The organism is Acidobacteriota bacterium (assembly GCA_016196065.1).
Taxonomy (GTDB): Bacteria; Acidobacteriota; Terriglobia; order Terriglobales; family Acidobacteriaceae; genus Acidiflorens.
The window spans coordinates 1,441,789-1,557,131 of the sequence record JACPYL010000010.1 but is presented as its reverse complement, the minus strand read 5'-3'; the positions used below and the strand labels follow the sequence as shown (position 1 = coordinate 1,557,131).

Annotated in this window: 99 protein-coding genes and 1 tRNA gene (2 of these 100 only partly in view); 57 read left to right on the top strand and 43 right to left on the bottom strand. The window is 56.7% G+C overall.

The genetic code is table 11. The annotated features are described in order from the left end of the window. Both HY010_09765 and HY010_09760 read right to left on the bottom strand, forming a co-directional pair. Positions 1 to 319, bottom strand: partial view of a GMC family oxidoreductase gene (locus HY010_09765; protein MBI3476008.1) — the 5' portion only. Its footprint begins 1,382 nt before the window's first position; only the first 319 of its 1,701 coding nucleotides appear in the window; it begins with the start codon at positions 317 to 319; its stop codon lies off the left edge, out of view. Between the two features lie 42 nt (positions 320 to 361). Further along, positions 362 to 1,063, bottom strand: a complete 702-nt coding sequence (locus tag HY010_09760) for a gluconate 2-dehydrogenase subunit 3 family protein (GenBank protein MBI3476007.1) — start codon at positions 1,061 to 1,063, stop codon at positions 362 to 364. 44 nt (positions 1,064 to 1,107) lie between these two features. Between HY010_09760 and HY010_09755 the strand changes: the two genes are divergently transcribed. From HY010_09755 to secG, 4 genes are all read left to right on the top strand, one after another. Further along, positions 1,108 to 1,929: a DUF1080 domain-containing protein gene (locus tag HY010_09755; protein MBI3476006.1), complete on the top strand. Its 822-nt coding sequence runs from the start codon at positions 1,108 to 1,110 to the stop codon at positions 1,927 to 1,929. 81 nt (positions 1,930 to 2,010) lie between these two features. Continuing rightward, positions 2,011 to 3,039 carry a LacI family DNA-binding transcriptional regulator gene (locus tag HY010_09750; protein MBI3476005.1) on the top strand — a complete coding sequence of 343 codons (1,029 nt, stop codon included), beginning with the start codon at positions 2,011 to 2,013 and terminating at the stop codon, positions 3,037 to 3,039. A gap of 215 nt (positions 3,040 to 3,254) precedes the next feature. Next, positions 3,255 to 3,339, top strand: a tRNA-Leu gene (locus HY010_09745). Between the two features lie 62 nt (positions 3,340 to 3,401). Beyond that, positions 3,402 to 3,731, top strand: coding sequence for a preprotein translocase subunit SecG (gene secG, locus HY010_09740; protein MBI3476004.1), 330 nt, complete (start codon positions 3,402 to 3,404; stop codon positions 3,729 to 3,731). A 34-nt stretch (positions 3,732 to 3,765) separates the two neighbouring features. Here secG and HY010_09735 read toward each other — a convergent pair whose 3' ends face one another. The 4 genes from HY010_09735 to HY010_09720 form a co-directional block, all read right to left on the bottom strand. Continuing rightward, positions 3,766 to 4,407, bottom strand: coding sequence for an MBL fold metallo-hydrolase (locus tag HY010_09735; GenBank protein ID MBI3476003.1), 642 nt, complete (start codon positions 4,405 to 4,407; stop codon positions 3,766 to 3,768). Between the two features lie 58 nt (positions 4,408 to 4,465). Next, positions 4,466 to 5,500 (bottom strand): sigma-70 family RNA polymerase sigma factor, encoded by a 1,035-nt coding sequence (locus HY010_09730; GenBank protein MBI3476002.1) that lies wholly within the window; start codon positions 5,498 to 5,500, stop codon positions 4,466 to 4,468. Between the two features lie 180 nt (positions 5,501 to 5,680). Continuing rightward, complete coding sequence (locus tag HY010_09725; GenBank protein MBI3476001.1) at positions 5,681 to 6,919, bottom strand: N(4)-(beta-N-acetylglucosaminyl)-L-asparaginase; 1,239 nt, start codon at positions 6,917 to 6,919, stop codon at positions 5,681 to 5,683. Positions 6,920 to 6,991: 72 nt separating this feature from the next. Beyond that, on the bottom strand, positions 6,992 to 8,161 hold the full coding sequence (locus HY010_09720) for a pyridoxal phosphate-dependent aminotransferase (GenBank protein MBI3476000.1): 1,170 nt from the start codon (positions 8,159 to 8,161) through the stop codon (positions 6,992 to 6,994). Positions 8,162 to 8,432: 271 nt separating this feature from the next. On the opposite strand from HY010_09720, the gene HY010_09715 reads away from it, so the two are divergent. Then, positions 8,433 to 9,260, top strand: coding sequence for a hypothetical protein (locus tag HY010_09715; GenBank protein ID MBI3475999.1), 828 nt, complete (start codon positions 8,433 to 8,435; stop codon positions 9,258 to 9,260). Positions 9,261 to 9,357: 97 nt separating this feature from the next. Here the strand turns inward: HY010_09715 and HY010_09710 are convergent, their stop codons facing one another. The 6 genes from HY010_09710 to HY010_09685 form a co-directional block, all read right to left on the bottom strand. Beyond that, the gene (locus tag HY010_09710) at positions 9,358 to 10,476 is read right to left on the bottom strand and encodes a D-glycerate dehydrogenase (GenBank protein ID MBI3475998.1); all 1,119 of its coding nucleotides are present in this window, start codon (positions 10,474 to 10,476) and stop codon (positions 9,358 to 9,360) included. 118 nt (positions 10,477 to 10,594) lie between these two features. Next, positions 10,595 to 11,290 carry a phosphate signaling complex protein PhoU gene (gene phoU, locus HY010_09705; protein MBI3475997.1) on the bottom strand — a complete coding sequence of 232 codons (696 nt, stop codon included), beginning with the start codon at positions 11,288 to 11,290 and terminating at the stop codon, positions 10,595 to 10,597. Then, positions 11,290 to 12,048 carry a phosphate ABC transporter ATP-binding protein gene (pstB, locus tag HY010_09700; protein ID MBI3475996.1) on the bottom strand — a complete coding sequence of 253 codons (759 nt, stop codon included), beginning with the start codon at positions 12,046 to 12,048 and terminating at the stop codon, positions 11,290 to 11,292. Before pstB ends, phoU begins: the two co-directional genes overlap by 1 nt. 6 nt (positions 12,049 to 12,054) lie before the next feature. Beyond that, positions 12,055 to 12,924, bottom strand: coding sequence for a phosphate ABC transporter permease PstA (gene pstA / locus HY010_09695; GenBank protein ID MBI3475995.1), 870 nt, complete (start codon positions 12,922 to 12,924; stop codon positions 12,055 to 12,057). Positions 12,925 to 12,931: 7 nt separating this feature from the next. Continuing rightward, the gene (gene pstC / locus HY010_09690) at positions 12,932 to 13,960 is read right to left on the bottom strand and encodes a phosphate ABC transporter permease subunit PstC (GenBank protein ID MBI3475994.1); all 1,029 of its coding nucleotides are present in this window, start codon (positions 13,958 to 13,960) and stop codon (positions 12,932 to 12,934) included. Between the two features lie 189 nt (positions 13,961 to 14,149). After that, positions 14,150 to 15,184 (bottom strand): methyltransferase, encoded by a 1,035-nt coding sequence (locus HY010_09685; protein ID MBI3475993.1) that lies wholly within the window; start codon positions 15,182 to 15,184, stop codon positions 14,150 to 14,152. Between the two features lie 129 nt (positions 15,185 to 15,313). Between HY010_09685 and HY010_09680 the strand changes: the two genes are divergently transcribed. Next, the gene (locus HY010_09680; protein MBI3475992.1) at positions 15,314 to 16,846 is read left to right on the top strand and encodes a Ppx/GppA family phosphatase; all 1,533 of its coding nucleotides are present in this window, start codon (positions 15,314 to 15,316) and stop codon (positions 16,844 to 16,846) included. Here the strand turns inward: HY010_09680 and HY010_09675 are convergent. From HY010_09675 to HY010_09645, 7 genes are all read right to left on the bottom strand, one after another. Beyond that, a complete protein-coding gene (locus tag HY010_09675; GenBank protein ID MBI3475991.1) occupies positions 16,798 to 17,328 on the bottom strand; it encodes a histidine phosphatase family protein in 531 nt (176 codons plus the stop codon). The genes HY010_09680 and HY010_09675 overlap by 49 nt on opposite strands. Continuing rightward, positions 17,328 to 19,493, bottom strand: coding sequence for a polyphosphate kinase 1 (ppk1, locus tag HY010_09670; protein ID MBI3475990.1), 2,166 nt, complete (start codon positions 19,491 to 19,493; stop codon positions 17,328 to 17,330). The genes HY010_09675 and ppk1 overlap by 1 nt, the downstream gene beginning before the upstream one ends. A 17-nt stretch (positions 19,494 to 19,510) precedes the next feature. Further along, a complete protein-coding gene (locus HY010_09665) occupies positions 19,511 to 19,888 on the bottom strand; it encodes a hypothetical protein (protein ID MBI3475989.1) in 378 nt (125 codons plus the stop codon). Between the two features lie 94 nt (positions 19,889 to 19,982). Beyond that, positions 19,983 to 21,770: a putative porin gene (locus HY010_09660; GenBank protein MBI3475988.1), complete on the bottom strand. Its 1,788-nt coding sequence runs from the start codon at positions 21,768 to 21,770 to the stop codon at positions 19,983 to 19,985. Between the two features lie 228 nt (positions 21,771 to 21,998). After that, entirely contained in the window at positions 21,999 to 22,997 is a 999-nt protein-coding gene (gene pstS, locus HY010_09655) for a phosphate ABC transporter substrate-binding protein PstS (protein ID MBI3475987.1), read from the bottom strand. A 116-nt stretch (positions 22,998 to 23,113) separates the two neighbouring features. Next, a complete protein-coding gene (locus tag HY010_09650) occupies positions 23,114 to 23,890 on the bottom strand; it encodes a hypothetical protein (GenBank protein MBI3475986.1) in 777 nt (258 codons plus the stop codon). 234 nt (positions 23,891 to 24,124) lie between these two features. Beyond that, complete coding sequence (locus HY010_09645) at positions 24,125 to 25,912, bottom strand: Na+:solute symporter (protein ID MBI3475985.1); 1,788 nt, start codon at positions 25,910 to 25,912, stop codon at positions 24,125 to 24,127. A 159-nt stretch (positions 25,913 to 26,071) separates the two neighbouring features. Between HY010_09645 and HY010_09640 the strand changes: the two genes are divergently transcribed. After that, positions 26,072 to 26,611, top strand: coding sequence for a DUF1801 domain-containing protein (locus HY010_09640; protein MBI3475984.1), 540 nt, complete (start codon positions 26,072 to 26,074; stop codon positions 26,609 to 26,611). Between the two features lie 36 nt (positions 26,612 to 26,647). Here the strand turns inward: HY010_09640 and HY010_09635 are convergent, their stop codons facing one another. The 7 genes from HY010_09635 to HY010_09605 form a co-directional block, all read right to left on the bottom strand. Beyond that, the gene (locus HY010_09635) at positions 26,648 to 27,094 is read right to left on the bottom strand and encodes a VOC family protein (GenBank protein MBI3475983.1); all 447 of its coding nucleotides are present in this window, start codon (positions 27,092 to 27,094) and stop codon (positions 26,648 to 26,650) included. 20 nt (positions 27,095 to 27,114) lie between these two features. Further along, entirely contained in the window at positions 27,115 to 27,579 is a 465-nt protein-coding gene (locus HY010_09630; GenBank protein MBI3475982.1) for a nuclear transport factor 2 family protein, read from the bottom strand. Between the two features lie 60 nt (positions 27,580 to 27,639). Further along, positions 27,640 to 28,674 carry an amidohydrolase family protein gene (locus HY010_09625; protein MBI3475981.1) on the bottom strand — a complete coding sequence of 345 codons (1,035 nt, stop codon included), beginning with the start codon at positions 28,672 to 28,674 and terminating at the stop codon, positions 27,640 to 27,642. 143 nt (positions 28,675 to 28,817) lie between these two features. Continuing rightward, on the bottom strand, positions 28,818 to 29,936 hold the full coding sequence (locus HY010_09620) for a hypothetical protein (protein MBI3475980.1): 1,119 nt from the start codon (positions 29,934 to 29,936) through the stop codon (positions 28,818 to 28,820). 69 nt (positions 29,937 to 30,005) lie between these two features. Next, complete coding sequence (locus tag HY010_09615) at positions 30,006 to 30,791, bottom strand: hypothetical protein (GenBank protein MBI3475979.1); 786 nt, start codon at positions 30,789 to 30,791, stop codon at positions 30,006 to 30,008. A gap of 276 nt (positions 30,792 to 31,067) precedes the next feature. Continuing rightward, the gene (locus HY010_09610) at positions 31,068 to 31,379 is read right to left on the bottom strand and encodes a hypothetical protein (GenBank protein ID MBI3475978.1); all 312 of its coding nucleotides are present in this window, start codon (positions 31,377 to 31,379) and stop codon (positions 31,068 to 31,070) included. Then, positions 31,376 to 33,739 carry a winged helix-turn-helix domain-containing protein gene (locus HY010_09605; protein MBI3475977.1) on the bottom strand — a complete coding sequence of 788 codons (2,364 nt, stop codon included), beginning with the start codon at positions 33,737 to 33,739 and terminating at the stop codon, positions 31,376 to 31,378. The genes HY010_09610 and HY010_09605 overlap by 4 nt, the downstream gene beginning before the upstream one ends. 240 nt (positions 33,740 to 33,979) lie before the next feature. On the opposite strand from HY010_09605, the gene HY010_09600 reads away from it, so the two are divergent. Beyond that, positions 33,980 to 35,980, top strand: coding sequence for a DNRLRE domain-containing protein (locus HY010_09600; GenBank protein MBI3475976.1), 2,001 nt, complete (start codon positions 33,980 to 33,982; stop codon positions 35,978 to 35,980). A gap of 182 nt (positions 35,981 to 36,162) precedes the next feature. Then, positions 36,163 to 37,791, top strand: coding sequence for a hypothetical protein (locus HY010_09595; protein ID MBI3475975.1), 1,629 nt, complete (start codon positions 36,163 to 36,165; stop codon positions 37,789 to 37,791). Positions 37,792 to 37,910: 119 nt separating this feature from the next. Here HY010_09595 and HY010_09590 read toward each other — a convergent pair whose 3' ends face one another. Next, entirely contained in the window at positions 37,911 to 38,192 is a 282-nt protein-coding gene (locus tag HY010_09590; protein MBI3475974.1) for a nuclear transport factor 2 family protein, read from the bottom strand. A gap of 357 nt (positions 38,193 to 38,549) precedes the next feature. On the opposite strand from HY010_09590, the gene HY010_09585 reads away from it, so the two are divergent. After that, positions 38,550 to 40,661, top strand: coding sequence for an SEC-C domain-containing protein (locus HY010_09585; protein MBI3475973.1), 2,112 nt, complete (start codon positions 38,550 to 38,552; stop codon positions 40,659 to 40,661). 78 nt (positions 40,662 to 40,739) lie between these two features. On the opposite strand, the gene HY010_09580 is transcribed toward HY010_09585, so the two are convergent. Next, positions 40,740 to 41,285, bottom strand: a complete 546-nt coding sequence (locus HY010_09580; protein ID MBI3475972.1) for a transposase — start codon at positions 41,283 to 41,285, stop codon at positions 40,740 to 40,742. A gap of 213 nt (positions 41,286 to 41,498) precedes the next feature. Between HY010_09580 and HY010_09575 the strand changes: the two genes are divergently transcribed. Then, positions 41,499 to 41,915 (top strand): bleomycin resistance family protein, encoded by a 417-nt coding sequence (locus HY010_09575; GenBank protein MBI3475971.1) that lies wholly within the window; start codon positions 41,499 to 41,501, stop codon positions 41,913 to 41,915. A 176-nt stretch (positions 41,916 to 42,091) separates the two neighbouring features. Further along, positions 42,092 to 44,065, top strand: a complete 1,974-nt coding sequence (locus tag HY010_09570; protein MBI3475970.1) for a S9 family peptidase — start codon at positions 42,092 to 42,094, stop codon at positions 44,063 to 44,065. A 12-nt stretch (positions 44,066 to 44,077) separates the two neighbouring features. Here HY010_09570 and HY010_09565 read toward each other — a convergent pair whose 3' ends face one another. The 5 genes from HY010_09565 to HY010_09545 form a co-directional block, all read right to left on the bottom strand. Next, entirely contained in the window at positions 44,078 to 44,584 is a 507-nt protein-coding gene (locus HY010_09565) for a DUF2127 domain-containing protein (protein ID MBI3475969.1), read from the bottom strand. A 52-nt stretch (positions 44,585 to 44,636) separates the two neighbouring features. Then, positions 44,637 to 45,602 carry a phosphoesterase gene (locus tag HY010_09560; GenBank protein ID MBI3475968.1) on the bottom strand — a complete coding sequence of 322 codons (966 nt, stop codon included), beginning with the start codon at positions 45,600 to 45,602 and terminating at the stop codon, positions 44,637 to 44,639. Between the two features lie 200 nt (positions 45,603 to 45,802). Continuing rightward, positions 45,803 to 49,864 (bottom strand): translocation/assembly module TamB domain-containing protein, encoded by a 4,062-nt coding sequence (locus HY010_09555; GenBank protein ID MBI3475967.1) that lies wholly within the window; start codon positions 49,862 to 49,864, stop codon positions 45,803 to 45,805. Beyond that, positions 49,861 to 50,538: a hypothetical protein gene (locus HY010_09550; GenBank protein ID MBI3475966.1), complete on the bottom strand. Its 678-nt coding sequence runs from the start codon at positions 50,536 to 50,538 to the stop codon at positions 49,861 to 49,863. Before HY010_09550 ends, HY010_09555 begins: the two co-directional genes overlap by 4 nt. Then, entirely contained in the window at positions 50,538 to 53,600 is a 3,063-nt protein-coding gene (locus HY010_09545) for a BamA/TamA family outer membrane protein (protein MBI3475965.1), read from the bottom strand. Before HY010_09545 ends, HY010_09550 begins: the two co-directional genes overlap by 1 nt. Positions 53,601 to 53,781: 181 nt before the next feature. Here HY010_09545 and HY010_09540 point away from each other — a divergent pair, with 181 nt between their 5' ends. From HY010_09540 to HY010_09465, 16 genes are all read left to right on the top strand, one after another. Continuing rightward, positions 53,782 to 54,804: a ThiF family adenylyltransferase gene (locus HY010_09540; GenBank protein ID MBI3475964.1), complete on the top strand. Its 1,023-nt coding sequence runs from the start codon at positions 53,782 to 53,784 to the stop codon at positions 54,802 to 54,804. 211 nt (positions 54,805 to 55,015) lie between these two features. Further along, positions 55,016 to 55,573: a hypothetical protein gene (locus HY010_09535; protein ID MBI3475963.1), complete on the top strand. Its 558-nt coding sequence runs from the start codon at positions 55,016 to 55,018 to the stop codon at positions 55,571 to 55,573. 174 nt (positions 55,574 to 55,747) lie between these two features. Further along, positions 55,748 to 57,100: an MFS transporter gene (locus tag HY010_09530; protein ID MBI3475962.1), complete on the top strand. Its 1,353-nt coding sequence runs from the start codon at positions 55,748 to 55,750 to the stop codon at positions 57,098 to 57,100. A 22-nt stretch (positions 57,101 to 57,122) separates the two neighbouring features. Continuing rightward, a complete protein-coding gene (locus HY010_09525) occupies positions 57,123 to 57,611 on the top strand; it encodes a DUF1851 domain-containing protein (protein ID MBI3475961.1) in 489 nt (162 codons plus the stop codon). A gap of 241 nt (positions 57,612 to 57,852) precedes the next feature. Further along, entirely contained in the window at positions 57,853 to 58,449 is a 597-nt protein-coding gene (locus HY010_09520) for a sigma-70 family RNA polymerase sigma factor (protein MBI3475960.1), read from the top strand. 31 nt (positions 58,450 to 58,480) lie between these two features. Beyond that, positions 58,481 to 59,215 (top strand): hypothetical protein, encoded by a 735-nt coding sequence (locus tag HY010_09515; GenBank protein MBI3475959.1) that lies wholly within the window; start codon positions 58,481 to 58,483, stop codon positions 59,213 to 59,215. A gap of 43 nt (positions 59,216 to 59,258) precedes the next feature. Further along, entirely contained in the window at positions 59,259 to 60,101 is an 843-nt protein-coding gene (locus HY010_09510) for a DUF4097 family beta strand repeat protein (protein MBI3475958.1), read from the top strand. A gap of 110 nt (positions 60,102 to 60,211) precedes the next feature. After that, positions 60,212 to 60,757, top strand: a complete 546-nt coding sequence (locus HY010_09505; GenBank protein MBI3475957.1) for a shikimate kinase — start codon at positions 60,212 to 60,214, stop codon at positions 60,755 to 60,757. Beyond that, a complete protein-coding gene (locus tag HY010_09500) occupies positions 60,757 to 61,503 on the top strand; it encodes a hypothetical protein (GenBank protein ID MBI3475956.1) in 747 nt (248 codons plus the stop codon). The genes HY010_09505 and HY010_09500 overlap by 1 nt, the downstream gene beginning before the upstream one ends. A gap of 128 nt (positions 61,504 to 61,631) precedes the next feature. Beyond that, complete coding sequence (locus HY010_09495; GenBank protein ID MBI3475955.1) at positions 61,632 to 62,723, top strand: AI-2E family transporter; 1,092 nt, start codon at positions 61,632 to 61,634, stop codon at positions 62,721 to 62,723. Between the two features lie 168 nt (positions 62,724 to 62,891). Beyond that, positions 62,892 to 63,944 carry an aspartate-semialdehyde dehydrogenase gene (gene asd / locus HY010_09490; GenBank protein MBI3475954.1) on the top strand — a complete coding sequence of 351 codons (1,053 nt, stop codon included), beginning with the start codon at positions 62,892 to 62,894 and terminating at the stop codon, positions 63,942 to 63,944. A 67-nt stretch (positions 63,945 to 64,011) separates the two neighbouring features. Further along, the gene (gene lysC / locus HY010_09485; protein ID MBI3475953.1) at positions 64,012 to 65,385 is read left to right on the top strand and encodes a lysine-sensitive aspartokinase 3; all 1,374 of its coding nucleotides are present in this window, start codon (positions 64,012 to 64,014) and stop codon (positions 65,383 to 65,385) included. A gap of 76 nt (positions 65,386 to 65,461) precedes the next feature. Continuing rightward, positions 65,462 to 66,142 (top strand): 4-hydroxy-tetrahydrodipicolinate reductase, encoded by a 681-nt coding sequence (locus tag HY010_09480; protein MBI3475952.1) that lies wholly within the window; start codon positions 65,462 to 65,464, stop codon positions 66,140 to 66,142. Between the two features lie 80 nt (positions 66,143 to 66,222). Next, positions 66,223 to 67,353 (top strand): 4-hydroxy-tetrahydrodipicolinate synthase, encoded by a 1,131-nt coding sequence (locus tag HY010_09475; protein ID MBI3475951.1) that lies wholly within the window; start codon positions 66,223 to 66,225, stop codon positions 67,351 to 67,353. A gap of 140 nt (positions 67,354 to 67,493) precedes the next feature. Further along, complete coding sequence (locus HY010_09470) at positions 67,494 to 68,318, top strand: 2,3,4,5-tetrahydropyridine-2,6-dicarboxylate N-succinyltransferase (GenBank protein MBI3475950.1); 825 nt, start codon at positions 67,494 to 67,496, stop codon at positions 68,316 to 68,318. Between the two features lie 40 nt (positions 68,319 to 68,358). Then, entirely contained in the window at positions 68,359 to 70,182 is a 1,824-nt protein-coding gene (locus tag HY010_09465) for a pyrrolo-quinoline quinone (GenBank protein MBI3475949.1), read from the top strand. 635 nt (positions 70,183 to 70,817) lie between these two features. On the opposite strand, the gene HY010_09460 is transcribed toward HY010_09465, so the two are convergent. Next, positions 70,818 to 71,798, bottom strand: a complete 981-nt coding sequence (locus HY010_09460; GenBank protein ID MBI3475948.1) for a winged helix-turn-helix domain-containing protein — start codon at positions 71,796 to 71,798, stop codon at positions 70,818 to 70,820. A 270-nt stretch (positions 71,799 to 72,068) separates the two neighbouring features. Here HY010_09460 and HY010_09455 point away from each other — a divergent pair, with 270 nt between their 5' ends. Beyond that, a complete protein-coding gene (locus tag HY010_09455; GenBank protein ID MBI3475947.1) occupies positions 72,069 to 72,536 on the top strand; it encodes a hypothetical protein in 468 nt (155 codons plus the stop codon). On the opposite strand, the gene HY010_09450 is transcribed toward HY010_09455, so the two are convergent. Beyond that, a complete protein-coding gene (locus tag HY010_09450) occupies positions 72,511 to 73,209 on the bottom strand; it encodes an EcsC family protein (GenBank protein MBI3475946.1) in 699 nt (232 codons plus the stop codon). The two genes, HY010_09455 and HY010_09450, sit on opposite strands and share 26 nt — an antisense overlap. Positions 73,210 to 73,343: 134 nt before the next feature. Here HY010_09450 and HY010_09445 point away from each other — a divergent pair, with 134 nt between their 5' ends. The 25 genes from HY010_09445 (at position 73,344) to HY010_09325 (ending at position 101,324) form a co-directional block, all read left to right on the top strand. Further along, positions 73,344 to 75,008 carry a ribonuclease J gene (locus HY010_09445; protein MBI3475945.1) on the top strand — a complete coding sequence of 555 codons (1,665 nt, stop codon included), beginning with the start codon at positions 73,344 to 73,346 and terminating at the stop codon, positions 75,006 to 75,008. Positions 75,009 to 75,057: 49 nt separating this feature from the next. After that, complete coding sequence (locus HY010_09440; GenBank protein MBI3475944.1) at positions 75,058 to 76,014, top strand: threonine/serine dehydratase; 957 nt, start codon at positions 75,058 to 75,060, stop codon at positions 76,012 to 76,014. A 113-nt stretch (positions 76,015 to 76,127) separates the two neighbouring features. After that, positions 76,128 to 77,474, top strand: a complete 1,347-nt coding sequence (locus HY010_09435) for an NCS2 family permease (protein MBI3475943.1) — start codon at positions 76,128 to 76,130, stop codon at positions 77,472 to 77,474. Positions 77,475 to 77,504: 30 nt separating this feature from the next. Further along, on the top strand, positions 77,505 to 78,509 hold the full coding sequence (locus tag HY010_09430; protein MBI3475942.1) for a Gfo/Idh/MocA family oxidoreductase: 1,005 nt from the start codon (positions 77,505 to 77,507) through the stop codon (positions 78,507 to 78,509). A gap of 520 nt (positions 78,510 to 79,029) precedes the next feature. After that, positions 79,030 to 79,635, top strand: a complete 606-nt coding sequence (locus HY010_09425; GenBank protein MBI3475941.1) for a PEP-CTERM sorting domain-containing protein — start codon at positions 79,030 to 79,032, stop codon at positions 79,633 to 79,635. 208 nt (positions 79,636 to 79,843) lie between these two features. Beyond that, on the top strand, positions 79,844 to 80,098 hold the full coding sequence (locus HY010_09420) for a hypothetical protein (GenBank protein ID MBI3475940.1): 255 nt from the start codon (positions 79,844 to 79,846) through the stop codon (positions 80,096 to 80,098). A 37-nt stretch (positions 80,099 to 80,135) separates the two neighbouring features. Continuing rightward, positions 80,136 to 81,278 carry a PilZ domain-containing protein gene (locus HY010_09415; protein MBI3475939.1) on the top strand — a complete coding sequence of 381 codons (1,143 nt, stop codon included), beginning with the start codon at positions 80,136 to 80,138 and terminating at the stop codon, positions 81,276 to 81,278. Between the two features lie 258 nt (positions 81,279 to 81,536). Further along, positions 81,537 to 83,201, top strand: a complete 1,665-nt coding sequence (locus tag HY010_09410; protein MBI3475938.1) for a hypothetical protein — start codon at positions 81,537 to 81,539, stop codon at positions 83,199 to 83,201. Positions 83,202 to 83,220: 19 nt separating this feature from the next. Then, positions 83,221 to 83,841, top strand: a complete 621-nt coding sequence (gene rdgB / locus HY010_09405; protein MBI3475937.1) for an RdgB/HAM1 family non-canonical purine NTP pyrophosphatase — start codon at positions 83,221 to 83,223, stop codon at positions 83,839 to 83,841. Positions 83,842 to 84,109: 268 nt separating this feature from the next. After that, positions 84,110 to 84,844: a succinate dehydrogenase gene (locus HY010_09400; protein ID MBI3475936.1), complete on the top strand. Its 735-nt coding sequence runs from the start codon at positions 84,110 to 84,112 to the stop codon at positions 84,842 to 84,844. 79 nt (positions 84,845 to 84,923) lie between these two features. After that, positions 84,924 to 86,702, top strand: a complete 1,779-nt coding sequence (sdhA, locus tag HY010_09395) for a succinate dehydrogenase flavoprotein subunit (protein MBI3475935.1) — start codon at positions 84,924 to 84,926, stop codon at positions 86,700 to 86,702. Positions 86,703 to 86,742: 40 nt separating this feature from the next. Next, complete coding sequence (gene sdhB / locus HY010_09390) at positions 86,743 to 87,495, top strand: succinate dehydrogenase iron-sulfur subunit (GenBank protein ID MBI3475934.1); 753 nt, start codon at positions 86,743 to 86,745, stop codon at positions 87,493 to 87,495. Between the two features lie 196 nt (positions 87,496 to 87,691). Beyond that, positions 87,692 to 88,447 (top strand): hypothetical protein, encoded by a 756-nt coding sequence (locus tag HY010_09385; GenBank protein ID MBI3475933.1) that lies wholly within the window; start codon positions 87,692 to 87,694, stop codon positions 88,445 to 88,447. A 143-nt stretch (positions 88,448 to 88,590) separates the two neighbouring features. Beyond that, positions 88,591 to 89,085 carry an ATP-binding protein gene (locus HY010_09380; GenBank protein MBI3475932.1) on the top strand — a complete coding sequence of 165 codons (495 nt, stop codon included), beginning with the start codon at positions 88,591 to 88,593 and terminating at the stop codon, positions 89,083 to 89,085. Between the two features lie 52 nt (positions 89,086 to 89,137). Then, positions 89,138 to 90,376 (top strand): membrane dipeptidase, encoded by a 1,239-nt coding sequence (locus HY010_09375; protein MBI3475931.1) that lies wholly within the window; start codon positions 89,138 to 89,140, stop codon positions 90,374 to 90,376. Positions 90,377 to 90,526: 150 nt separating this feature from the next. Then, a complete protein-coding gene (locus HY010_09370; protein MBI3475930.1) occupies positions 90,527 to 91,258 on the top strand; it encodes a peptidylprolyl isomerase in 732 nt (243 codons plus the stop codon). A 28-nt stretch (positions 91,259 to 91,286) separates the two neighbouring features. Beyond that, the gene (locus HY010_09365; GenBank protein MBI3475929.1) at positions 91,287 to 91,814 is read left to right on the top strand and encodes a peptidylprolyl isomerase; all 528 of its coding nucleotides are present in this window, start codon (positions 91,287 to 91,289) and stop codon (positions 91,812 to 91,814) included. 26 nt (positions 91,815 to 91,840) lie between these two features. Next, positions 91,841 to 93,265 carry an NADP-dependent isocitrate dehydrogenase gene (locus HY010_09360; protein MBI3475928.1) on the top strand — a complete coding sequence of 475 codons (1,425 nt, stop codon included), beginning with the start codon at positions 91,841 to 91,843 and terminating at the stop codon, positions 93,263 to 93,265. 53 nt (positions 93,266 to 93,318) lie between these two features. Further along, positions 93,319 to 94,245 (top strand): malate dehydrogenase, encoded by a 927-nt coding sequence (mdh, locus tag HY010_09355; GenBank protein ID MBI3475927.1) that lies wholly within the window; start codon positions 93,319 to 93,321, stop codon positions 94,243 to 94,245. Between the two features lie 226 nt (positions 94,246 to 94,471). Beyond that, positions 94,472 to 96,640 carry a hypothetical protein gene (locus tag HY010_09350; GenBank protein ID MBI3475926.1) on the top strand — a complete coding sequence of 723 codons (2,169 nt, stop codon included), beginning with the start codon at positions 94,472 to 94,474 and terminating at the stop codon, positions 96,638 to 96,640. Between the two features lie 105 nt (positions 96,641 to 96,745). Then, on the top strand, positions 96,746 to 97,663 hold the full coding sequence (locus tag HY010_09345) for a LysR family transcriptional regulator (protein MBI3475925.1): 918 nt from the start codon (positions 96,746 to 96,748) through the stop codon (positions 97,661 to 97,663). Between the two features lie 2 nt (positions 97,664 to 97,665). Beyond that, a complete protein-coding gene (locus HY010_09340) occupies positions 97,666 to 98,982 on the top strand; it encodes a hypothetical protein (protein MBI3475924.1) in 1,317 nt (438 codons plus the stop codon). Between the two features lie 104 nt (positions 98,983 to 99,086). After that, the gene (locus HY010_09335) at positions 99,087 to 99,425 is read left to right on the top strand and encodes a hypothetical protein (protein MBI3475923.1); all 339 of its coding nucleotides are present in this window, start codon (positions 99,087 to 99,089) and stop codon (positions 99,423 to 99,425) included. Positions 99,426 to 99,552: 127 nt separating this feature from the next. Then, on the top strand, positions 99,553 to 100,560 hold the full coding sequence (locus HY010_09330; GenBank protein MBI3475922.1) for an ABC transporter ATP-binding protein: 1,008 nt from the start codon (positions 99,553 to 99,555) through the stop codon (positions 100,558 to 100,560). After that, positions 100,557 to 101,324 carry an ABC transporter permease gene (locus HY010_09325; protein MBI3475921.1) on the top strand — a complete coding sequence of 256 codons (768 nt, stop codon included), beginning with the start codon at positions 100,557 to 100,559 and terminating at the stop codon, positions 101,322 to 101,324. The genes HY010_09330 and HY010_09325 overlap by 4 nt, the downstream gene beginning before the upstream one ends. Positions 101,325 to 101,400: 76 nt before the next feature. Here HY010_09325 and HY010_09320 read toward each other — a convergent pair whose 3' ends face one another. Next, positions 101,401 to 102,543, bottom strand: a complete 1,143-nt coding sequence (locus HY010_09320; protein ID MBI3475920.1) for a M48 family metalloprotease — start codon at positions 102,541 to 102,543, stop codon at positions 101,401 to 101,403. A 155-nt stretch (positions 102,544 to 102,698) separates the two neighbouring features. Further along, positions 102,699 to 104,717, bottom strand: coding sequence for a phospholipid carrier-dependent glycosyltransferase (locus HY010_09315; GenBank protein MBI3475919.1), 2,019 nt, complete (start codon positions 104,715 to 104,717; stop codon positions 102,699 to 102,701). Positions 104,718 to 104,900: 183 nt separating this feature from the next. Here HY010_09315 and HY010_09310 point away from each other — a divergent pair, with 183 nt between their 5' ends. The 3 genes from HY010_09310 to HY010_09300 all read left to right on the top strand — a co-directional run bounded on the left by HY010_09310 (position 104,901) and on the right by HY010_09300 (position 107,494). Continuing rightward, positions 104,901 to 106,190: an aminotransferase class V-fold PLP-dependent enzyme gene (locus HY010_09310; protein ID MBI3475918.1), complete on the top strand. Its 1,290-nt coding sequence runs from the start codon at positions 104,901 to 104,903 to the stop codon at positions 106,188 to 106,190. Positions 106,191 to 106,292: 102 nt separating this feature from the next. After that, positions 106,293 to 106,991: a class I SAM-dependent methyltransferase gene (locus HY010_09305; GenBank protein MBI3475917.1), complete on the top strand. Its 699-nt coding sequence runs from the start codon at positions 106,293 to 106,295 to the stop codon at positions 106,989 to 106,991. Between the two features lie 95 nt (positions 106,992 to 107,086). Beyond that, complete coding sequence (locus HY010_09300; protein ID MBI3475916.1) at positions 107,087 to 107,494, top strand: hypothetical protein; 408 nt, start codon at positions 107,087 to 107,089, stop codon at positions 107,492 to 107,494. Between the two features lie 67 nt (positions 107,495 to 107,561). Here HY010_09300 and HY010_09295 read toward each other — a convergent pair whose 3' ends face one another. From HY010_09295 to HY010_09270, 6 genes are all read right to left on the bottom strand, one after another. Further along, positions 107,562 to 110,345 (bottom strand): phosphoesterase, encoded by a 2,784-nt coding sequence (locus HY010_09295; protein ID MBI3475915.1) that lies wholly within the window; start codon positions 110,343 to 110,345, stop codon positions 107,562 to 107,564. A 72-nt stretch (positions 110,346 to 110,417) separates the two neighbouring features. Next, entirely contained in the window at positions 110,418 to 111,203 is a 786-nt protein-coding gene (locus tag HY010_09290) for a VOC family protein (GenBank protein MBI3475914.1), read from the bottom strand. Positions 111,204 to 111,292: 89 nt separating this feature from the next. Then, a complete protein-coding gene (locus HY010_09285) occupies positions 111,293 to 112,471 on the bottom strand; it encodes a pyridoxal phosphate-dependent aminotransferase (protein MBI3475913.1) in 1,179 nt (392 codons plus the stop codon). A 233-nt stretch (positions 112,472 to 112,704) separates the two neighbouring features. Next, positions 112,705 to 113,682, bottom strand: coding sequence for a glycosyltransferase family 2 protein (locus HY010_09280; protein ID MBI3475912.1), 978 nt, complete (start codon positions 113,680 to 113,682; stop codon positions 112,705 to 112,707). Between the two features lie 97 nt (positions 113,683 to 113,779). Beyond that, complete coding sequence (locus tag HY010_09275) at positions 113,780 to 114,238, bottom strand: hypothetical protein (protein ID MBI3475911.1); 459 nt, start codon at positions 114,236 to 114,238, stop codon at positions 113,780 to 113,782. A gap of 346 nt (positions 114,239 to 114,584) precedes the next feature. After that, on the bottom strand, positions 114,585 to 115,343 hold the 3' end of the coding sequence (locus HY010_09270) for a patatin-like phospholipase family protein (GenBank protein ID MBI3475910.1). 1,449 nt of this gene lie beyond the right edge of the window; only the last 759 of its 2,208 coding nucleotides appear in the window; the start codon falls outside the window, past its right edge; it ends in the stop codon at positions 114,585 to 114,587.

The following is a 115,343-nucleotide window of genomic DNA, read 5'->3' as shown; positions in this document are numbered from 1 at the left end:
TCCAATACCAGTTCGTTCCCACGGCATTCGAGTAGGCAACATCGTGTTCCCACAGGTGTGGACCCTCGTTGTACTCGGTTTCTTCGACCGAGTAGCGCTCCCGGTGAGCAAGTCCGTTGTGGATAGTCGGATCGCCGAAGCCGCGGTACTTCAAATCAAATGACTGTCGATGTAGTTTGTAATCTTTTTCAGGATCGGTGCGCGGGCCGGAATTGAGGGCAAGGACATTGAGACCGGCTTCGCAGAGAATCTTCAACGCAGTGCCGCCACCGGCTCCCGTTCCCACGACAATCGCGTCGTATGTTTTTGTTGTCGCCACTAGAAAGCTCCCCGGTTCCTTCGCGATCTTGTCGCAATCTACTTAACGATATTGAAGGCAACTTGATTGATTGCCTGCCACGGCCTCACGAAGTTTGGCATGCGTTGGATCATCCGGATGCGAGCACCCGGGCATCTTCGGCCATGCCGTTCGCAGGCCCGGATAACCAAGGCTTTCGAGACCCACCTTCGTCGTGTAGTATCCGGCGACGGTATAGTCCTTCATCGTCTGGAAGAAATCGCGGCCGGTCTCCGTGGACGGCGTGAACTTGGACTTGTAAGCGAGCGTCTCCAGAATCTGTACCTGTTGCTCGCTGGAGCAATCCAGGAACGCGTGGTCGAATCGATATCCGCTGTGGGCGTTCAACCAGTTGATTCCCTCGATCCATTCGAGTTGAATCTCGGCGCCCACGCTCATCAACGAATCTTCCGACAATTCCGCGTGGTGGCTCACCGGGACGCGGTTCGCGACCATGAAATCGATGAACTCGGCCACGCCCGCTTCTTTCGCCCCGGGCGTGTCATCGGTGGGAATGATCATCTCCGCGAGATGTTCGATAAGTTTGTATTGTTCAGCCGAGAAGAAGAGGGGCTTATAGGAGCCGGAGCCTACGGCCGCAGCCTCTTTTGCCATTTCGTGAGAGCAGGCAAACGACCACTGGTGGAATCCTGGGAACGTCGCGGCGACGGCGGCGATGCCGATCAACCGAATCATTTCGCGGCGTTCGATTTCCTGTCCGGCCATGTTTGCGAACTCCCATCCAGAACCGCTTTGGGAACGGTTCCAAGATGTGGGAGTATTATCACTGGCGTTTCGCGCGCGTCAAGACCAAACTGCTCGTTCGCTGTCAGGAGCAGTACGATTCACTGCATACGTATTTAGACGCGCATGTATTTTTGGGATCGGTCTCAGACTCAAAACATGACGAGGCTCTTGTGAAACAGTGTCGGCTCATTTGGAAGCTGTCTTGTTGCTTAAGCTGCATTGCCCTACTTCTCTGTTCCAGCCTTGCGAGTACTCCGAATCACGATGCTTCCCGGCCTTTGTTCAACGGAAAAGATCTGACTGGATGGCAGCAAGTTGGTCCGGGAAAATTTGTCGTGGAGAACGGCATGCTGAAAACGGAAGGCGGCATGGGCATGCTGTGGTACACGGGTGAGAAATTTGGACACGCAACGATTCGCGTCGTGTTCAAGCTCACCAGCAAGGAAGCAGATTCCGGTGTTTTCATCCGCATTCCGAAAAAGCCGACCGAGCCTTGGATGCCAATCAACAAAGGCTATGAAATCGAAATTGGCGATTGGCCTGACGACTACTCATGCACCGGGGTGATTTACACATTCACGAAGGCGCTGGCGCGGCCCATTAAGCCAATCGGGGAATGGAACACCATGGAGATCACGATTGACGGCCCACACACGGTCGTCTATCTGAACGATGTGAAAGTTACGGACTTCACGGAAGGGCAACCGGTCCCGCCGCGCAAGGGAGAGGGCGGCGAACCTCAGGCCGGGCCGCGAAAGCTGGCCGGCTACATCGGCCTGCAGAATCATCCAGGGTCGGAAGTTTACTTCAAGGAAGTCTCCGTCAAACCTCGCCATGACCCTTAATTGCTTGCCCGGGCCGAGGGAAGAATCATCCTCTTCCGCGATTGCGATACTATCTTCGAGGAGTTTTGACAGGTTGCCCGAGTGACTTACCGGATCCGAGATGTCGCCGAACACGCCGGAGTATCGAAATCAACCGTTTCGCGTGTTCTGAACGAATCGAGCCTGGTTGACCACGACACGCGACGACGAGTCCTGGAATCCGCGCGGAAGCTCAACTACTACCGCAATGCCAACGCGCAACGACTGGCGCGCGGAGGCCGCAGCGATTTTTTTGGTTTGCTCATTTCCGATATCGAAAACCCTGTGTTCCCGGAAATGGTTAAGAGTTTCGAAACCGCCGCTGCTGCGAAGGGCTACGACCTGTTTCTGTGCGCAACGAATTACAACGCAGACCGCACGCGCGCCGCGGTTCGAAAGATGATCGAGAACGGAGTGCGCGGCGCCGCGATCATGACTTCGTCCGCCACGGAGGAGATCGCGAACGAACTGGCCGCGCGCCAAATCGCAGTCGTAGTGGTGGACCTGGAGGTCACGCGACGGCACATCAGCAGCATCATGATCGACTATGCCGGTGGGCTGGGCGAAGCCTTTGAACACCTCGCACAATTGGGTCACGAGAAAGTTGCATTTCTGGCAGGGCCGGACGACCGGCGCTCCGCACGACGCTATCGCGAAAACGTGATCAGCGCGTCGCACAAACAAAAGCTTCACATGCAGCAAATAGTGGAGTGCGATCAGACGCTCGAAGGAGGACGCGCAGCCGTCTGGAAATTAGCGGGAGAACCTGAGCCTCCGACTGCCCTGATTTGTATCAACGATCTGGCGGCAATCGGTGCAATGAGTGCGCTGCGCGAGATGGGCATGCGTGTTCCAGAACAAGTCTCTGTGGTTGGCTGCGAAGATATCTACATGGCGCGATTTGTGAATCCCCCGCTCACCACCGTCAAACTGGATCGCAAGTGTCTCGGTATGATGGCGTTTGAAATCTTGGAGAGAATGTCGCAGTCCAAGCAACGTAAGGGGACGGAGACACTTCTGCAGACTACGTTGGTTGTGCGAGGCTCAACAGCGGGGCGCAATCCAAAACCCGGTGCGTGGAATCGCGGCTGAGAATTGCCGGCCCGCGTGGGCACCTGCCGGCTCAACCCGAGGGACTTGAAGTGGGCTGCAACGGCAGTGTAAACTCAAGTTGGTAGTTTGCCGGGATTTGAGTCCATACGACCGGGCGAAGCTGCTTATAACCCTCGATAAATAAAGTAGTTATGAATTGAATTCGGGCGGACTCACGGGTTTGCCAGGATATTTTTTCGGGTCAAAAGAGTTTAGCGGAAGTGGTGGAACTGGCAGACACACCATCTTGAGGGGGTGGCGCCGAAAGGCGTGGGGGTTCAAATCCCCCCTTCCGCACCATCGCACTGATCCTCAAATAGATTTAGAAATTCGAGCTTCGGCTCCAACGGAGTTTTTTACTTATGTGGTTAACGGTTCTGATCACGATTGTGCACGTCATCGTTTGCCTGTTCCTGATTGCGGTCGTGTTGCTCCAGAGCGGTAAGAGCGGCGACTTGGCGGCAGCGTTCGGAGGCCAGGGGAGTCAGACGGCATTCGGTCCACGGGGCGCGGCTACGGCGCTGACTAAGGCCACGACCTGGTCCGCGATCATTTTTATTGTGACGTCGATTACGCTATCGATTTTTGCTTCGCGGCGGTCAGGACCGTCGTCGGTTCTTTCCGACGTTAAGGGATCGCAGACGACTTCCCAGCCGGCCAAACCAGCAGCGCCCGCGCCTACACAGAAATAGGTCACAGGTGACGGGTGTCACCTGCGACCTTTTTTTAGGACCTGTGCCCTTCCTGCAAATACGGATTCCCTTCTCTTTCCTCTCCAATACTGGTTTTCGGGCCGTGGCCAGGAATCACGATGGTGTCATCCGGTAACGCCATCACTCTTTGGTGGAGCGAGCGCATGATCTTCTCGAAGGATCCGCCGGGGAGGTCGGTCCGGCCGATGCTGCCGGCGAAAAGGGTGTCGCCCGCAATCAGAGTCTTCTCACTGGGAAAGTAAAGACAAACACTTCCCTCGGTGTGGCCCGGCGTGTGAATCACGTCTGCGGATAGATTTCCGGCGGACAATCTTTCGCCATGGCCAAGTTCTCCATCGATCTTCACGTCACCGGGCGCGGCCATTCCGATCCACGTGGCCTGTACGTCCAGCATCTTCAACAGCGCCGTATCATTCTGATTGAGCAGGATCGGCGCTCCGGTGAGCGCACGCAGTTTCATCGCTCCGCCGACGTGATCAATGTGCGCGTGCGTGATGACGATCTGCTTCACCTTCAAGTTGTGCTTGCGGATCAGGGCAACGATGTCTTCGATGTCGTCACCGGGGTCGATGACCATCGCTTCGTGGGTCGTTTCATCGCCAATGACGGAGCAGTTGCACTGCAGCGGGCCAACAGGCAGGATTTCGTGAATCATCAGGACCGGTTCTCAGCCTCAATATTCTCATTGAAAACCGGAAACCGGAAACTGTTCTTCAGGCGACTGTTTTCTTCGCGAGTTTTCTTGGAAACTCCTTGGCCACTGACGGTGTGTTTCGCACCTGCTCGCGAGCCCGTTCGATGGACTCGCGAACTGCTTCCGGATGTCGTCCGGTAATCACCGCAATTTCATTCAGGGAAAAGCCTTCAATTCCGTACAGGAGGAAAGCTTCGCGATCGGTGCGGCTAGCGCCCTGCAGGGCCGCTTGCACCAATGCCACCATTTCGTCGGAATACGCAGCCTGCTCGGGCGTGGTCAAACGGCGATCGGCAATGGAACTCTCTTTGGTCCAGATTTCGTCGGGCTGGTGAAATTGCAGGCCGGGTTCATCCGATCCTTCAACATTCTGCCGTCGGCGGCTGTCTTCGAGATGAACCGGGTCCATTTCGTTCTGGCGCGCGCTCATCTGATCCATGGCATTCATTGCCAACCGGTAAAGCCACGGCTCGAGCGCGAGTTTTTCAGGGCGATCACCGTCGGTGAGAGCTTGTGCAATGACTTCATCCACCACCTCATCGGTGGATAAGCCGTCCGTCATTTCGTCCGCACTATGCCGAAAGTAAAGTTCACGCTCTACAAAGCGTTGCAGACGAGCAAGGTTGGCGTCTACATAAGAGCGCACGTCGTCGGCTGAGATGGTCGACGGATGCACCACCGCCATCGTCTTTTCAAACGCAATGCCTGGCGCCGGTGACTCTTTTGCATTCCCTTTCGGACGCCGCCATTTGTGGCTGGAACGCAGCAGATCCTTGTGGCGAGTGATCTGTTGCATGATTTCTTCGAACGCTGTCTTGATTGCGACCACGGGAACAGGTGCACTTTCCTGGGAAGCAAACTGTCCCGACGGCAAACGCAGATTCAAAGACACATGTGTGCCTTCCCGCACCGAGTTCTGTTCCACAGTCGCCTTGAGGTGCACGAGTTCCGGGCGAAATACCTGCAGACGCCGGCGCAGTTTTTCGATCTGGTGGTTGATTTCTTTTTCGATGTCGGGAGTTTTGTGAACCTTGTAACTGACGTGGACATTCATGAGAGCCTCGAGCGCGGGAAGAAGATCCCGTGAAGCTTCAGTCCTTAACAAGGCAATTGTACACCTGCAGGAAATGACCACAACAGGCACAGAGGGGCCTTGGGCGCTCCTTAGTGCAACTAAACGTGTGACCTTGGTGTCCTCAGTCTTTAAAGATCAAGAATGGGCCTGAGGCGTCAACTATTTGTAGTACTCCGACTCCTGTGTCACACCGGGAGGCAGAGCCGGGAAGGGCGGAAATTCCTGCGAAGATCCTTTGAGCAGAGCAACGGTCTGTTCCGAACGGCGGGTTCCGTCGTGGACCGCGATCTTATGGGGAAAGTCCGGAGAGTAGCCTTCCCATAGGGACACTCCGGCGTATGCGCCATCCTTGCGCAGGATGTAGTACGTCATATCGAGGAATTTCAGCCGGCTCATGTCGTTGTTGTAATTGCGCACGATGCGTTTCAGCGCATCCATTCCAGCCTCTTGCGGGGACATGCCATGACGCATGTTTTCAACGATCGTGTGAGCGCCGGCAACTTTGATGTTCTCTTCGCCCGCACCGGTCGCGCCCGCGGAACCTATGTCCTGATCGGTGTAGCAGCCAGCGCCAATCACCGGTGAGTCGCCGCAACGTCCGGGCAATTTGAAAGCCAGGCCGCTGGTCGTGGTGACACCGGACATCTCTCCCTTTTCATTGAGGACAGAACAATGGATTGTGCCCGTGGACGGAAAGATCACGCGATGAATGGCGGCCATGCGAAACTCTGGTTCGATTCCAATTGCGGCAGCGCGTTCTTCCATACGCTTGAGTTTGTCGTTCCAGAGTTCGGAATGCGGAGCGATATCGGGCGCCTTGAATTGCGGAGACGCCAGCCCCGGCCCCCACCAATCGTCAGTCGAGTGGAACTCCTTCCAAAGTTGCCAGGTTTTACGCGAGCGCTCGGTGAGGAGGTTCTCGCGCGGGAAGCCCATCGCCACCGCAAAACGCTCCGCGCCTTCTCCGACGAGCATCACGTGGCCGGTGTGCTCCATCACGGCCTTCGCGACATTCGAAACATTCTTGATATTGCGGACCGCGCCGACGGATCCAGCACGCCGGGTCGGGCCATGCATGCAGCATGCATCGAGTTCCACCACGCCTTCTTCGTTGGGCAATCCACCCAGGCCGACACTGTCCTCCAACGGGTCATTCTCCGGACCATTCACCACACGGATCGCGGCGTCGAGCGTGTCGCCACCGGTTTTCAGAAATTGGTACGCAGCATCGAGATAAGGGAATCCATTGTTCGCACAGACAATGATCGGGTGTTGCGCGCCACGAGCCGGCTCAGCATGCGTGGCGTCAGGCTTCTTCTTGTTGTCTTGTGCATTGAGGCTCGCCGCCAGCGATGCGGCAGCAGCCGAACCAAGAAACCCACGACGCGTAATCGACATTGGATTCTTCCCTTCAGGAACGCGACAGGATAGCACGACGCTTTACATTCGATCCCGACAGGTTTTCCAGCACTATGCCTGGATGAGCTCCAGCAGCCGCGAAACACCTTGCCGGAATACTTTCGGCTCCGTAATCAGGCTCAATACCAGGTGCCCATCATTCGGGAAGTCATAAAAGTGTCCGGGATGGATTGCGACCGCCATCTTCCTCAGCAAAGCAATGGCAAGTTCTTCGTCACTCTGCGTCACCGGAACGCGCAACACGGCATACCATCCGCCTTCAACCTGGAAGCGAGTGCAGGACGGCGCTGTGGCAAGTTGATGATCCAGTTCAGCCAGATTCACTCGCAAGCGGTCGAGGAGTACGGGCTGAATCTGTTTACGTTGATCGAGTAGCACCGGCGCGGCCAGTTGCACGGGAGCATTCATCGAGAGAAAGGTGTCGGCAATGATCTCCAGTCGGGCGCCGGCCTGCGCAACCACTTCCCGCGGCCCGCTAGCGATCACCCAGGAGAGTTTCATCTGCGGAAGGGCGGAGATCTTCGAAATTCCGCTGAGCGTGAACGTCAATGCGCTGCTATTCGTAACGAAGCTCGTTCGCGACGCGCCATCATGCGCGTAGTCGAGAAAGACTTCGTCAACAATGAGCGCGGCGTTGTAGTCCTGGCAGAACGAGTTTAGCGCCGACGTCTCGGCTCGTGCCACGTACGACCCGGTGGGATTGTTCGGATGTACGACGATCACGGCGCGCGTTCTCGGGGACGCTGCCTTGTAGAGCGAATCAAAGTCAATCTGCCAGCCGTGGTCGTAGAGGAGCGGATAGGGTACGAGCTTGACGTCGGAGAGATCAGCAAGAAATTCAAACAGCGGATAGCTCGGCTTGGGAACAAGAATCTCATCGCCTGGGTTGCACAGCAAACGGAATACGTACGAGTAGGCTTCGCTTGTGCTGGTGGTCAGAACGAGTTGTTCCGGATCAAGATCAAAGACGTCATGCGACTCGCGGTAGTAGTGACAGACGGCTTGACGCGCACTCAGCAGTCCGCGCGGCTGCGGGTCATAACGCATCACCATCTCATTTACTAGAGACCCTAGTACGACTTCGCGATCGCAGTAAACCCCCGCCTCGGTAGGATTCGAAACCGTGAGGTCCAATACCTCTCGTCCGGAAGATCGCACTTCCGCCATGGCGCGAGTGAAGTGATTGGTTTGCAGTGTCCAGTTAGTGCGGCGAGAGAACATGGGATGAGATCAAAACTCTTGCAGGCACATCATAAACGTTTCCCGAACGCGTGCGCGCATCCGTGGCTGTCAATCGGACCGTTCTGCGAACAGTACAAGCGTGCCGATTTCTTGAGACTAGTTCAGAGTGCTTCACACTGTCTCCATGGACCTTTCGATCCGCGTGAAGCAAGATCCCTCTACAACTTCGTCAGACCTTGATTGTTCGAACAGGCACGAGGTCGGAAGTCAACAAAACAACTAGTCCACTCTTGCTAAAAAGGAAGACAACATGAACCGGACCCTGTGTGCAGCCGCTCTTTTCGCCCTCAGCTTCTCCAACCTCGCCCACGCTCAAGCAGCCCGCACGGAAGATGCGGCCGTGCATCAAGCGGCCTTGGAAGCCAAACAAAAATACGTCGTCTCTGGGACGGACGCGACGGTGACCTGCTCTTTCAATTTCTCGGCAAATTCCGGCAACAAGTTCATCAAGTATTGCGTCACCAAGAATGGAAACATCACCCAGTTTGAGAGCCCCGCGGGACAAGAATACATTTCGCCGTCGCCCGCCGGCGAGGGATACGGACTTTGCAATTTTGATACCGCAACACAGTATTTCGACTACGCAGGTTTTGGCGACAGCGCCAATTGGCAGGCCCCCGTTACCTTGAGTTCGTCGGCCACCGCCGTCAAAATCGAACGCACAACCAATGACGGAATCTTCACACTCACCCAAACCATAGCATTGAACAAGGGCACAGCTTCCACCACGGTCTCGATGGCCATCAAAAATAACACCACCACGTCGCGCCATATCGGGCTGCTGCGCTATGCAGACGTAGACGCAGGCGGGTTCACTTCAAACTCCTTCGATTTCAGTAACCGTACTGCATTCGGGTACAACCAGATGAGCTTCGGCCTGCAACTGCAATACGTCTCCGGCGCATTCTCGAATGGTGGATTTTCCCAAGTCATTCCCGGCGGGCCCAATCCATGCCAGATCTTTACGCACGTGGCTGGACCGCTGGCTAATACGGATGGCTCAGTATTCTTGCAGTACGACATGCAATTGGGATCGAAGGCCACCAAAACGGTTGTCGTTTCCTACAAGTCGTTCTAGATATTTCTTAGCGGTGCCTGCACCCGAGGTTTTGCGGAGGGCTTTCGCCGAACTGACGAAAGTCCTCCATTTATCGCTCCATCTACCTGAAGAGAGGTTATGCGGTGGTCTTCCCAAACACTTCTTTGTTCACCACGTACGGCATCTTCGTGACATCGCCGCCATAGTTCCCTTCCAGCACGTCCAGCAAGCCCTGCACGCAACGTCCCGCCATGCCTTTGTCAGGATCGGAAGACAGCCGCGTAATCCTCGCGGCGCTGGCAAAGTGCGGCAACAGACGGCAGCGGTCGGCGATTGCGGGGTCGCGTAGGGGCGAATCTGCTGCCAACGGTTCTTTCTCGTACACGTCGAGCGCCGCTCCAGCAATCCAATTTTCCTTTAACGCTCGGGCCAGAGCATTCTCATCTACCACCGGGCCGCGCGAGGTATTGATCAGCATGGCAGTCGGTTTCATCATGCGCAGCGTGGTTTCGTTGATCAGGTGATAGGTCGGGGTCTTGCTCTCGCCTTCGCGCAGCAATGGGACGTGCAGGCTGATGTAGTCGGCATTGCTCAATGCATCCTGCAGCGTGGTGTAGCGAATCCAGGGCTTTTCGCGAGTCATGCCGTGCTTGTGGCGGAGTTCGTTGATCTCTTCGATCGCCTTGATGTACCCGTGATTTTCGTAGGCCGGATCGAAGCACAGCATGTTCATATCGAATCCTGAACATTTCTTGATCATAGCCAGGCCAATGCGACCGGTGCCAATGATGGCAATAGTTTTGCCGGTGACCTCGTCGCCCAGAAAAGGCAGATAGGGATGCCAGTATCCCCAACGCTTGTCGTGCAACAAATGTTCTGCGGGCCACATCTTGCGCGCTAGAGTGCCCATCAGGAAAAAGGCGAATTCAGCGGTCGCTTCCGTCAGAACGTCTGCAGTATTGGTGAACGGAATTTTGTAACGGTTTGCATCGGAACGGTTGATGTTGTCGAAGCCGACGGCAATCTGCGCCACGACTTTCAATGTGCCTTGTCCGGCGGCAAACACTTCCGCGTCGATAGGGTCGCGCAACGTCGTGATCAGGCCGTCAATCCCGGACTTCACCTTCTCAATGATCAGGCTCTTGGGCGGCGCTTCCGGTTTGGGATAGACCTCCAGGTCATATCCCTTACCGCGGAGAATGTTGAAGGAATCGCCGATATCGCAGGTAGCAAAGACGCGAACTTTCTGGCTCATGCGGATCTTCCGGTCTGGCTGCAGGGGGATCAGTTGCGATCCTACCCGTCAGGACCGAACAGTGTAGCGCAGCAGAGCCAAGGCGCGAAGAGTTGGCGATCGCAAAGCCCCTGGCGCCCTAATGCGGGTCTGGCTGTGTGGGAGTTTGGACAACGGTAGCATGCGCGTGATGGCGGACATCCGCTCCCAATACCCAGAAGATTACGTCTTCGGCAATGTTCGTGGCATGGTCGGCAACACGTTCCAGATTGCGCGCCACGAGAAGCGCATCTAGCGCTTGTTGAGTCACTTGCGGAGACTCGTTCATCTTTCGCACGAGCATAATGAAGGCTTCGTCACGCATGCGGTCGACGACGTGGTCCATTTCCAACACAGCCTGAGCGAGTTCGGCTTTGCCTTCGACGAACGATTCCAGAGCGCGGCGGACCATCGCTCCGACTGCGGTTGCCATGCGTGGAATGTCGACGGGCAATTCAGCGGCCGGCAACTCGATCAGATCCATGACACGCTCAGCGATATTGACAGCTTGATCGCCGACGCGCTCCAGATCGGAGTTGATTTTGGTGACGGCTAGAATGAATCGTAGATCGACGGCAGCGGGTTGCTGGGTGGCGAGGATGTCGAATGCCATTTCATCGATTTCGCGCTCGGCGACGTTGATGAGGCTCTCGTTTTCGAGCACCAGGTGGCAGCGGCTCAAATCGCGCTCGGAATATGCCTGGCAGGCGCGATCCACCGCCAACTCCGCCAGACCTCCCATGCGCAGCAGCTTCTCCCGCAACTCCTCCATCTCCTGCTGAAAGCGTGTACGCATTATCCGAACCTGCCTGTGATGTAGTCTTCCGTCCGTTTGTCGGAGGGCTTGGTAAAAATCTTTTCCGTCTTGTCGAACTCGATCATTTTGCCCAGCAGAAAGAACCCGGTAAACTCCGCCACGCGGGCTGCCTGCTGCATATTATGCGTCACGATGACGATGGTGTACTGCTCTTTTAACTGAAAAATCAGCTCTTCGATCTTACCCGTTGAGATCGGATCCAGCGCCGAACAAGGCTCGTCCATGAGCAGGACTTCCGGCTGAACCGCCAACGCACGCGCGATGCATAAGCGCTGCTGCTGGCCTCCGGAGAGGCTGGCTCCTGATTTCTTATGCAACGAGTCTTTCACTTCTCCCCACAAAGCGGCGCTGTTCAGCGAGCGCTCAACCACTTCGTCTAATTTCTTGCGATCACGAAAACCATTGAGTCTCAGTCCGGAAGCAACATTGTCATAGATCGACATGGTCGGAAACGGGTTCGGTTTCTGAAAGACCATTCCAACCCGGCGGCGAAGCTGCGTTGCCGACGTGCCGTTGTAGACGCTGATGTCGCCAATCCTTACGGTCCCATCCACGCGCGCGTCGGGGATGGTTTCGTGCATGCGGTTCAGGCAGCGAATGAACGTGGACTTCCCGCAGCCCGAAGGCCCGATCAACGCCGTCGCATGATTCGCCTGGACAATCAGGTTGATATCGAACAAGGCCTGCGTCTTACCGTAGTAGGCATTCACATGCTCGACAGTGATTCCAACACCCATAACTGGTTATGCTCCTGCTAAAGTTCCCCGCCGCACTGCGAATCGAACCGCGCCAACAGCGCTCACGATCAGAATGATCAGCACCAATGCACCCGCCCAGGCCTGCTTATGCCACTCGTCAAACGGAGAGATCGCATACGCAAATATCTGCAGCGAGAGAGCAGCCGTGGGCTGATCCGACTTCCAGTTCCAGAACTGGTTTCCAAAGGCGGTAAATAGAAGTGGCGCCGTTTCTCCGGCGACACGCGCAAATGCCAGCATCACTCCGGTGATGATGCCGGAAGTGGCGGTGCGCAAGGTGATAGACAGCGTGGTCCGCCAACGCGGAATCCCTAGCCCGTAAGCAGCTTCCCGAAGCGCTTGCGGCACCAGCAGAAGCATCTGCTCGGTGGTACGCGCAATGGTGGGCACCATCATGATTGCGAGTGCTACGCCGCCAGCCAGAGCTGAAAAATGTCCCTGCCGCAATACGACGAGTCCGTAGGCGACAATGCCGATCACGATCGAAGGGACGCCGTTCAGAACATCGCAAACAAAGCGGACGAAATCCCCAACACGGTTCCGTCCAAATTCGGAAAGATAGATGCCAGCACCGATACCCAGGGGAACTCCCATGAAACTCGCGATGCCGAGAATCACTACCGAACCAGCAATCGCGTTCGCCATCCCCCCGCCGGGTTCACCGACGGGCTTGGGAGTTTGCGTGAGAAAGGCCCAGTTGATCGATCCGGCGCCCTTGTAAATCAGATACGCAAAGATCGCGCCCAGAGGCAGCAACACCAGCACGACCGTCAGGAGGGCTACGCCGGTCATGAAATGATCCGTGACGCGGCGCCGCCAACTGAACGGCGGGATCGCGACCACTACCGGATTCATGCTCGTATCAGGCAACGTTCCTCGCAGGTAAGCCTCGCGTAACGCTCCAGACCATCAGGCGCGCGAGTGCGTTGACGACGATCGTGACCAGGAACAACGCCAGCCCAATTTCAACCAGGGCGGAAAGATAAGTATCGCCGGTGGCTTCGGTAAATTCGTTCGCCAGAACGCTCGCCATCGTGTATCCCGGCGCAAACAGCGACTTGGCGATTTCAGGACGGTTGCCGATCACCATGGTGACCGCCATCGTCTCTCCAAGTGCGCGGCCGAGACCGAGAATCACACCGCCCACGATACCGGCACGCGCATTGCGCAAAACACCCATGCGAATCATTTCCCAACGGGTAGCTCCCAGCGCCAGCACTGCTTCCCTCTGATGCTGCGGAACGACCGTCAACACTTCACGAGTGATGGAGGAAATAATGGGAATGATCATGATCGCCAGAATCACTCCGGCAGCCAGCATTCCGATGCCATACGGTGGCCCGGTGAAAAGGCCAGTCCATCCTAATGTCGTCGATAAAAACGGTTGGACGTAGGTCCGCAGTAGAGGCACGAGCACGAAGATTGCCCACAGTCCGTAGATCACGCTCGGGATTGCCGCCAGCAATTCCGTGGTAAAGGAAAGCATCCCGCGCAAACCAACGGGACACATTTCCGTGATGAATACGGCGACGCCGACTGCCAAAGGAACCGCGATGACCAGCGATAGTAGCGAAGAAACCAACGTGCCGTAGATGAACGGCAGGGCCCCAAACTGTTCCTCGACCGGATTCCAGTCGGAGTTCACAAAGAACTTCCATCCAAACGTATGCCAGGAAAGCTGGGAGCGAACCACCAGTTCCCACACAATCATCCCCAGCAAAGCGACCACGGCCAGCCCGCAAAGCCGCATAGTCCAGCCAAAGAGCGCATCGGGAACTTCGCTGACCCTGCCCTGCAGCAGTGACGCGGGCTTGGCTTCCAGTTTCAATGCGGCAGGCCGGTCTTTTTCGGGAGCGCTAAACGTCTGCCGGGGCAGGGTTTGTTGGGACATTCGTGAGAAAGGCTAACAAAAGGTTGTTACAGGACGATGAAAAGGTTGAAGGGGTAGTGTCCTATTCCTGGACTGCCAGCACACCGCCGCCGGAGGGCGCGGCGGCGCAAGAAGCAGTCGTTCAAGGATAGAGTTGAGGCACGGGCGGGCACGCCAGACCCGTTACGTCGTGCAGCAGACCATTGACGTCTACGCCGGAACTCCTTCCACAATCGAGTCCGCAGCCGCGGTGGGAATAATCCGTGAGAGTTTCCATCCGGAGGCCTCCAGCAGATTGCGGAATTCTACTTCCGTGCGCTCCCGTCCGCTGGGGAAGATCAACATTTGCAAATCCAGAAACTTCGCGGGGGAGAAACCGTTGCCCGGCTGGATTACGCAATCGACGATCAGCAACTTTCCGCCGGGATTCACACCCTGGCGGCACGCTTTCAGAAGGTTGACGCAGGCCTCATCCGGCCAATCATGGATGATGTGTTTCATGAGATAGGCATCAGCGCCCGACGGAACCGAATCGAACATATCGCCGGAGGAAAGTGCGCACCGGTCCATGTGTACCTTGAGGGCCCCCGTCCTCGCTCCTTCGAGCACATGGGACATCTCATAAAGCGTGCCTTTGAGATGAGGATTCCTTTCCATCAGAGTGGCCAACAGGAGTCCACGGCCCCCTGCTACATCGACGATGCTCTGAATGTCCGAAAAGTCGTAGGCATCGGCCACAGCGGGGCCGTCAATGCTGGAGAGGGCCGTCATGGCCTCGTCAAAAACCCGGGCTTCCTCTGGATTGTGCTTGAAGTACTCGAAGATGGGCATGCCGTAAATTTCGTCGATTGACGGCTTGCCGGTGCGCACGCAATGTTCAAGCCGGGACCATCCGCGCCCGTGCCATTCCCGCCCGGTCATGATGGCGAGACCGCGCAGGCTGGGGCGGGCGTTGGTGCGCAGAACCGCCGACATCGGGGTTTGCGAGAACATCTTGTCCGCACCTTCAGCGAGAACTCCAACGCTGGCGGTGGCGCGCATCAGGCGGTAAAGCGCGTCCGGTCGAGCGCCAGTTTGGGCCGCCAACTCATCGGCCGATTTGGACCCATTCTCGAGCAGGTCGGGCACTGCCAACTGCGCCAGGCAGGAGATTGCTCCAGCGATATAGGCGCCATTTACCATCTGCAGGATGCCGACGTGGGCCGGTGGGGCGGGGTTAGATGATGTCTGGTTCTCAGTATTCAAGCGCAGTCTCCCTCTTGAGCTCAAGATTGGGCTGGATTGTACACCTGCACGGCAGGCCTCGCCGGCGTTCGCAAACAATTGCGTTGCGCCGTTGCGCCGGCTGTAAGATGAGTGGACGTCTCACGCCCTATGCCTACGTTTGCTGCCGTGGATATCGGATCGAACTCCGTCCGCTTGAAGATCGCACGCCTGCAGGGCCACCGCCTGAAGGAAATCCATGAAGATCGCGAGGTCACGCGGCTCGGCGAAGGCGTATTCAGTGGCGGATTGCTGTCGCCCGAAGCGATGGCTGAGACGGTGCGCGTACTGAGGCGCTTTCATCGCGCCACGCAGGAGTGGGGCACAGACTCCGTGCGTGTGGTTGCGACCGCAGCGCTGCGCGACGCCCGAAATTCACGGGCATTCCTTGAATGGGTACGATCCACCACGGGATGGAACGTGGAAATCATCTCTGGCCTGGAAGAAGCTCGACTCATTCACCTGGGGATCATTTCCCACGGCCGACTGAGCGCGGATCCCGTATTGCTGGTGGATCTGGGCGGCGGTAGTTGCGAACTGACTGTGTCGCGCAAGGGACAGATTCGGGAAACCGTCAGTCTCCCGCTCGGTGCAGTCCGTTTGACCAGCGATTTTGTGGTTCACGATCCCCCGCGCAAGAGTGAACTGGAACGGCTGCGTGGTTTTGTCGCCCGTGAAATGGGTCGTATTCAGGACAGGATCAAGTCCGCACGCGTTCAGGCCGTGATTGCTACTTCGGGCACGGCTGCCGCCCTGGCAGGCGTATCTGCCCATCTCGCCCGCCTTCGCAAGCAGAAACCTGGCCCCACGGTTACGCGGGACAGCATGCGCCGGATCGTCAAACTGATTGCCCGATTGCCGCTCGATCAGCGAATCAAGGTGCCAGGCATCGGACCGCGGCGCGCCGAAATTATTTGCGCGGGTGCCGTGGTCTATGGGGAACTTCTCGAACGCTGCCATCTCGCCGGCTTTCGCTACTCTCCGTTGGGATTGCGGGACGGCATTCTCGCGCAAATGGCTGCCGATTCCGATCACGCGACTCGCTCCGGACGCGCCATCGAGTCCGAACGCTGGGAATCGATCAAACGCGCAGTCGAACACTACCGGGTGGAGATGCATCATGCATTGCAGGTACGCGATGCGGCGCTGCTTCTCTTTTCCGGCCTGAAATCGGTGCACCAACTGCCGCCGGAGTATCGGGAATGGCTCTCGGCTGCGGCAATGCTGTATGAAGTGGGCGACTACGTGAATCGCAATGGACACCATCGCCACACCTACTACATCATTGCGAACTCCGAGATCCTCGGATACACACCGCAACAGCGGCGCATCATCGCCGCCATCGCCCGGTACCTGGGCAAGTCACGTCCGGCATCGGACGATGCACCCATGCAACCCCTCAATCCCGAGGAACGCGACTACGTCACCAAGGCATCGGTATTGCTGCGTCTGGCGCGCGCTGCCAATCTTGGGAGAAGTCAATCGGTGGGAAAAATCGCGGTGTCCGCACGGAACGCGACGGTGACATTGAAGCTGAGTCCCCGCGGCAAAGCGAGCGTCGATCTGGAACTTTGGGCGATTGAAAAAGATCGCGCCTATTTTCGGGAAGTTTTCGGACGGGCGCTTTCGGCTGCGGCCGTGTGAAGAGCACGCAGAATCCGAGGCGTAAAACACCAACTCAGAGACCCAGAACTCCGGCGTGTTTCTACTTTGGCAACGGCGCCTTTTTTCAGATCGAGGGTGGCTTCACAACCGTTCGCACTGATCACGCGTCCAAGAAATTCCCGCAGGTTTGGATTGTGTCCCACCAGCAGGATCGAATCCTGCCGCGCATATTTCGCCAGCATCTTCTGGAAATCCGAGAAGGTCGCTTGCGGGCGCAGTGCATTTTCGAGCACAAGCTTTCCTTCGTGACCAATCTCATTGCCCACCAGCGAGGCGGTCTGCAACGACCGCTTTAACGGGCTCGAAATGATGACTTCCACATGGACACCGAGAGCGGCCAAGGCTCGTCCCACGTAACCGCATTGCTCGATGCCGTCCTTGTCGAGCCCACGTTTTTCGTCTTTCTTGGCACTGGTAAGCCGTTCTCCGGCGCTGGCGTGACGTAAGAAATAAATGAACATTAAGTTCTAACAACACCTTTCCGAACCGTAGCAGAAGCGCGAGTGCTAACCGACGCAGGGATGGATTCCGGAGTCTCCTTGCCTTCCGACAGGGCAATCAGGAAGTCCTGCGCATTGAAGGCGGCGCGCCCAGTGGGAGGTTTGCGGCTCCGTCCACGAGGCGACTGCCATGACCGCAGATAGCGACCGTCATTTTGCAGAAAGCGCGCTTTTACATTGTCGGCCATGTACGCAGCCAGAATTTCGTGGACCACGCGGTCCCGCAGCAGAGGGTTCTTCAGCGGAAACATTACTTCGACGCGTTCATGAAGATTACGCGGCATCCAGTCGGCGCTCCCGAGGTACACCTCGGGTTCGCCGCCATTTTCGAAATGATAGATGCGGCTATGCTCGAGGAACCGCCCGACGATGCTGCGTACTCTAATGCGGTCGCTCAGCCCGCGGATGCCCGGACGCAGCGAACAAATTCCGCGCACCAGCAAATCGATTTCCACTCCTGCCTGCGACGCGCGGTACAGTGCCTGCACGATGCTCTTATCAAGCAGCGAATTCATTTTGGCAACAATACGCGCGGGACGTCCGGCCCGGGCATGTTCCGCCTCCCGCTCGATCAACGCCATGCACTTCTCTGCCAGATCCAGAGGTGCCACTAACATCGGGCCGTAGTTGGGATGCTCCGCGTAGGCGGTGAGAAAGCTGAACACGTCATGCACTGCGCTGGTGATTTCCGGATCCGCTGTAAAGAGACTCAGGTCGGTGTAGATGCGGGCCGTGGTCGCGTTGTAGTTCCCGGTTCCGAGATGAGCGTAGCTGCGCGCCACGCCATCGGGATCGCGGCGCACCAGCAGGGAGAGTTTGCAGTGTGTCTTCAGGCCAACCAGGCCGTGAAATACCTGCACGCCGGCATCTTCCAGATCGCGCGCCCAGCGGATATTCGAGTCTTCGTCAAACCGCGCCTTCAGTTCCACGACGGCCGTGACTTCTTTGTGTGCGGCTGCGGACATCAACGATGGAACGATCAGCGAATGTTCGCTGGTTCGATACAAAGTCTGCTTGATGGAAAGAACGCGTTCATCTTCTGCCGCCGACTGGATGAACGACACCACCGCATCGTAGGAATCAAAAGGGTGATGGAGCAGGATGTCGTGCCGGCGCAATTCTTCGAACAAGTCTCTGGATTTCGCCGTTAAGCGCAGTTCGCGGGACGCAAACGAAGGATACTTCAATTCCGGATGACCAGCCTGGTCATAAACATTGAACAGCCGCGACAGATTCACCGGACCGTTGACCCGGAATACCTGCCAGGGGTCCAGTTCAAATACCGTGCGCAGACGCTCGATGATTTCAGGATCAGCATCCGCTTCGATCTCCATGCGGACAGCATCTCCTTTTCGGCGGTTGTGCAGCTCCGCGCGCACGGACTCGAGCAAGTTACGGGACTCTTCTTCCTGCAGGTAGAGATTGCTGTTGCGAGTGACACGGAAGGCAGACGAGGAAACGATGTCGTACCCGTGATACATGCGCGCCGCGTGATACGTGACCAGGTCGGCAAGAAAAATAAAGTCAACGGTTCCCTGGCTGGGAAGCCGCACCAGCCGCGGCAATGCACGTGGGACTGTGACCACTCCTGTGTACGTCAGCGAAGACCGGCGACGACGGCGCAGCAGCAGGGCCACGCATAGAGCTTTGTTGATCACACGTGGAAATGGATGCGAGGGATCGACCGTAACGGGCGTGAGCAGGGGATCCAGTTCCCTCTCACAGTAGTCGTTCACATAGGCGAGGCCACTCTCATCCAACTGGTCCACGCTCAGGACGCGAATGCCCTGTTGCATCAATTCCGGCCGGAGGTGATCGTTCCAGCACCCATATTGTTCTTCGACGAATTCATGGGTCAGACGGTTGATGAGTTCACGCTCCTCGATCATGGTCATGCCATCGGGAGTCGTCTTGTTATACCCATCTTCCAGTTGCTGCAGGAGGCCGCCCACGCGGACCTCAAAAAACTCGTCGAGGTTGCTGGCCGAGATTGCCAGGAATTTCAGCCGTTCCAGCAAAGGATTGTGTTTGTCCTGCGCCTCTTCGAGAACACGCCAATTGAAATTCAGCCACGATTCTTCGCGGTTGAGCAGGGCGGTCGGACTGTCGATGTTGGGGCGAGCCATGACGATAGAAACCGGATTCAGTGCTTGCTTGCGGATACTGCGGTACGCTTCAAAATTACAAAACGAATCTCGACGCCATTCGGCCGTTTCAAGAACAGACTGTGCCCGTGGACCCGTCCCTCGACTTCCACGCCAGCTTTCCAGAAAACCGGCAAGGTTTCCCACGGACTACTGGGCTGATACTCCCCTTCGAGAATCTTGTCTCCGGCACGTACCGCAACCTCAAACCAGGGGTCCTGCTGATAGATTGGCGTGTCGTTGACCCAAGCGACGACTCGATCCCGTACAACCTGCTCGGCGCGGACGATCGTCATCGGCAGTTCGCCGCTTTCGACCGCGTTCGAGCCTGCGCACAGAGCCAGCAACAGCAGCGCGACCAGACCGACTCGAACCATACTCCAGCTCTCATTATAACAAGCAAAAAGTGGCGCCGGGTTTGGACCGGCGCCACCGTGTAACTCTTTTAATCACTGTCGTTTATCGGCATGATTAGAAGGTGTAAATCAAATCAAACTGCAAGCGATTCAGCCATGGCTCGGACTGTCCCGGCAAAATCACTCCAACTCCCGGCGTGGTACCGGTCTTCATGCCTGAGGCCAGGACTGAGTTCTGGAGGAACGGATCGAGGGTGCGTCCGTGCCACCAGGTGAAGGCAGCCGTCGTGTTCTGGCGAATCCGCCAGAGCGCGTAGATGCGATGCTGCACGATGTTGGACGGAGCGCGCTGATCGCTTTCGTTGAAGGAAGCGATGGTCGCGTCCTGTTCGTGGCGGAGGAATGCGTATCCAACCTGGAGGTCGCCGCGGTTCTTCTGCTGACCGATACTGAAGTCCGCATAGTAAACGTGCGACTGGCTGCCCAGGGACTTATTTGTGCTCGCCCCCGGATCATCAACTACGTCCTTCACGGTGTTGTCGAACGGATGCGAAGAAGCGTTCAGGTTGTTTTCGTATTCGACGAGCAGGTTAAGAGGCAGTCGCGCCCACTTCGTCTTGAACGTGTTGTTCAGGATGAGATCGGCGTACAAGAAGCCCGACAGGAAGTGGAGGTGGTTTGCTGAGTCCCTATAGGTGGAGTTGGTCATTCCATTGGCGGCAAAGGTACAAGCCTGGGAACTTTGCAAGCCACTGCTGGACGGGGTGCTGCAACCGGGACCTTCACCTGTGATCGGGAAGCTGATTACTTTTCCATTGACGTCGACGACGCCGGTGTTATTCGTGCTGGTCGCCTGCACCGAGAAGAAGCTGGAGTTCAGGATCGCGTCCGGATAGCGCCAGTTCATCACGAGGAACGATGGCGTCATGGTCCACCATTTCGTGAGTTGGAGCCGTCCGCCAACCTGGCCGCCGACTGCAAACGAGTCGTGGCCGTGATACAGGCCGCCTGTGCCGCTGGCCTCGTTGTAGAACAGCTGCATCAGGTTGAGGTTCAGGTTCTTCACAATCGGAATGCTGGTGAAGTCCTTGGACAACCGCTCGCTGAAGCCTTCCGGGTTGGTGTCCGGATCGCCAGTGACCTGTGTGCGCTGCCACTGATAGGCGAATTTCCCGCCGGTCAGCGAGAGCCACTTGTGGGCCACCGGGTTATACGTGATATAGCCCTTGTCGAGACCGATCGTCTTGCGGTCGAAGTTATTGGTGAAGGTTTCGTTGGTCGTCGTCGGATCACCGAGCGAACCGGTGGCCAGCGCAACTCCCGCCGTGAAGTCGTCATTCAACTTGCCTTCAAATCCGAAGCGGACACGGATACGAGCTCGGTTGCGGTCCGCACAAGCGACGCAGCCGCTGTAGCCCTGGAAGAAATCTTCGCCACGCACACGCACGTCCCCTGTCCAGCGGAACCGGCCGAGTGTATTTTCAAGGCCAGTCATGCGCTTCTGCTCGTCCTGAGCGGAGAGGGCATTGTTGGTCAGGGTCGTCTGAATGTCGGCATACTGCGAATTCAGCTTGTCGACCGAATCCTTCGGAGCCGCCGAGGCCTGCACTCCTGCCGCAGTCATCTGGGCATCAGTGGCAGCCTGTTGCGCCGCTTGCAGCTGTTGCTGTGTCTTTTGAGCCTGGTCGGCGCTCTGCTGCAGTTGTTGGTTGGTTTGCTGCAGCTGCTGCTGCAGGGTCTGGATTTGCTGCTGCTGGGCTGCCACGGCATCTTTAAGAGCCTGGATGTCCGCCGTCGAGGTGGAAACCGGCTTCCGTGCCATTTTCTTGGCCGGCGCTGCGGTCTGAGCCAGCAGCGACGATGCCAGTAGCAGAATACCGCCTACCTTGAGAACCGCCGTCATTTGATCTCCTTTTGCGAAATACTCCATAATCCCTACTAACTTACTAGACTCTATATTGGTTGGCAATTTTCGTGCCATTTCGGCTGCGTACCAGTGCATCAAAATCTGGCATTTTCACGCTCTGCCGCTTCAAGTGGAGGCTGGGAGCGCACTGTACACTGCAAAACATTTCGCTCCCAGGCCGGCACTTCCCTGCTCCGCCAGGGATTCACTCCCCGGCAGAGCGGCCTATTTGACCTGCTTGATGGTCGCTTTTACTTTTTCCGCCACGCTATCGGGCAGGGGCGCGTAGGACAGTTGCGAGGTCATCTTCTGGCCGTCATTCACCATCCACGCAAGGAAATCGGCGAGGATCTTCCCCTTTTTTGGATCCTTCGCCTGTACGGGGACCAGCAGCCATGTGAAGCTGGAGATCGGATACGCGTTCTTACCGGGAGCATTTGTGATGGACACGCGGTAGTCAGCTGGCATGCTCTTCACCGAACCAGCCGCCTCGGTGACGCCGTCTAGAGACGCCTTAACAAAATTTCCGGCTACGTTTTTGACCGAGCCATAAGGAATGTTGTTTTGGACGGCATAGATGAGTTCGACGTAACCAATCGAACCCTGCAATTGGCGAATTTGTCCGGCCACACCCTCGTTGCCTTTGCCCCCGATTCCCGGAGGCCACTTCACGGAAGTTCCTCTCCCCACCGTCGTATCCCATTCCTTGCTGACCTTGGCGAGATAATCGGTGAAGATAAAAGTCGTGCCACTGCCGTCGGAGCGATGAATCGTGATGATCGGTTGATTCGGGAAAGTCACGCCGGGGTTCACTTTCGCGATGGCGGGATCGTTCCAACTGCTGATCTTGCCGAGGAATATGTTGGCCAGCACTTCTGGAGTGAATTTGATTTCTGCCGACACGCCCGGAACGTTGTATGCGGGCACGACAGCACCCAAGACCGTCGGAATGTGCAGAATCTTAACTTTGGACTGCGAAAGCTGGTCGTCGGTCATCGGTCCGTCACTGGCGCCGAATTCAACCGTGGCATTGAGAACTTGCCGGATACCGCCTCCGCTGCCGATCGACTGGTAATTAATTTGCACGTCCGGATGCAGCTTGTTGTATTCGCTGAACCACTTTGAATACATGGGATAAGGAAACGTAGCGCCCGCACCGTTCAACTGGGTTGTCTCCCCCAGCACCGGCAGCGCCACTAACGCACACACCAGCAATAACGCCATGCGACGAATCACTCGTTAGTCCTCCTCGATTGGGTTTCGAGGTCAAGGCTATGGACTGAGTATTAAAGGAAGGTTACAGAGTGGTGAATTTCTAATGAACGGCGTAGCAAGGCCAACTACTTAGGGGAAATCGAACTCTCCAAACGCGCCAGCTCTAAAGGAAAGAGATGATTGTTGGGAAAATCTTTTTGCAGGGTGAGCAGAATCGCACGTGCCTGCGGCCTGTCCTTATCGCGCACGTACGCGATGGCCAGCAGAATGCGCGCAAACGGAGCCAGCAACTGACCCTTTTCCGCGGTTGTATGGAGTTCGGAAATGCCCCGAGCCTTGTCGCCGGAAACTCCGCCCATCCTCAACAGCCAGCGAACCGGCGCCGACATCGAGCCGACGATGTAGCGGCTGATCCCACCCGCCAGATAGGCGTCGTAACAAATCGGATGAGCCGCGAGCAACTGATCCGCCCAAGCCGATGCCTCTTTGGTATAGTGCAACGAAGACAAACTCCGTTTCTCAATCAAGGCGGCGTAATCGGCACGCAACCCGCTCGCAAGCGTCAATCCCAGGAGCGCGTCGTGATCATGCGGATCACGTGCCAGTCGCGACTTTCCCAGAGTTTCAGCACGCGTGAGTTCCTGATCAAACAAATCGCGCTGCTTGGCATCGGCATCGTATTTCTTACGCGCAGCGAAGGCGGAGTCGTCCTCATAAAACTGCGCTTCCAACACGCCCAGCCGGTTGAATTCTGAAAACAGAACGCCAGCCGCTTTACTGACCGGGCCCATGGGATTATCTGGATTCTTCTCTTCCCATGATTGAAATTCTTTTTGCGCGCCGGGAAAATCAAGGTTATAGAGATGGTTGAAACCGTTCTCCAGGCCCGGGGGCGTCGACATTTCGGTAGCGAAAGCCAGGCTCGTGGCAAACAAGAACGACAAGATCAATGCAAAAGCAGCGCAGCCACTGCGCTTCGTGAATCGAATTGGAGACTTTTTCCCCACGATCGGCACTGAAAACTTAGATGCACCCAGCCCTGTCACGAAAATGTCAAATCGAAACGCGGAACAGCGCGCAGAGACGAGGCAAGCGTCGTCCCTGCCCCGGATCGCTAATGATTCAAGACTACTTCTTTAAGTCGACAGCGTGCGCTTGCTGAGGTCGCGGGATAGCGCCCACCCGCAGGCAGCAGCGATGCCTAGAAAGATGACGCCCTTGCTGCGAGGCCCAAGGAGCAACCAGCCTCCTCCGAACAATGCGGAGTAGACCATCGCACAGCCCAGCACCCAGGAAAGCAAGTTCCGTCCCAGATCGCGAGTCGGCGGCACTTCGGGCGCCAGCCGGGCGATCGGCGCCCATCCACCTACGTGTGGACGCACCTGGCGGTAGAACTTCACCAACAATTCTTGTGGTTCCGGCGAGGTCAGATAAGTGACGATCATCCACACCAACGTCGTGATCGCCGTGGTGGTGATTGCTGTCTTGGCAAAGATCACGGGCTGGTTGCCCATGAACGGCGCCCACCAGCGCAGCGCCACGGTCGAGACCAGGGCGGTTGCCATTGCAGAAATTTCGCTCCACGCATTGATGCGCCACCAGTACCAGCGCAGCAGGTAGACGCCTCCGGTGCCCGCGCCGGCCTCCAGTACGATTTCCCATCCCGAGCGAATCGACGTGAGCGCCGCGGAAACCAGCGCGGCGAAAATCACCAGGAATACCGTCGCGACACGTGACATCACCACGTAGTGCGAATCGCTCCCATCCTTCTTGACGAAGCGCTTGTAGAAGTCCGCGACCAGGTACGACGCGCCCCAATTCAACTGCGTCGCGAAGGTCGACATGAATGCTGCCATGAATCCGGCGACAACAATTCCGCGTAACGCCGGCGGCACATGCTGTGTGACGACCATCATGTACCCCGACTCCGGATGTTCGAGATGCGGATAGAGCACGACGACCGAAAGCGCGGTGAGAATCCAGGGCCAGGGCCGCAGTGCGTAATGCGCAACGTTGAACCAGAGCACCGAGAGCAATCCGTGCCGTTCGTCCTTCGCGCTGAAGATGCGTTGCGCAATGTAACCGCCGCCGCCCGGCTCCGCTCCGGGATACCAGAACGCCCACCATTGCAGTCCAAGATTCACGACGAAGGTGAGCGCGGGAAGCGTCCAAAGTAGTTCCGTATCGACCGGTTTGGAGAAGTCAGGAAAGAATGACGTCGCGTCGCCGGCATTCGATCCTGCGGCAGCTTTCATCTCTGCCAACCGCGTGAGCAGCGCGCTCATGCCGCCGCAGGCTTTCACGGCGAAGTACGCGACCGCGATCACGATGCTCATCTTCAATACGAATTGAAAGAGATCAGTCCAGAGCACGCCCCACAATCCGCCGAGCGCGACGTACAGGCCTGTGAACGGAATCAGGAAAAAAAGGCAGATGGCCAGCGCACGGCCATCGCTGACGCCAAGCGTGGTGGCGACGATGCTGGTCATCGCCTTTGTCACCCACCCCAAGATCAGGCAATTCATGAGCAGCCCGAGGTAGATGGCGCGAAAGCCGCGCAGAAATGCCGCGGGCTTGCCGGAGTAGCGCATCTCCGCAAACTGCACGTCGGTGAGCAGTCCGGAGCGCCGCCAGAGCCGCGCAAACAGAAACACCGTCATCATCCCGGAGAGCAGGAACGACCACCAGAGCCAGTTCCCGGAAATTCCCTGCGTGTACACCAGGCCGGTCACGACCAGCGGAGTGTCGGCTGCGAATGTAGTCGCAACCATGGAGGTCCCAGCCAGCCACCAGCTCACACTGCGGCCAGAGACAAAGTAGTCGTCCATACTCTTGCCGGATCGGCTGCGGAAATACAGTCCGAGGAAGAGCGTGATCAGCAGGTAGCCGGCAATCGCCGTCCAATCAAGGATTGTGAAGTTCATGGGCGGGAGAAGGATAATGCAAAGCAGTCAAAAGGGGTTAGTGATTAGTTTCGGCCAGACCGAGGCATCGCAACGCTCCCGGGGGCAGGCGTGATAACGGAGAATCTGAATCTATAAATTGGGGTCGGCCAGTTGATATAGTTCGGAGACGGCGAATCCATGAAACCACCATCGAACGTCAAGACGCCCGAGCAGTACATCGCCTCACTTCCCGCCGATCGTGCGAAGACGATCTCCACGGTGCGCGCACTCGTGAACAAGCACATTCCGCGCGGCTACGATGAGTGCCTGACCTGGGGGACGATCGGCTGGACGATCCCCCTGTCTCGATATCCAGACACATACAACCAGCAGCCGATCTGCTACGTAGCGCTCGCGGCGCAGAAAAACTTCTGCTCGCTCTACCTGATGGGCGCGTTTTGGAGTGCGCGCCAGCTCGAGCAACTGAAGGCGGCGTTCAAGACGGCGGGCAAGAAGCTCGACATGGGAAAGTGTTGCGTTCATTTCCAGTCGCCGGACGATTTGCCGCTCGCAGCGATTGGCAAGCTGATCGCGGCGATTTCAAGCGAGCAGTGGATCGAGATGTACGAACAATCGCGCTCGAAGACCAAGTCGGGACAGGCGCAGAAGAAGAAACTAGGCGCCCAATCAAAGAGCAAGGCGGCCGCCAAGCGTGGGACCGCAAAGCGTCGGCGGTAAATTCTTCCAGCATGACTCGCTGATAGCGGGCCGCCATTACCCATAAGTCAGGTCGGTGCTCTGCCCAACCTCGATAATGTATCCGTCAGGATCGCGGATGTAGCAGCGTATCTCGCCGTACTTGGGGATCGGCTCGGTGATGAATTCCGCTCCTCGACTTTTCCATAGTTCATAGCAGGCTTGAATATCCGCAACGCGAAAATTCAAAAAGCTGTTGATGTGATTCGGGTCAGGGACGCTGAGCGTTACCGTCGGCTTATCCGGAGTGGGCCCGCCGCCAACGTTCAGAATCATCCAGAGATTCGCCAGCTGAAGGTACGCAGGTGCGTTGCCGTCCCCCAGGCTCAGGATGCGAGCGCCGAAGACCTTTTCGTAGTAGCGAGCCGATCGCTCGATGTCGGCGACGGTGAGAAAATGCGCAATGCTGATCCCCTCGCGCGGGGGCATCTCATAACTCTTCTGGTCGATTTGTACGGCGTTCATGGGTCACTCCAATGTCTACGTCATTGCTTCATAACCAGTGGCGAGTAGTGGTTGAGGACCAATTGCCAGTGACCTTGCTGCTTTACCCACACTCTCGTAAAACGGTTATCACGGGGGACGGCTTTGCCTTTGTCTTGTCCATTCATTGTGGAGCGGCCAGTCTCCACGGCCGTGTTTCCGTAGATGCGCACTTGAACCTCGTCGGTGGTGATCGACTGAAATTTCAATTCATGGGACTTAAAATCTGAGAGCACCTCCGGCTTGGTTCTCACGGCGCCGCTTGGTCCTACGCCGATAAAATCAGCAGCATAGATACGGTCCAGAGCCGCCACATCGGCATCGATCTGCGCCTGAATGCGTTCATGATCCACCTGCCTTATGACCTGCTCAATGCTTCTTCTTTGATCCGACCTCGCCTGCGGTGTTTGTCCCAGGACAATCGAGGCTGTCGTGAGGAGCAGGGCTATGACAATTGTTCGTCTCATGGAAATCAACCTCTTCGTTTTGAAAGTTACCGTTTGACGGAGAACTGGGCCACCGCCTTGTCAAAAGTATGGCGCAACGTTACTAAAAATCTGACTAATTTCAGCGGACGTAAGCGGCAAGTTGGTGCGCAGCAACCTGACGTATTCCTTGATCCCCATGACTGGCCAGTCGGTCGCGAACAGGACGCGGTGAATCCCGATGCGCCGAATATTAGCTGCGAGTCGTTCTGGTCCTTCAGGAAAGTTTTTCTGGTTCTCATATATGAACCGGAGATCGCTGCCTGCGGGCGCTTGCGCTGCTGACGGCGGCACGATCACGGCGGAGATGTCGAAATAAAGGTGGGCGCACAGTTTCGCTTGGGTTGCGCACTTGTCCGCGAAGGTCGTCAGTGCAGCATCGGCACTGTGATCGTAGCCTCCCCATCCCACCATGTGGGCGATCTGCACCGTGATGTCGGGAGCCAGCGGCAATACCTGGTCCAGGAAAATCTGCGAATCGCGTTTGCCATCCCACTTCTCGTCGTCCGGGTGGAGATGAATCAGGATCGGCACACGCACTCGGTTCGCTTCACGGAAAACGTCTTGCAGTTGGCGAATCTGTTTCTCGTCCGCAAAGTTGAAATGAGAGGCTGCCAGGTGGAGTTTCAGGCCACCGCGCAAGCCGATGTGCCGGCAATGTTTGATCGCTGCCATGGCGTATGGCCGGATCGGATTCACGCTACAGAAACCAAGCAGCCGTTTCGGATATTGGCGGACTTGCTGCAGTGTCCAGTCATTTTCCCGATCAATCACCTTCGCCTCGTTGGACACATGCACGAACTTGCTTCCCAGCAAGTAGGCTTCGGAAAGCGCAGTCGCACGGCCTATGCCGGCTGCGTCCAGCGCGGAGATCAGGTCCTTCGCGGTGTAGGGCTTTTCTTTTTCTGGAGAGGCTTCTTCCGCATGCAAAGTCGCTCCTTCATTCAGAAGCTGTGCAGCCGTGGCACTCTGCAGGTGGGCATGATGATCCACCAGGGGAATGCTCTGGGCATTACTGTGGGGAACCATTAAGAAGACAAGCGTGAGTAAAGCTGTCACCGGAGGAAGAATCGACATGCGCTTTTGTCGCACGGCTCATAGCATACGACAAAGCAAAACGGCTGGACTGTCCACGGGCTTCGAGGGTTGTGAGGTCGCGAGCCGGTTTCGCTGCCAGCACCCACGTTTCAGAGAACGAAACGTGGGGCACCCGGCCGGGGCTACTCGCCATCTTCTATCGCGTACGTAATTACGAGGTAAATGCATGCTTCCACTTGCGCCAGGTGAGCCCTGACTACCTCGACATTGTCCTCGAACACATGAGCGAACTTGTTCGCATTCTGCACGCTTTCGTCGAATTGAAAAAGCGCAGCAAGGTCCGCCGCCGCATCCCCTACGATGTATTCCAGTCGCATACGACGAGTGGGCTTTGATAAGGCCTGATCTTTACGTTCGAGCCACACCCCACTCTGTTTCACCTTTTCGTCAGGTGCGAACAGTCGTAAGAGCTCGCCCAAGATCTCTCGAACCCCGTGGGCCGCGAGCCGTGCGCCGGCTTTGCCGCTCGCGAGATTCCTCCAAGCCTCTCGTCGGAGCTCGAGAAGTCTCGGGTCGATCGCCAGCAGCTTGGTTTCGAGTTTCGTTGTTAATTCTTCATCGCGGTGAGGTTCCCATTTTGGAACATCAGGCAAAGCGGGCGGCAAGCGACGAACGAAATTGCCGTGATTCCAAACCAGGTCGGTGGCAACCTCAACACGTTCGATCCCGCGCAATGGCATGCTGCTGAGGGCGGCGTTGGTCTCTAGCTCTCGAAGGGCAGCCACGTTACTCAAAGAGTCCTCAAGAAGCACAAGGCGGTCACCGACGATTTCCGATGGCCAAGTAAGTGCCAATTTTGACAGTTCCAGGCTAGATCGCTCGGTACGACTTATTTCCTGGGAGATGTGCGCAAAAATCTCCTGATAGCGCTGCATGGGAGCCGCGTCGAACAGTAATCGCGTTCGCTCTCCGATGGTCTCAGCGAATGATGCCCCAATGCCCGTAATCTCCGCCAAGTGTGCCTGCAGTATGGCACTCATTGGGGGTTGAGGCAGCTCAATCGAAGCCAATGCCGCCTGGATGCTCTTAAGTGGGTAGAGGTGTTCCAGGTTTGCGGTCAACTCCTGCATGGTCCTGTTGTATGCCGGTGTCTGAAGTTCAGCCAGTTTGAATAACTCTGAAAATCTGCCCGTTTCCAAAGTCTGAAATCTGGCCAACTCGGTGGCAGTGAAACCCGCGACCTTATATTGGCTTGCGAACTTGGCGATCTCCCGGTAGGCCTTGTCGAGATCATCTGTCATAGGCTGTAACCAGTTAGGCCCCCTGCCCAACAACGCGAATGTGCGGGGCACCTGGAACACTTCATGTAATCACTCTCGATGAAACCGTATGTTCTTGAACTCCACCACTACAAAATCATGCTTTGGCCAATTGTCATTACGTCTGAGCATGTAGTCGATTGGGTGAAATACAAGTGTCAGAGCGCACACAAATCTGTCGCCCTTGTAATTCTGCCACCTAACGTTCATTTCTTTCGGCCAGTCTTCAACTAAACTTCCTGCGTTAGCGTTCCAATCCTCTAAAAGCCAGTGGAAAATATTACGCTTGTTAGATAAGGATTCTCCTCCTACTGTTGGAACAACCTCACAAGTCTCATCAACAGCGATGACCTCTACTCCGGGGAAGTCAACATTATGGCCCTTCAACTTGAAGAGCATGTCTACCTTAACCCTATGCGCCACATCGCCGCCGCGATTAGTAAAGACGAATGCTGTGCTCGGAAATATGGCATCTTTAATTTCCTTAATTGAGACCGGATAGACTCGCGGATCGTTAGGCATAACGTCTACAGGTAAGGGGACAATAGGCTGAGTAACGGGGGCGCCACCCATGACCTCAGGAGATTTGATTCTAGAGACAATAAGGCCGATCATCTGTTGATCACGCTCGACCTGACCTTCCTCCCATCGTTTTCGCTCACGTTTCCGGCTTCTGTCTCCGATAAACTCTGCTATTGCGAAGCACAGAACAGCGACAAACGCTATTGCGGCAACAATCCAACGGGTGCCGGGACGTTGCACTAGGTCTAGAAAAAATTGGAGCACTGCTATCACAGCCATCAGTATCGCCCCTAACACTTTGAGACCTGTTTCCATAGGCACAAATGCCCTTTTGCCGGGTGGCTGACCCACAGCTTATTGCGCTGTGTAGGTTCTCCACCATTATCAGCCCTACCGAGTGTCCCAAGTTTCGTTTTATGAAACGCGGTTGCTGGCGGCGAAACCAGCGATCGGGGACCATCCCGCGATTCAGATCCGCTCTTTCCAGTATCGGGGTTTACGCTTGGTGTGGGAAAACTGGGGACAGACGGGACGTACACCAACCATCGTTGGCGAAAAATGATAACCGTCCCGCCTGTCCCCCTATTTCCTCTAAGCTGCCCGCTTCTTCTTCTCTTCGAGTGCCGGCAGAAGAAGTTTCAGAAGTGCTTCATCCCAGAACGGGTTCTGACCTGAGATCAGCTCGCGATCTTGCAGAACGTAACTCGACCAGGGAGCGAGCACGCTTACGTCACCGCCCGCCGTGCTCAAGGCGAAGTCTGGGTAGAAGAGAACCTTGCCGCCAATCTCAAGCGGCTCCCGCTGCTGCTCTTCCGCTATCGCAAGACGGGGAATTCGTGGACAGACGGAACTGACCCAATTCTGAATTCTTTTCCATCGGCGTCCCCGACGAATCTTGTTCACTGTAACTTGGCGAATTCGCTTCGGGCTTGTCGCATGGCAGGGATATTCTGGTCGGCGCTTTGCCACAGTTGAAAGAATTCCTGATACGCAACCTTGGCTTTTGCGGCATCTCCGCTGCGGGCAAAAGCGCGCGCTCGTCCCAGCCGTGCCAAGGGTCCCAGGGACGAATTCAGCGTCAAGCCATCATGGTCGATGAGCTTTTGGAATTCCGCTACCGCGTTTTTGGCATCGTTGTCTGCCAGGTACGCTTGCCCACGCACAAAGGCGGGATAGAGACTCGTGGTTGAGAAGGCAAACGGAATTGCCAGTTCGAGACTCTCCGCCGGAGTAAGCTGTGCGACTGCTTTGGCCCAGTTGCCACGTTGCAGTTCCATTTCGCCGCGGATTGTCGGTAGCCAATAGCCTTGCAGGATCGTGTTCGCTGGGTGCTCGGCGTCCAATTTCTGTGTGAGCGTCTGTGCCCGCTGTTCGTCGCCCATGCGAGCGCTCACCAGCGCCGTCATCGTCTCGATATCGTCGCTCTGCGACAACGACAATGCACGTGACACGGATTCACGGGCCAGTTTGTCGGCTCCCGCTTCGGCCTCCCGCACGGCCGCTTCAGCCCAGCATCCGGCTGCTAATTCCTTGTTCCCTTCCCGCACCATGATCTCCGATGCCGTCATGGAGAGTTGATGCGCTTTTCGAAAATGGCCGGCATAAGCTTCTGTGTTCGCGGCCGTGGCAAGTAGAGACGCTTCCGCTCCGGGCACGTCATGGGACTGCTTTAAAGCTTGCTCCATTCCCTCGTGGTCGCCGGAAAGAAACGCCCGCAAATAATTGACTTGCAGCAAGTATTCGGACTGCAACTTATGTTGGCCGGCCTCGGCAAGAACTGCGCCCGCTTCGTCAACTTTTCCGAGTGCCATTAAGCTCACAGCAAGATTGCCGTAAGTCGTCGTCCCGAAAGGATCCAGGCGCACGACCTTGCGGAAAATGTCGACGGCTTCGCTGGTGCGTCCGAGACTGGCGTCAATCGTGCCGAGGTCATTCAGCGCCCGGCAGTTCTCTGGATAGTCCTGCAATTCAATCTCGTACACATGCGCCGCTTTTTGCAGATCCCCGGAGACGTACATGTGGTACCACGATTCGATGAGAACCTTCTCGACGCCGCTGGCCCGACCGCGCAGTTCATACGCTTTCGTGGCGTTTTCACGAGCCAGTTCCGTTTCTTCCAGATTCTGATGAATGCTGGCGAGGGCACCGTAGGCCATGGCAAAGTTCGGGTCCAGCTCAACCGCCCTCTTGAAATAGGGTGCAGCGGCCCGATCTCCTTCCCGGTCCCAGTGGGAAGCGCCGACACTATACGCCTTGAGCGCATCGAGTGAAGAGGTCGTGGCCTGTTCTAGGGGCGCGTTGAATTTTTGGATCGAGGGAAGCGACTCGCCTAGGCGGGCGCGTAGGCGCGCCGTAGTCCGGCCCAGTGCATCGACCACTTCTTCCCTGCTGCGAGCTTGGGCCTCTTCGTGAACAATCGGATCACCTGTGTCACAACGGATGGCGGCCAGGCCAATCAGATAACTGGTTCCGAGACTCGAAACCGACCCTTGTACCATCACTCGCGCGTTGGCTCGCTGGCACACTTCGAGCGCGCCCCTTCCTGCGACGCGCTCCTCCTCCGAGTGCCCCATCTGCTTCAGGATGACGCGAGCCTTGCGGTCCGGAACCACATTAAGAAAAGGAGACTGCTCCAGGCTGACTTCCAGGCCTTGCTTGAGTGCGTCGTCGAAAACGGGTTCGCCGGTCGTGTTCGTGAAGTCGGTCAGAAGGATCGTGTCTTTTTGCGTCAGTACGGGACGCCGGTAATGGCGATACAAACGGTTACTCACAAATCCAAGACCCGCCGCTGCGACAAGCAATGCCGCGATCAGCACTGGAAACCGCCACCGCGGACGTATTTCAGCCACAGCGCGAGGTTGCTGCGGAGACGGTGGCAAGGCTGGATTGGAGTTTGACGACCCGGGGACCGTCGCCGACGGCTCGATCGCGAAACTTACCGGAGCGATAAACCGGTACCCGTACCGCGGGACTGTTTCCACGAAGCGAGGAACATCCGCATCATCGCGCAACGCTTCGCGCAGTTTGCGCACGGCGACATTCAGGCTGTTATCGAACTCGACGAATGTGTCGTCCGGCCAGAGCTGCTTGCGCAAGTCGTCCCGGCTGACGGTTTCCCCCGGACGCGCGAGCAACAGCGCCAGCAGTCGAAAGGGCTGTTCCTGCAGCTTGACGCGCAATCCCTGGCGCAACAGTTCGCCGGTGCCAGTATCGGCCTCAAAATTTCCGAATTGATAGCGCTTATTTTCCACTGGCGGCGGCATTACGGGTTTTGTGCTGGAGAGTAGCTCAAATTTGCCGGGGGAGCTTGATTCTATCACGTAGATTTTCAAGTTAAGAAGAGGCTGTAACGCGCTGATACTGTTGCCGTTACTTGTTAAGGCAGACTTCACTCCCAGTTTGGTTGACGTCCGCTACTGAGACCATTTAAGACCAATCCACAACGACGCGCCCTGGCCGCCGCCCCCCAACCCGGCGCAAGACAGACATTGGAGCCACACGTTATGAAGAACCGCAGCCTTTCGCTGGTAGCAGTCGTGCTGTTCATTTGGAGCGCGACGATCTCCACCTACGCCCAGATCACGCCGAGCGCCGACTCCTACACCAACACGGCCACGCCGACCACGAATTTCGGCGCGAAAACAACGCTGAGCGTCGTCAGTCCCTCGCAGGCGGCCTACATCCAGTTTGATTTATCGTCCATTCCTTCCGGCTTCACTGGCGCCAGCGTGGCCAAGGCGACTCTGAAGCTCTACGTCAACACAGTCCCGGCGGCGGGAAGCTTCAACGTAGATTTCATCAATGGCACCTGGTCCGAGAAGACGATCACCGCCAACCTGGTCCCGGCTCTGGGCAGCACCATCGTACCGAGCGTGCCCCTGACCGGCGCAAACGCAAAAGACTACATCCTGATTGACGTGACTCCAGCCGTCGTAGCGTGGCTCAACAACACGCAAGCCAATGACGGCATCGCGCTGGTGGCGAACAGTCCCTTGTCGGCAACGTTTGAAAGCAAAGAGAACACAGCGCAAGGCCATTCGCCCGAATTGGACGTCGTGTTCAGCGGCGGTAGTGGCGGCACCATCACCGGCATCAACACGGCGGCGGGCAGCGGACTAACCGGCGGCACTAACAGCGGTGTAGCCAACCTGAGCCTGCTGACGAGTTGCAGTTCCGGTCAGATTCTCTCCTGGAATGGCTCAGCCTGGGTGTGCAAATCAGTGAGTGGCAGCGGCACGGTGACCAGCGTAGGTTTGAGCGCTCCGTCGTCTGACTTCACCGTGAGCGGCTCACCAGTCACGACTTCAGGAACACTCGGACTGAACTGGACTGTGGCGCCGACTAGCGCGAATGCGGCTAATACGATTGTGAAGCGAGACGCTTCCGGCGCATTTAACGCGGGCATTATCCATGCGACGACTACTTCAACCACGTCCGCTGTCAATGGTACATCCTCCAGCACGTCGCTCGGAGCGATCGCCATCCATGGAGTCGATACCAATTCCGCGAATACCTTTACGGTTGCGGTGCAGGGCAATTCATTTAGCCCGATCGGAGCTGGTGTTTTAGGAATGAAAGCCTCTATGAGTAGCATGGGCCAGAGTTCCATTGGCAACGTGAACCCGGGAGTGTGGGGTGACAGTCCTACCGACAATGGGGTGCTCGGGACGTCGGATGTTTTCGCAGGCGTAGCTGGGATGTCGACCAACTACATTGGAGTTACCGGGCAGTCACAATCCGGAACTGGTGTCGGAGGATATTCGACCAACGCTGGGAGCGTTGGAGTCCTTGGCTTTTCGAAAGAGGGCAATGCTCTGTGGGGCTATAACCAGCCCGAGGGTGGTGCAGCGGATACGAATTCAACCCTGTTGCTAATCAACGACAGCTCCACTTCACACTACATGATCTATGCCGAAGACATTCTTGGCGCCCACTACGTGAGAACTAGCAGCGTCGGAGACCTCGTGGCCACAGGTGCACTCATCGGAGCCTCCAAGAGTTTCAAGATCGATCACCCGGTCGATCCAACCAACAAATTCCTCCTCCACACCTCGATCGAATCGCCGGACATGAAAAATATCTACGACGGTGTGGCTGTGCTGGACGAGAATGGCGAAGCTCGCGTCGACCTGCCGAGCTATTTCGAAGCGCTGAACAAGGACTTCCGTTACCAGCTCACCGCGGTCGGAGCTCCCGGCCCCAACCTCTATGTGGCCGAAGAGGTGTTGGGAAATCACTTTCGGATTGCGGGCGGGAAACCCGGAGCCAAGGTTTCGTGGCAGATCACGGGCATCCGTCATGATGCGTGGGCCAACGCGAACCGGAGTCCGGTCGAGGTGGAAAAGACGGCAAGCGAGCGTGGGCTCTATCTGCATCCCGAAGCTTTTGGCGCTCCTGTCGAAAAGAGTATTACTTACCACAACCGGGCCGCGGTCAAACAGTTTGTCCAGGATCCCAGAAAAGTCCTGCGCAAGACGCCGGTGGAACAGTCGGCAAAACGATGACGCCTGCTTGCGGGGCGTGACCGGGCCGAACCGGCAGGGCGCCCCCCGCGCTTCGGGTCAAGAAATGCCTTTCGCGAAACCTCCTGGGTTAGATCGGAGTTTTGCGGAGCGCCAACACCACACACAGGGAACATTTCCAGAGCAGGCGAGAGCTATAGAGCCAGGGATAGAGGTGAAGGAAGATGAAATCACAACCGACGAGATCTGTGGCGGGAATTATCAGTGAAATATCAGCCACTCGAACGTGGGCTTTTGTTGTTTGCTTATTGGCTTTGGCGATATGCGCGCCCGGGCTGAGTGCACAAACCTACAAAGACATTTACGAGTTCGATGGAACGACCCACGGATGCTGCCCCCTATATCCGGAGCTACTGGCCCAGGGCCGGGATGGGAACCTATATGGCACTACCACGCAGGGTGGCACGAGCGGTGGGGGTATCGCCTTCAAGATTACGCCCGACGGCACACTGACCGTGCTTTATAACTTCGACATCGCGCACGGATATAGTCCAAGTGGCGGCCTGATTCTTGGCGCCGACGGCAACTTCTACGGCACCACGCAAAGCGGTGGCGCGCACAGCCTTGGCAATATCTTCAAGATCACGCCGGCGGGAGTCTTTACGGTCCTCTACAGCTTCGCGGGAGGCGCAGACGGAGGCGATCCTATAGCTGCTTTGATGCTGGGCACGGACGGAAACTTCTACGGTACTTCGGCTCCGGGCGTCGCATTCAAGATGTCCGCGAAGGGCGTCTTCAAAGTGCTTAACAAAATTCCCTATATGACTTATGGTCCGCTGGCGCAAGGAAGCGATGGCGCCTTTTACGGAACCACACAGATTGGCGGCACCGCCAATTTGGGGACTGTTTTCAAAATTGTGAAGACGACGGTCACGACGCTCTATAACTTCGACACTACCCACGGGAGGTATCCGTTTGGCGGCCTGGTGCAAGGGAACGATGGCAATCTCTACGGCACAACTTCGCGTGGGGGCAGTTCGGATGTGGGCGTTGTTTATAAGATCACACCAGGTGGAAGCCTGACCGTACTCCACAACTTCGACTCGGTTGACGCCTCCAACGGGAATCAGGCCTATGCGGGTCTGGTCGCGGCCACCGACGGCAATCTGTATAGCTCGACCGCATTCGGCGGTAACGCAGGCAATGGCACGCTGTTCGAGATCACGACCGGCGGCGCCTTCAGCGTTCTTTCGAGCTTTGACGTGACGCACGGCGCGGGGGCGTATGCAACTGGGGTTCAGTACACGAACGGTAAGATTTTTGGATTGACCAGCAGTGGAGGAACGCCCGGAGAAGGCGTTGTCTACAGCCTCGATAACTCCATGCCACCATTTGTGTTGCTCACCTCGACCATGGGCGTCGTGGGGAAGTCCGTCGGAATTCTCGGTAATGGGTTCACGGGCACAACCAGCGTTAAATTCAATGGAGCCAGCGCAAGTTTCAAAGTCGTCTCCGACACGTATCTCACCGCGAAAGTCCCATCGGGAGAGACGGGAACTGTCACCGTGACCACGCCCTCCGGAACCTTATCGAGCAGCAAGCCGTACCGGGTCACTCCGAAAATCACCAGCGTCACGCCCGCCAGCGGAGCGGTTGGGAGCACAGTCGTGATTGCCGGATCGGGGTTCATCCAGGCGACGGGCATCACTCTGGGAGGGGTCAAGGTTACGTCTTTCACCGTGAACTCTGACAAGCAGGTGACGCTTACAGTACCTGCGGGAGCCAAGACGGGCAAAGTCGTGATCACAACTCCGGGTGGCGCGGCAACGAGCGCGACCTTCACGGTAACGTAATGAGGGCGGAGACGCGGAAAGCCTGGTGCCCCAGGTTCGCGCCCCGTACGAACGGTCAATCTCTGGGACGCCCAGGTCTTGGGGCGCTAACCTGGGTTACTGGGCATACCTGCCGACCACTAGGCGACGGAATACCTATCAATCACCCATAGCCACGTTCCATCTTTCTGGCGGCGCGCAACTTCCGAGGTCACGGTGCCATTACGGCAGCGCGTCGAGGTGAGGGCCAGATCGCCGCAGATGAGCGCTGGACGCTGTTCTCCGAACTCGAAGTGTCGTTTTTCCGGTCCAAACCCCGTCACCTGGAGTTGAGTAAAAAACTCGTGGATGGCCTCTTTGCCACGCAGGAACGTTCCGCCGCCAATGTCGACGACCGCGTCTGGCTCGAACAACGCCGTCATGCCGGCAACATCTCCCGCGTTCTCTCTCTCGACCAACAATCGCTCCAAATCCTGGGGATCATTGGCCGGCTCTCTTGTCGTTACATCATTCGTCGTTAAATGATTCACGGGGACACTCCGCCAACTGTTGTGGGTTGCTCGACCTGCACTGGAGGCTATCGTCGTCACGCGCCGGGCGTCAAACAGCAGATATTGGCTGATACCCACCGTTGCTCACAAACCGTGGCCGGGGAAGGAGCCAATATTTTGCGAGGTTCTTCGCAGACACACGGTCGAATGCTTCTGAGAAGTGGGCCACCCGCTTGAGCCTGTTACTCGGACATCTATAATATTTAGGAAAGAACGGTTCGGAAAAGTATGAAAGCAGTCATTGGCAAAATTGAAGCCGTGACAAGACAGCCGGGGTTCATCTATACGTTCGCTTTAATACTGCTGCGCGACTTGTTTTTCGCTCCTAACGAGGCTACGGAAATCAATTGGCACGACCATCTCAATTTTCAGGAACTAACATTTCTCGCAGGGCTTCTGGTCAAAAATGAAATTAGCCTTAGTTTTCCAGCCGAACACGAGTCTGCGCAGTGGTTTGAAGAAATTTACAGGCTCTTCGACGAACTCCACAAGAAGCATCACGAACATTTCACTAAAGAGATCGAAAAGCGTGTAAAGACTGGCATTCGTATAGAAGATCAGGAAGGCGACTATCGCCGTACATTCGGTTCGGGAGAGATGATGAAGGAGCCAATATTTTACGGTGGCTCGGGAGCATATGACTTCCAATACTTAGAATTCGCGACGCAGAAGTATGCTGCAGACAAGTCCTGGGTTCGTCGGCACAAGGGAATTGATATTGCTGAGATGAGCCTAATAGCCCGAGAACTGAAGAGACTCCATGAGCACAAGTACAACACCCACCCCAGAGTGGCGCGTGGAGAGTTCTCGAAACTCTGTACGACGGCGCTATCAATCTTCTGCTTCGAAGAGACTGAACTTCAACAATTCGGAGTCGAGACGGTTAGCGCCTGTCTGAGGGCATTTTCTTTGATACCAGGGAAGGTCAACTTGAGTCTTCAATTACCTGGCCAGTTTAATCAACTTCAATCAAATCCGATAATTCAACTTCCGGATCGTCGCTACTTCCTCCCAATCGGATTTAACCTTGCAGAGGCAATCTATGAATGTCCATTCTTTTGGATGAATTCCGATGGTGCGTACACCACTGAGGCCCTATTGCACCGCGGGCAGTTTGCCGAGAATATAACAGCGAATCTTCTGCGGAACGTATTTGGTGCCCATAATGTTTACACGGATGTTGAGATCAAGAAAACTAAGAGCCAGACCATCACCGATATTGATGTGCTTGCTGTTGTCGGTAACAAGGCTGTCATCGCCCAGGTAAAGTCAAAGCGGTTAACCGAAGTCGCGAAACTTGGCAATGACACTCGATTAGCTTCTGATTTCACACTTGCTGTTCAAGAGGCGTACGATCAAGCATTGCTCTGCCGACGAGCATTACTCGACCGAAACAGCAAACTGTTGGCTGGCGGGAAGGAGGTACATCTCAATGAGAGCATAGACGACGCTTACATTCTCTGCGTAACGCTGGATCACTATCCGGCAGTTATGCACCAGGTTGACGTGTACCTCAAAAAGCAAGCGGCTGACCCCTTCCCTGTCGCCATCAGCATCTTTGATTTGGATATGTTGGCATTCTATCTTGCGGATCCATTCGAGTTCGCTTACTACTTGCGCCAGAGAACGGAGCTTGGCGGCTACTACAAGGCCGATACGGAGATGTCTTTACTTGGCAAGCACCTCAAGCAAAAGCTCTTTAAGAACAACGAAGCTGACTTAGAAATTGTTGACGGCAGTTTCGCACAACTCGTGGACGCGAACTTTCCGGTACTCCGCGGGTCTGTACCGAAGACCGCAGCGGCAGACAAACTTCACCACCAATGGAAGAATGCAGACTTTCAAAACCTCGTCGATCAAGCAAAATCTACCAATGAACCGAGGTTCAGTGACGTTGTATTTTTTCTCTACGATCTAGCCGGAGAAGGGGCGGACGGGCTGATCCAAGCACTGAAGATGCTGAAGCGTAAAACAACTGCCGACCACCGAAGTCATGATGCACGAATGCCTTTCTCCGACAGTCCGGGCGGAATAACGATTGTGTCGGAGCCGACCTCTCCGGCAGCGCTTCGGGAAAAACTATTGGGTCTCTCAAGGCTGGCGAAATACAAGTCGAAAGCCGACGTATGGCTCGGACTGGGTTGTCTCGCTACAAGTGATCGTCTAGTTGATGCGATGGTATTTAGTAAAGAACCTTGGAAATCCGATCCCATCTTAGAGGGCTTATCCAAGAATCTCCGTGGTAAACCGATGTTACCCTCGGGTGAGAAGGTAGGAAGAAACCAGCCGTGTCCCTGCGGTAGTGAAAAAAAGTACAAACACTGCCACGGGGCTTCCTGACATAGAGTGGGGGCCTGGTGCCCCAGGTTCGCGCCCCCGCATGAGCGGTCAATCCTAGGGCGCCCAGTTATTGGGGCGCTAACCTGGGTTCAGGAATATTCGATCGGGGCCCACAAGACTCTTCTCGCGATCGCGCGCTGTCCATTCTGACTCAATCTCCACCACGTTTGTTTCCCGCAAGGCGTAGTGCCGACAACTACTCCACTTCCATTGTTCTGGACGCGCGACCAATCCTCTCTTTACTGGGTTCCTGTGAATGTAGCCCAATTTCACTATGAACTCATGGTGGTCTCTTACATTGCGGTCGTAGTATCGCTTTTGCCAGAAGTTCCCAGACTCGTCCGTCGGTAAACGACGCGAGCGCTTGGTGAATGACAGCTTCAGGAAGTGAATGGCGTCCGCTAGTATTCCCTCTTCCGGTTCGCTCAGCAACAGGTGGACGTGTTCTGGCATTACTACATAAGCGTAAACGCAGAGTTCGAAGCGGCGGCGCATCTCTTCCAGACAGAGAACGAACAGTTGAAAACGCGTAGGGTGGTTAAAGAAAGGCCGGCGGCGATAACAACTGAAGGTGACGAAATGCGATTGGCCGGATTCCTGGTATCTCCGGAGATCGCGAGGCATAGTAAGAAAAGTACGCCCGGAAGAACTCTAAGTAAAGCGTCCAGAAAGTGGAGGGTGTGTTGGTTCGCCGTGAGCCCAGGTTAGCGCCCCTAGAACTGAGCGTATTGAGATCGACTGTTTGTTTGGGGGCGCGAACCTGGGGCACCGTCTGATCACCGTCAGATTGGCATCGGCAGATCGGCACGGTTCGCCCGGTGGCATCCTGCTTCCGCCATGGAAGCCAAAGGGTTGACTCCGATATTGAACGTGTCCGACATTGCCGGGACGGTGGCGTGGTTTGAGAAGTGGGGATGGAAGAAATTGTGGGACTGGGGAACGCCTCCGACGTTTGCCTCGATTGGATCGGGTACGAAAACCCGCATCTTTCTTTGCCTGGGGGCGCAGGGAGGCCGCGGCCGCGGCGCGAACACCACCACTTTTCAGCAGGACGGAGACGAAGCGGGCGATAAGGGCGTCTGGATGTCGGTGTGGGTCGACGACGTGGACGCGATGCACACGCACTGCGTCGCCGCCGGGCTGGAGGTTACATTTCCGCCGACCGATATGCCGTGGAACGTCCGCGAGATGCACCTTCGCCACCCCGATGGCCACGTGTTCCGCGTCAGCTGCGGATTCGAGCGCGAAAAGTAGAAAGCCTAACCTGAACCTCGGGGGCTGAAGCCCAAATCAAGATTGCGTTTACCGCAGCGGTAAACCCCTGCGCCACCCAAAGGCCAGAATTCTCCGAGGCCCGGCAGATCCGTGGTCGGATTCATCCGTTCTCCGACTGGTAAACTCTTCTGTTCAAGCTCTAACCCGAGGCCCTCATGCGCACTCTTTGTCTCTTTGCTATTGTCATATTGATGACTACCGTGGCCACATCGCAAACGTTGCCTGCTCCGCAAGCGATTACCGATCCCAAGCTGATCACTTCCAAGCCGAATGCCCATGTGGAGAAAAATCTATCCATTGAGAAGCTATACATGACCCGGTTGGTGGGCGGAGCGGACTGGTCTCCGGATGGAAAGTCGATCGTGTTCGTGAGCAATCTCAGCGGGCGCAACAATCTTTGGACGGTGCCGTCCGATGGCGGATGGCCGATCCAGTTGACGGTCAGCAACGAGCGGCAGACATCACCCGTGTGGTCTCCCGATGGCAAGTGGATCGCCTACATGTCCGACTACGATGGCGACGAGCAGTGGGACATCTTTTTTGTGTCGCCGAAAACCGGGCAGGTTGTGAACGTCACGAAGACCCGCGAGATTGCGGAAGAGAGTCCGGCGTGGTCTCCCGATAGCCGCTATCTCGCCTACATGGTGAAGCCGAAGACGTCGTCCGTGTTTGAGATTGACGTCTATGACACGGTGATGCGCGAGGTGAAGCATCTCACCACCGGAACTGCCGCCGATCGGATGAACGTGGCGCCGATCTGGTCGAAAGATGGCAAGTTCATCGTCTACACGCAGGACCAGTCGAAGGGCACCGATTCGAACGTCTTCATGGTGGATGTGGAAAGCGCGCAGAGCACGCTGCTGACGCCGCATGACGGCGAGAAACTCCACTCTGCATACGACGTTTCGCCCGACGGCAAGCGCGTTCTGATCACTTCGAATGCCGCCAATGGCTATCAGAACGTTGGACTCATCGACATCGGCACCAAGAAGATTCACTGGCTTACGCAGGACAAGTGGGAAATCTCGGCAGGCAGTTTTTCTCCCGACGGCCGCCATCTGACCTACACCGCAAATGTGGATGGCAACACCGATGTTTATCTCTATGACATCGCGGCCGGGAAGGCGCGCGCACTGCCGTTGCCGAAGGGACTGAATGAACCCGGCGCTGGGAATTCGTCATTCAGTCATGACAACGCGAGACTGCTTTATTTTCACAATGGCCCCACCGCGCCCGGCGACCTCTGGACCTACACGCTGGCGGATGGAAAGTCCCGCCAGGTTACACACGCGCTGATCGGGGGCGTGCGCTCGCAGGACATGGTTGAGCCGTCGCTGGTGCACTATCCAAGCAAAGACGGCAAGTGGACGATTTCCGCGTTCGTCTACGTCCCTTACAATCTGCCGCGCAATGGACAGCATCCGGCAATTGTGTACGTACATGGTGGGCCGACTGCGCAGACGATGAATACGTTCAACCGCTTCGTCCAGTACATGGCGAACCAGGGTTATCTGGTGATCGCGCCCAACTATCGCGGTTCGACGGGCTACGGGAAAGAATTTCAGCAGGCGAACCTGTTCGACATGGGCGGGGGTGATTTACAGGATGTGCTCTCGGCAGCCGACTGGATCAAGCAGACGGGATACGTCGATCCGAAGAAGCTGATCCTGATGGGTGGCAGCTATGGCGGCTATCTGACCATGATGGGCGTCACGAAAGCGCCGGACGTTTGGGCGGCGGGCGTGCCGATCGTGCCATTCGTGAACTGGTTCACGGAAATTCAGAATGAAGATCCGGTGCTGCAGCAGAGCGATCTGGCGACGATGGGCGACCTGGTGAAGAACAAAGCTCTCTACGAAGATCGCTCGCCGATCAACTTCGTGGATCAGATCAAGGCTCCGCTGTATTTGCTGGCGGGCGGCAATGATCCTCGGTGCCCGAAGTCGGAAGCGCAGCAGGTCATGGACGCGGTCAAGAAACGCGGCGGCGTGGTCGAATACAAAGTTTACGAAAACGAAGGCCACGGCTTCGCGAAAGTGGAAAATCAGATCGACGCTTACAAGCGAGTCGCAGACTTTCTGAAAGCTCACGTCCCACCTGCGGATTGCAGCTGCTCGCTGAATGAGTAGTGCTGCTCTTCCCTACCCTGCGGTCTGCTGTGCGCGGGCGATGCGGCGTTTCTCAAGCGCATCCAGGCGCAGGTATAGCATGTAGAGAACAATGACGAGATTGACCGTCAGCACCAGCAATCGAAACCAGGTTGGACGGTGCAGTAAATCCACAAGTTCGAACGGAATGTAGATCGTTCCGGATGCGAACGCCAACCATTCCGCCCAGGGCAATGCGTACCAGAGGCCATACGCTTCGATAAAACGAAGAATGACATACACACTGGCCACGGTGGCAATCTTCCACAAGTGCATATCGCTGATCCGGTAGACCAGGTCGATGAACACGCCGACGTAGTGGTGATAGGGATTGGCGTGAAAGAATTCCAGAAAACTCTCGGCGATTCCCCAGATGTCCCGGTGGCGCATCGAAAACAGGCCGAGACCAGCCAGCACCACGATCACGCCTTTGGTGAATTCCACGGTGGCAACGGTACGCAGGCCTTTAATGTGCGCGGGGTCGTGGACGTACGGATGCATGGCAGGGTGAGCTTGTGATTTCAGTTTCCCAACATCGTATTGCGGCGTACGGTCACGGCTGCACGCTGGCGCGCAACTCTTCGACAATTTCTTTTGCCGCTTTGCGGGCGTCGTCGCCCTTCGTGACATCGAACGAGATCGCTCCTACCCGAGCATGGCCGCCTCCGCCATAGCGCTCGCAAACTTTCGCCAGGTTCACGGTCGGCTCGCGCTTCGACCACGGATTCGAACCCACCGATACCTTTACCCGGAAGGAACTCTTGCTCAGTCCCACGCTGTAAATCGATTCCGGATGCAAATAGTACGGGATGAACTTGTTGTAACCCTCGAGTTCGAGATCCGTGAGGTCAAAAAAGATGGTTCCCTGCTCCTCCACCGAACGCTTGCGCAAAATATCCACCGAGCGTTGATGCCGTTCCAACAGTGGCGGCAACACGGCGGCGACCAACGGTTCTTCGAGGATGCTGGCAAGGGATTGGGTTGCCAGCAGAGGAATCATTTTCTTGACGAAATTGGGATCTTGCACGGCTTCAATTGCCATGGTCAATTTCATGGCCGGAGCTTGCATTTCGACAGCGGACTTCGCGCTTTCGTAAAGTGCCCCATCGACGATATCAGTCCAGTGGACGAGTTCCGCAACTGGGCGCGGATCGAACCCAAAGTGCTGCTCGGCGATCATCGCAATGAAGCTGGTGCAGGATTTGTACGCGGGATCATAGAACTTGTGATTGCTTGGGTCGCGTTCGAAATGAGCGGCATCCGCGGGCGTCAGAAATGCGCTCTCGTGATGATCGAACCACCACGTGATCTTGGGCGAGCTGGAATATTTGAAGTCAACGATGGCGTTCTCGTCGCCGTCAAAATCGTTCTCGTTGAACAAAGCCCCGGCGCGGTGCAGCAGACCGGTGTAGACGAACTCTCCATCATCGCGGACGCGCTCGCGGTAAAAACGCGAAAAAAGCGCAGCCGAACAGGCACCGTCAAAACATTTGTCGTGGTAGAAAACGCGAACTCGCAAATTTGCTCTTTCCGGTCCCGCCTTCGGACCCAAGGTGAAAACCAATAGGGTTAATGGTTTGACGGTTTATGTCAAGGGGAAGTAACGAAGTTCTCAGTTCCCGGTTCTCAGTTCTCTGTAAAAGCGCCATCGCAACGCGTTCGAAAGATTTGCATCACGCAACTGAGAACTGGGAACGGAGAACTGAGAACTGGTTCTTTCTAGCGCTTGCGCTGGCGGATCTTTACGTCGAAGCTGACTACTCCGTTCTGGTCGCGCAGTGCGACGATCGACACATTTCTGGTGACGTTGTATTCCACCTGGATGATCTGCTGCGTTGCAACCGAGACGTTCGTACTGTAAGTGATGGTGAGGTTGCTGGCGACTTGCTGCTCAATCGTGACTTGCGGTCCGCGGACCACGTTGGTTTCGCTCGTCAGGCCCTGTGGATCGATCTTGATGCGACTCACGCCAAACAAGCGCTGTACCCGGCTACTGACGGCTGTATTCAACGCTTCGTTGATCAATAGATTGGATGCTTCTCCTCCGAAACCGGAAGATAGTCCGCTGCCCTGCAGTTGCGCCGATTCTTCGCGTGTGCGGCCCAGTGCCAATAAGGCAATCACGTCGGCCTCTGGCAGAGGAGGTTCGGAGTGCCACGTGGCTTTCAGGTTGTTGGTCTTGGTCACGTCGCCGCTGATGTTGACGGTGATGTCGTAGTCCCGAACGCGGGTGGCCGCTTGAATGTCGATGATGGGTTCCGTCTTGGCCGGGTTTGAAAAGGTTACTTCGCCGCGTTCCAGCCGGTACTTTGTACCGTTGAAAGAAATCTCGCCGCCTTCATTGGCGCTCACTCGTCCAATCGCTACCGGATGGTCAGCGGTACCACGAACCCGCAGGTCAGCGCTGCCCGAAAGCTTCGCAATCGCAGTCTGCATCTGCAATTCAGGCATGGTCTGGACGTGAATATCGAGACGGAGACGGCTCTCCAGCGTATCGGCTCCAGCTACCGTGATCGAGCGCTTGCTCTTTTCCAGATACGCGCCGAAATCGAAGCCCGGCGTTACCCCCAATTTGGTGACGAGCACGTCACCGCTGAGCAGCGCAGCGTTCGACGAGCCGGATAGACGCAGGTTTGCATTCGCAGTTGAACTTACGCCCGGCGGATAGCGCAACCGGACTCCCTGGGCATTGGCCGCAATGTCCATCTGGAAGGTGCCGTTCTGGTAGCTGCCGAAGCCCGTGAGCGCGATCGTGCCGCCGCCGGTGGTGCCGTTCAGGCTCTCGATCTGGATGCGGTTCTGGTCAAAAAGGAGAACGCCGTTCAGATCGCTTAGTCCACTCGGAAAATCATTATGGCTGACGAAAGTATCTTTGACTTCGAGGCGCCCCTGTAAGACCGGGTTGGAATAGGTGCCGCCGGCAGTCAGGTTGAGGTTGAGCATGCCGCGCGCGGAAATCTTTGGATTGATGGTTTGCAACAGCGCCATGTTGACCGTGCCATCGAGACGGACGTCCATGGCTCGCGGCTCGGTTAGCTGCGCTCGGCCATGGGCTGTGAAGTCGGTTCCACTACCGGACATATGGAAGCTCTCGATGCGGAGAACCTGATCAGCCAATTCGAGGCGCACAGGCTCGGCATTCTGCAGGCGCACATGTGTGACTTCGAAATCGAGGGAATCGAGCGTTGCAGTTGCGCTCAGCCGCCGGGGATCGCGGAGAGGGCCATGCAGGGCAAGCTTTCCTGCCAGGGTAGAGTGCCCCGTAATCTTTCCCGGCAGGTAAACGCTGAGGAGCGCATCGACATCGAGATGCTGGAATGACAGGTCCAGATCGGCGAGGAAGTCTTTCTCCATTTGGATCGTTCCCTGGATTTTCAGGGACGCTTTGTCGAACTCCGTGTGTCCTTGAATGGCCAGCTGGTGATCCTGCGGAACTGCATCGAGATAAAGATCTCCGGCACGCTCCTTGTCAAAAGCAAGATCACGCACATGAAGGTGAGCTTCGACGGAGGGTTGCTCCGTTGTACCACTGACCTGCGCGTTGAAGTCGACGCGGCCGTCCACCGTGACACGCCCGGTCTGGAGCTTGGGGAAATGGACAAGATCCAGATCGCGCCCGGAAAGATTCGCGCGAAACGCGCGCGTGGAGAGGTTCACAGCGCCGCTGCCTGTCACAGGAGCGTCGTACACACTGGTGGCCAGATTGTTGAATTGAAATTCGTCCTCTGTGAGATGGACGTCGCTGCGGAGAATCGGAACGGGCGATCCGTAGACTCTGGCGTCGCGTACCTCAATATGGCCCTGTCCCTGATGATGCGCGCGAGTGCCCGTCACATTGAAGGAAACGTCTCCCACACCGCTGATCGGCATCGTCGATCCGGCAAGCTGCAAGACTTCGGCAACATCTGCATTGCGCAGGTCGACATGGAATGTAAGCGGACCGTCGAGTTGCGAAGCTCCTGCCGTCAACGCGGTGTTCAACTCGAAACGCGCACTGGTCTTACCGTGGAGCAGGACGCCGTTGTGCGCTGCAAAATTCTTGCTGGAATATTGGATGGTGGCGGTAAGCGCATCCCAGTGAATCACCGTCGCAGGCTGGTGCTCATTGATCGGGATAGCAGTTTCGAAGTCATACACTTCGAGGTTCCCGTTCACCTGCATGAAGGAAAGACGGCCCGTGACGAGGCCGTTGAAGTTCGCCCAACCGTGAATCGTAAAAGGAAGAGTACCGGATCCGTAGGCCGCTTGGATCAAAGGGCGCCACTCGCGCAGGTCGTGGCTGGTGGCGGCGACTTTCAACGAAGAAGTTGAAGACAAACTGCCGCTCGCTGTGATCTCAGAAGCAGGCGTATTGAGGCGAAACTGATCGACCTGTAATTCATCGTGCGATCCCCGATAGATCGCGGAGAGTTCACCACGCGCTGGCAGTTGTCCGGGCTGCGGTTTTTCCGGCGCCGCTATCGCCAGGCTCACGCGGGTCTCGGCATCGTGGATCGAGCCCACCCACAGCACATCCACTTTCCCGCTGGTCGTTCCGGACAAATTCAGCTGATCGAGAGGAACCTTGCGGGCGCTCACGGTAGCGACCACGGGTGCAATGGGAAAGCCTGTGAGTTGCAGGCGCACCGATCCGCGTTGCGGATTCACGGTAGAAATTCGTCCGACACTGCTTGGACGATTCTTGCTGGGCGCGGACTCCATCGAAGCCTGCCAGTTGGCCACGTCGACGTCGCCTTGCAAGTCGCCGCCGAAAAGGCTGGCCTTGATCGACGCAACGCGGAAACGGTCCGGGGTAATGGAATACGTCGCCGCGAGACGTCCATTCTGCGTTTTTAACTGCCCATTGGACCACTCAATGTCTTTGGCGAGCAGGGTTCCATCCGCCGAAAAGGTCGCGAGGCTCCAGGAACCGTGGCCGCCGAATTGCGCTGTCCCTTTGCGAAATTCAGGCTGTTGCGCGAGTGCTGCTAATTCTCCGACATCGAGTGTTCCGCGGTAGTCGCCCGTGGCCTGCGGATTGTGAAAATCCACCACGCGGCCTGTGAAATGAATTTCCGATTTTCCGGTAGCAAAGTTCAGCGCGCTGATGTCGGCATGATCGCGCGCGAGGACCAGTGCGGTATCCGCTCGCCAGGCGAAGGGCGGAGATTGACGAATGCGGGTACTGGCGCTGCCGACAGAAAAGTGAGCTTCATACTGACCATGGAGAAACGAGTAGTTCAGCTTCAGTGCGACGTTGCGGGCGTTCAGATTGAGGGGTATTTTCCTTTGGTCCCACTGCAATTCGCCCTGCTGCACTCCGACCTCGGAGACAGACAGCGAGAAGAGTTCGTCGACAGGCTCTTTGCCCGGAGACTGGCTGACTGGCGGTGTGGGCTGGTTCGTCGATCCATCCGGGTAGACGATGATGTGGGCGACGGGATGTTCCACCAGCAGCGAATGCAAGCCGATCTCGGTGCTGAACAGAGCAATGATCTTCACTTCAACCAGCACGCGGTCCACACGCAGATAGGGCGCCTGGTCGGCGGCCTCCCGCCCATGAATGATCAGATCGCGAACATCGACGCGGAGGCGAAACGGAATCGTGTGGATTTGGCCAATCTCGACGCGGCCGCCCGTTGCCTTCTCAAGGGCGGCGACCACGCGACGACGAACCATTTGCTGAAAAGAATCGGTGGTGACATACCAGCCCAGCAGGCTCAAAGCGACAGCAGCAAAAAGGCAGAACAGCCGAAACAGTTTCCACCAGCTGCGGCGTTGAGCAGGAGTGGGCTCACTCAAGGGGTTTGATCTCCGCCGCCAGATTGCGCAGTCTGGATGCGGCTTGCGGAACGTAAGGTCGCGAGCCAGCCATGGAGAAGCTGGTTCAGGCGTTGTTCGGCAAGCAGATCTTTAATATGACCAAAAACTTCGGGCAGTCCGACTTCTTTGCTGCCTGCCTTCTTCAGTTCAGGAATAAGTTGTTCATGGTAGTACGACTCGACCGCCTTCTGGTCGATTTGGATCGAAGGTCGCAAGCGGGCTTCGACCAGCCGCATCAACTGGATACCTTCGCCGAGGCGCTTCTCCAAGTCGGACTGGTTGAGTCCGCAATGCAGCAAGGCAGCGCGCCATCCCTCATCTGTTGCGGCTTCGGGATGGAGCTTACGAACTTCATTCACACGCGCGGCAATCTCATTGGCGGGCGCGCCTTCAGAGGGTCGCACCTGTTCGCGAAGCAGTTCCTGATCGATGAGCCGGTCGAGAGCGGCTTTCCGCTCTTCGAGCGTGAACGAATCCAGTGAGCGGCCGTTCACGAAAGACTCGAACGCCAGTTCCTCTTCCCAGTCGCTCTGCAAGAGGATGTGGCCATTCACATTGGCGACCATGCGATCCACAACTTGACCAGCGCTTGCGCTTGTCGCGAACGCAGCGCTCAACGCCAGCCAAAATGCGCAATGTTTCCAGACTTTCATCAGAAGGACTGTCCAATGCTAAACGAAAAATTGAAGTGCCCGGCGCGCTGAAAACCAAACTGCCCCGTACGGGTTCCGTCGATCTGGTTCACCACGATGTTCGTAAAACTTGGAAAGAATGGCGGATTCAGATTGTAGCCGAAATCCAGGCGCAACGGCCCGATGGGTGTCTGATAACGCACCCCTAAGCCAATCGCTTGCGAGACATAGTTATAGTTACACTCCGAAAATTCATTGTGAGCTCCATTTTGATTCTTGCAGGCGTCGGGATTCGGCTGATGCCACTGCCCGAGGCTCTGGATCATGTTCTGCGGAGTGGAAAACACATTCCCCACGTCGTGAAAGACCGTGAAGCCGATGCTGTCGTGCAGGTACGGCAGGGCGACGCTGGGGAAACGCAGTTCCACATTGTTCAGGAAGAGCGCGCTGCCTCCGATCGGAAATCCAGTAAAGGGATCACGCGGCCCCGCCTGGTTCAAACCAAAGCCCCGATGAGAACTGCCGCCGCCCATGAAGAACCGCTCGGGCAGAGGGATGAGAGTATGTCCAGGGGAAATCTGGTCCGACGGGCCCTGCAAGACCGTATCTCCGAAGGGATTCTCAAGGCCTACGCTCGTGGAACGGGCGAACACAAAGGACGTGCCGCTGCGGCGATTGCGCAGGAAAGGATAGTACGTCGAGTTCTTGACCAGAAATCTGCTGAAATCAGCTTCCGAACCGAAATAGCTGGCCGCGACCCCGCCCTCGAACGTGGTGTAGCTGCCATGATTGGTTTCCAGATCGTTGTCACGCCGGTTGCGCACGTAGAGAAAGTTCGGCTCGCCCACGCGCGTCGGCTTGGAAAGTAACGGGACGAGATTGTCGGACACTTGAATGTTGCTCGCTTGGACCCGCCGATAGGAAAAGCGATAGGCCATGCTATCCAGTTCGCGGTCTCCAACTTTTTTCAATATCTGGACCGTTTGCAGAGTGGCTTCGGTACGTTGCGAGGTAAACGTCGAGACATCGACGGTGTTGTCATAAAGCAGACGGATCGAAAAATTCAAGTCCTTGTTCAGCAGCTTGGGAGCTTCGAAGCTGATCAGTCCTCTTTGCTGCAGACGGCTAAGGCTGGTCTTTGCGCTTACTGTCTGGTGACGGCCCCCAATATTAAGACGGCTCACTCCAAAGGAAACCCTCGGACTGACACCGGTCTGGCCAAGCGGCTGGTTAGTACCGACCGAAGGCTGTCCCGTTTGAAATTCAAATCCGATTCCGTAGTCGAAGGTATAACGCTTGGTTTCGCGGACGGAGACCAGCACATTCTTGCGAGACTCGGTGCCGTCGGGGTTCTGAATCGCGGTGTCAACCTCGTTGAACAAACCCAGGTTGTAGAGGCTGCGCTGGGATTCGAGCATGTCCTGCTGGCTGAGCGGAGCGCCCGGCAATACGCGCACTTCGCGCCGAGCTACTCCGGGACGCGTGTAGTGCAAGCCGTTCAGATAGACACGGCTGACGAAAAATTGCTCGCCCTCGTGGATATTGAAAACGACGCCGACTCCCGGCGCCTCCGCTGTTGAGCCAGCATCCGGAACGTAGCTGACATCGATCGTCGCGTTGGTAAAACCGTTGTCAAAATATTTTTCAAGGATTGTGTCGCGGTCATCGGAAAGACTGGATTCGTTGAACCCCTGGCCTTCTTCCGTGGAAAGCCTGGGAGTCAATTGCTCCGTCGGAATGTTGTAGTTGCCGGCGATGCTCACCGAGCTCACCCGCGTCTGCGGGCCTTCCTGGATTTCAATATTGACGGCAATCTGCACGGGATCGCCTTGATAGTTGTCCTGCAATTTGCTGGTCACTTGTACTTGCCGGAAACCGGCGGAGCGGTACAACTCCTGAATGTTACGAACATCCCCTTCGAGCAGCGCATCGCTGTATCGTCCGTGGCTGAAGAGGCGCCCAGCCGGCTGGCTCAGCATCTGCCCGCGAATGAGATCGTCTTCAAACAGCTTGTTGCCCGAAATTCGGATGGCCGCAAGCCGGTGGCGGTCGCCGGGAGTGATGGCATAGATGACGCGCAGATTTTTCCCGTCCTGCGCACCGCGTTGGCTCACGGCAACATTTGCTGAAAAGTAACCGAGAGCCTGCAGGTGGTTCTGCAGATTCCGCCGGCCCTCGTTGAGCAAGTCATCATCGACCGCGCCCTCCTCGTAGATCGGAACGAGTTTGCGAAGCTGACGCTGGCTGACATCGAATCCATCTGCGGCAATTTCGACGACCGGGCCACGCTCCACCTTGAAGGTGTAATCCACCGTGTTGTTTTCAGTACGGTAGGTGCGGACTGCGGCCGAGACTTGCGCGAGCAAGCGATCCTGCTTCTGATAGCGCGCGCGAATCCGTTGGAGCGCACGGGTCAGACGAGTGGCAGCGACGCCTTCGCCGGGATGAAATTTTGCAATCTCTTCCAGTTCTTCCTTGGAGAACCCGGCATCGCCTTCTAAAACGATTTGTCCTACGGTGGCACGCGGGCCGGGCTCTACGTGAAATGTTAAATCGATCTGGTGCTGCTCCGGAGTACGTTGCACCGAAACGGAAATCTTCGAGCGGTGAAATCCATTGTCCTCAAGTACACGTTGCAGATTGGCTTGCGCCTTGTCGAGTTTGTCCTGGGAATAGAGTTCGCCCAGTTGCAGGCGGCTTGAGGTCACGAGCTGGTTCGGAGAAGGACTACTGGAAACACCGTCCGCCGTAATTTGGCCGATGAAATAATTCGGGACAGTGATGAACCGTAACCGCACGCCGGCGGTGGAACGCTCGGCCTCAGCCTGAATGTCCGAGAAGCGCCCCGTGGCAAACAGGGACTGCATCGCATCATGCAATGTCGAGCGTGTCAGCGGTTCGCCTAGCTTGAGAGGCGTGGCGGCCAGCAGATGCGCGGCATCCTCAGAAGGAACGCCGGGAATCTCGATCTCGGTGACAGGCACACCGAGATATGCGGAGATCGTGCCGAGTTGAGACGGCGAGTCCGGCGCTGATTTTTCCTGGGGTGTCGACACCTGCGCCCCACTGAGCGAACTAGACATGACTACTATCGCCAGAACCAGAGTGGCGCCGGTTAGCCGCAACAATCCCTCCACGAATTCCGATCGACCTCCGGCGGACGTTTTTCTATTCGATGGATGGGCAACCGTCACATGTTGCTCGACTTGGACAAAGTTTGATGACCGGAACCTATAATACTGGCAGGAAAGGCTCGCACAGGTAATGTCTTTGGAACTGGAGGACCGTTACTCTCGTCAGGTGCTGTTCGCCGGAATTGGGGCGGCGGGCCAGAAACGGTTGCTGCAGTCACGCGTGGTCCTCGTGGGCTGCGGGGCAACCGGGTCGGCAGTAGCTTCTCTACTGGCGCGATCGGGGGTAGGAATGCTCCGGATTATCGATCGCGACTACGTGGAACCGAGTAATCTGCAGAGACAGTCTCTGTTCGACGAAAACGATGCTCGAGAGTCGCTTCCCAAGGCCATTGCCGCAACCCGGCAGATTGCGCGCTTCAATTCCCAGGTCGTGGTGGAACCTCACGTAGAGGATCTGACTCCGGCGAACGTCGCGGCCCTGCTGGACGGCGTAAACCTTATTCTCGACGGAACCGACAACTTCGAAACCCGTTACCTGGTGAATGACTTCGCGGTGAAGAATTCCCTGCCCTGGATTTATGCGGCGGCCGTTGGCAGCTACGCGGTCACATTGAATATTCTTCCCGGAGAAACGGCTTGCCTGGCTTGCGTTTTCCCCGATCCGCCACGTGGGACGGTGGAAACCTGCGAGACCGCGGGCATCCTGAATTCGGCCGTGAACCTGGTGGCATCCCTCGCGGCCACCGAAGCGTTGAAGTTCTTGACGGGCACCCGCTCCAAGATGCGGCGGACACTCCTTTCGTGGGATGTCTGGCAAAACGAGCGCGCGGAAATTGCTGCGGCCACTCCGCGTACCGGTTGCCGGGCCTGCGGTTTGCGAGACTTTATTCATCTGGCGGGTGAGGGGCGTCCTCACATCACGATGTGCGGCCGAAATTCCGTACAAATCCACGAACAGCAACGCCCCATCAATTTCGCCGAGATGAAGACCCGGCTCCAGCCTCATGGGACTGTGCGTCACAACGAGTTCGTCCTGAAGTTCTGGCACGACCCGTACGAGATGACTTTGTTTCCCGACGGACGCGCGATCATCAAGGGGACCACCGACACGGCCGTCGCCAGAAGCCTGTACGCGAGGTACGTAGGCAGTTGAATGGTGGACAACTCGTCCTCGGTGCACAACACTTTCCTTCAGGTTATGCGCAGAGGCTTGCATAGTGCTCTCGCCGCGCTTACGCGTTGATCTCAGTTGTTTAGCCGAGAGTGCAGGAAATCTCCGAACATCGTGGGAGCGAGCCGGCCATTTGTAATCTGGCCAACAAACTGCACGGATATCACTGATCTGTACCCTCTGTGGAGGTAGTATGCGACCCTATTTTGTTCTGTGCGCGGTGGTTTTGATTGCAGTTTCGGCGTTTGCTCAGCATCCCGGTCATCCCGGGGTTTATGGGCCCTGCTCCTTCGGATGCGGTCCCTTTATTCCACTGGCAACGACTCCGATGATTTCGTTGCAGCAGGTTTCTCCCAACCCCGTCGGCGCCTCCAATGCCACGACTGGCCTGGTTGCCGGAGCGACGAACTCAACTCTCTCGCAGGTTTCCGGAAATACCAGCTCCGTCTACACCGAAGCCGTGTGGTACCAGGGCGGCGATGCTCCTCGGACGTCGTCGGCGATTCACCTCTATGCCGAACCGCTAGGACACCCGATGCAAGCCATGCACGAAGAACATGGCGCCCGCCAGGAAGCACATGCGGAGTGGATCTATTTCTCAGGCTCCGAACATACCGTGAATGGAGGCAGCGTCGCTGCGGCAGCCAAAGGCGGCAAGAAGGCCGGCCGGACTTACACCAACGACGATGTCGAACGCCAGAACCAGAGCAACGGAAACGTGAAGATGAAGGGCAAATCAGAAAAGCTTTAAACGCAACCGGTCACAAACTCCAGTGACGAAGAAGATGGGCTTCCGCAGTCAGCGGGAGCCTTTCCTTTTGGCGTTGCGACAACTCTTTCTCAAGCACTTCCCTGCTTTCATCTGCTATCTTCGTGCCGTTGATTCTCTCCACACTTTCGAAGCAGGCGCCATCGAGCGCCGGGGATGAGTACCTTCATGGCTGAGATTGCGCGTCCCGAACCGTCCCGCGCCTACCGTTGGATCGTCCTCGTATTTATCAGTCTCGCGCAGGGCGGCAACTACTACATTTACGACAGCATCAATGCGCTCGAGCGAATTTTCATCGACAAGCTAGGGTTCTCGGCAACCGCTTTCGGATGGCTGAACGCCAGCTATAGCGTGGCCGCGGTCCTCACGCTCCTGATCGGCGGCATCATCATCGACCGCATCGGCACGAAAAAGGCGCTGGCATTTTTCGCCGTGCTTTGCCTGGCGGGAGCCGCGATCACGGCTGCACGCGGCAACGTCATTCTGATGATCACCGGGCGCACCGTACTGGGACTGGGCGCGGAATCCATGATCGTGGCCGTTACAGTTGCCCTGGCGAAGTGGTTTAAGGGCAAGGAACTCAGCTTTGCGTTTGGAATCAATTTGACCATTGCTCGACTGGCGTCAGTAGCCGCTGACAACTCTCCAACATGGGCAAAGCGGGCATTCTATCCACAAGGACCAAGTGGAGAGCCAAGCTGGCAAGATCCACTTTTCATTGCCGTTGGAGCCGGAGTCTTAGCGGTCGTCTGTTCAGTCGGATATTGGATGTTGGAAACGCGAGCGGAAAGGCGCTATGCGCTCGGCAAGGGCGGATCGGTAGACAAGCTCGAATTTAGCCAGATGTTCAATTTCGATAAGTCGTACTGGTACGTGGTGGCACTCTGCTTCACTTTTTATTCCGCGATTTTCCCGTTCCGCACCTTTGCAATCGACCTGTTCACAAACAAGCTACTCGCTGCGCAGGGCGGGCCTTCTGCGTCAGAAGCTGTTCACCTATCCGTTCTACAGCAGGCGGGGACGCTCAACAGCCTGCTTCCCTTTTCAGCCATGATTGCAACGCCTCTTTTCGGATTGCTGGCGGACAAAATCGGCAGAAGGGCGCAGCTCATGATGTTCGCCTCTCTGTTGCTGATGCCGGTGTATCTGCTGATGGCTTACGGGCACACTTCACTCTATGTACCGGTGATCTTGATGGGAATCGCTTTTTCGCTGATCCCGGCAGTGATGTGGCCGTCGATCGCCTACATCGTGGACGAGTCCCGGCTGGGTACCGCATACGCACTGATGACGTTGATCCAGCAGATTGGCTTCTTCCTGCTGAACTTGATGATCGGTGCGGCGAATGACTTCTCCCACGCCGGACCAAACAATCCCGGCGGCTATGCTATGGGAATGTGGATTTTCTCGATTCTTGGCTTTGTGGGATTAACGTTTGCGATCCTGCTCCGAAAGCGCGAGACAGGCCCGGCGGCCCATGGGCTGGAGACGATCACTGCCAAAGGATAGGCATCGAGCGAATAGACCTGATATGACGCAACGACTCGACTGGGATGATTTGGTGATCCAAAACCTGCCAGAGCAAGACTGCCGGGAGTGGCTTTCTTTTTGGTCTGGATGGGTAACGGGGCGCGTGCAGCCCCTCTACATGTCGAAGTTCGGAGATTGGTTTCTCAGACATCCAGACGGATCTACTAGCGAGCTGTCCGTGCTGGAAGGGACACATATCAAACTAGCGGACACCCCCGAGGAGTTCGTCGCGCTCATGAATACGCCCGAGTGGCAGGAAGACCACTTGCTATCGCTCGTGGTGTTTCAACTTCATAAAATAGGCCTCGTTCCCCCAGAGGGACAGTGTTATGGGTTCGCGCCTCCCCCGGTGCTTTCTGGAAGGATCGAAGCGGCCCATGCCATGATCATGCCGATTGGGGCCTGGCAGTCCCTGTGTGCACAACTTTTGGGGTCGTCCCCGATGCCTCCCCAGGCCCTTGAAGTGAACTTGTCGCCCGACGGTGGATGAGAGAACCCGAACCTGAATACTCGGCTGCCTCTTCCGGTTTCTGAGGGCTTCAGGTGGTTACGATGGTGACCGACCCGGCAAAGGCAACAGCTCAATCCCTGTAACCTGCCGGGAAGCAACAGGTTTTGGTATTCTGGATGCCACCAGGGTGGCGGTTGCCGCCGGCGGCTGCGTCCGCAAAGCGTACAACGAAAAGAGTTTGATGCCGCATCTTACGCAGTAAGCGGCCGGAAAAGGCGACTTGACCGACCCGAAACAAGCAAAAGCTCTAGAAGCAGACGCGATTGAGCGAGCGAAACAGGGGGACGAGGCTGCATTCGAAGCCTTGTACAACCTGCATAAGCGTCGCGTGTATTCGCTATGTTTACGCATGGTTTCCAATCCCGCACAGGCCGAAGATCTGGCCCAGGAAGCATTTCTTCAGCTTTTCAGAAAGATTGGAACCTTCCGGGGGGAGTCCGCCTTTTCGACCTGGCTGCACCGGATGACCGTGAACGTCGTCCTGATGAACTTGCGCCGGAAGGGTCTGCCGCTGGTCTCGCTGGAAGAAACACTGGAGACCGACGAAGAGACGCCGCGGAAAGAATTGGGAGCGCCGGATTTGAAACTCACCGGCTCGATCGACCGGCTGCAACTGCAGAGGGCGATCGAAAAATTGCCGCCGGGCTATAAGACGGTTTTTGTGTTGCATGATGTGGAAGGCTTCGAGCACAACGAGATCGCAGAAATGGTCGGGTGCTCGATTGGGAACAGCAAGTCGCAGCTCCACAAGGCAAGGTTGAAGCTGCGCGATGCATTGAAGTTCATGAGAGCCGAAAAGGCCGAGAAACAGGCGTAAGCGCAGTCGCGGTATTGGGGAGAGAGGAAGCATGAATTGCGCAGACTTACAGCAGGCTCTGCCGGAAACGATTGATGGCAGCGGGAATCCTGAATATCAGGCACATTTGAAGTCGTGTCCAGATTGCTCGGAACTGGTTTCGGAGTTGGAGTTGATTGCCAGCGAGTCGCGGCAGTTAACGGAAGCTGACGAACCGCCCCAGCGTGTCTGGGTAAAGATTGCAGCGGAACTGCGCGCGGAAGGAATCATCCGTGAAGCGGAGGTTGCTCCCGCGCGTCCTGTTCTAGTGCCGAGCGCGAGACGCCGATGGAATGCCTGGTGGCTAGTGCCGGTGGCGGCAGCAATCGTGGCCGCCGGCTCCTATTCACTCAAGCCAAAACCGGCTGGCCCGGTGGCCGTTCAGACTCCGCCGGCGGTATCGGTTCAAAATTCGGCTCAAGCGAAGACTTCTGCGTCGTCAACCGTCGCCACTGAAAAGCGGGCAACGCCAGCCGTGACTGCCAAGACGACAAACGCGGCCAGGCCGGGAGCGCCCGACGATCATGCTCCGCTCATGCTGGCGTCAGACCAGCAATTGCTGAGCGCGGTTCCGCCGGAAATGCGATCGGCGTATGAGACGCAACTGGCAGCAGTAAACTCCTATATCCAGGATGCACAGAAGTATCTCAAGCAGAATCCGGACGACGAAGACGCACGGCAACATCTGATGGAAGCCAACGAACAACGCGAAATGCTCTACCAGATGGCGCTGGATCATGTTCAATAAAACCGAACAGGCCGGCCCGGTCCGGACAAAAGGGATGGCGAGTATGCAACGCAGCACAATCGCGGGACTAGTCGTAGCTGCTTGTCTGGTAACGGGGGCAGCTTCCGAAACCAGGAAAGAATTCCGTTTCACGGTCGGACCGAAGGCCAACATCGTGGTCGACAACGAGTATGGCGCCATTACGGTCAAGCCGGGCAGCTCCAACCAGGTTCTGGTGGTGGCAATTGTGCATTCCGATAAGGTTGAGGTGGACCCTTCTCACGAAGGGGATCGCCTTGAGTTCGAATCTCATTTGCTGAAAGGTGCCGACGCGCAGTCCGGCCGAGTCGACTATGAACTTACGGTTCCGACGAATATCCCCTTGAACCTCACGTCGGGCAGCGGTCCCATTTCAGTCGAGCGGATGCAAAGTGATCTGACTCTCGGCGGAGCGGACGCCGTAGTGAACGTCCGCAACGTGAGCCACTGTCACGTGCACGTCAAGACGATGCGCGGCAATGTCACGCTCAGCGACGTGCGGGATGGGCACATCGAGATCAGCTCGATTAGCGGCGAAGTTCATCTGAATTCTGTTACGGGTCCGCATGTACAGGTGGATTCAGGATCTGGCAAAGTCTTCTACGACGGGAATTTTGGTTCCAGCGGTTCGTATACATTTACAACCCACACCGGCGACATCGAAGCACTGGTTCCTTCCGAGACGTCGGCTGACTTCAGCGCCCGTTCCATGCAGGGGTCTGTGAACAGCGAGGTTACTCTGAAACCGAAGGAGCACAGCCGTTTCCCAACCGAATTGGGACGTTCCTTCTTTGGCACTGTGGGGAAGGCTGCTTCCGAGGTCGTGCTCAAGTCGATCAGTGGTACAATCCGCCTCAAACAACGCTAAATATCTCAAATTTTGAAGGAAACAAGAGGGCGCAAAGCGCGTGTCGAACCGATACGCGCCCAGCGTCACGGAGCGCCATGGGAGCGCGAGCTGTGTTCTTGGTAGGGTTCATGGCCTCGGGTAAGAGCAGCGTGGGACAGGAACTTGCCCGCCGGTTGGGCTGGGAGTTCGTGGACCTGGATGCGCGCGTGGAAGTTCGCGAAGGAAAGACCGTTCCCGAAATCTTCCTGCAACACGGCGAAACAAGGTTTCGAGCAGCGGAAACTGCCGCGCTCGAAGACCTGACCAAATCGCTGAAGCATGACAGCGTAGTTGCTCTCGGAGGCGGTGCGTTCGCGCAGAGCAATATCCGCGAACTACTGCGACCCTGGCCGACGGTGTTCCTGCAAGCCCCTGTAGAAGAATTGTGGCGGCGCTGCGTTGAGGACCCGGCAATCCGTCCACTTCGGAAAGATCGCGATCAGTTTGCCCAGCTCCATGCGGAGAGACTTCCCTTCTACCAAAAGGCAACCCTCACGGTGGAGACATCCGCGAAAGACCCATCGGTAATTTGCGCCGAGATCCAGTTGGCGTTACAACGAATGCAGGGCTGGACGGAGTCTGCGCCTGGCTCTTCGTCTGGATCGAATCACAGTTCCGAAACAGGAGGATCCTAGTGAAGTTGTCCCGGTGGTGCGTTCTCATACTGGCGGTTTCGTCTTCATGCGTGGCCCTGGCAGCTCCTGCCGGGAAAGAAAAAGAAGCGGATGGAAAGAAGGTTGACTCCGGATCGTTCGGCGTATTCATGAACGGGCGAAGGGTGGGTACGGAGACTTTCTCAATTACGCAAACCGCGAGTGGTAGCGTCATCCAATCTGAATTTAAGGCCGACGGCGACTCGGGCCAGGCGGTGCAGGATTCGGAGTTGCAGCTCACCAGCGGCGGAGAGATCCGTCGCTATGAATGGAAAGAACAGAGTCCCGGCAAAGCGCGGTCCGTAGTGATTCCGAACGATCAATTTCTCACGCAAAAGTACAGCGCCGGGCCGCAAGATAAAGAACAGGAACAACCGTACCTGCTTCCCGTCTCCACCAACATTCTGGACGACTATTTTTTTGTGCACCGTGAAGTGCTGGCGTGGAAGTATCTCGGCTCCACGTGCAAGAGTGAAAAGGGGCAGGTCCAGTGTCCCGTAAAGCAGCGAGCGCAGTTCGGAACCATGAATCCTCACCAGCACTCTTCCGCGCCTGCCAGCATGGAATTCCTGGGTCGTGAAAAGATGATGGTTGGTAAGGTTGAGAAGGAAATGAGCAAGCTGGAACTGAAAAGTGAAACCGGAAGTTGGCTGATCTGGTTTGACGACGACTTCAAGGTCTTGCGCATCTCGATTCCTGCAGAAAAAACCGAAGTCATTCGCGACTAAGGTCTACGCTCGGAACGTGAGACCATACTGAAGGGCGTCTCCTTCAGGAACTTGGGCATCGAGTACAGCGGCGTTACGATGTTCCGAGGTACTGCGAGCACGCTTAGCTCGCTTCGATCGAATTGCCATTGACTATCATTGACTCACGAACGACTAAGGTTCTGTTCACGGCATCCCTGTTTGCCTTGGGCCTCGGGTTCCTTTACGTCGCTCGCCAGACGTTGATCCTGTTTCTATTTGCAATCTTTTTTGCCTACCTCATCAATCCAGCGGTGGAGCGACTGCAGAAGCCTTTGCGCAGCCGGGGGCGAGCGATCGCGGTCATTTATCTACTTTTGCTGACGGGGATCATCCTGCTCGTGTTTTTTGTTGGCCCACGAGTCACCCGGCAGGCGGCTCGCCTCGGCGAATCATGGCCGGAACTGACCACCAAAGTGAGTTCAGGACAGATCGCGGTCGACATCGGCATACAGCGCGGCTGGAGCCAGGCGACGCAAGACCGCATGCAGGAAGTTCTCAAGAACCATAGCCAGGAACTTCTGGTCATCGCGCAACGCATCGGCGTTCGGGTCGCGGAGACCGCCAAGGAAGTGTGGGTATTGTTTATTGTCCCCATTCTGGCAGTCTTCTTCCTTATGGACGCTGGAAATTTCAATGAGGTCCTGGTCTCGCTGGTTCAGTCGCGCTCGCAAAGAGAATTCCTGCAGGATGTGTTTCGCGACCTGAACCAGATGCTTGCCCAATTCATTCGCGCTCAGCTGACGCTGGCTGGATTGTCGCTCGTCGTCTATTCATCTGTTTTAGGTATCATGCACGTCCCCTACGCAATGGTGCTGGGGACTGCGGGCGGAGTGCTGGAATTTGTGCCGGTAGTCGGACCGCTGGTAGCCGGAATCGCGATGGTAGTCGTGGCGGTCCTGGCGGGATACCCGTACTGGCCTCTGTTGTTGCTGTTCCTGGTGATCTGGCGATTGGTGCAGGATTACGTGATTTCACCCCGTGTCATGGGCGGCAGTGTCCAACTGCATCCGCTGGCTGCGCTTTTCGGCGTGCTTGCGGGCGGTGAGATCGCTGGCGTTCTGGGTGTCTATCTTTCTATCCCAGTAATGGCCAGTTTGCGGATCGTCTGGCGGCGCTGGCGTATCTTCGTCGAAAAACGCCGCTTTGGCCCACTCAACGAAAACTTCCTCCCGCATGACATCGGCCGGGGACCACTCTAAGAACAGTTCTCAGTTCCCGGTTCTCAGTTCTCTGTAAACAACATTATTTGCGCGCTTCGAGACTCGATCGACCTCTTCGCGCGGACCGCTGACACCGCCCTTCCGAACCGGTGCCTTGGAAGCAATTCTCGTCCGGAAATTCGCCTGTTATAAAATAAAAGATTAACCATGTCCAACAAACTATCTGTAGGAATTCTCGGTGCCACGGGCATCGTCGGGCAGCGCTTTATCCAGTTGCTGGAGCATCACCCGTGGTTTGAAGTTTCGTGGTTGGCGGCTTCGGACCGCTCGGAAGGCAAGCCCTACGTGCAGGCGGCGCGGTGGCGTTTGAAAACCGCGATTCCGGAACGCATCGCTCAGATGACAGTGTCCCCGGCCACGCCAGAGGGCGCGCCCAAGATTATCTTTGCGGCGCTCGATTCGGCCATCGCCAAGGAGATGGAGCCGGCGTTTGCGGCAGCAGGTTGCGCGGTTGTCTCGAACTCCAGCGCGTTGCGGATGCAGTCAGACGTCCCACTCGTGATTCCCGAGGTCAACGCCGATCACATTCCTCTTATTGAAGTGCAAGGCTGGCGGCGAAAGAGTGGCGGGTTCGCGGTAACGAATCCCAATTGTTCGGCAATTGGATTGGTCCTGGCTCTGGCCCCGTTGCATCAGAAGTTTGGTCTGGAGACGGTCATGGCCGTGACCATGCAAGCGGTCAGCGGTGCGGGATATCCCGGCGTGGCTTCGCTCGACATCCTCGGCAATGTGATTCCTTACATCTCGAATGAAGAAGAAAAGATGGAAGAGGAAACGCAGAAGCTACTTGGAAAGCTCAACGGGAATGGCATTGTTCCCGCGCCCTTCGCGATGAGCGCGCAGTGCAATCGAGTTGCGGTGGAAGATGGGCACACGGAATCAGTTTCGATTCGCCTGAAAACGAAAGCCCAGCCGGAAGAAATCATTGCGGCATGGAATGATTTTCGCGCTGAGCCGCAACGCCTTCGTCTGCCGAGCGCTCCCGAGCAACCGGTCATCTATCTGCAGGGCGTGGACCGTCCGCAGCCCCGGCTGGACGTGGATTCCGGCGGCGGCATGACGACTTCGGTTGGACGCTTGCGCAAATGCAATGTGCTGGACTGGAAATTTACGCTGCTCTCGCACAACACGATTCGCGGCGCTGCCGGTGCAGCACTACTCAACGCCGAGTTGCTGAAAGCGAAAGGGTATTTCGGGTGAAGGCTCAATTCACATTGACCGCCCAGACGCAGAGTCGCCTCCTAAATCCCGGTGAGGATCCCCGCCCATGATCGTAATGAAATTTGGCGGGACCTCCGTACAGGACGCTAAGGCGATTGATCGCGTTGGCCAGATTGTGCAAGGCCGGTTGGCAGATCGTCCGGTCGTAGTCGTAAGCGCGATGGCTAAGGTGACCGATGCCCTGCTTGCGATGGGCAAAGCGGCCGGCAGTGGCGATCGTAAGACCGCTCTGAAAATGTCGCGCGCACTACGCGAGCGCCACTACGAAACTGCTGGAGAATTGCTGGGCACCGCGTTGTTCACGGAGTTCCACAGCGGACTCGGTGCCGACTTCGAGGATCTGGACGAACTGTTGCGCGGCATTGGTGCGGTCGGCGAGATCACGCCACGCACATACGATTCGGTTGCGTCGTTCGGCGAAATGCTCTCCAGCAAAATCGTGGCCGCCGCTTTCGTTGCCCGGGGGTTGCCCGGAGTGCACGTCGACTCACGGCAGTGCCTGCTTACCGATTCCAGTTATACGAAGGCCGTCCCTCAGTTTGACGAGACCAATGAACGCCTGCAGAAAAAAGTGAAGCCTCTTTTGGAGTCCGGGAAAGTTCCAGTCATGGGCGGCTTCATCGGCTCTAACCGAGCCGGGATTACAACCACCATCGGCCGTGGCGGTTCGGACTTCTCTGCTGCGATCTTTGGTGCCGGGCTCGACGCTGCCCGCATTGAAATCTGGACCGACGTGGACGGCATGATGACGACGGATCCGCGCCTGTGTCCGGATGCACGGCGGATCAAGGTCATCAGCTTCGACGAAGCCGCTGAACTCGCATACTTTGGCGCGAAAGTTCTCCATCCCGCCACAGTGCTGCCCGCCATTCAGAAGAATATCGCCGTGTATGTTCTGAACTCGCAGAATCCGACATGCGAAGGAACCAAGATCACAGCGCGCGCTCCCCGCTGCTCAAATATTTTCAAGGCAATCGCTCTCAAGAAGAAGATCACGATCGTCGACGTGGCGGCACCGCGCCGGCTGCTCGTGCATGGATATCTGAAGTCAATTTTCGAAGTGTTCGATCGGCACATGGTAGCGGTCGATGTGGTGTCGACATCCGAAGTGAGCGTTTCGGTGACCGCGGAGACGAATGAAGCAATCCCCGCGCTAGCTGCCGATCTTGCCAAATTGGCCGACGTGAAATATGAAGGCCGCAAAGCAATCGTCTGCCTGGTCGGCGAAAGCCTGCGCGACACTCCGGGAATCGCCGCAAAAGTGTTCGGCATACTGGAAGACGTGAAGATCCGAATGATTTCCCAGGGTGCATCCGAAATCAACCTGACGTTTGTGATTGAAGAAGACGATGCCACTGAAGTCGTTCGACGGTTGCATAAGGAGTTCTTCGCACAAGCAGACCCCGAAGTATTCGCATAGAATCTTTTCACCGCCGACGACACAGAGTTCGCGTAGAAAACGAATCATCTGGCCCTGTAATGAAAGCGGCTTTCTCATGAATCTGCTCGTTCTAGGCCGTGGCAAGACCGGATCCATCGTTGCCGAAGTGGCGCGTGCCCGGCGACATCACGTCCGCGTCCTGGGCGCAGCCGAGAATCGGAATGCCAGTGCGCTCACTCCGGCCTATCTTTCTGATGTTGACGGCGTCATTGATTTCACAACCCCCGCCGCTGTGCTAGCCAATGCAGAGGCCTGCATTCGGGCCGGCAGGCACCTGGTTATCGGGACGACGGGATGGTACGACTCCGTCCCGCTGCTTCGCGACAAGGTTGTGACCGCGAAGACAGGTATTTTGTATGGATCGAATTTTTCGATTGGCATGAATCTTTTCTTTGAGATTGTTCAGGCGTCGGCACCTGCCCTGCAGTTTGAATATTCTGGACAGATTTTCGAACGCCATCATTCACAAAAGAAAGATGCGCCTTCGGGAACGGCGATTACTCTGCAGAAGATCATCCGCGACTCCGGCGGACAGGAATTGGAAATCACTTCTTTCCGCGAGGGCGAAGTGATGGGGATGCACGAAGTCGTATTCAACTCCGAGAACGACCGCATCTATCTGTGTCACGACAGCAAATCGCGGCGTGGATTTGCCGAAGGAGCGGTTCGCGGCGCGGAGTGGCTGGCCGGCAAGCAGGGCTTTTTCGAGTTTCGCGATATCTGGAAGCAACTCTAGGACAGACGAGCGAGTCCAATTTCGAGGGACGTGGTCTAAGCCGCGTTCACTTTGATTCAACTTCGCGTTATCTTATTCATATGCAACTACGAGGCTGCGGTACCGCTCTCGTCACGCCGTTCCATCCGGACGGCTCGGTCGATGAAACCTCATTGCGCAACCTGGTTGCGTGGCAGGTGGATTCGGGCATCGATTTTCTCATTCCCTGCGGCACAACTGGTGAGACTCCAACTCTGACGCACGATGAATGGCTGCGCGTCATTGACGTCACCATCGAAGTGGTGGCGGGGCGCGTACCGATCGTCGCTGGCGCAACCTCCAACTCCACGCAGGAGGCGGTTGCGAAGGCGAAGGAAGTAGCAGCCCGACCGGGCGTCGATGCGATCCTGACGGCCTCTCCTTACTACAACAAGCCTACGCAGGAAGGACAATACCGCCATTTCCGCGCGATCGCCGAGGCGGTCGACAAGCCGCTGGTGTTGTACAACGTGCCCGGACGTACAGGAGCGAATCTCGAACCGGCGACACTGGCGCGACTGGCAGAAGTACCAAATGTTGCAGCCGTGAAGGAAGCCAGCGGAAACATGTCGCAGATTGCGGACGTGTTGAATGCTGTTCCAGAATCGTTTCTCGTGTTCTCTGGAGACGATGCCATCACGCTACCGGTGATTGCGCTCGGCGGCGTCGGAATTATTTCCGTGGCTTCGAATGAGATCCCAAAAGAGATGGCGGAGATGACGCGGGCTGCCCTGGCGAATGATTGGGATACTGCTCGCAAGATTCATCGCAAATATCTAGCGCTCATGCAGGCAAACTTCATCGAATCGAATCCTCTGCCCGTGAAGGCCGTGCTGGCGATGATGGGCAAAGTCGAAGAAATATATCGCCTGCCGCTTCTGCCCATGCGACGCGATACGCGCTCCAAACTTCAGAAGGTAGCTTCCGATGTGGGCCTGGTCGCCAAAGCGACTCCGGTCGCAGTCGCTCCAAGCGAATACTTCGTGTACGAGAATTGGGCTGCGGGTCCACATAAAGCGGTGTTGCATCGCGCCAACTGTGGACAATGTAATGCCGGAAAAGGACGCCCGGCAGGTCATGACGCGAATCACGCGCGCTGGCATGGTCCGTATGGCAATGCCGTCGAAGCCCGCGCGGCGACTCATCAGATGGAAGGAGTTCTGATTCGCAGCGAGTGCAAGTGCGTGGCATAAGGTCAGCAGCCAGCATTTCGTTTTTGCTCTCGCTCTCCCTTGGCGCCGCGTATACTCCTATGAATTACACAGGGCTTTAGCCCCGAGGTTTCTTCTCTACGACTTCCGACAGCCATCTCAATGCAACTTCTCTCTCCGGATTGAAATCGGACGTAGAAAAATTGGCAGCTCTTGCGACTATTCCCAACCGCGAGTCCGCGCGCCGTACTTTTCTTGATTTCCGCGCTTGCCTGACAAGGGGCGACATCCGCGCTGCCGAGAAAATTGACGGTCAATGGATCGTCAATGCCTGGGTCAAACAGGGCATCCTGCTGGGCTTCCGCCTGGGCGAAATGAAAGAAATGTCGGACGGCAGCGTCTTCTCCTTCGTCGACAAGGACACCTTCCCTGCTCGACATTTCTCCGTGGCCGATCGAGTGCGCGTCGTGCCCGGCGGATCGACGATTCGCGAGGGAGCGTATGTAGCACCGTCTGTGATCTGCATGCCTCCGATGTTCATCAATGTCGGAGCTAATGTGGACGAAGGCACGATGGTCGATTCTCATGCGTTGGTCGGTTCCTGCGCGCAGATCGGGAAACGCGTTCACATCAGTGCTGCCGCTCAGATTGGTGGCGTTCTGGAACCAGTCAACGCCGCACCGGTGATCATCGAAGACGACGTTCTGGTTGGCGGAAACTGCGGTGTGTACGAAGGCACACTGGTGCGGACACGCGCAGTGCTGGGGGCGGGAACGATTCTCACGCGCTCGACGCCGATCTACGATTTGGTCCGCGGAAAAGTCTATCGCGCGACACCCGAGCATCCGCTCGAAGTGCCGGAGAACGCCGTGGTTGTGCCCGGATCACGCGCAGTCAAAAAAGGCAAAGGCTCAGAGTGGAACCTTTCTCTCTACACCCCGGTGATCGTCAAGTATCGTGACGAAAAGACGGACAGCGGCATTGAATTGGAAGACTGGCTGCGGTAGCGACTGTCTTCAAGTAGGCACTTCTTTAAGAGAGGCACTCATGCCGAAGAATATTCATCGCGTACATGGCGGTATTGCGATACTGATCGCTTGTCTTGCACTCGCAAGTTGCGGTGGAGGTACGAGCAGTGGTGGTCCCCCCACGGCATCGGTTGTGGTCGGACCTCATAACGCAGCGGTTTTCGCGGTCACGCAGCCGCAGCAGTTTCACGCGACTGTGACTGGCGAGACCAGCAGCGGCGTGACCTGGAGCGTTGACGGTACGGATGGGGGCAATACAACGGTCGGCACCATTGACGCCACTGGTCTCTACACTCCGCCCACTCTCGCCGGAACGCACACCGTCAAAGCGATTAGCGTTGCCGATTCCACGAAGAGCGACTCAGCGACCATTGCGGTCACCGACCTTTCCGGCGTGTTGACCTATCACAACAATCCCGCTCGCGACGGCACCAATGTCCAGGAGTATGCGCTGACGGCGAACACAGTAAAGACTGCATCCTTCGGAAAGCTGTTTTCGTGTGCCGTGGACGGCGTTGCTTACACGCAGCCACTTTGGCTTCCCGGCATCAATGCAGGCGGCAAAGTTCGCAACGTGATTGTCGTGGCTACACAGCACGACAGCGCGTATCTCTTTGACGCGGACGCGAGCCCTTGCCAGCAAGTCTGGCATGTCAATTTGCTGGATACGAATCACGGCGGCACGGCCGGAGAAGTTTCCGTGCCGACGGCAGACGTGGGCAATGGATTTCAAGATATCCAGCCGGAAATCGGCGTGACTGGCACTCCGGTGATCGACCAAGGAACGAACACGATCTATCTCGTGAGCAAGTCCGAAGGTCCAGCAGGCAGTTTTCATCAGCGGCTGCACGCACTCGATTTGCTGACGGGCAATGAAAGCTTCGGTGGGCCTGTCACCATCTCGGCCTCAGTTCCCGGTACGGGCGATGGGTCGGTCAAAGGAGTGGTGACCTTCAGTCCCCAGAACCAGCATCAACGTAGCGGCCTGGCACTCGTGAATGGTGTTGTGTACATCGCGTGGGCCTCCCACGAAGACCGCGACCCCTATCACGGATGGCTTATGGGATACGACGCATCGACGCTGGCGCAGGTCTCGGTGTTCAACGCAAATCCCGATGGCTCACGAGCTGGCATCTGGATGGCAGGCGGAGCACCGGCGGTCGATACTTCGAACAATCTTTATTTGTCGACGGGCAACGGCACGTTCGACGGTAACGTTGGCGTACCTCCGAACAATGATTTCGGGGACAGCGTGTTGAAGATTGGAACATTGTCGACCCTCTCAGTCGACGACTGGTTCACCCCCTACAACCAGAACTTCCTGAACGCGGTTGACCTCGATGTGGCGTCGGCCGGCGTGGTCGTGCTGCCGGACCAGACCTCCGGAACGCCTCATCTGCTAGTGGCAGGCGGCAAAGAAGGCAGGCTGTATCTTCTCGATCGCGATGCGATGGGAGGATACTGCGGATCCTGCAACATCACCGACACGAATATTCTGCAGAGTTTTCTAGCCGCTCCGAACATTTTCGGCACACCTGCCTTTTGGCAGAACAAGTTGTTTCTGGGCGGCACGGACGACAGCGTGCGCAGCTTCGCTTTCGATCCCGCCAACGAGCTATTCAACAGCACCGCAACTTCGGCGTCCGCCACTGTCTTTCCCTTCCCTGGGCCAACTCCGTCGGTTTCTTCCCAGGGAACGACCCACGGAATCGTCTGGGCAATTGATGCCAGTCGCTACGGAGTTCCTAGTTCGTTTGGAAGCGGCCCCGCCATCCTGCACGCGTATGACGCGTCCAACCTCGCAACGGAGTTGTGGAGCAGGCGGCGAGGTTTTAGGTTTTAGGTTTTAGGTTTTAGGTTTTAGGTTTTAGGTTTTAGGTTTTAGGTTTTAGGTTTTAGGTTTTAGGTTTTAGGTTTTAGGTTTTAGGTTTTAGGTTTTAGGTTTTAGGTTTTAGGTTTTAGGTTTCAGGTTTCAGGTTTTAGGTGTTGTTCTAGATTTTGGGTGTTGTTCTGGATTTTGGGTGTTGTTCTGGATTTTGAATGTTGTTTCAGATTTTGGGTGGCGCAGCGGTTCACCGCTGCGGTACCCGCCTTGTTTTTTGAATGCGGCTTTAGCCGCTGCGGGCACACTCTTCGCTCGGGAATGACTCACTCCGCAGCCTGCGAGCGAACTCAGTTGCGCTCCAACCCTTCGAGTTTAATGAAGGACCCAACGCTATTGGCTTGTCGAACTGGGGGTACGCCCGGTAATGAAGCCGATTGCAGCGCCCCCGACTCCGCCCATTACGATTCCGATCAGTATCAACACAATGGTCCGTTCCAGCAGGCTCTGGTGACGTTTGTGTTTCATGGACCCTCCGCTCGCAGGCCGCGTTGCGATCTGCATCCAGTAACCCAACCGGATCGGAAAAGTTTCGCCCGGCGATGTTATGGCTGAGTCGAATCCGTGTCGTGATAGCGCCCATGAAACCCAGCCGATCATCGAGACTGAACTTGGTCAGGTTTGGTTTCAATGGATACCCTCAAAGCCTTGGTGACTTCGCCGGCAATATCGTCCTGGACCATCAATATGTCGTCCAACGGACGGTCGTACGTTTCAGACCAAACGACGTACCCACTGTCCCCACGAACCAGCCGCGCGGCTACTCGCAACCTGGCCCCTGACTTGCGCACGCTTCCGTCGAGTAAATACGCGACACCCAGCGCCTTGGCAATGTCGGCGACGGGAATCTGTTTGCCCTTGAAATAGAAAGAAGACGTCGGAGCGGACACCTGAAGGCCCGGAATCTTGCTGAGTTTGTCGATCAACTCCTCGGTCATGCCGTCTGCGAAGGGCTCCTGATTCATCGTTTCGGTCAGATCGAGAAACGGCAGCACGGCAATGGACTTCTCTGACGGCTTGGCGACGCCTGGCGCGGAAATCTGGCTCTTTGTGCTCTTGTCGTGAGCCAGGACGAAGTACGCGAAAGCAAGAGCAACCGCGAGAGCAAGGCAAATGGCCGCGCCAGCGACCCAACGATAACCGGATGTGGCCGTCGTGCTGGACACCGGTGTATCCGTAACTGCGGAGACCGCATTTTTGCTGTCCGGATCCCCAGAAGACGTCAGGGCTTGGTCGGAACGATCGAGCCAGGGAGCGACCGATGCCACCATCCGATACCCGAGCCGCGGCACGGTCACGATGTATGTGGGTTGCTTCGGATCATCACCCAGCAAGCGGCGCAGCGACGTGACACCCTGGTATACCGAATCCGGGGTGACGATGACTCCGGACCAGACCTGATTCAGCAAATCATCGATACTGACGACCTCGCCGGCGTGCTCCGCGAGGCATAGCAGCAGTCGCATCGTTCGTGCTTCTACCCGAACGGGCTCCCCACCTTCTCGGGAAATCTGGCCGGCGGCGGGTTCGACTCGCCACCCGCCAATCCGAAGAATTGTTCTGATTGCGTCCCCCATACTCGATCAGCAACACCTTCGATTCTTAAACAGAAGAATAGCTTACCAATACCGCCCAGAAGCCTTGCCCGCATCCACCTCACACTCCTGCCGTGCCAAGGATAGAACACTTAATTCAGAAGTATTCAGAGTGTTTCAGGGCTACCTCAGGACTTTCTTGGTCGTCGCTGAGTATGGTCGTTCTCAAATGGATGTGCACTTGTTTTGAACCGTAAAGACAAGACACATCCAGATTGGAACGAATTCGGCGGTCACCCGGGGAGGAACTTGATGATTTCAGCTTCAGCAACTCAGCCGTTGGGAAATCGAAACGCTCTATTAGCAATCGGAGTAGGCGGTCTGACTGCCGGCACTTTGGATTTGATACAAGCTTGCACCTTGTTCGGGTGGGACATCCCCCTAACGATTGCCGGGGGCGTGTTAGGGCGGGAAGCTGTCCACGGCGGCGCGGGCACTTATGTTCTCGGCATCGTGCTGCACTTCTTCATCGCTCTCACGTTCGCGGCTTTTTACTACACGATGAGCCGCCGATTGGAATTCTTGAAGGAACACCCACTCGTCTGCGGCTTGGTATATGGCGCCGGAGTCGAACTCGTTATGAGCCTTGTCGTTCTGCCGCTATCCGCGCTTCATGCCAAGGGGCCTTACGAACTGTATGACTTGATTCAGGGTTTGCTGGTGCACAGCTTCGTCATCGGGTTGCCGATTTCCTTCAGTGTTCGGCGTTTCGCGAAATAGGAGTGTGCGCACCATCGGTGAGTTCCGGAAGCTGTTTGCGTAGGACGAGGTGCTTCTCCCGGAAATGTCTCAGGGCTCGCGTTCCCCAGGCCCGCACGAAGTAGTAGTTGAGCACACCTCCAATCGCGGAACTGGCGATTGGAATCAGGCGTCCCGCCCACTTCTCAACAACCTCAGCGCTGGCTCGGACGGCAATCCTCTGGATCACCCGGGGCACAAAACGGCTGACGACGCTCTTTTCTACCAACTCGCGGCTGATATCCACTCCGGCAGCGGTTGCGGCAGCGATCCAGAGTTCGGCAATCTCGTCGTCGGTGTTCATTTCGAATCCATACACGAGGCTGAGCTTCTGGATCGTACGCATGGTGATGGCTGACAGAACACCGAGGTCGGGCACGATTGTCAAAACGCCGCCCAGTCCGAATCCGGATCCCTCAACGGCCGCCAGTTTCATTCCGCCGCGAATGATGGATTCGGCAACTGTGTCCAGTTGTTCCAGGTCAACCGAGTACACGCCGCGAAAGCTAGAGATAGGCAGTCCGTGCGCGACGCGAAGTTGCGTCAGAAAGTGTTCGGGATCGACGCGAATCGTCTGATAGGTGCGAGTTAGCCCGTCGCGGATTGCACCTTCCGCACGCCGCCGCAGCCATGACCTTTTTTCGGCCTCGGGCATCTGGATCGCAGTCTATCAGTTCGAATCCTCCGCCGGAGTTGTGCGTATCGATTTGCGTCTTGAAGCGAGTGGCATGACGTGCATCGCTCGACGACGCGGGCCGGGTGACACATTGTGCTAGCATCATCTCTTCAATGCCCTCTGGAAAACTGCATATAGTTCCGCTCGGCGGCCTTGGCGAATTCGGCATGAACTGCATGGCCGTCCGCTGGGGAGATGACATCATTGTCATAGACGCCGGACTGATGTTCCCCGAAGCAGAACTTCTCGGCGTCGACATTGTTGTCCCTGATATTTCTTACCTGATTGAGAACCGCAAGCTCGTGCGCGGAATCGTTCTCACCCACGGACACGAAGACCACATCGGCGCATTGCCGTGGATTCTCAGCGAACTGAACGTTCCCGTGTGGGGCACCGAATTCACACTGGCTTACGTCGAAGACAAACTCGACGAACATCAGTTGCTCGATGATGCCGATCTTCGCGAGGTACGTCCCGGAGAGCGGTTCAAGGTTGGACCCTTTACCGTGCATGCGATCCAGGTGACGCATAGCCTGGTGGATTGCGTCGCTCTCGCCATTCACACACCTCTAGGCGTAGTGCTGCATACGGGTGATTTTAAAGTCGACCCGACTCCCACCGACAACAAACTCTTCGACCTGCACGCGTTCGCCGAATACGGCAAAGAAGGTGTGCTGGCGCTGCTGCAGGACTCAACCAACGTCGAGCGTAAAGGCTACACGCCGAGCGAACGGAGTGTGCGGCGCAAGTTTGACGAAGTATTCTCGCACACGCAGCGCCGCTTGTTTATCTCCTGTTTTTCGTCTTCCATTCATCGCATCAAACTTGCCGTCGACGTCTCCCGCGAGCATGGCCGCAAAGTCTGTTTCATCGGCCGCTCGATGGTCAACTCGTCCGAGATTGCGGAAGATCTGGGCTACATCAATATTCCGGAAGGACTGCTGATTCAGCCCGGCGAGATGAAGAATTATCCGCCGGAAAAAGTGTGCGTGATGATCAGCGGCACGCAGGGCGAACCGATGTCCGCGCTCTCCCGAGCGGCCGTGGACAATCACAAGCACGCCAAGATTGAAAAAGGCGATACCGTAGTCCTCTCGTCGCGGATTATTCCCGGCAACGAAAAAGCGATCTACCGCATGGTCGATCACCTGTTTCGCCGCGAAGCACACGTGATCTACGACGACGGCTCGTATCCTCCGATTCACGTCAGCGGACATGCCAGCCAGGAAGAACTGAAACTCATCATCAACCTCGTGCGGCCGAAATACTTCATCCCGGTCCATGGCGAGTACCGCCAACTCAAACTGCATGCGGAACTGGCTGGCTCGATGCGCGGCGCTGTCGGCAACGTCATGTTGATCGAAAGTGGAGACGTTCTCGAGTTTGACGAACTTGGAGCCCGCAAGGCAGGCCGAGTCAATATTGGCCGAGTCTGTATCGACTCCGGATCGCGCACGGATGTGGTCGAAGACCTGGTCATCAAAGACCGGCGGCATCTCAGCGAAGACGGATTTGTTCTACCCATCATCGCGATCAACAAACACACGGGACGAGTCGAGGCCACTCCTGAGATTGTGACGCGAGGATTCAACCCTGGAGACGACGGCTTGCTCGTTCGCGCTCGAGAGATCGTCATGGAAACGCTCGAGCAATCCAGCGACGAAGAGAAGGCGGACTACGGCGTCATCAAAGAGAAAATTCGCGCCGATCTGAAACGATATATCTCGAAACAGACGCAGCGGCGGCCGTTGATTATGCCGGTGATATTGGAAATTTAAGTGCGCGGGCTGTGGGGTCCGCGCCACCCAAACAGGACAACAGATCTCGATGGTTACCCTGGCAGATATACAAAAGGCTAAAGCTCTTCTTCAAGGGGTCGCCGTCCGCACTCCCCTGCTGGAATGGACCAAGGCCAGCGATCCGCGCAAGCTCTATTTGAAACTCGAAAACCTCCAACCCATCGGCGCATTCAAATTGCGCGGCGCCTACAACAAGATTGCGTCCCTGAGCGACGAAGATCGGCGCCGGGGAGTGGTGTCCTATTCCAGCGGCAATCATGCGCAGGGCGTGGCTTTTGCGGCGCGCGCTATGGGCGTCAAGGCGGTCATCGTGATGCCGGCCAATGCTCCTGGAAACAAGCTGGAGTCGACTGCGGCTCTGGGAGCAGAGGTCGTAAAGGTCGGTCCAAGCAGCGAAGAGCGGCGTCTTCGGGCCGAAGAGCTCGCAGCCAGGCACGGCTACGCGATCGTGCCTCCCTACAACGACGAGCACATTATTGCGGGCCAGGGTACGACGGGTCTCGAGATTCTCGAGCAATTGCCCCAAGTTGAGACGGTATTGGCTCCAGTGGGTGGGGGCGGACTGATCAGCGGGCTCGCCGTTGCCCTCAAGTTGAGCAAGCCTCCGGTGAAAATCATCGGCGTGGAACCGGAATTGGCGGCCGATGCCCAGGCGAGCCTACGCGCCGGGCATGTGGTCGAATTCTCCGCCGAGCAGGTCACGCAGACAGCGGCGGATGGACTTCGAACACAGAGTATCGGCGCGATCAACTTCGAACATATTCGTACTTACGTGGATGACATCATCACCGTCAAGGAAAGCGAGATCGATCAGGCGATGCGCGCGCTCAGCGGTCACTCCGATACGGTCGCAGAACCGAGCGGCGCCACAGCAGTTGCCGGATTCCTCTTTCATGCGGACGAATTGCCCAAAACCACATGGAACGTCGCGGTGATTAGCGGCGGAAATATCGATCCGCAAGTTCTGGCCAAACTCCGCAGCTGATTTTCTTTTCCCTGTCGCCTCTGTATCTCAGTGGGTAGTGTTCTCTCAGTGAGCTGCAAAAATCTTGACCACAGGGAGCACGGAGGACACAGGAAAATCTTTTCCTTCCGTGAATGTACAATGCTGAGTTTCCACCCGAGGGCAACTTGCACAATTGGCTTGATCGTTTCTTTGGCCTCTCCCAGCAACAAACAACTGTTCGACGGGAAGTGGTCGCTGGCCTGACGAAGTTCTTCACGATGGCCTACATCGTGGCCGTCAATCCTGCGATCCTCAAGACGGCGGGCATGCCTCTCGAAGCGTCCGTCACCGCGACCATCCTGACGGCGATATTCGGCACGCTCCTGATGGGGCTGTATGCGAACCGCCCGTTCGCGATTGCACCGTACATGGGCGAGAACGCTTTCATCGCCTTCACGGTCGTTCACGTTCTCGGCTATACCTGGCAAGCCGCACTGGGCGCGGTATTGCTCGCAGGAATTGTTTTTGTTCTGCTGACAATTTTCCGGCTGCGAAAGTGGATGGTCGACGCCATTCCACTCACTCTCCGCTACAGCTATGCGGTCGGCATCGGACTGTTTCTCACGTTCATTGGCCTGAACCAGACCGGCATTGTCACCATCGGATTTCCGGGAGCGCCCGTTCGCCCCGGCCACCTCACGTCGGCGAGCGTGCTGGTCGCGATCTCTGGATTTCTCCTGATTTCAGTGCTTTCCATACGGCGCTTCCCTGCTGCCATTCTTACGGGTGTGCTCGCGACCGCGGTGCTGTCGTTTCTGACAGGCGTTGCGCCGGCGCCAACTGGTTGGATGAGCCGACCGCCGAGCCTGGCCCCGGTCTTTCTCCAGTTTGATCTGCACAGCATTTTCACGTGGGGATTTTTTCCGGTGGTCCTCACCATCTTCGTGATCGCGTTCGTGGATACCATGGGCACACTCATCGGCGTTTCCGCACGCGCGGGCTTCCTCGACAGCGAAGGCAATTTGCCCAATATTGAGAGGCCTATGATGGCGGACGCTCTCGCCACCACATTCGCGGCGGTGATCGGGACGACCACGTCGGGAGCATTCATTGAATCAGCCACCGGGGTCGAAGCAGGCGGACGCACCGGTCTGACGGCGGTCACAACCGCACTCTGTTTCCTGGGGACGCTGTTCTTCGCACCGTTTATCTCTGCGATTCCTCCGCAAGCCTACGGACCCGCGCTGGTCTTCGTGGGGCTCCTGATGCTGAGGCCGATTACCCGCGTCCCATTCGATGATCTGACCGAACTGGTGCCAGCCTTCGGCGTGATCGCACTGATGGCCTTTACCTACAATGTAGGAGTCGGCATGACAGCCGGGTTTGTGTTGTATCCATTCTGCAAACTGTTTTCGGGAAGGATTCGGGAAGTGCGCCCCGCGCTGTGGGTGCTGACTGCACTTTCGCTGCTGTTTTTTGTTTTCTATCCCTATTCGTAGTTCTTCAAAGATTCGGCGGAACAAAACAATATGATTCGCTTCGGCATTGTTGGCTTCGGACTACACGCCGTGCGGCGTTTGATGCCGGGCTTCGACCTTGCCCGGAACTGCAAGGTGGTCGCCCTTTCACGTCGTGATCCCGCAAAAGCACAAGAATCTGCTCGTCACTACGGCATCGCGCACGCTTTCACATCCACGGAAGAACTGTGCCGCTGTCCCGATGTCGATGCCGTGCTGGTCACCAGCCCAGACGTCCTGCATCGTGCGGATACCCTCACGGCATTGTGCGCTGGAAAGCCGGTCCTTTGCGAAAAGCCCATGGCGATGAACACTGGCGAGTGCCGCGAAATGGTCGAGGCGGCGCGTGCGGCGAACGTTCTCTTGGGAGTAGCGCAAGTATTTCGCTTTGAAGCGAGCACCGCACGACTGCGAGAACAGATCGCCAGCGGAGCGATCGGTACCCCTGTCACGGCCCGGGTGGAATTTTCCTATCTCGGGAGCGGGCATCATCGGACGTGGCTCTACGACCGAAAGGTCGCGGCCGGGGGACCCGTCGCTGATGTCGGGGTGCATTGCATCGACGCGCTGCGCTACATCCTGCAGGACGATCCCGTCCGGATTACGGCAATCGCTCGAAAGGACGAACAGTCAGGGGATGTGGAAGGGGCTGCCATTTTGACCTTGGAATTTTCGAAAGGCACGCTCGCAACGGTTTTGGTATCCACTCGCGCAAATTACCGTACTCCGGTGGAATTCGTCGGGAGACAGGGTGTGCTGCGAGCAGATGATGGGCTTACGGTGGATCGTCCGGTAGTGATCGAGTTGTGGCGGGAGCAGAAGGTCGTCGCAGCGGAGACCGTTACCAACCAGCTCGCCTATGCGCGGCAGGTTGACAGTTTCGCGGACGCGATCGAAGGAAAAGGAACATTTCCCGTCGCGGGAGTCGAGGGCTGGAAGAATCAGATGATTCTGGACGCTGCGTATCGCAGCATTGCATCCGGGAAGTCGGAGGAAATGACTCTGGGCACTGGATAGAGAACAAACAATCCGAACGGTGGAAGGGTAGGGTACGCCCCAAATAAGAAGCGCCCCGGATTCAAAGAATCACGGGACGCCCGAACAGCCCTCCCCCAGAACTGCTCATGGAGAAGATACGAAACTGCAGCCAGAAATGGAACGCCACTATCGAGGAGTAGATGGCACGAAAGAGCCACTTGCCAAATCTATGATTCTTGATAGCATTAGCCACACAACGATTGGGCTTCCCAGTCGTCCCAGGGTTCTGGAACTAGGTCTCCAAGAGGAAATTCTACAAGTTTTTCCCACCGCCTAAACTCCAGGAAAACCGAAGTCGAATGTTGCAAGTGTGCAGAGAATTTCAGTCGGCACTTGCGGGTTGGGTCCAGAATCTCTTGTAAGTAGTTGATATTTAAAGACAAGCGATGACGGCAGACTTTGGCAGTAGAGATGCACGGTGGTAACTAGGCGTCCGTGTAATCCATACCTCTCACAGCGTGAGGATGGCTCATGGAAGATTGTAACTTTTGGAGGAAACATGAGACGAGTGTTGGTTTTGGCATTGCTGGCATTGGCTCTGCCGATGGCAGCTTGGGCGGATGGGATTGATCTAGTCAACCTCCACGGTTCGATTTCGATTTCCAACGCGGGAATCACTTCTGTAGGCTCGCAACTTCATTCCTTTAATGGAATTGTGGCCAGTCCGGGGCACACTTTGGGTTCGGTGTCGTTCTCTACGGGCGCACTTCTGAGCGGCAGCATTCTGAACGGCGGCACCTTCTCGGACGCAGGTTCGAGCTTTGTCGTGATCGGAAAAGGATCCGAAACACCGCACAAGGGCACGATCTTCAGCGGCGCATTCGTTGGTCCGGTTTCCTGGACGCTGGTATCTTCGAGCGGACAGAGCCTCACCTACAGTCTGAGCGGCACGATCGCAGGCACCTTGTGGAACGGTCATTTTGTGACCGGAACGACGACCCAGACGATTTATTCCGTAAAGGGTCAGATCACACAGGGCATTGGTCACATCCGGATGGGCGACACCACTTTCGGAACACCTGAGCCGGGAACACTTGGCTTGTTGGGAACTGGGTTAGTGGCAATCGCTGGTATGCTGCGCCGTAAGTTCACGGTTAACGCCTAATTTCACGATCGGGTATTACCTCCAACACTCTCAACTCATAGCCCCGCCTTCCGGCGGGGCTTTTGATTTTTGGCACTGCTTCCCCTACTGCCGACGTCAGCCAGCACAAACCCTTCCCGGTCCGGATTCGTTACCGGCGTAACCGCGCGCGGGGCGATAGCCGTTGACGTTACTTTTGATGAAACCTACATTCATCGCAGGGGGACGTATGAAGGATATCCATGAGGTCTTGCGCCGCAAGCAGACGCAGTACGCACAGTTAGGCAAGCAGATCGAGATGCTGCAGCAAGCCGCCGAGAAACTGCGCGAGGTCGCGCCCCTTCTGGCTGAAAACGAAGCAGAAGACGACAGCGCGGTCCTGGCAGAAGTAGACGAAGACACCAACGCAATGGCCGCCCGGGCCGGCGCACAATCCTCGTCGGCAGCAGCCAAGCCGGCGCGTACAACTCCGCGCTGGCCGTAGACGTATCGCGCGGGAGCGGGCAGGAGGCTCCGCTTCGATGACATTGCAGGCACTGCTGGTATCGAAGGACGATTTGGCCGCTGAAACGCTGACCCAGGTGTTGGCGAACTTCGGCGTGGCCGTGGAGCGCTCAAGCGCAGCCGACGTCGCAGTCGCTCGTCTGGAAGAACAACACTTCGACCAGATCATTGTCGACTTCGACGACCGCGAGGCTGCCTCGCAGGTGCTGGAAGCGAATCGGCGTAGTACTGGACCACAGCAGGCGACGCCCGCAGTGACCTTGGCGCTCTTGCAGGATGCGTCCGAAATCCGGGCGATTCTCGGAGCCGGTGCGCATTTCATCCTCGTCAAACCCATCATTCATGAACAGGCCCATGCAACGCTCCGTGCGGCAACCGCCATGTTGAAGCGCGAGCGGCGACAGGCGTTCCGCGTCCCCGTACAAGCACCAATCTCACTCCGTCTGGCAGAGGGCGAACACACCGAAGGCATTCTGCTGGACGTAAGCAGCGGCGGGATCGACGTACTGGCAGCCAGGCCAATGCCGTCTGCCGCCCTGGCACACTTTTCTTTTGAGCTAACGGATGGCAATCTCCAAATAGAAGGCGACGCCGAAGTAGCCTGGAGCAGCGCCAATGGCCAAACCGGCCTGCGCTTTCTGGATATCGACGTTCGCATGCGCGACCAGTTGCATGACTGGTTGACTTCGCACTCGCACGAAGCTCTTCCGGAGGAAGCGGATCCGGTTTCGCATTGCAAGCTGACGGATATGAGTTTGGGTGGATGTTACGTCGAAACCGAGTCTCCCTTTCCCCAATCCTCGGCCGTCGACCTGTGCCTGAAGGCAGAAGGAATGGAGATCCATACCGAAGGATTGGTACGGGTCATGCACCCCACGCACGGCATGGGCATTGAATTTCCAGCGCGAACCGAAGAACAGCGCAAGAGTGTTGGTGAATTTATTGAGTTTCTGACATCACAACCGGGAGCCAAGCCGGAACTGGAAATCTCTCCGCGGGCATTAGTCGCCAGCGTGGAAGAGCTTACTTCGACTTCGGCGCCTGGCTCGGAAAATGAAGATCCCCTGCTGGAGTTGCTGCGGACCGGCACCGCCCTTGCGCAGAGCCAATTTCTGGAAGACCTGCATCGCCAGCGCAATTCTGCCGAAGTAAGCCAATAATACAAATCTCCCTGTAGAGACGAGGCTTGCCTCGTCTCATCCGCACAAAAAACCGGGGACTCAGCCGGCACCCCCGTCTCTGGTGCGACCAAATCCCCGGCGGTCTGTTCCACCTCGATGTTCGCAGCGTAGCGCAAAACTGCAGCGGCAATATTTCGTCCCGGTTAATTCTCTGAGAATTTTTGAGAATGCTCTAGAATTGCTGCCGTAGGTCCGTGGCGTCGCCAGGATGCGCCCGGACTGCAACGCTGCAGCCGAATGTCACTTCCCTCCTCCAAAATTACGCCGCTGCACTTGCTGATATTGGCAGCCGTCTGCCTCCTGGCAATCACACCGTTTTTCTGGCGAGGATCGCCCTCGGGCCATGATTTCGAATTCCACATGTACTCATGGATGGAAGTGCTTGGGCAATGGAAGCAAGGCATCGTGTATCCGCGATGGGCGGCGCTGGCCCATTGGGGATACGGCGAAGCGCGTTTCCTGTTTTATCCGCCAGCGTCATGGGCACTGGGCGCTGCACTAGGGGCTTTGCTGCCTTGGAAAATCGTGCCTGGAGCCTACTGCTGGCTGGTTCTCACGCTGTCCGGCGTGTCGATGTATTCGCTGGCCAGGAGGTGGCTCCCCGCGAGAGACGCGTTGTTTGCAGCGGTACTCTATGCCGTAAATCCGTATCACCTCGTCATCGTGTATTGGAGAAGCGCGTTTGCGGAATTGCTGGCCGCCGTGTTGCTGCCGCTGTTGCTGCTGGCGCTGCTGAAAATAACGGAACCCGGTTGGCGACCCGCGATCCGTTTGGGGATGATCCTCGCAGCGGCGTGGTTAGTCAACGCGCCGGCATCCGTCATGATCCACTATTCGGTTGCTGGCCTAGCACTTGCCAGCGCTATTCTCGGACGCTCGTGGCGTCCGATATGGAATACCTCGCTCGCGATCTTGCTGGGGGCGGGCTTGGCTTCGTTCTATCTGATTCCGACGATTCACGAGACAGGATGGGTCAACATCAACGAGGTGCTGGCTCCGGGACTTCGCCCGCAAGACAATTTCCTATTTACCAGCATTCCCGAACCCGAGCACGACCGCTTCAATCTGCTCGTGTCCACGGTAGCAGCCGTTGAAATCGGTTTTCTGGTTCTCGTGATTTGGAGTTCGCGAAGAACGCGCACTGCGGCCGGGAGTCCATGGCCCTTGCTTTTGTGCTGGGGCGCGTTGGCTGCCCTGCTGATGATTCCGATTGCGAATCCGCTCTGGCAGCTTCTGCCGAAGCTCCGTTTTGTGCAACTTCCCTGGCGATGGCTGCTGTGTCTGAATGCCGCGATGGTGCTGCTGTTGACGATGGCCACGCGGCGCTGGACGTCTCGCGTATTCGCAACTGCCGTGTTGCTGGGAACTGTTCTGGTGGCGGGATACCGAATCCAGGCTCCATGGTGGGACAACGCGGCGGACATCAAAGAAATGTCGGATGCGGTTGCCGATGGCGTCGGCTACGAGGGCACCGACGAATATGTCCCCGCCGGAGCCGATCCCTATGAATTGAACAAGGATCAGGCGCACGTCACCGACGCGGCCGGACGCGCTGTGCCTGACCGTACTTTGGCATGGAGTGCGAAGAAAGCGCACCTTCTCGTCCAGAGCACGCGACCCGAGGTTCTAACTTTGCGCCTGTTCAACTACCCCGCATGGGAAGTGACATTGAATGGGAATCGCGTCGAGACGCAAAGCAGTGAGATCACCCAGGAGATGATGATTCCAGTCACCGCGGGGCGGAATGAAATTCAAATTCATTTCGGGAGGACGCTCGATCGGACTCTCGGAGGGACTATTTCTCTGTTGACCTTCGGGATTCTGCTCGGTACGTGGATCATCGGGAGCAATCGGCGTGATCGTCTGGAATCAAAAGCTTGCACCACAGATGTCACCAGGTAAAACCGCGAACGCATAAATGATGCAAGTTCTGGTAGCCACTTCGAATCCGGGTAAACTGCGCGACTTCGCGGGCGCGGCGGAGACGCATGGCGTCAGGATCGTGGGTATTCCTGGCTTTTCTTCCCTGCCCCAGGTCGTGGAAGATGGTCAAACCTTCGAGGCGAACGCTTGCAAGAAAGCGACAGAGTACAGTCTGGCGGCCCCCGGGCAACTGGTGCTCGCCGATGATTCCGGCTTGGAGGTGGATGCTCTCGGAGGTGCGCCGGGAGTTCACTCGGCACGCTACGCAGCCGAGCAACCACATCTCGTGGGCGCCAACACCGAAGACCATGCCAACAACGCCCGCGTGCTTCGTGAACTCGGGAACGTTGCTGACGAACAACGCGGCGCACGATTCGTCTGCGTGTTGGCAGCGGCGCGCGACGGCAAGACGATCGCCACCTTTCGCGGAGAGTCAGCGGGAGTGATTCTGAACGAACCCCGCGGCGAAAATGGCTTTGGATACGATCCCCTCTTCTATTTTCCGCACATTGGAAAGACATTTGCCGAACTTACCGCAGTGGAAAAATCTCGCTACAGCCATCGGGGAAAAGCGTTTCGTGAGTTCTTGGCGTGGGTTGACAAGGGTCAAGCCGAATGAACGATTCGTATCAGGGCATGCCTTCAGGACATGCCAAAGAGCCAAGCAGCCGGCGGCTTTAGCCGCGGCCAATGTGGCATGAATCCCAGCGGCTGAAGCCGCTTCCGTTTCGCGGCACTGCGGCATTGCTGAAGCAATGCCCTGATACGAACCGCCTCTCTTCAAGTTGCACCACGACCAACCAAACTGCTTTCTTGACGCGGGCCTCCATCAACCAACATAATGAAAGGTTGGTTCTTGACTTCGGATCAGATAAGGAACCGTAACGTTGGCATCGTCCACGCAATCTGTGCCTGCGAAGATTAAACCGGGAGTTGCTCCCTTGCGCGCTGGAGTGGGCACGTCGTTCTTCTGGCGCCGTCTGCACTCCCTCACCGGAATCGTCCCCATCGGCCTCTTTCTACTCGAACACTTCGTTTCGAATGCGGAGGCGTTCAAGGGTCCGGTCGCCTATGCCAAGCAAGTCGAGTTCCTGAACAGCCTCCCGTTCGTGTTCGTGCTGGAGTTGGTCGGCATCTGGATTCCGATTCTCTACCACGCGCTCTACGGCATATTTATCTGGTATCGCGGAGAGTCCAATAACATTGAATATCCGTGGACCGGCAACTGGCTGTACACGGCGCAACGTTGGACTGGAATCGTCGCCTTCGCATACATCGCGCAACACACCTATCACTTGCGCTTCACCGGCACGGTACTCGGAGTTCATCCCGACCAGGCATTCGCGAAAGTGCAACACGAGTTCCAGAATCCGTGGATGATCGCTTTCTATTGCGCCGGCATCATTGCCGCATCATGGCATTTCAGCTACGGCGTGTGGCTGTTCGCGGCGAAATGGGGAATCACCACGGGAGAAATTGCGCGCCGCCGCCTGGGCTATGTCTGTGTCGTGCTGGCGCTGGGCCTGATTCTCCTGGGCGGGCTCAGCATGAACGGGTTCTTCAGGACACCGTTGCAACCCTTGAATTCCGGTGCAGACACGGAAAATATTGTGATGCGATAGTTTTGTCGTCAAAATTGCTGAGCAAGCAGGTCCGAGCCTGGCTCGGAGTCGTACTTTCAGAGATCGGATTCTAACCAGCATGGCAGCTCCGAAAATCATCGTGGTAGGCGGTGGCCTGGCAGGCCTGGCGGCCGTCATTAAGATTGCTGAAATGGGCGGCGAAGTGGATTTGTTTTCCATCGTCCCCGTAAAGCGATCGCACTCCGTATGTGCGCAAGGCGGCATCAACGCTGCCAAGAATCTGAAGGGCGAAGGCGATTCCACCTGGCAGCATTTTGACGACACCATCTACGGTGGAGACTTCCTCGCCAACCAGCCTCCTGTAAAGGCAATGTGCGAGGCAGCGCCCGGCATTATCGATCTGCTCGACCGGATGGGCGTTACCTTCAACCGCACGCCCGAAGGGCTGCTCGACTTTCGCCGTTTTGGCGGCACGCTCTACAACCGCACTGCATTTGCCGGAGCAACTACCGGCCAGCAACTTCTCTACGCGCTTGATGAACAGGTTCGGCGCTACGAATCCGAGGGCAAAGTAAAGAAATACGAGCACTGGGAATTTCTCTCTGCCGTGCTCGACGGGACGCGCACCTGCCGCGGAATCTGCGCGATGGATCTTCGCACCATGGAGATCCGCACTTTCCCGGCGGACGCAATCATTGTTGCAACCGGCGGCATTGGCGCCATCTTCGGCAAGTCGACGAACTCCGTGGTGTGCACGGGATCGGCGCAATCCGCGCTCTACCAGCAAGGCTGCTACTACGCGAACGGCGAATTTATCCAGGTTCACCCCACTTCCATTCCTGGAGAAGACAAGCTGCGCCTGATGTCGGAGTCGGCACGCGGTGAAGGCGGACGAGTCTGGGTTCCGAAGACGCAGGGCGACAAGCGCGATCCGAAGAGTATTCCCCAAAGTGAGCGCTGGTATTTCCTGGAAGAGTGGTATCCAAAGTATGGAAACCTCGTGCCGCGTGATGTGGCGACGCGTGCGATCTTCAAGGTTGTGTATGAACACAATCTCGGAATCGACGGCAAGCCGATGGTCTATCTCGACCTGACCCACATCGACCGCAAGGTGCTTGACCGGAAGCTCGAAGGCATCCTCGAAATCTACGAGAAATTTGTGGGTGACGATCCGCGCGACGTGCCGATGAAGATTTTCCCCGGCATGCATTACACCATGGGCGGACTCTGGGTTGATTACAAACAGGGGACGAATGTCCCGGGGATTTTCGCAGCCGGTGAAGCCGAATATCAATATCACGGAGCCAATCGGCTGGGCGCGAATTCTCTCGTGTCGTGCATCTACGGCGGATTCGTTGCCGGTCCGAATGCGGTGCAGTACGCCAAGAGTCTGCCTGCGGCACCGAGCAATGGGCACTTCGACGCGGAACGAAAACGCCAGCAAGACATCAATGCCGGACTGATGAGCGCGGACGGCAAGGAGAATCCATTTCTGCTTTGGCGCGAACTGGGCGAACTGATGACCAAGAACTGCACGGTGCTTCGTTACAACAAGCCCCTGCAGGAAACGGATGCCAAGCTGGTCGAGATGCTGGAACGCTTCCAGCACATCAACCTGAGCGACCGTTCGCAGTGGGCCAACACGACCGTGGCGTTCGCTCGGCAGCTCTACAACATGCTGCAGCTGTCGCGGGTCATTGCGCAGGGCGCCGGAATGCGCGATGAGTCGCGCGGTTCGCACTACAAGCCTGATTTCCCGGATCGCGATGACAAGAATTGGATGAAGACAACCAAAGCAACCTTCGCGCCGGATGCGGATGAGCCAAAGTTTGAGTTCGAACCAGTGGACGCGTCGCTGATTCCGCCGCGGCCACGAAAGTACGACGTGGCGAAGTAAGAGATTGGTACGAGCGCGAGACGCTAAAGGCTAAGAGAGAATGGCTAGCAACAATACAGTCGTTATCAAAATCAAGCGCCAGCTCACTCCCGACGGCAAGTCCGTCTGGGAAGAGTTCGATGTCCCCAATCATCCCGGCATGAACGTCACGTCGGCACTCATGGAGATTGCAGCCAATCCCGTAACGCGTGACGGCAAGAAGACGACGCCGATCACCTACGACTCGAATTGCCTGGAAGAAATCTGCGGATCATGCGCCATGTTGATCAATGGCAAAGCGCGCATGGCTTGCTCGGCTCTCCTCGACAAGTTAGATCAGCCGATCAAGCTGGAGCCGTTGTCGAAATTCCCGCTGGTGCGCGATCTTTCCGTCGATCGGAGTGTGCTGTTCGAGAACCTGAAGAAAGTTAAGGCATGGGTACCGGTCGATGGCACGTACGATCTGGGCCCCGGCCCGCGTTTGACTCCCTCCGACCAGGAAGTCGCGTATCCGCTTTCACGCTGTATTTCGTGCTGCAGTTGCATGGAAGCCTGCCCGCAGTTCAACGAGTCCACCGGTTTTGTGGGCGCGGCAACGATCTCCCAGGTACGCCTGTTCAATACGCATCCAACCGGACAGGCTTTGGCCCGCGAACGTCTATCTGCCCTGATGGGTGACGGCGGCATCCATGAATGCGGGTTTGCCCAGAACTGTGTCGAGATCTGTCCCAAGGATATTCCGCTGACGAAATCGATATCCGAAGTGAGCGGACAGGTCATGAAACAGGCGCTCGGCGACCTGTTCAGGAAGTAACCGACCCCAGGTTTCGCTCAAAATGTTGATTCCTTTGACCGGGGTTGGGGGCATCTCAGGACGGTAACCCGTTACTGGTAAGTCTCTTCCGTAACGCCGTTTAGGGCGATTCCATCCCCCTTGACTTGACTGGTGGGTTAGAATAACCACTCCTGCTGCACCTTTGGGCATTTTCAGGGGTGAGCAGCTTCCCCGAATGATGACGAATCGGACACGATTCAATTCGCTGATCGCATTGATGGTTGCGCTACTTCTGGCGCAGGGAGCGGCATTTGCCCTGCACAGCACGCAACCGAATCGAGCCTCGTCCGGGAAATCGCGTCACAAATCAAGCCATCATAGGAAGCTCCGCTGGAACCCGATGTTCCGGCCTTCGCACGATTCCCTGCTGCGCCAGAATGAGGAAATTGATCGCATCGAGTTGCCTCGCATCCAGGACGACGACGAACTGGAAGCACTGAAGGCTTCGAATGCGCTGGTTCCGATTCGCGAAAGCGCTACCGTGAAGATCGAACGCAGTCTCGATCCGGCCCGCCGCTATTGCCGTCCGTGGACGCGCGATTTCGTGGAAGATCTCAGTCAGGCTTATTACAAACAGTTTCATGCACAGATCCAGGTGAACTCGGCAGTCCGCACCGTTAAGGTTCAGAAGAAATTGCGCCGTCATAATCGCAATGCCGCTCCGGCGGAAGGCGAAACTGCGTCCTCGCATCTGGCCGGAATCACGGTCGACCTGCAACGGCGCGGCATGACGAAAGAGCAAGTGCGGTTCGTGGAACGCTATTTGTTCTATCTTCGCGAACTCGGATTGGTTGAACCTGAAGAAGAACGCCGCCACTGGTGCTTCCACGTGATGGTGTCGGATCGTTACGCCGACTGGCGCCAGAGCCAGACGATCTTCCAGCACATCCCGACTGACGACACTGAAGTTGCCGTCACTGGATCGAAGTAGCGCTTTCGCTCCACCACCTCCAAGTCAAAACAAACTAGAGTAGAGACGCGGGCTTGCCCCGTCTCTCGCGTTGGGGGAGACGCGGCAAGCCGCGTCTCTACGTCTGGTGATTTGTCATATATGTCATATTTATGATCATCCTCATGGCCGGACTCCCCGGAACGGGAAAGACGACGTTGGCGCGAGCGTTAGCCCAATCCGCCGGGGGCAGCGTGCTCGGCAAAGACGAAATTCGTGCTGCCCTGTTTGCTCCGGCGGACATCGAGTATTCGACCACCCAAGATGACTTTTGTATGGAAGTCATGCTCCAAGCCGCTCGATTCCTGTTGAAGAAAGATCCGCAACGCAAGGTGTTCCTCGATGGCCGTACTTTCTCGCGGCGCTACCAGATCGAGAGGGTGCTCGCCTCGGCCGCAGAGATCGCCCAGCCGTGGATCATCCTGGAATGTACTTGCTCGGAAGATTCGGTTCGACGGCGCCTCGCGCAAGATTCTTCCCACGTCGCTCGCAATCGCGATTTCTCTTTGTATCTGGATGTGAAAGCAAATTTCGAGCCGATTGAATTTCGCAAGACAGTCCTCGACACCGATCGGCCGCTCGAGCAAAACCTCCAGCAAGCTCTTGCCACCTTCGCCTGATTGAAAGCATGCTTCTCGTATAGAATCCTCTTCACTTATGAACCAGCGAAAAATGTGGCTTCCCCTACTATTGGTGGCATTGCTCGGTTGCGCTCTCGCTCAAACTGGAACGAATGAAATCAGCGCCAAGGCCCGGCAGATTCACGAGTCCGCTCTGATTGTCGATACGCACGCGGACACGCCGCAGCGTTTTCTCGACGAAGGCTTCGATATCGCATCGACCGACCCGAAGGATTACGGACACATCAGCCTCGACAAAGCCAAGGCCGGCAACCTTGGAGCAGAATTCTTTTCGATCTGGGCCGAACCGGAAACCAACCAAGGCCACTTCGCCCGGCACACGCTGGATCTGATCGATTCCGTCTACGAGCAGGCGGCGCGGCATCCCGACCGCATGATGATGGCGTTCAGCACGGACGATATTGAACGCGCGCACAAACAGAAGAAACTCGCGGCCCTGATGGGGATTGAAGGCGGGCACTCGATTGAGAACGACATTCATGTGCTGCGCGATTTCTACCGGCTGGGCATTCGTTATATGACGCTGAGCTGGTCGAATACGAACGAATGGGCGGATTCTTCCGGGGACATCAACAATCCGAAGATCGAGCACCACAACGGCCTGACGGATGGCGGGAAACAGATTGTGCTGGAGATGAATCGTCTCGGCATGCTGGTAGATATTTCGCATGTTTCGGACAAGACTTTTTACGACACGATCGCCCTGACGAAAGCGCCGGTGATTGCGTCCCACTCCTCGGCACGCGCTCTTACCAACCATCCGCGAAACATGACCGACGACATGCTGCGCGCAGTCGCCAAAAACGGCGGAGTGGTGCAGGCAAATTTCTACAACGCATTCATTGACGAGGACTATCGCAAGGCCGCGGACGCGCAGAAGAACGAGCGCGATGCCGCCGTGAAAGCCTTCGAAGAGCAAATGAAAGCCGCTGGGAAAACTGTTACCTATGTCGACATCGACCGCATCGATCGCGAGTGGGGAGCGAAAATTCCTCGTCCACCATTGAAGTCGTTGATCGACCACATTGATCACATCGCCAAGGTTGCGGGCGTCGACCATGTAGGACTTGGGTCGGACTACGATGGGGTGAGTGGAGCGACTCCGCAAGGAATCGACTCCGCGGCCGACCTGCCGAAGATCACGCAGGCACTGCTGGATCGGGGATACAGCGCGGACGATATCCGGAAAATCCTGGGTGGGAATTTGATGCGCGTGTTTCGCGAGACAGAACGCATCAGCCGGGAAATGCGAGCCGACGCAAGACGGTAGGCGTTCAACTCAAACCCCTTACCACTAAGGTCACTAAGGATTCACGAAGGTTCACGAAGACACACTGGCAGCGAACAGGCCCCTAGGCGCAATTCCTGCGCTCTATCTTGGTACAATTGTCAGTTGCCAACCTACCATCAAGGAATACCTATGCGAACGATTGTCAGCATTCTTGTCTTGATAGCCAGCGCTTCCCTGTCCGGCTTCGGCCAGGCAGCAACTCCCGCGAAGCCTCCCGTCCGCACGCCAGTCGCAGCCACCAGCGCTGCACCGACCGCCGTGATCCATACGACTGCCGGCGATATGAAGTGCGAACTCTTCGAGAAGCAGGCGCCGATCGGAGTCGCCAATTTCATCGGCCTGTCTAACGGCACGAAAGATTGGACGAGCCCCGTCTCGCACGCGAAGAAACATGGCGTGCCCCTTTATGACGGCACGATCTTTCACCGGGTCATTCCCGAATTCATGATTCAAGGTGGTGACCCTGCGGGCAACGGGATGGGCGATCCTGGCTATAAGTTCAAGAATGAGACTTCGCCTGAGTTGAAGTTCGATCGCCCGGGACGCCTTGCCTACGCAGACGCCGGACCGGGCACCAATGGCTCGCAGTTCTTCATCACTGAGGTTCCGTATCCGAGTCTGAATGGCGGATACACGATTTTCGGACAGTGCGACCTGGCAGCGGTCGAACTCGTTAAGAAGATTGCGCGCATGGCGACCGACGGTGAAAAACCGCTCCGTCCGGTGAAGATCACGCATATCGAAATCCCAAAAGGCGCCGCACCCGCGAAGCCGGCTGCACCCAGACTGGCAACTCCGCACACCACACCGGCTGCAAAGCCGTCAGCGGCGGTTAAAAAGGCAGCGCCCGACCAGAAATAGAACATCATCCAAAGAGAAGAGGACATTCATGGCACGTACTCCCGGCACTTACGCCGTTTTCAATACGACTGAAGGCAACATCGTTTGCCGCTTGTTTGAAAAGGACGCTCCCAAGACGATCGCCAACTTTGTCGAACTCGCCGAAGGCACACGCGAGTGGACCCACCCGAGCACGCGCAAGAAGAGCAAGGATCCGCTTTACAACGGAAGCATCTTTCACCGCGTGATCCCCGATTTCATGATTCAGGGTGGAGATCCGCAAGGCACTGGCATGGGCGGCCCCGGCTACCAGTTTGAAGATGAGACCAAGGGTTCGCCGCATCGTTTCGACAAGGCGGGCAAATTGGCGATGGCCAATGCCGGTCCGAACACGAACGGGTCGCAGTTCTTCATCACGGTTGCCAACACGGACTGGCTCAGTGGCAAGCACACCATCTTCGGCGAAGTAGTCGAAGGCCAGGACATCGTGGAAAAGATTTCCAAGGTAGCGCGCAACCGGCAGGATCGTCCGAACAAAGACGTGGTTGTGACGTCACTGACAATTGAGCGGGTTTAGGTCTAGGCTCTCGGAGGCTTTCATTCATGGCATCGTTTAATGGCGTTCCGGTCCCGGCGAACGGGCAACCGATCGAGTACAGCAATGGCAAGTATCGCGTGCCAGACCATCCCATCGTGCCGTTCATCGAGGGCGATGGAACGGGACGCGACATCTGGAAAGCATCCGTGCGTGTGTTCGACGCTGCGGTCGAAAAGGCCTATGGCGGCAAGCGATCCGTGGCCTGGTACGAAGTTTTTGCGGGTGAAAAAGCCAAGGCACGCTTCCAAAATTGGCTGCCCGATGACACGGTTTCTGCGATCCGCGAATTTCGGGTCGCCATCAAAGGACCGCTCACCACGCCCGTGGGCGGCGGCATCCGTTCGCTCAACGTGGCGTTGCGCCAGATCCTTGACCTGTACTCCTGCGTACGCCCGGTGAAGTACTACAGTGGAGTGCCCTCCCCTGTGAAACATCCTGAGCGCATGGATGTCGTAATTTTTCGCGAAAACACGGAAGACGTCTACGCGGGCATCGAATGGGAACAAGGCACGGCCGATTGCGCCCGACTCATCGAGTTCCTGAACAAGGACATGTTGAAAGGCGGCAAGAAGCAGGTGCGCCTCGATTCCGGGGTCGGCATCAAGCCCATGTCCGTCACCGGCACCAAGCGATTGGTGCGGATGGCGATCCAACATGCTCTTGAATTCAAGCGGAAGACAGTCACGCTCGTGCACAAAGGCAACATTCAGAAATTCACGGAGGGCGCTTTCCGCAAGTGGGGCTACGAAGTTGCGGCGGAAGAATTTCGCGCTCAAATCGTGACCGAACGTGAAAGCTGGATTGTCGACAACAAAGACAGGAATCCGAATCTCACGGTGGAGCAGAACGCGAGCCTAATCGAGCCCGGTCTGGAATTTGCCACTGAGGATTTTCGTACGGCGCTTTACAAGGAAGTGAAGGACTGCCTGGATTCGATCTATGCGACCCATGGCCACGGCGCTTGGAAGAAGAAACTGATGATCAACGACCGCATTGCGGATTCGATCTTTCAGCAAGTGGTTACGCGTGCGGATGAATACAGTGTCCTTGCCACTCCGAACCTGAATGGCGATTACATTTCAGACGCATGCGCGGCGCAGGTTGGAGGGCTCGGGATCGCGCCGGGAGCCAATATCGGCGATGGCTACGCAATCTTCGAAGCGACGCATGGCACGGCCCCGAAGTATGCGGACAAGGATGTGATCAACCCTGGGTCCGTGATGCTATCGGGCATGATGATGTTCCGGTTTCTGGGTTGGAACGAAGCGGCAGACTTGATTGAGCAGAGTTTGGAACGCACCATCGAACAAAAGAAAGTCACCTACGACTTCGAGCGCCTGATGGAAGGCGCAAGCAAGGTCAAGACAAGTGAATTTGCCAGCGCCATGATCGAGAACATGGGCGCGGCGGTGGCGACCACAGTCAGGTAGTGCGCTGTGCTCCCTCTTTGGGATTTTTACGGATTCATTGAAAGGAATTATTCATGCGAAAAAAAGTAACTGTTGTCGGTTCAGGAAATGTGGGCGCAACAGCCGCTCACTGGATCGCTTCGAAGGAACTTGCTGATGTCGTGCTGATCGATATTGTCGAAGGTGTACCGCAGGGCAAAGGCCTTGACCTGCTCGAAGCAATGCCCATCGAGAAACGCGATTCTTTCGTTCTCGGTACGAACGATTATGCGGATACAGCGAATTCCGACATCGTCGTGATCACGGCCGGTATTCCGCGCAAGCCCGGGATGAGCCGCGATGATCTTCTCAAAACCAATCACGGCATCATGCAGGATGTAGTGAGCAAGGTCGTTCATCATTCTCCGAATTGCATTTTGATCGTGGTCTCAAACCCTCTGGACGCGATGGCGCAGGCCGCGTACAAGATGAGCGGATTTCCTCGCGAGCGCGTGATTGGGATGGCAGGCGTCTTGGATTCGGCACGCTTCCGTGCATTCATTGCCATGGAATTGAAGGTCAGCGTGGAGAACGTGACTGCCTTCGTACTCGGCGGCCACGGCGACACCATGGTTCCACTGCCTCGCTACTCAACGGTTGCAGGAATTCCGATTACCGAACTGATGGATGCTGCGACCGTCGAAAAACTGGTGCAGCGCACTCGCGACGGCGGCGCCGAGATTGTGAAACATCTGAAGACGGGATCGGCCTACTACGCACCGTCCGCGGCGGCGACCGAGATGGTAGAGGCCATCCTGAAAGACAAGAAGAAGATCCTGCCCTGTGCTGCGTACTTGAATGGCGAATACGGCATCCGTGGACTGTACGTCGGCGTACCTGTAAAACTGGGATCGAAGGGGATCGAGCAGATCATCGAGATCAAGCTGACGACCGAGGAAAAGACCGCGCTCGACAAGAGCGCTGCGGCGGTGAAAGAACTGGTGGGCGTGATTAACGTTTAGCTAGCTCTTTCGCAATTTCTACCGTTTGGCATCGTCATCCTGAACGAAGGTCCTGCTGTCGGTACACTGCTCAAGACAGCAGGTCCTTCGCTTCGCTCAGGATGACATTTTCTTGTGAGGTTGTCTTGGGTGCAGCGGGGAGTTACTTCCAGCCCTGTACTCCCGGTTTCGATCTCCGAGTTGGTTCAACCCTATAATTCTGTTCACCCCCCTTTCACTAAACAGAATGACGAACCAGGCCATTTCTGAGCAATCGACTGTCCGCTGGATTCACAATCCGGCGCTTGACATAATTGTGGGATGTGGGGCGTGGTCCCTTCCGCTGATTCTGCTGGGATACTCTTCCCTTTCCAATTCGCCGACCTGGGCCATCGCATTTTATGGTCTGGCGCTTTTTCTGAACTACCCGCATTACATGTCGACGCTGTACCGCGCGTATCACAACGAGTCCGACTTCAATAAATATCGTATTTTCACGATTCACATCACCGGGCTCGTCTTACTTACAGTGCTGCTTTCGCATCTTCGGTTCTCGCTCCTGCCGTGGATCTTCACTCTGTACCTGACGATCAGCCCGTGGCACTACTCGGGACAAAACTACGGGCTGTTCATGATGTTTGCGCGACGTGCCGGGGCTCAGATTGAAGAAAATGTGCGGCAAGCGATCTATTCAGCTTTCATTTTGTCGTATGTAATTCTGTTCTTGAATCTGCATGCTGGCCCATCCGACCGGCTTTTTCTTTCCATTGGAATTCCAGAAAAAGCGGCCCTGATTGTGCGCGGAGTGCTAGCGCTCGCCTTTGTTGGTTTTGCAGGCTATGGACTTCGCGGCCTGATTCGCCAGATTGGCTGGAAGGCGATGATGCCGCCTCTGGTGCTGTTTTCCACGCAGGTGCTCTGGTTCTTTGTTCCTGGAATTCTGGCCATGCTGAAAGGCATCAGCCTTCCGCAGAGCCGCTACAGCACGGGTGTCCTGCCGCTGATGCATTCGGCACAATATTTGTGGATCACAAGTTACTATGCGCGGCGTGAGGCGATTGCAGAGCGTCGAAGCTGGCGTCCATTCGCTTACTTCGCGATTCAGATTGTGGGCGGCGTGGCGTTGTTCGTGCCCGGTCCATGGCTGACGAGCTACGTCTTCCACTACGATTTCACGGCAAGCTTTCTGATCTTCACTGCCCTCGTAAACCTGCATCACTTTATTTTGGACGGCGCACTCTGGAAGCTTCGCGATGGACGCATCGCTGCACTCCTGCTCAACACGCAGGAGCGCGTGACATCGGCGGCCGGAGCTGCTGCTGGCAAGGCAAGGCCGGCATGGGCCTGGATGCGTAGTCAGGCGGCAGCGCCGCGAGCATTTCGAATTGCGACGGCAATCTTCCTGATTGCGTTGGCGGGGCTGGATCAAACGCGCTATGCCTTCGTGGTCCACAACAACGATCTGCAATCCATGCAGAAGGCTGCGTTCCTCAATCCATTTGACGCCTCGCTGGAGATGCGGCTGGCCAAGAAACAGGCTGATTCCGGAAATGCCGATGCAGCGACCGCTTCATACCAACAGGCAATTGCGACGAATCTGTCGGACCCGGCTCCACGGATCGCATTCCTGAAGTACCTGACGGCGCATCAGCGTTTCGAAGAGGCCGACCTGGTTGCATCACAAGCACTCGCCAAGTGGCCGCAGGATGCCGATCTGCTCGTAAACCACGGAATTCTCGCCGCCTATTTTGGCAGGTCGGCGGAAGCGATCGCGAACTGGGAGAAGTCGCTGGCCGTGGATCCTTCGCAGCCTTATGCGCATCTCTACCTGGCGGGCCAGTTGGATGGGCAACAGAAATTTGAAGACGCCATCCCGCACTACACGATCTTTTTGGACAGCGTCGCGAAAAGTGGCGTGCGGCCGGACCCGAATACCGTATTGCCGGTTCTCATGAGGCTGGCCGACTGCAATTTGCGGGCGAACCATCCGGAACGCGCTCTGAAGCTTTACGAACTGGGACGAAACATTGCTTCCCAAACTCACCAACCCAGGATCGAGAGCGTTGCGTCCGTCAATCAGGCAATACTGGAATCGAAATCGGGGCGGGTAAAGAATGCACTCTCCTTGTATCAGAACGCAGTGAAACTGGACCGGTCCGCGAGTGAGGCGACTGCGGAAGCGGCGGACTGGCTGGCATTTGGCGTCTTTCTTGACCAGCAGGGCTACTCCAAGAAACTTGCCTATGCAGCCCTGTTGCAAGCGGAGGCCCTGATGGGCACGACCAACACGCCACCCTCCGCTCCGCTACCGCTTCGAACGGAACTGGAAGGTGCACTCGGCAAGGACGCAACTGCAATCCGTAAGAACCCTGCGCCACTCCTTGAGCAGGTTCTACAGCTCCAAAGCAAGCCCTAGCACGCATTCCCGCCCAAGTGGAACTTGGACGGGGCACCCTCCGTTTCTCTACCCCCTTCCACCGCAGCGCGATGCTGGATATAGTGTTTGGGGCCAATCCTTTCAATGGACTTCGATCAGCTCGAAATTTTCCTGGAAGTTGCCCGGCTCTCGAGTTTCTCGCGTGCTGCTGAAAAGCGCTTTCGCACGCAGCCAGCCATCTCTTCGCAGATTCGCGCCTTAGAAGAAGAGATTGGGGCGAGATTGCTCGATCGGTCCGGGGGACGCGTTTCGCTGACGGTCGCGGGCAAACTGTTTTTCAAGTACGCCGAAGAAACTCTGGAGCAACGCAAGGCGATCGTTACGGCCATTGCCGAAACCGAGCATGTACCGCGCGGGGCGATTGTCGTGGGCGCCAATGAAGGCACGTGCCTGCACATCCTGCCCGAAGTATTTGCGCAGTTCAAACGGAATTACCCGGATGTAGCCGTCAATATCAAGCGCTCGGACTATGCCAAGATTCTGGAGTCGGTGAGCGACAATTCCGTGGACTTCGGAGTGGTGTCACTGCCGGTTACTGACAATCGCCTCCAGTGTGTGCCCATCCACCGGGACGAACTGGTGGTAATCACCCCGCCGAAGCATCCGCTGGCAGCGAAGAAGAGTGTTACCGTGGCCGAAGTAGCGGCATTTCCCTTGGTTGTCCCGAAGGGCGGGCATACCAGAGATGCGCTTGAGACTCTTTTCTACGATCTCCATTTGAAACCGCACTATGCGATGGAACTTGATTCTAGCGAACTGCTGAAGCGCTTTGTGGCGGCGGATGTCGGAGTCGGCTTTATCGCACGCTCCAACATTCAGGAAGACATTCTCGCGAATGCGCTGGTTGCGCTCACGTTGTCGGATGCGCAGATCCGTCGCGACCTAGCCTTGGTTTTCCGCAAGGATAAGTCGCTGAGCCGGGCCGCCAAGGCATTTATTGAGATTGCCGAAAAGCAGAAAAACTTCTCGACCGCCGCTGCACCTGCAAAACGCTCCCGATAGCCATGAAGAAGACTTTCGTCATTTTCCTTGTCTCCTGTTCGCTGTGGATGAACAGCGCTGGGGCACAAAAGCCGCCTGCCAACAAGAAGGTCGCTGCCGATCTTCAGAACCGACTCATTGCCGTCAAGATCAGTGGCAGCCAAAGGTACACGGAAAAGGAAATCTTGCCGGCGAGCGGCCTGACGCTTGGTCAGAATGTGATCGAGGCGGACTTCAAAGAAGCCGCCCGGCGCCTGGGCAATACCGGGTTGTTTACGGACATTGCTTATTCGTTCTCGTATTCGTCCGTTGGAACTAAGGTTGAGTTGCAGGTTACGGATCTCGAAGACGTAAAGCTCGTTCCGGCACATTTTGAAAACTTCGTCTGGTTCACGGATGACCTGCTGCTCACGGAAATCCAGAAACGTGTTCCTCTGTTCAAGCCGAGGATGCCGGTGGCGGGAACGATGCCGGACAACGTGGAACAGGCACTGCAAGCGGTACTCGACGAGAATAGGATTCCGGCGCGAGTCGATTACCTGCGCGAAGCACCCGAAAAAGGTGGAGAGTTGATCGCGATTGCCTATCGAGTCGAGGCACTGGAAATCAAGATTCGAAATATAGAGTTTCCCGGTGCTACTCCCGATCAGCTGCCGGCCCTGCAGGCAGCGGCGCACAAACTCTCTGGAGCAGACTACATGCGCTCACCTTTGGGACAAGTGGCGACGATAGAGTTCCTGCCTGTTTGCCTGCGTCGTGGATATCTCAAGGCATCGTTTGGCGAGTCCCAGGCGCGGGTCGTGTCGCAGTCGGAAGGCGAAGTGGAAGTGGACGCAATCTTGCCCGTGACTCCCGGCAAGGTGTATTCCACGGCAGCAGTGGAATGGAAAGACAACAAGGTCTTCCAAGGGGACGAATTGCAACGCCTCATTCACCTGTCCACCGGCAAGCCGGCAGACGCAGTGCAACTCGTCAGCGACTTGGAGGCAGTTGGGAAGCTCTACCACGGCAAGGGATACATGATGGCTCGCGTGACCCCAAAGCCCACGTTGGATGACGAGCACAGCACCGTGCACTATGCCTTGGTGGTCAGCGAAGGAGATCAATTCAAAATGGGCGAGTTCGAGGTCACGGGGCTGGATTCCCAATCTCGTGCCCATCTGCAGTCAGTGTGGAAACTGCGTGAGGGGGACCCATACGACAGTGAATATCCCCGGAAGTTCATCAACGAGACGTCCCGATTCGTTCCGTCGGGCGTACCGTGGAAAATTGGCATCCACGAAGCCGTAAACGAAAAAGACAAGACCGTGGATGTCACCATACGGTTCGCTTCCGAGTAAAATAGAAGAAACGTGGGGCACGTCCAGGGACACGCATACATGTTGAAAAAAGAGGCACGGGACTCGTGTCTCTTGAACCATTCCTAGGAGACGGATCGATGAAGATGAGCAAGCTTGCAAGCAGCGTACTAGGTATTCAACTCCTGGCAGGACTCGCAGTGTATCCCGCATGGGCAGCTGATTCCACCATGACTGGCAAAGTCAGCGACGCCATGTGCGGAGCCAAACACCAGATGGCCGGCAGCGACGTAAAGTGCACGCAGGAATGCGTGAAGGGCGGGTCGAAATATGCCCTGGTCGTCGGCGACAAGGTTTACACACTCGAAACCGCGGACAAAGCGGCGCTCGACAAACTCCATGACCTTGCCGGAGCGTCGGCCAAAGTGACTGGCGAAGTTAAGGGAGAGACCATCGCGGTAAAATCGGTGAGCGCTGGTTCCTAGCGTCTAGTTCTTCATTCAGTTTCCGGGCGCCGCCAGCCGCGATTTGACCTTAGGCTGGCGTCTCCGGAGATGTTTTCAATGAATTCTGCGCATGACGGCCTGCTCGTCTTCGGATTGGTAACTCGCAATGGTTGATATACGCACCCGAGATTTGAAAAAGGTCTATACCACCGCACCGCCTTTCGCGGCAGGCGGCGGCCCGCCGTCCACAGGAAAGCAGAATCCACAATCCAAGCCGCAGATCGTTGCTCTAGACAGTCTGACGCTCGAAATTCGAAGTGGCGAAGTCTTTGGCTTGCTCGGGCCAAACGGGGCGGGAAAATCTACAACCGTAGGGATTCTGACCACGCGTGTTCGACCGACGGCGGGACAGGCCTGGATCGGCGAACACGACGTCTGGAAAGAGCAGGTCGCAGTCAAACGATTGATCGGGGTCGTGGCGCAGCGCCCGAATCTTGACTTTTCCCTGACGGCGCGCGAAATCCTGCGCTTCCACGCACGCTACTTCGGAGTCAGTTCCGAGCAGTCGTCCAAGCGTGCCGACGAACTCCTGGAGCGATTCAAGCTTCGCGATCGAGCCGACCAGATGGTCCGCGGATTCTCGGGCGGCATGATGCAGCGGCTGGCCATCGCGCGCGCCATGATGCACGATCCGCAGGTGCTGTTTCTCGACGAACCCAGCGCCGGCCTGGATCCGCAGACAAGATTGCTGCTCTGGGAAATCATCCGCGAATACAACCGGAGCGGAAAAACGATCCTGCTGACGACCCACAACATGGAAGAAGCGGATGCGCTCTGTGACCGCCTCGCCATCATCGATCACGGACGAAATATCGCGCTAGGAACGCCGGGCGAACTAAAGGGTTCCGTACCAGGCGGCTACCTGCTCCAACTGCGCTTCAGCCAACACTCGGCGGAGTTGCTGGAGCGGCTGCGATCCATTGAAGGAGTGCGGGAAGTGCGCGCAAAGGAACCAACCGGAGCCGATCTCTACGCGGACCGTGGTGGCTCCTTGATCGGCGCGATTGTGGCGATGGCTTCCGCCGCCAGCGTGGACTTGAACGATGTTCATATATCAGAGCCGAGTCTCGAGAATCTGTTCCTTCACCACACCGGAAGGAGCCTTCGGGAATGAACTGGAAATGTTTTTTCGCGATGCTGGGGCGCGATGCACATGTCGTCCGGCGCAATTTCTTCCTCTTGCTGACGCAGACCTTCCTTCAGCCGTTGATGTTCGTCTTCATCTTCGGCCGGGTGATGGTGCGCAGCGGATATATGCCGGAGGCTTATAAGAGCCTGCTCTTGCCGGGCATCATGGCCATCAGCATGGTGTTCACGGGAGTCTGGGCGGTCGCCATGCCGCTGATCGCGGAGTTTCAATTCACGCGCGAGATCGAAGACCGGTTGCTCGCTCCGATGGACATCTCCTGGGTCGCGATCGAAAAAGTGTTTGCGGGTGCGGTCCAGGCACTGCTGGCGGGGCTGATGGTGATCCCGATGGCATGGCTGATTCTTCGGCCGATTCCATTCAACATACCGTCAATCGGAACCTTTGCCTGCGTGACCGTGATGGTGGCGCTGTTCTCAGCTTGCGGCGGCCTGGCGCTGGGATGCAGCGTCAATCAGAACCATATCGGCGTAATGTTCAGCATGGTGCTGACACCGATGATCTTTTTCGGATGTACCTACTATCCGTGGAGCGCGCTCAACAGCTTTCCGATCCTTCAAAAGGCAGTGTTGATCAACCCGCTGGTGTATGCCAGTGAAGGACTGCGCGCCACTATGGTGCCCCAGTTCCCTCACCTTCCGTTGCTTGCAGTGTTGATCGGCCTCGCTGTGTTTGACTGCGTGTTGCTGGTGGTTGGCTTGAGGCAGTTTCGGAACAAGGCAGTAAGCTAGAACTCGGGAGCATCGCTCATTCGAGCAAAACAAAACGGCGGCCATCGCCGCCGTTTTCTGTTTTTGACTCCAGGTACTAATTCTGTTTCGTATCGTCGCGGCGCTTCAGCGTCGGGCGATCATCGTCCGTCTTGTCCTTATCGTCTTTGCCGGACTTGTCGGAAGTCGACGTTCGCCGCAGGCTGGGCTTGGTTCCTTCCTTGTCGTCGAGGACCTTGTGCCGGTTCTCGATCACCGCCAGCCGTGCCTTCACGTCGTCGAATTCTGAAGTCGAAACGACATACTGCGGACGAGCTGGAAGAATCGTGCCAATCTCCTCCTGCGATTTCTCAATCCGGTCTGGAGTCTGCGGATGGGTTGAAAACGCTCGCGCCAGAGTCCCCGGCTTCTTCTTCTCTTTGGCCTGCAGCTTTTCGAAGAAGCTCACGAACGCCTGCGGATCGTAGCCCGTCTTATACATGTACTGCAATCCGAGGTAGTCAGCTTCCTGTTCAAATCCGCGGGAGAAACTCAGGAACGTCATGGGCAGCGCCAGGCCTGCCGCGGAACGAACCGCGTAGCCAATACCGCCGCCGACAAAGATCAGTGGAATCGTCGCAATGTTCGCCCAGTTCCCGCGCGTCATCTGTTTGGTCGCGTGACGGGCGGCGACGTGGGCGATCTCATGGGCCATGACGCCCGCAAGCTCCGCCTCTTCGTCGGCTGCCAGGATCAAGCCGGAGTTTACGTAGAAAAATCCGCCAGGCAATGCAAAGGCATTCACTTCGTCGGAGTCGATCACCTTAATGGTGAAGGGTACCTGCGCGTCAGAATTCCGTACAAGATTCTGTCCGATACGATTCACGTATTCGGTGACGACCGGATCGTTGACCAGCTTCACGCTGGCTTCAACCTGCTGGGAATATTCCTTACCCATGCGAATCTCGGTTTCAAGCGAGTACCAATTGCCCATCCCGCGTCCGCCAATTTTGCGGTTGCCGATCGCGTCGACGTCCTTCTTGCTGCCGTCGTGCTTAACCTTGCTGTCGTCCGGCTGCTGCACGGGCGGCTCACCTTGGACGGGAGTCGTGGCTGTGTCAGCGGAGTCGGCCTTGGAGGTATCCGGCTTCGTTGAGTCAGTCTTGGTTGAGTCGGGCTTCGTCGAGTCGGGCTTGGCGGTGGTGTCGGTTTTGGTGGCGTCCGGCTGGGAAGATTGGTCTTGTGCAAATGTCGCCGGCATCGCGAGCGCCAGCAACATGAGCGAAATCAGCATTTTACGGATTAACATGTGGACACTCCCCATCGGAACCGGGCGATTGAGGCGATTATACTCCGCATGGCAAGCCTCAACCGATGGAATTCCCTGCTACTTGGACGCTTCAGGGAGCCGGAAAGTTACCTTTGTGATGCAATCTTGCGTTCCAAGTCCGCCACCCACCCAACCTGAAACTCCGGCTCGATGGTTTGAGCAAGGCCGAGAGCCTTCTGGTACGCGGCGCGGGCCTCCTCGGGCCGGTGTAGCGCCTCTAGCACATCTCCCAGCATCGCATTCGACCGCACGGCGTCGGGAGCCAGCGCTACGGCTTGTTGGGCTTCCTTAAGTGCTTCAGAGGGCTGGTTCGCGGTGAGAAGGTTGCGCGCATTCTGGACATGGCTGAAGGCGGCAGCCAGAGGAATCTCGAAGTGACCGTCGAAGACGAAGACTCCGTGATCGATCACTGCCGTCGGATGAAGTCGCTGGAATTGGTCGTAGGGATTCAACGGACCAGGACCGAACTCAAATCCTGAAAGAGTGCCGGCGCTGATCAATACCGTTCCGTCGATTGCCGCGGGAGCTTCGGTGGGTTGATTTAACCAGAGTGTGGCAATGGTCGGCAGCGACTTGCAGGGTATGCCGTAATAGCTTGTGTCTACAACACCGTCCGCGAAATAGATAAACCAACAGTTCTTGATTCCCCGTTGATCGAGATACCGCTTCGTGGCCTTAAGCTGTTGTCCCCAGTCGGCGTTGGAATCGCTGAGATAGCGATAGGTTTGCGAAGGGCCGCCCCAGAGTTCATTCGCATAGGCAAGATAGGCTGGGTACGATCGCAACGAAGAGACTGCCTGAAAAATCAGGAGGGCGGCGACCACCCATGTCCACCGGCGGTCCTGTTGAATGAATTTCCAGGCCACGCCAGCCAGCAGCACCGCCAGGAACATGTAGATCGGAAGGATGTGCCGGACGCCGATATTCATGCCCGCTCCCATCGCCACCTCCAGGTAAACCGCCGACGGCACCGTAAGAAAGAGAACCTGGCGCCAGTTGGACAGTTTTTTGGTGGCAATGCCCCAGGTCGCGAGAATGCTCAGCGCGAGGAATGTGAGAGTCGACTTCACCGCAATTGCAGCGGGGAAATAGAACCAGACACCGTGGGGATAAACCTTGCCGAATAGATAACTGCTGTAGAAGTCCGACATGAACCGAACATCAGCCAGACCGTAAATGTACGATTCGGGCAGCAGATGCCACCGGGCGACCGCAGAGAGGAGTTGAATGTCGCGAGGCCTTGAAAGGTAGCTCAGAGTCTCCGCGAGTGGTGGGTTCAGTTGCCATCCATCGGCTCGGGCGGAGTATCGAAATCCGTAAAAAGCCCAAAGAATTGTCACGGCCACAGCGGAGATCACGACCAGTGCGAGCGCCAACTGCAGCGCGTGCTTCCCTCTTGGCACATTTCCGGATTGATTCTCAGAGCGCCATGGCCAAATGAGTTCGCAGAGCGCGAGCAATACAAACATCGGAAAAAGCAGAATTCCCGTGTGCTTGGACGCCAGGCACAAGCCGGTGGCAACTCCTACGACGATCATCCGCCATGCGGTTGGAACCTTCACATATCGATAGAAAGCATAGATCGCACCAACCATGAAGCAGGAGAGAGCGGCGTCGGTGGCGACAACCGCTCCGTGAGCCAGCAGGTTGGGATCGAACACCAGCAGCGCGAGCGCAATGAAGGCGGCTCCGGTACTGAACATTTCCTGGGCCGCGAGAAAGACGATCAGAGCGAGCGCCAGGGTCAAGAGAGCAGACGCCATGCGGGCGCGAAAGAGCATCGTGTCGGCGTCGTTCTTAAACAGAAAGTCTTTGCCTCCGAGAAACGCTTCGATCTTGAAATTGCGATTCTCGAGCGCGGGCATTTTCAGCGGCATATTCAATATCGGGAGAGCCGACAGCAACTTCACGAGCGGAGGGTGCTCGGGATTCAGGCCGAAATCCCCGTGCTTCCATGTCATGTATCCCGCGTACAGGTGGTCATCTTCGTCCCACGTGATGGAGTTCCGGCGGGCAGCCAGCGCAAGTTGCAGCATGAGGACAGCGAGGAGAATGGCAACGCTGGCAACGGTCCATGAGGATCGCGTGGGCTTCGTTGGTTCCATTATTGTTCCTTCAACAAAAATGATTGCGACCGACAAGGCTCTCTTATCGCGTTCTCCGACGTCAAGGACATGGCTCACGCGATCGCGGGCGGGGGCGCCCGCTCCACATCTGCACACGGTGTCGTTTCGCGTCATGCGTCCCAGGGTGTACCATTTCCCGTTTCCCAAAGATCGGAGCCAATCATGCTCAACCGTCGTGGATTTCTCTCGTCCTCCTTCGCAGTCGGTGCCGGCCTGACCCTTACCGAGAGTCTTTGGGCACAGCTCGCTACCCTGCCGACCAAGTTGCCGGATCACTCGCGTTACGACGCAAACGAAGACGCTTACTGGCGCGAAATGCGCAAGCAGTTCCTGATCCCAACCGACGAAGTCTATTTGAACAATGGCACGGTCGGATCGAGCCCCGCGCCGGTGTTGCGGGCAATCTTCGAATCGTATGAGAAATCCGAAAAACTGAATGAAGAGGATCCGGAGGATTATCCGATCTGGGGATACGCATCATGGAACCAGTTCCGCGATCCGCTGGCCAATTTCGTGGGCTGCGATCGGGACGAAATCGCGTTGCTGCGCAATGCCACGGAGGCCAACAGCTACATCGCCAATGGCGTCGATCTTAAGCCGGGCGACGAAGTGCTCATGACCGATCAAGAGCATCCCGGTGGCGAGATGCCGTGGCAACTGCGAGCGAAGCGCTACGGGATCGTCGTCAAAAAAGTCACGTTACCGAAGCCGGTGGAAAATCCTGCGCAGGTGCTGAACTTGTTCAACGACGCCATCACGCCGCGCACGCGCGTGTTGTTCTTCAGCCACATCAGTACTTTCACGGGAGTGGTATTGCCGGTGAAGGAGCTGAGCGCTCTGGCTCGCAGCAAAGGAATCCTGTCAGCGGCCGACGGAGCCCATGCACCGGGCATGATGCGGTTGCATGTGCACGACCTGGGATGTGATTTCTATTCGTCCAGTCCGCACAAGTGGTTGCAGGCGCCCAAGGGGTCGGGGTTTCTCTATGTCCGCAATGAAGTGATCGATCGCGTCTGGAACACGATCGCTACCGAAGGCTGGGACGATGTGAAGATTCGCGCAGAACGATTCCAGCGCATTGGTAGTTCGAATGTGCCGGCTCTGGCGGGACTGCGAGCGGCAATCCAGCTAGCCGGTGAAATTGGCATCGACCGCATCGAACGGCGGCATCGTCAACTTTGCGATTACCTGCTCGATGCGATGTTGAAGCGCGGCGCAAGCTCCTGGACTTCTCCCGACCCGACGATGCGGTGCGGCATCGCGACCGTAAATGTTCCTCCTCTGCAGCGTCTGGATTTGGAGAAATGGCTCTGGAAGGAAAAGAAGATTCGGGTGCGCGGCGCCGATCCACACAAGCTGCGCTTGTCGACCCCCTATTACATCTCGAAGCAGGACATTGACCACTTCCTGGAGGCGTTCGACGAGTATCGAAAAAAGAAAAGCGCGGCCTAGACACCAACACGCCGTCCAGTTGTGAAGTGTTGTGCGGCAAACCATTCGAGACCTTGCCCCTTCCTAAGCGCACGGCTTATCGTCTAATGCAGGGTGCAAGAAATGGCGCATTTTTCGATTCGCACTCAATGTGCGGGGAGAGCTGCAAGAAATTTTCTCTCTCTTTTTCTACTCATCGCTGCGGGATTCGCTGCTAGGCCGGCGCAAGCACAATCTCCCGCCACCGCCTCGCGCAAAACCAGTACGCCCTATACGGGAGACCTGTCGATCTTTGACTCTCCTGGGCGTGAAGACCGGCTGCAAATCAATCGCGTGATGGACATCCTGAAGGTCGCCCCGGGCAGTGTTGTCGCTGACATCGGCGCAGGCTCGGGGTGGTTTTCAGTGCGTGCCGCGAAGCGGGTCGGGAAGGATGGCGAAGTCTATGCCGTCGAAATCAACCCAGACGCCATCGCCCACATCAAAGGTCGCGCGGCCAAGGAAGGCATTGCCAATTTGCAAACTGTTCTCGGCACTAGTGACGACGCCCCGCTGCCCGCCGGAAAGATCAATGCAGTCCTGCTGCTCAAGACGTATCACGAGGTGGCCGCCCCAGTCGCTCTGATGAAGAACCTTCGAAAGTCCCTGGCTCCTAAAGCCATGATCGGGATCATCGACCGCAACGGAAATGGCGAAGACCACGGCATCGCCGAAAAGGTCGTTGTTTCCGAGGCGCAACAAGCCGGATACAAGCTAGTCAATCGCTATGATTTCGTGAAAGCGGATGGCATGGATTACTTCCTGATCTTCGAGGTCCAGTGAAGACCCGCCAACCCAGTGACTAGCTGGGGCATTGAGTGTCTACTCAAGAGCGCACCAGGCCTATACTTGAATCGCAATCTGAAAGGATTACCTTTATGCACCGTAGAATTTCCTTGCTGGCCGTTACGTTGCTTCTCTCTTCCCTGGCCTTTGCACAGACCGCACCCGCTCCGCCACCTCCACCGGCGCCGCCCATGCGTCATCACAAAATGATGGCGGAAATGCATCAGAAACACATGGACGCGATGAAGGCCGACGTGGAAAAAATGAAAGCATCGCTCGATCAACTCAAAGCCAACGTGGATAAGATCAAGGACTCGAGTGAGAAAGCACGCTGGCAAACTAATGTCGACATGTGGACGGTCATGGTTGGCCACATGGAACAGATGTCGAAACATATGGAAATGATGGGGCCGGATGGAATGATGGGCCCCGGCATGATGCACCACGGCGAGATGGGCGGCCACGCCGCTGCTCCGCCAGCAGAAACGAAGCCGCAGTAATTAGCGTCACCACCATTGCGGGAGTGGCGGCGGCTCGCCGCCGCCACCAGATGCACTCACCTGAGGTTTATTGCGTGGAATCGCCGTCCCGCGGAGCGGGCATCGGCACATTCCCCTTTTCATTGCGCCAGAGAATTTTATTCAGTTCCACGTTGTTGGCCGCGTCCGGGCGGGAGAAATCCATCTTCGACGACTGTTTGGCTCCGGGCGCAGTCTTGGAATTCACTCTATAGAGCAAGCCGCTGCGCAAATTCTGATCGTCCGCTTTGTAGGGTGGTTGCGTTCCCGGCCCGGAAAACAGAGGAGCCATGAGCGGCGCATGTGCATCGAACAGGTTCATGGGCGGGAGTCCGATAAGCTCTTCCATCGTGTGAATCAGGCTGACCGTCGAATAGAAATGCGAATCGACGAAGGGATGATCCCCTCGCGGCGCATATTTGCTAATGGCAAGCGCAGTGGAGCGATGGGCGTCGACGTGGTCAGCACCATCCTGCGCATCGTCCTCGATCACAAAGATGGCAGTGTCGTCCCAATACAAACTGTGCGACACGGCATCGACGACGCGACCCACGGCTAGATCGTTGTCGGCAACGTTCGCCTGCGGCGTCGCCTTACCGGGGCGGGTACCTCCCGTGTGGTCATCGGGAAGGTACAGCAGGATGAACTGCGGCAATTCTTTCGATGTGCCGCGCGCTTTCACAAATTCATCGAACTCGCGCAAGAATTCATCGGCACGCAGCTGATCAGGATAGTCGGTATTGAAATCCGGAAATTGCGGATCATAGTGATCACGCAGGGCAGCCTTGGTGGGGCGCATGCGCTTCATCACTGGAATCGTCCATGGCCACGGGCTTGGCCCACCACGCGGATCGCCGAGATGCGCAGGCAACGGATCACCCTTCTTGATTTCTGACACCGGGCAAGACGCAGACTCTCCCGAAGGCGTTCCCTCCTTCGGAGACTTTGCCTTCTCATTGCTACACCAAACGGCATGGATGAACTCTCCATAAACGCGATAGCTCAGGCCGCGTTTCGCGAGGTTGTCCCAGAGGAAGCCGGTGGCGGGATCGTCGATGTCAGGGATTCCCTGTTCGAGTGGCATTTCATCGGAGACTGTGCCGTCCGCGTCGTAGCTGCGTTCGCGGCTGCGATACCCAATCGGCCAATTTTTTTCGTTGTAGTCACTGGTGATCGCTGCATTCGACCAGATGTGTCCGTCGCCGGAAACTTCTCCGCTATCGTAGAAATTGTCGAGCACGCCGAATTGCAGCGCCAGTTTGTGCTGGTTGGGTGTGATCTCGGCACCGTAAAGAGTCAGAGATGGGTCTCCATTGCCTACCGGGAGATCCCCGAAGACCTGATCGTAGGTGCGATTTTCTTTCAGGATGTAGATGACGTGCTTGATGAGATTCTGGCCGCCGGCGAATTCGAACTTGCCGCCATTGGATTGCAGCAGATTGTCTTCCTCAACTTGCTTCGTGAAGGCGGCGAGATTCTTGTCGATCTCGGCCAGGCTGACGCGCTGGACAGATCCTCCGATCAAGGTCGGGATGTAGGGATGTTCTTTTCTCTTGCGTTCGCCTTTTAACGTGCCTTGCATGTTGTTGGGGCCGCTTCCCTCTCCCTTGGCGGTCGCTATGAGCAAGTCGTTGCCGACGATCGCGATTGCACTGGGATACCACTCGGTGGGGATGAAGCCGAGAGGAGAGACTTCGTCATGGGCACTCGTATCGAACACAGCAACGGCATCGAGCGATGCGCAACCAACAAACAGACGCCGGCCGTCCAACGAAAGTACAGCAGCGAGCGGAACAGACCCCGGGCTGCTTCTTAAGGAACTGTCCAGGTTGGCATGGAAACGTACGATGGTTTTGCCGTCACGTAAATCAAGCGCAAGCACATAATCGGAGTCGGTATTGCTGAGCGCCACGTAGAGAGTCTCGCCGCTTGGACTGAGAACCATTGCGGTTGGATGAGTGCTGGGAGAAACCGGATCGGTGCGCCCAAACATGTCGTATCGAGCATCGACCTTACCCGTTTTCAGATTCAGTTCCGCCACAGCGGAAGCGTTCCACAAGCTTACCCACGCCTTCGTTCCCTCTTTGTTGGCGATTACCGTGTAGGGATAAGCACTGGGAACATACTTGCTCTTGCTCAAGTCGAAAGACTGCAAAACCTGTCCTGAATTCACATCCAGCAACACAACGTTGTCGGAGAGATTATTAGCAATCAGCAACCGATCACCCTTGGCTCCGTGCAGCACCGCGAATCCAGCGGGATAGGACGGCGCCGTTCCCGACGGCGTGTTACGGATACCGACGGCGACTTGCTTCCCAGCGGCAACTTTTTGCGGAGCAAGCTTGATGAAGCGATCGGGCGTCACCTGTCCGGCCGCGAACTTGTAGACGGCGATTCCGTTTCCAGTGCTTGTCTTTCCCTTGCCTTCAGGGTCCGAGATCGATCCCATGGACGCGTAGAGATGGGTCCCATCGCTGCTGAAGGCGAGGCCAATGTAGTAACTCTGATGGGTCGAAGGCTCATCACTCAGGCGGTCGTCAGGAAAGTCGTGCAACTGGTTGTTACTCAGATCCAGAATCGCGACGGATTGCCGGGCGCCTGTTTCCTGCGTGCCGTAGCCCTGGTTGAGCAGCGCGGCATAGCGGCCGTCGGGGCTGAGCGCGATGGTTGCGGGAAAACTGTTGGTGCGAGCGATAAATCCGGGAACAGGGAGCGTCAGATTCTTGCTGCTTGGAAGATTGATCACGCGCGCACGATCTGCAGCACGCACGGTCATGAACACAACGGCAAAGGATGACAACGCCAGGAGGACGATAGCAGCAAACTTTTTCACGAGCGTAGGCCTCCGCTGGTTTGTACCACCCCGCGGTGTTCATAGGCAAACTGCGGAGCCCTCAACAAGCTACTAGTGTTTCGGAGAATGGAAGATCGCGAATACCGCTCCCTGCGGATCGGCAATGATTGCCATCCTGCCGACATTCTCGATACTCATGGGGCCGGCGTATAGAGTGGCTCCCGATTCTTTTACCTTGGTCGCGGAAGCATCGACATCATCCACCCAGAAATAAGACAGCCAGTGCGAAGGAGCGCCCGGTTGGCGATGCTCCGCTGGAGGGATGCCGCCAATGAAATGTTCACCGTTCTTGATATGCAGGTAGCCAGATTTGTCGTTTTCGCCCGCCATGATCTGCCAGCCAAACAACCCGGAGTAAAAAGCGCTGGCCCGCTTCACATCCGTGGTACTGAGGTCGGCCCAGCAGAGCGTGCCATGGGCGCCCGCGACACCGATTCCAGTGTTCCTCGCCGCTTGCCACACACAGAAGACTGCCCCGGTTGGATCCTGCAGCACGGCCATGCGGCCTGCATCCATCACATCGAATGCCGCCAGGATGACGTTCCCGCCGAGTTGCTTCGCTGTGTCGGCGGCTCGGTCGGCGCTCTCGACGGCAATGTACGGCATCCAGTGCGTAGGCACGCCTTGGGCACGCTGATCGGCTCGAAGGGTATAACCAGCAGCCGCGTCGCGGCCTTCCAGTTTGAACATCGTGTAGAACTCGCCCGGTCCCATGGGAAGGTCGTTCGGCGTCCATCCAAACAGGGCACCATAGAATTTCTTTGCGGCCGGTTGGTCCGTGGTAGCGAGTTCAATCCAGCAAAAGGAGCCAGCGGGGTGTTTGTCGATGTGTGTCATAGCGGCAGGAGTTTACAACAATTCAGACGAGAAGATGTCAATGACCGGTGAAAACAGAATTCTCTAGAAACGTGGCTTCTTTCGCGTCTCTACTTCAGATTCTTTCCCACCCAGGCTTCGATCCTTGCCAGCGCCTTGTTCAGGTTCTCCAGCGAGTTGGCGACGCTGAAACGTAGGTAGCCTTCGCCGTAGGCTCCGAATGCAGTCCCTGCCAGGGCGGCAACGCCAGCCTCATCGAGCAAAGCGTCGGCCAGTTTCTTGGACGGCCATCCCGTCGCCGTGATATTCGGAAACGCGTAGAACGCACCTTTCGGCATCTGGCAGGAAAATCCCTTGATCTTGTTCAATCCGGCAACAAACGCATCACGACGGCGGCGGAATTCAGTACTCATCTTGTCGACCGAGGATTGATCGCCGCGCAAGGCTTCGATACCGGCCATCTGCGTAAAGCTGGCCGTGCAGGAATTGGAATTGGTCGTAAGCTTCGCAATCTGGCTGGCAAGGTCGGCTCGCATCACGCCATAACCCAGACGCCATCCGGTCATCGCGTAGGTCTTGGAAAAGCCGTCCAGCAGGATGGTGCGTTCCTTGAATCCCGGCACGCTCATGATCGAGAAGTGCTCGCCGTCGTAGATCAGGCGGCTGTAGATCTCGTCCGACAAAACCATGATGTTGCGATCGCCGATCGCTTCGGCAATCTCATGGACGTCCTTCTTCGTCAGAATTCCGCCGGTTGGATTGTGCGGCGAGTTCAGGATAATCAGGCGCGTACGATCGTTAATCAGTGAGGCCAGTTCCTTCACGTCCACCGAGAAATTACGGTTCTCGCGGAGCGGGATGGGAATCCCTTTCCCGACCGAGTAATTCACCATCGATTCGTAAATCGGGAAGCCGGGGTTGGGATAAAGAACTTCATCTCCTGATTCAATTAGTGCCAGAATCGTGAAGAAAATAATTGGCTTGCCGCCGGGCACCACAACGACTTCATCGCTCGAGACCGGGACACCGCGAGTACGGCTGACGTAGTCGGCGATGGTCTGCCGCAACTCGGGCAGTCCGGCCGAAGGACCGTAGTGAGTCCACCCCTTGCGCAGCGCAGCGATGCCCGCTTCGACAACGTTTGCAGGAGTATCGAAATCAGGCTCGCCGATTTCGAGATGGATGATTTCCTTGCCCTGTTTCTCAAGCGCTCGCGCGCGATTCAGGACTTCAAAGGCGGTCTCGGTGCCAAGCCGCGACATGCGGCCAGCCAGACGAAGTTCGAACATAGTTGTGGGTTCCATAACGGCGGATGGCATTATAACGCCTCACAGGCTAGCTTGGCCGATATCCAGTTTGGCTCCCGCCGCAGTGCACGTCAGTCACCGGCATCACAGGATCGTGTGACGAAACCAGCGCTCAATTACGGAATAGAGAGTTTGGAATGGGTGACGCCCCTGGACGGCAAAAAAAAGTTGCAGTTGGGACTTAACCTCTGCAATCTAACCTCTGACCTCTAACCTTATTCCGAGATCGTGCTCTCTTCGCTGTGAGCGCGCAGGAGTTTTTCGACAGAGTAAGGCGCACGCTGGGTGGGCTCGTGATAATGACGAACCTGCATCTCGCCCAGCAAGCCGATCGCGAGCAAGTTAAATCCCGCGAGCAGGAGTACAGACCCAAACAGCATCAAGGGGCCGTGCTTCACCATAACGTCCGCTTGATGAAGGAGCTTCTCCATCAGCAGCCATCCTCCGACAGAACAGCCCGCGAAGATGCTGACCATGCCTACGGTTCCGAAGAAGTGCAGCGGACGCGCCAGGTATCGCAGCAGGAAGCGGATGGTGAGCAAATCAAAGAAGACGCGGAATGTACGCGAGATGCCGTAATGCGAAGCGCCACGCTCACGGTTCACGTTCTTGATCGGCACTTCGATGATCGACGCGCCATACCACGACGCGAGCGCCGGGATGAAGCGGTGCATTTCTCCGTAAAGCGGCACTTGCTCGAGGATCTCGCGGCGATAAGCTTTGAACGTCGTACCGAAATCGTGGATATCGACGCCGCTGAATTTCGCCATCAGCCAGTTGGCGCAACGCGACGGGAAACGGCGCAGCCAGAAGTTGTCGACACGATTCTTCCGCCAGCCGCTGACGATGTCATACCCTTCGGCAATCTTCTCCAGGAAAATTGGAATGTCGGCGGGGTCATGCTGCAGATCGCCATCCATGGCGATGATGTATTCGCCGCGGGCGTGGTCAAAGCCGGCAGCCAGGCCAGCGGTCTGGCCAAAATTACGACGGAGTTTTACGACCGTCACCCGGCTGTCCACTGCGGCGACTTCACGCAGTAACTGGAACGTGCCGTCGGTAGAGCCGTCATCCACCAGAACCATTTCAAAAGTTTCGCCGCTGGCTTCCATGACAGACTTCAGCCGGGCGTACAGGTCGGTGACGTTCTCCTGTTCGTTGTGGAGAGGAACTACGATTGAATATTTGAACACTGCGACAATTATACGGCAGCGCTCGGCTCAATTCTCAGTTACTTGTCGGGGTCGCCCTCTGTGTGCCGCGAAACACCCGGACGTCCGCGGTTCAAACCTATTGGGAAGCATCCATGTAGATGTTGCGGGCATCATTGGCGCCTTCGAAACTCACCGCGAGCCAGTTCGCCCAGCGTTCCATTTTGTGGTGTCCGGTCTTGTGGAGCGTGTAGGAGACACCGAGAGCGGATGCAAATCCGAGAGCCGACGCGGCTGTTTGCCCAGCCCATCCTTGGCGGACCATCGGGCGCCAAATAGGGTTCGCTTCCATTGCCCGGCCGGAGTTGGTGAGTCGTTGGGTGGTGATGGAGTCCGCAGCAATCAGTCCGGCGAGAGTGCCGAACGCGATCTTGTTCTGGCGATCGAAGAACTTGTGCTGGGAAGGCGCGTCGGGCAGCGTGAACTGCTGCGCGCAGGCAGAGTAACCAGTCAGAACGATCAGGGCGACAATCGCGGGTCGGAGGACGGTCATCATGGCCATCCATAAGGGCACGCTGCGTGCCGCGAAATGGCCCATGAATACTGCCTCTTTGATGCTCCAGTCGGCGGAGGAAGTGCAGCGATTTGCACTCCCACGGCACTCCACTGGAATGAACTGCGGGGTGGCCGGAGTCGAGTAACCATCGAGGTAATCGGCCGAGTAACCGCCAGCGTGGCAAGGGAGACCAGTTCTCAGTTCTCGGTTCTCGGTTCTCGGTTCTCGGTTCTCAGTCTTTAAGGTTCTATCCAGCGACAAATCAAGTCTCTTCGAAACTGTCATCCCGAGCGAAGCGAGGGATCTGCAGTTCGCCGGCAAGATGCAGATCCCTCGCTTCGCTCGGGATGACAGCGTTGTGGGTGCCACGGCGTTCCGGCCTGCCCATCTAGAACACGTGTCCCAGTTGGAAGAACCATTTTCGGTGGCCGCTGTCTCCTACGCTCGCGCCGACCAGGAGCGGTCCGACCGCCGTTTCCGCAAGAATACCGGCGGCAATATCGTTGGGAAACTTGCTGGCAGTAGGAGATTCGTACATCTTGCCGAATTCGTAGGCACCAAACGCATACACCTTCTTGCCGACGAACGGCGGTAGCGTCAGGAGGTCGTGCAGGTACCCGGCGCGAAAATAGTAGAACTGGTTGCCGAAGAATTCATTCGTGCCATAGGCGCTCAGACGCGCCGGACCTCCCAGGAAAAACTGCGGCACACCGATACGGCGAGATCCGAATGCGGTACCGCCTTCTGCCTGCACAAAAAGCGATGCGGGATGAGTGATCGGCTTGAAATACATTCCCTCGGCATGCAGCAACGGAAAGGAGCCAGTAGCGCCGGGGTTGGTGTCAAACCATTGAAATGTGCTTTCGAAGCTGTAGCCATCACGGGGCGCAATGGGGTCGTCGAGGTGGGTGGCCAGAAAATGCAGTTTGGTATCGCCGACGCGGCCCGCGATGGAGGCAAACTCCGGCGTACCGAGACGCAAATGGGCGTCGAGGTATCCGACCTCATAACCCGCGCGGAGTTCGGTGAAACGGTTGAATCCATATCCCAGATCAGTGCCCACGTGCGTGCGGTAGAGCCGGTAGTCAGCGTGCGGATTATTCTTGACGAACACCTTGAACGAGGTACTGACAGCGTCGGCGTGCGG

What these genes read in the sequence shown, in the direction of transcription:
- HY010_09360 (MBI3475928.1), top strand. Translation starts at nt 91,841, where the DNA reads ATGGCATCGTTTAATGGCGTTCCGGTCCCGGCGAACGGGCAACCGATC.
- HY010_09445 (MBI3475945.1), top strand. Translation starts at nt 73,344, where the DNA reads ATGCCCTCTGGAAAACTGCATATAGTTCCGCTCGGCGGCCTTGGCGAA.
- HY010_09645 (MBI3475985.1), bottom strand. Translation starts at nt 25,912, where the DNA reads ATGAACTTCACAATCCTTGATTGGACGGCGATTGCCGGCTACCTGCTG.
- pstC (MBI3475994.1), bottom strand. Translation starts at nt 13,960, where the DNA reads ATGTCCCAACAAACCCTGCCCCGGCAGACGTTTAGCGCTCCCGAAAAA.
- HY010_09525 (MBI3475961.1), top strand. Translation starts at nt 57,123, where the DNA reads ATGACGCAACGACTCGACTGGGATGATTTGGTGATCCAAAACCTGCCA.
- HY010_09665 (MBI3475989.1), bottom strand. Translation starts at nt 19,888, where the DNA reads ATGGTTCGAGTCGGTCTGGTCGCGCTGCTGTTGCTGGCTCTGTGCGCA.
- HY010_09300 (MBI3475916.1), top strand. Translation starts at nt 107,087, where the DNA reads ATGCACCGTAGAATTTCCTTGCTGGCCGTTACGTTGCTTCTCTCTTCC.
- HY010_09410 (MBI3475938.1), top strand. Translation starts at nt 81,537, where the DNA reads ATGTCACTTCCCTCCTCCAAAATTACGCCGCTGCACTTGCTGATATTG.
- HY010_09760 (MBI3476007.1), bottom strand. Translation starts at nt 1,063, where the DNA reads ATGGCCGGACAGGAAATCGAACGCCGCGAAATGATTCGGTTGATCGGC.
- HY010_09730 (MBI3476002.1), bottom strand. Translation starts at nt 5,500, where the DNA reads ATGAATGTCCACGTCAGTTACAAGGTTCACAAAACTCCCGACATCGAA.
- asd (MBI3475954.1), top strand. Translation starts at nt 62,892, where the DNA reads ATGTCCAACAAACTATCTGTAGGAATTCTCGGTGCCACGGGCATCGTC.
- HY010_09385 (MBI3475933.1), top strand. Translation starts at nt 87,692, where the DNA reads ATGATGACGAATCGGACACGATTCAATTCGCTGATCGCATTGATGGTT.
- HY010_09370 (MBI3475930.1), top strand. Translation starts at nt 90,527, where the DNA reads ATGCGAACGATTGTCAGCATTCTTGTCTTGATAGCCAGCGCTTCCCTG.
- HY010_09420 (MBI3475940.1), top strand. Translation starts at nt 79,844, where the DNA reads ATGAAGGATATCCATGAGGTCTTGCGCCGCAAGCAGACGCAGTACGCA.
- HY010_09675 (MBI3475991.1), bottom strand. Translation starts at nt 17,328, where the DNA reads ATGTTCATTTATTTCTTACGTCACGCCAGCGCCGGAGAACGGCTTACC.
- HY010_09735 (MBI3476003.1), bottom strand. Translation starts at nt 4,407, where the DNA reads ATGATTCACGAAATCCTGCCTGTTGGCCCGCTGCAGTGCAACTGCTCC.
- HY010_09755 (MBI3476006.1), top strand. Translation starts at nt 1,108, where the DNA reads ATGTGGGAGTATTATCACTGGCGTTTCGCGCGCGTCAAGACCAAACTG.
- HY010_09425 (MBI3475941.1), top strand. Translation starts at nt 79,030, where the DNA reads ATGAGACGAGTGTTGGTTTTGGCATTGCTGGCATTGGCTCTGCCGATG.
- HY010_09480 (MBI3475952.1), top strand. Translation starts at nt 65,462, where the DNA reads ATGAATCTGCTCGTTCTAGGCCGTGGCAAGACCGGATCCATCGTTGCC.
- HY010_09455 (MBI3475947.1), top strand. Translation starts at nt 72,069, where the DNA reads ATGATTTCAGCTTCAGCAACTCAGCCGTTGGGAAATCGAAACGCTCTA.
- pstB (MBI3475996.1), bottom strand. Translation starts at nt 12,048, where the DNA reads ATGGGTGTTGGAATCACTGTCGAGCATGTGAATGCCTACTACGGTAAG.
- HY010_09620 (MBI3475980.1), bottom strand. Translation starts at nt 29,936, where the DNA reads ATGACAGATGATCTCGACAAGGCCTACCGGGAGATCGCCAAGTTCGCA.
- HY010_09725 (MBI3476001.1), bottom strand. Translation starts at nt 6,919, where the DNA reads ATGTCGATTACGCGTCGTGGGTTTCTTGGTTCGGCTGCTGCCGCATCG.
- HY010_09595 (MBI3475975.1), top strand. Translation starts at nt 36,163, where the DNA reads ATGAAATCACAACCGACGAGATCTGTGGCGGGAATTATCAGTGAAATA.
- mdh (MBI3475927.1), top strand. Translation starts at nt 93,319, where the DNA reads ATGCGAAAAAAAGTAACTGTTGTCGGTTCAGGAAATGTGGGCGCAACA.
- HY010_09315 (MBI3475919.1), bottom strand. Translation starts at nt 104,717, where the DNA reads ATGGAACCAACGAAGCCCACGCGATCCTCATGGACCGTTGCCAGCGTT.
- HY010_09550 (MBI3475966.1), bottom strand. Translation starts at nt 50,538, where the DNA reads ATGAAAGTCTGGAAACATTGCGCATTTTGGCTGGCGTTGAGCGCTGCG.
- HY010_09600 (MBI3475976.1), top strand. Translation starts at nt 33,980, where the DNA reads ATGAAGAACCGCAGCCTTTCGCTGGTAGCAGTCGTGCTGTTCATTTGG.
- HY010_09340 (MBI3475924.1), top strand. Translation starts at nt 97,666, where the DNA reads ATGAAGAAGACTTTCGTCATTTTCCTTGTCTCCTGTTCGCTGTGGATG.
- HY010_09380 (MBI3475932.1), top strand. Translation starts at nt 88,591, where the DNA reads ATGGCCGGACTCCCCGGAACGGGAAAGACGACGTTGGCGCGAGCGTTA.
- HY010_09650 (MBI3475986.1), bottom strand. Translation starts at nt 23,890, where the DNA reads ATGTCGACGCCCCCGGGCCTGGAGAACGGTTTCAACCATCTCTATAAC.
- HY010_09285 (MBI3475913.1), bottom strand. Translation starts at nt 112,471, where the DNA reads ATGTTCGAACTTCGTCTGGCTGGCCGCATGTCGCGGCTTGGCACCGAG.
- HY010_09635 (MBI3475983.1), bottom strand. Translation starts at nt 27,094, where the DNA reads ATGAACGCCGTACAAATCGACCAGAAGAGTTATGAGATGCCCCCGCGC.
- HY010_09615 (MBI3475979.1), bottom strand. Translation starts at nt 30,791, where the DNA reads ATGGAAACAGGTCTCAAAGTGTTAGGGGCGATACTGATGGCTGTGATA.
- HY010_09580 (MBI3475972.1), bottom strand. Translation starts at nt 41,285, where the DNA reads ATGCCTCGCGATCTCCGGAGATACCAGGAATCCGGCCAATCGCATTTC.
- HY010_09630 (MBI3475982.1), bottom strand. Translation starts at nt 27,579, where the DNA reads ATGAGACGAACAATTGTCATAGCCCTGCTCCTCACGACAGCCTCGATT.
- HY010_09565 (MBI3475969.1), bottom strand. Translation starts at nt 44,584, where the DNA reads ATGCATCCGTACGTCCACGACCCCGCGCACATTAAAGGCCTGCGTACC.
- HY010_09435 (MBI3475943.1), top strand. Translation starts at nt 76,128, where the DNA reads ATGTACAATGCTGAGTTTCCACCCGAGGGCAACTTGCACAATTGGCTT.
- HY010_09475 (MBI3475951.1), top strand. Translation starts at nt 66,223, where the DNA reads ATGCAACTACGAGGCTGCGGTACCGCTCTCGTCACGCCGTTCCATCCG.
- HY010_09460 (MBI3475948.1), bottom strand. Translation starts at nt 71,798, where the DNA reads ATGGGGGACGCAATCAGAACAATTCTTCGGATTGGCGGGTGGCGAGTC.
- HY010_09660 (MBI3475988.1), bottom strand. Translation starts at nt 21,770, where the DNA reads ATGACGGCGGTTCTCAAGGTAGGCGGTATTCTGCTACTGGCATCGTCG.
- HY010_09640 (MBI3475984.1), top strand. Translation starts at nt 26,072, where the DNA reads ATGAAACCACCATCGAACGTCAAGACGCCCGAGCAGTACATCGCCTCA.
- HY010_09540 (MBI3475964.1), top strand. Translation starts at nt 53,782, where the DNA reads ATGTCTTTGGAACTGGAGGACCGTTACTCTCGTCAGGTGCTGTTCGCC.
- HY010_09465 (MBI3475949.1), top strand. Translation starts at nt 68,359, where the DNA reads ATGCCGAAGAATATTCATCGCGTACATGGCGGTATTGCGATACTGATC.
- HY010_09430 (MBI3475942.1), top strand. Translation starts at nt 77,505, where the DNA reads ATGATTCGCTTCGGCATTGTTGGCTTCGGACTACACGCCGTGCGGCGT.
- pstS (MBI3475987.1), bottom strand. Translation starts at nt 22,997, where the DNA reads ATGGCGTTATTGCTGGTGTGTGCGTTAGTGGCGCTGCCGGTGCTGGGG.
- sdhA (MBI3475935.1), top strand. Translation starts at nt 84,924, where the DNA reads ATGGCAGCTCCGAAAATCATCGTGGTAGGCGGTGGCCTGGCAGGCCTG.
- HY010_09585 (MBI3475973.1), top strand. Translation starts at nt 38,550, where the DNA reads ATGAAAGCAGTCATTGGCAAAATTGAAGCCGTGACAAGACAGCCGGGG.
- ppk1 (MBI3475990.1), bottom strand. Translation starts at nt 19,493, where the DNA reads ATGGCTCGCCCCAACATCGACAGTCCGACCGCCCTGCTCAACCGCGAA.
- HY010_09545 (MBI3475965.1), bottom strand. Translation starts at nt 53,600, where the DNA reads ATGTCTAGTTCGCTCAGTGGGGCGCAGGTGTCGACACCCCAGGAAAAA.
- HY010_09335 (MBI3475923.1), top strand. Translation starts at nt 99,087, where the DNA reads ATGAGCAAGCTTGCAAGCAGCGTACTAGGTATTCAACTCCTGGCAGGA.
- HY010_09350 (MBI3475926.1), top strand. Translation starts at nt 94,472, where the DNA reads ATGACGAACCAGGCCATTTCTGAGCAATCGACTGTCCGCTGGATTCAC.
- HY010_09575 (MBI3475971.1), top strand. Translation starts at nt 41,499, where the DNA reads ATGGAAGCCAAAGGGTTGACTCCGATATTGAACGTGTCCGACATTGCC.
- HY010_09530 (MBI3475962.1), top strand. Translation starts at nt 55,748, where the DNA reads ATGAGTACCTTCATGGCTGAGATTGCGCGTCCCGAACCGTCCCGCGCC.
- HY010_09535 (MBI3475963.1), top strand. Translation starts at nt 55,016, where the DNA reads ATGCGACCCTATTTTGTTCTGTGCGCGGTGGTTTTGATTGCAGTTTCG.
- HY010_09510 (MBI3475958.1), top strand. Translation starts at nt 59,259, where the DNA reads ATGCAACGCAGCACAATCGCGGGACTAGTCGTAGCTGCTTGTCTGGTA.
- HY010_09320 (MBI3475920.1), bottom strand. Translation starts at nt 102,543, where the DNA reads ATGCCGGCGACATTTGCACAAGACCAATCTTCCCAGCCGGACGCCACC.
- HY010_09450 (MBI3475946.1), bottom strand. Translation starts at nt 73,209, where the DNA reads ATGCCCGAGGCCGAAAAAAGGTCATGGCTGCGGCGGCGTGCGGAAGGT.
- HY010_09305 (MBI3475917.1), top strand. Translation starts at nt 106,293, where the DNA reads ATGGCGCATTTTTCGATTCGCACTCAATGTGCGGGGAGAGCTGCAAGA.
- lysC (MBI3475953.1), top strand. Translation starts at nt 64,012, where the DNA reads ATGATCGTAATGAAATTTGGCGGGACCTCCGTACAGGACGCTAAGGCG.
- rdgB (MBI3475937.1), top strand. Translation starts at nt 83,221, where the DNA reads ATGCAAGTTCTGGTAGCCACTTCGAATCCGGGTAAACTGCGCGACTTC.
- HY010_09515 (MBI3475959.1), top strand. Translation starts at nt 58,481, where the DNA reads ATGAATTGCGCAGACTTACAGCAGGCTCTGCCGGAAACGATTGATGGC.
- HY010_09590 (MBI3475974.1), bottom strand. Translation starts at nt 38,192, where the DNA reads ATGACGGCGTTGTTCGAGCCAGACGCGGTCGTCGACATTGGCGGCGGA.
- HY010_09345 (MBI3475925.1), top strand. Translation starts at nt 96,746, where the DNA reads ATGGACTTCGATCAGCTCGAAATTTTCCTGGAAGTTGCCCGGCTCTCG.
- HY010_09325 (MBI3475921.1), top strand. Translation starts at nt 100,557, where the DNA reads ATGAACTGGAAATGTTTTTTCGCGATGCTGGGGCGCGATGCACATGTC.
- HY010_09330 (MBI3475922.1), top strand. Translation starts at nt 99,553, where the DNA reads ATGGTTGATATACGCACCCGAGATTTGAAAAAGGTCTATACCACCGCA.
- HY010_09625 (MBI3475981.1), bottom strand. Translation starts at nt 28,674, where the DNA reads ATGTCGATTCTTCCTCCGGTGACAGCTTTACTCACGCTTGTCTTCTTA.
- HY010_09720 (MBI3476000.1), bottom strand. Translation starts at nt 8,161, where the DNA reads ATGTTCTCTCGCCGCACTAACTGGACACTGCAAACCAATCACTTCACT.
- HY010_09570 (MBI3475970.1), top strand. Translation starts at nt 42,092, where the DNA reads ATGCGCACTCTTTGTCTCTTTGCTATTGTCATATTGATGACTACCGTG.
- phoU (MBI3475997.1), bottom strand. Translation starts at nt 11,290, where the DNA reads ATGCGTACACGCTTTCAGCAGGAGATGGAGGAGTTGCGGGAGAAGCTG.
- HY010_09440 (MBI3475944.1), top strand. Translation starts at nt 75,058, where the DNA reads ATGGTTACCCTGGCAGATATACAAAAGGCTAAAGCTCTTCTTCAAGGG.
- secG (MBI3476004.1), top strand. Translation starts at nt 3,402, where the DNA reads ATGTGGTTAACGGTTCTGATCACGATTGTGCACGTCATCGTTTGCCTG.
- HY010_09710 (MBI3475998.1), bottom strand. Translation starts at nt 10,476, where the DNA reads ATGAGCCAGAAAGTTCGCGTCTTTGCTACCTGCGATATCGGCGATTCC.
- HY010_09715 (MBI3475999.1), top strand. Translation starts at nt 8,433, where the DNA reads ATGAACCGGACCCTGTGTGCAGCCGCTCTTTTCGCCCTCAGCTTCTCC.
- HY010_09415 (MBI3475939.1), top strand. Translation starts at nt 80,136, where the DNA reads ATGACATTGCAGGCACTGCTGGTATCGAAGGACGATTTGGCCGCTGAA.
- HY010_09505 (MBI3475957.1), top strand. Translation starts at nt 60,212, where the DNA reads ATGGCCTCGGGTAAGAGCAGCGTGGGACAGGAACTTGCCCGCCGGTTG.
- HY010_09310 (MBI3475918.1), top strand. Translation starts at nt 104,901, where the DNA reads ATGCTCAACCGTCGTGGATTTCTCTCGTCCTCCTTCGCAGTCGGTGCC.
- HY010_09680 (MBI3475992.1), top strand. Translation starts at nt 15,314, where the DNA reads ATGCCTACGTTTGCTGCCGTGGATATCGGATCGAACTCCGTCCGCTTG.
- HY010_09375 (MBI3475931.1), top strand. Translation starts at nt 89,138, where the DNA reads ATGTGGCTTCCCCTACTATTGGTGGCATTGCTCGGTTGCGCTCTCGCT.
- HY010_09365 (MBI3475929.1), top strand. Translation starts at nt 91,287, where the DNA reads ATGGCACGTACTCCCGGCACTTACGCCGTTTTCAATACGACTGAAGGC.
- sdhB (MBI3475934.1), top strand. Translation starts at nt 86,743, where the DNA reads ATGGCTAGCAACAATACAGTCGTTATCAAAATCAAGCGCCAGCTCACT.
- HY010_09290 (MBI3475914.1), bottom strand. Translation starts at nt 111,203, where the DNA reads ATGACACACATCGACAAACACCCCGCTGGCTCCTTTTGCTGGATTGAA.
- HY010_09605 (MBI3475977.1), bottom strand. Translation starts at nt 33,739, where the DNA reads ATGCCGCCGCCAGTGGAAAATAAGCGCTATCAATTCGGAAATTTTGAG.
- pstA (MBI3475995.1), bottom strand. Translation starts at nt 12,924, where the DNA reads ATGAATCCGGTAGTGGTCGCGATCCCGCCGTTCAGTTGGCGGCGCCGC.
- HY010_09275 (MBI3475911.1), bottom strand. Translation starts at nt 114,238, where the DNA reads ATGGGCCATTTCGCGGCACGCAGCGTGCCCTTATGGATGGCCATGATG.